Source organism: Collinsella sp. OM07-12, assembly GCF_003438275.1.
GTDB lineage: Bacteria > Actinomycetota > Coriobacteriia > Coriobacteriales > Coriobacteriaceae > Collinsella.
Window position 1 is genome coordinate 1 of record NZ_QSTQ01000003.1, and the last position, 115,343, is coordinate 115,343.

Annotated in this window: 95 protein-coding genes and 1 tRNA gene; 35 read left to right on the top strand and 61 right to left on the bottom strand. The window is 60.9% G+C overall.

Annotated features, from left to right (window positions below; translation table 11 throughout):
- Positions 1-265: 265 nt before the first annotated feature.
- Together recR and DXB98_RS01410 are read right to left on the bottom strand one after the other, a co-directional pair.
- A complete protein-coding gene (recR, locus tag DXB98_RS01405) occupies positions 266-862 on the bottom strand; it encodes a recombination mediator RecR (RefSeq protein ID WP_089573257.1) in 597 nt (198 codons plus the stop codon).
- Between the two features lie 13 nt (positions 863-875).
- Positions 876-1,196, bottom strand: coding sequence for a YbaB/EbfC family nucleoid-associated protein (locus DXB98_RS01410; protein WP_006235174.1), 321 nt, complete (start codon positions 1,194-1,196; stop codon positions 876-878).
- A 341-nt stretch (positions 1,197-1,537) separates the two neighbouring features.
- On the opposite strand from DXB98_RS01410, the gene DXB98_RS01415 reads away from it, so the two are divergent.
- Positions 1,538-2,011 carry a hypothetical protein gene (locus DXB98_RS01415; RefSeq protein ID WP_117742885.1) on the top strand — a complete coding sequence of 158 codons (474 nt, stop codon included), beginning with the start codon at positions 1,538-1,540 and terminating at the stop codon, positions 2,009-2,011.
- A 21-nt stretch (positions 2,012-2,032) separates the two neighbouring features.
- On the opposite strand, the gene dnaX is transcribed toward DXB98_RS01415, so the two are convergent.
- On the bottom strand, positions 2,033-4,501 hold the full coding sequence (gene dnaX, locus DXB98_RS01420; protein ID WP_158553118.1) for a DNA polymerase III subunit gamma/tau: 2,469 nt from the start codon (positions 4,499-4,501) through the stop codon (positions 2,033-2,035).
- A gap of 115 nt (positions 4,502-4,616) precedes the next feature.
- On the opposite strand from dnaX, the gene DXB98_RS10130 reads away from it, so the two are divergent.
- On the top strand, positions 4,617-5,342 hold the full coding sequence (locus DXB98_RS10130; RefSeq protein ID WP_158553119.1) for a hypothetical protein: 726 nt from the start codon (positions 4,617-4,619) through the stop codon (positions 5,340-5,342).
- Between the two features lie 105 nt (positions 5,343-5,447).
- Here DXB98_RS10130 and DXB98_RS01430 read toward each other — a convergent pair whose 3' ends face one another.
- The 6 genes from DXB98_RS01430 to DXB98_RS01455 all read right to left on the bottom strand — a co-directional run bounded on the left by DXB98_RS01430 (position 5,448) and on the right by DXB98_RS01455 (position 11,286).
- Positions 5,448-6,107 carry a DUF5028 domain-containing protein gene (locus DXB98_RS01430; protein ID WP_117742888.1) on the bottom strand — a complete coding sequence of 220 codons (660 nt, stop codon included), beginning with the start codon at positions 6,105-6,107 and terminating at the stop codon, positions 5,448-5,450.
- Positions 6,108-6,112: 5 nt separating this feature from the next.
- Positions 6,113-6,757: an ABC transporter ATP-binding protein gene (locus DXB98_RS01435; RefSeq protein WP_117742889.1), complete on the bottom strand. Its 645-nt coding sequence runs from the start codon at positions 6,755-6,757 to the stop codon at positions 6,113-6,115.
- Entirely contained in the window at positions 6,748-7,590 is an 843-nt protein-coding gene (locus DXB98_RS01440; RefSeq protein WP_117742890.1) for a hypothetical protein, read from the bottom strand. The genes DXB98_RS01435 and DXB98_RS01440 overlap by 10 nt, the downstream gene beginning before the upstream one ends.
- The gene (locus tag DXB98_RS01445) at positions 7,590-8,477 is read right to left on the bottom strand and encodes an ABC transporter permease subunit (protein WP_117742891.1); all 888 of its coding nucleotides are present in this window, start codon (positions 8,475-8,477) and stop codon (positions 7,590-7,592) included. The genes DXB98_RS01440 and DXB98_RS01445 overlap by 1 nt, the downstream gene beginning before the upstream one ends.
- A 51-nt stretch (positions 8,478-8,528) precedes the next feature.
- A complete protein-coding gene (locus DXB98_RS01450) occupies positions 8,529-9,041 on the bottom strand; it encodes a hypothetical protein (RefSeq protein WP_117742892.1) in 513 nt (170 codons plus the stop codon).
- A gap of 109 nt (positions 9,042-9,150) precedes the next feature.
- The gene (locus DXB98_RS01455; protein ID WP_158553120.1) at positions 9,151-11,286 is read right to left on the bottom strand and encodes a LuxR C-terminal-related transcriptional regulator; all 2,136 of its coding nucleotides are present in this window, start codon (positions 11,284-11,286) and stop codon (positions 9,151-9,153) included.
- Positions 11,287-11,722: 436 nt separating this feature from the next.
- On the opposite strand from DXB98_RS01455, the gene DXB98_RS01460 reads away from it, so the two are divergent.
- The 6 genes from DXB98_RS01460 to pknB all read left to right on the top strand — a co-directional run bounded on the left by DXB98_RS01460 (position 11,723) and on the right by pknB (position 21,918).
- The gene (locus DXB98_RS01460) at positions 11,723-13,576 is read left to right on the top strand and encodes a serine/threonine-protein kinase (protein ID WP_117793949.1); all 1,854 of its coding nucleotides are present in this window, start codon (positions 11,723-11,725) and stop codon (positions 13,574-13,576) included.
- Positions 13,573-14,583 (top strand): FhaA domain-containing protein, encoded by a 1,011-nt coding sequence (locus DXB98_RS01465; RefSeq protein ID WP_117735400.1) that lies wholly within the window; start codon positions 13,573-13,575, stop codon positions 14,581-14,583. The genes DXB98_RS01460 and DXB98_RS01465 overlap by 4 nt, the downstream gene beginning before the upstream one ends.
- Positions 14,584-14,589: 6 nt before the next feature.
- Positions 14,590-15,006 (top strand): FHA domain-containing protein, encoded by a 417-nt coding sequence (locus DXB98_RS01470; RefSeq protein WP_006235180.1) that lies wholly within the window; start codon positions 14,590-14,592, stop codon positions 15,004-15,006.
- Positions 15,003-16,937, top strand: coding sequence for a Stp1/IreP family PP2C-type Ser/Thr phosphatase (locus DXB98_RS01475; RefSeq protein WP_117735399.1), 1,935 nt, complete (start codon positions 15,003-15,005; stop codon positions 16,935-16,937). Before DXB98_RS01470 ends, DXB98_RS01475 begins: the two co-directional genes overlap by 4 nt.
- Before the next feature lie 16 nt (positions 16,938-16,953).
- Positions 16,954-19,824 carry an FtsW/RodA/SpoVE family cell cycle protein gene (locus DXB98_RS01480; protein WP_117735398.1) on the top strand — a complete coding sequence of 957 codons (2,871 nt, stop codon included), beginning with the start codon at positions 16,954-16,956 and terminating at the stop codon, positions 19,822-19,824.
- A 132-nt stretch (positions 19,825-19,956) separates the two neighbouring features.
- Complete coding sequence (gene pknB, locus DXB98_RS01485; protein WP_199407090.1) at positions 19,957-21,918, top strand: Stk1 family PASTA domain-containing Ser/Thr kinase; 1,962 nt, start codon at positions 19,957-19,959, stop codon at positions 21,916-21,918.
- 411 nt (positions 21,919-22,329) lie between these two features.
- On the opposite strand, the gene DXB98_RS01495 is transcribed toward pknB, so the two are convergent.
- From DXB98_RS01495 to DXB98_RS01525, 7 genes are all read right to left on the bottom strand, one after another.
- A tRNA-Arg gene (locus DXB98_RS01495) sits at positions 22,330-22,405 on the bottom strand.
- 125 nt (positions 22,406-22,530) lie between these two features.
- Positions 22,531-22,929: a DUF956 family protein gene (locus DXB98_RS01500; protein ID WP_117735463.1), complete on the bottom strand. Its 399-nt coding sequence runs from the start codon at positions 22,927-22,929 to the stop codon at positions 22,531-22,533.
- Between the two features lie 120 nt (positions 22,930-23,049).
- On the bottom strand, positions 23,050-23,970 hold the full coding sequence (locus DXB98_RS01505; protein ID WP_117735396.1) for a PTS system mannose/fructose/sorbose family transporter subunit IID: 921 nt from the start codon (positions 23,968-23,970) through the stop codon (positions 23,050-23,052).
- Positions 23,971-23,986: 16 nt separating this feature from the next.
- Positions 23,987-24,805 (bottom strand): PTS mannose/fructose/sorbose transporter subunit IIC, encoded by an 819-nt coding sequence (locus tag DXB98_RS01510; RefSeq protein WP_117735395.1) that lies wholly within the window; start codon positions 24,803-24,805, stop codon positions 23,987-23,989.
- Between the two features lie 18 nt (positions 24,806-24,823).
- Positions 24,824-25,813 carry a PTS sugar transporter subunit IIB gene (locus DXB98_RS01515; RefSeq protein WP_117735394.1) on the bottom strand — a complete coding sequence of 330 codons (990 nt, stop codon included), beginning with the start codon at positions 25,811-25,813 and terminating at the stop codon, positions 24,824-24,826.
- A gap of 373 nt (positions 25,814-26,186) precedes the next feature.
- Positions 26,187-26,615, bottom strand: a complete 429-nt coding sequence (locus tag DXB98_RS01520) for a hydrogenase maturation nickel metallochaperone HypA (protein ID WP_117735393.1) — start codon at positions 26,613-26,615, stop codon at positions 26,187-26,189.
- Positions 26,616-26,704: 89 nt separating this feature from the next.
- Positions 26,705-29,482, bottom strand: coding sequence for an FAD-dependent oxidoreductase (locus tag DXB98_RS01525; protein ID WP_199407091.1), 2,778 nt, complete (start codon positions 29,480-29,482; stop codon positions 26,705-26,707).
- A 188-nt stretch (positions 29,483-29,670) separates the two neighbouring features.
- Between DXB98_RS01525 and DXB98_RS01530 the strand changes: the two genes are divergently transcribed.
- From DXB98_RS01530 to DXB98_RS01540, 3 genes are all read left to right on the top strand, one after another.
- Positions 29,671-30,333: a TetR/AcrR family transcriptional regulator gene (locus tag DXB98_RS01530; protein WP_117735392.1), complete on the top strand. Its 663-nt coding sequence runs from the start codon at positions 29,671-29,673 to the stop codon at positions 30,331-30,333.
- Between the two features lie 63 nt (positions 30,334-30,396).
- Positions 30,397-31,404: a DUF5692 family protein gene (locus DXB98_RS01535; protein WP_117735391.1), complete on the top strand. Its 1,008-nt coding sequence runs from the start codon at positions 30,397-30,399 to the stop codon at positions 31,402-31,404.
- A 233-nt stretch (positions 31,405-31,637) separates the two neighbouring features.
- Positions 31,638-33,134 (top strand): hypothetical protein, encoded by a 1,497-nt coding sequence (locus DXB98_RS01540; RefSeq protein WP_117742896.1) that lies wholly within the window; start codon positions 31,638-31,640, stop codon positions 33,132-33,134.
- 73 nt (positions 33,135-33,207) lie between these two features.
- On the opposite strand, the gene DXB98_RS01545 is transcribed toward DXB98_RS01540, so the two are convergent.
- From DXB98_RS01545 to dnaK, 11 genes are all read right to left on the bottom strand, one after another.
- Positions 33,208-34,560, bottom strand: coding sequence for an ATP-binding protein (locus DXB98_RS01545; RefSeq protein ID WP_117742897.1), 1,353 nt, complete (start codon positions 34,558-34,560; stop codon positions 33,208-33,210).
- A gap of 158 nt (positions 34,561-34,718) precedes the next feature.
- Positions 34,719-34,913, bottom strand: a complete 195-nt coding sequence (locus tag DXB98_RS01550) for a hypothetical protein (protein WP_233502244.1) — start codon at positions 34,911-34,913, stop codon at positions 34,719-34,721.
- A gap of 133 nt (positions 34,914-35,046) precedes the next feature.
- Positions 35,047-37,674 (bottom strand): ATP-dependent chaperone ClpB, encoded by a 2,628-nt coding sequence (gene clpB / locus DXB98_RS01555; RefSeq protein ID WP_117742898.1) that lies wholly within the window; start codon positions 37,672-37,674, stop codon positions 35,047-35,049.
- Positions 37,675-38,116: 442 nt separating this feature from the next.
- On the bottom strand, positions 38,117-39,988 hold the full coding sequence (locus DXB98_RS01560) for an oleate hydratase (RefSeq protein ID WP_117735387.1): 1,872 nt from the start codon (positions 39,986-39,988) through the stop codon (positions 38,117-38,119).
- Positions 39,989-40,237: 249 nt separating this feature from the next.
- Positions 40,238-40,789, bottom strand: coding sequence for a TetR/AcrR family transcriptional regulator (locus DXB98_RS01565; protein WP_117735386.1), 552 nt, complete (start codon positions 40,787-40,789; stop codon positions 40,238-40,240).
- Positions 40,790-40,892: 103 nt separating this feature from the next.
- Positions 40,893-41,564: a hypothetical protein gene (locus DXB98_RS01570; protein ID WP_147326618.1), complete on the bottom strand. Its 672-nt coding sequence runs from the start codon at positions 41,562-41,564 to the stop codon at positions 40,893-40,895.
- A gap of 497 nt (positions 41,565-42,061) precedes the next feature.
- Complete coding sequence (locus tag DXB98_RS01575; RefSeq protein ID WP_117742899.1) at positions 42,062-44,362, bottom strand: hydratase; 2,301 nt, start codon at positions 44,360-44,362, stop codon at positions 42,062-42,064.
- Positions 44,363-44,721: 359 nt separating this feature from the next.
- Positions 44,722-45,138, bottom strand: a complete 417-nt coding sequence (locus tag DXB98_RS01580) for a heat shock protein transcriptional repressor HspR (protein ID WP_055250809.1) — start codon at positions 45,136-45,138, stop codon at positions 44,722-44,724.
- A 71-nt stretch (positions 45,139-45,209) separates the two neighbouring features.
- Positions 45,210-46,175 (bottom strand): DnaJ C-terminal domain-containing protein, encoded by a 966-nt coding sequence (locus DXB98_RS01585; RefSeq protein ID WP_117735383.1) that lies wholly within the window; start codon positions 46,173-46,175, stop codon positions 45,210-45,212.
- A gap of 107 nt (positions 46,176-46,282) precedes the next feature.
- On the bottom strand, positions 46,283-47,125 hold the full coding sequence (locus DXB98_RS01590; protein WP_117742900.1) for a nucleotide exchange factor GrpE: 843 nt from the start codon (positions 47,123-47,125) through the stop codon (positions 46,283-46,285).
- 2 nt (positions 47,126-47,127) lie between these two features.
- Complete coding sequence (gene dnaK, locus DXB98_RS01595) at positions 47,128-49,017, bottom strand: molecular chaperone DnaK (protein WP_117742901.1); 1,890 nt, start codon at positions 49,015-49,017, stop codon at positions 47,128-47,130.
- A 505-nt stretch (positions 49,018-49,522) separates the two neighbouring features.
- On the opposite strand from dnaK, the gene DXB98_RS01600 reads away from it, so the two are divergent.
- On the top strand, positions 49,523-49,708 hold the full coding sequence (locus DXB98_RS01600) for a DUF362 domain-containing protein (RefSeq protein WP_006235216.1): 186 nt from the start codon (positions 49,523-49,525) through the stop codon (positions 49,706-49,708).
- Between the two features lie 242 nt (positions 49,709-49,950).
- Here the strand turns inward: DXB98_RS01600 and DXB98_RS01605 are convergent, their stop codons facing one another.
- Genes DXB98_RS01605 through nadA form a run of 4 tightly spaced genes read right to left on the bottom strand, consistent with a single transcriptional unit; the run spans position 49,951 to position 53,817 of the window.
- On the bottom strand, positions 49,951-50,496 hold the full coding sequence (locus DXB98_RS01605; protein ID WP_117742902.1) for a transcription repressor NadR: 546 nt from the start codon (positions 50,494-50,496) through the stop codon (positions 49,951-49,953).
- The gene (gene nadC / locus DXB98_RS01610; RefSeq protein WP_117742903.1) at positions 50,496-51,356 is read right to left on the bottom strand and encodes a carboxylating nicotinate-nucleotide diphosphorylase; all 861 of its coding nucleotides are present in this window, start codon (positions 51,354-51,356) and stop codon (positions 50,496-50,498) included. The genes DXB98_RS01605 and nadC overlap by 1 nt, the downstream gene beginning before the upstream one ends.
- Before the next feature lie 3 nt (positions 51,357-51,359).
- Positions 51,360-52,763, bottom strand: coding sequence for an FAD-binding protein (locus DXB98_RS01615; RefSeq protein ID WP_199407092.1), 1,404 nt, complete (start codon positions 52,761-52,763; stop codon positions 51,360-51,362).
- Between the two features lie 28 nt (positions 52,764-52,791).
- Positions 52,792-53,817, bottom strand: coding sequence for a quinolinate synthase NadA (gene nadA, locus DXB98_RS01620; protein ID WP_117742905.1), 1,026 nt, complete (start codon positions 53,815-53,817; stop codon positions 52,792-52,794).
- A 679-nt stretch (positions 53,818-54,496) separates the two neighbouring features.
- Between nadA and DXB98_RS10345 the strand changes: the two genes are divergently transcribed.
- Positions 54,497-54,691, top strand: coding sequence for a hypothetical protein (locus tag DXB98_RS10345; protein WP_233505055.1), 195 nt, complete (start codon positions 54,497-54,499; stop codon positions 54,689-54,691).
- Between the two features lie 108 nt (positions 54,692-54,799).
- Complete coding sequence (locus DXB98_RS10350; protein ID WP_233505056.1) at positions 54,800-55,048, top strand: integrase core domain-containing protein; 249 nt, start codon at positions 54,800-54,802, stop codon at positions 55,046-55,048.
- On the opposite strand, the gene DXB98_RS01630 is transcribed toward DXB98_RS10350, so the two are convergent.
- Genes DXB98_RS01630 through DXB98_RS10540 form a run of 3 tightly spaced genes read right to left on the bottom strand, consistent with a single transcriptional unit; the run spans position 54,955 to position 57,373 of the window.
- Positions 54,955-55,158, bottom strand: a complete 204-nt coding sequence (locus DXB98_RS01630) for a hypothetical protein (RefSeq protein WP_117742906.1) — start codon at positions 55,156-55,158, stop codon at positions 54,955-54,957. The two genes, DXB98_RS10350 and DXB98_RS01630, sit on opposite strands and share 94 nt — an antisense overlap.
- A 4-nt stretch (positions 55,159-55,162) precedes the next feature.
- Positions 55,163-56,905 (bottom strand): ABC transporter ATP-binding protein, encoded by a 1,743-nt coding sequence (locus DXB98_RS01635; RefSeq protein WP_117742907.1) that lies wholly within the window; start codon positions 56,903-56,905, stop codon positions 55,163-55,165.
- Positions 56,906-57,373, bottom strand: a complete 468-nt coding sequence (locus DXB98_RS10540; RefSeq protein WP_158553121.1) for a hypothetical protein — start codon at positions 57,371-57,373, stop codon at positions 56,906-56,908.
- Positions 57,374-57,417: 44 nt separating this feature from the next.
- Here DXB98_RS10540 and DXB98_RS01645 point away from each other — a divergent pair, with 44 nt between their 5' ends.
- Complete coding sequence (locus tag DXB98_RS01645; RefSeq protein ID WP_158553122.1) at positions 57,418-57,921, top strand: TatD family hydrolase; 504 nt, start codon at positions 57,418-57,420, stop codon at positions 57,919-57,921.
- A 64-nt stretch (positions 57,922-57,985) separates the two neighbouring features.
- Here the strand turns inward: DXB98_RS01645 and DXB98_RS01650 are convergent, their stop codons facing one another.
- From DXB98_RS01650 to DXB98_RS01690, 9 genes are all read right to left on the bottom strand, one after another.
- Positions 57,986-59,092, bottom strand: coding sequence for a DUF871 domain-containing protein (locus tag DXB98_RS01650; protein ID WP_117742909.1), 1,107 nt, complete (start codon positions 59,090-59,092; stop codon positions 57,986-57,988).
- A complete protein-coding gene (locus tag DXB98_RS01655) occupies positions 59,085-60,545 on the bottom strand; it encodes a glycoside hydrolase family 1 protein (RefSeq protein ID WP_117742910.1) in 1,461 nt (486 codons plus the stop codon). Before DXB98_RS01655 ends, DXB98_RS01650 begins: the two co-directional genes overlap by 8 nt.
- Positions 60,546-60,650: 105 nt before the next feature.
- Complete coding sequence (locus DXB98_RS01660) at positions 60,651-61,955, bottom strand: PTS sugar transporter subunit IIC (protein WP_117742911.1); 1,305 nt, start codon at positions 61,953-61,955, stop codon at positions 60,651-60,653.
- A 34-nt stretch (positions 61,956-61,989) separates the two neighbouring features.
- On the bottom strand, positions 61,990-62,286 hold the full coding sequence (locus tag DXB98_RS01665; protein ID WP_117742912.1) for a PTS sugar transporter subunit IIB: 297 nt from the start codon (positions 62,284-62,286) through the stop codon (positions 61,990-61,992).
- A 71-nt stretch (positions 62,287-62,357) separates the two neighbouring features.
- Positions 62,358-62,693, bottom strand: coding sequence for a PTS lactose/cellobiose transporter subunit IIA (locus DXB98_RS01670; RefSeq protein ID WP_117742913.1), 336 nt, complete (start codon positions 62,691-62,693; stop codon positions 62,358-62,360).
- Positions 62,694-62,744: 51 nt separating this feature from the next.
- Positions 62,745-64,691 carry a BglG family transcription antiterminator gene (locus DXB98_RS01675; RefSeq protein ID WP_117742914.1) on the bottom strand — a complete coding sequence of 649 codons (1,947 nt, stop codon included), beginning with the start codon at positions 64,689-64,691 and terminating at the stop codon, positions 62,745-62,747.
- Between the two features lie 24 nt (positions 64,692-64,715).
- Complete coding sequence (locus DXB98_RS01680; RefSeq protein WP_369831381.1) at positions 64,716-65,276, bottom strand: HAD family hydrolase; 561 nt, start codon at positions 65,274-65,276, stop codon at positions 64,716-64,718.
- Positions 65,210-65,419 carry a UTRA domain-containing protein gene (locus tag DXB98_RS10565; protein ID WP_117742962.1) on the bottom strand — a complete coding sequence of 70 codons (210 nt, stop codon included), beginning with the start codon at positions 65,417-65,419 and terminating at the stop codon, positions 65,210-65,212. The genes DXB98_RS01680 and DXB98_RS10565 overlap by 67 nt, the downstream gene beginning before the upstream one ends.
- A gap of 78 nt (positions 65,420-65,497) precedes the next feature.
- Positions 65,498-65,845 (bottom strand): hypothetical protein, encoded by a 348-nt coding sequence (locus tag DXB98_RS01690; RefSeq protein WP_117742916.1) that lies wholly within the window; start codon positions 65,843-65,845, stop codon positions 65,498-65,500.
- 242 nt (positions 65,846-66,087) lie between these two features.
- On the opposite strand from DXB98_RS01690, the gene DXB98_RS01695 reads away from it, so the two are divergent.
- Both DXB98_RS01695 and DXB98_RS01700 read left to right on the top strand, forming a co-directional pair.
- The gene (locus DXB98_RS01695) at positions 66,088-66,810 is read left to right on the top strand and encodes a LytTR family DNA-binding domain-containing protein (protein ID WP_117742917.1); all 723 of its coding nucleotides are present in this window, start codon (positions 66,088-66,090) and stop codon (positions 66,808-66,810) included.
- Positions 66,810-68,087 carry a sensor histidine kinase gene (locus DXB98_RS01700; RefSeq protein WP_117742918.1) on the top strand — a complete coding sequence of 426 codons (1,278 nt, stop codon included), beginning with the start codon at positions 66,810-66,812 and terminating at the stop codon, positions 68,085-68,087. Before DXB98_RS01695 ends, DXB98_RS01700 begins: the two co-directional genes overlap by 1 nt.
- A gap of 18 nt (positions 68,088-68,105) precedes the next feature.
- Here DXB98_RS01700 and DXB98_RS01705 read toward each other — a convergent pair whose 3' ends face one another.
- Complete coding sequence (locus DXB98_RS01705; protein WP_117735376.1) at positions 68,106-68,681, bottom strand: hypothetical protein; 576 nt, start codon at positions 68,679-68,681, stop codon at positions 68,106-68,108.
- 136 nt (positions 68,682-68,817) lie between these two features.
- Between DXB98_RS01705 and trxA the strand changes: the two genes are divergently transcribed.
- The 8 genes from trxA (at position 68,818) to DXB98_RS01745 (ending at position 76,271) form a co-directional block, all read left to right on the top strand.
- Complete coding sequence (trxA, locus tag DXB98_RS01710; protein ID WP_117742919.1) at positions 68,818-69,138, top strand: thioredoxin; 321 nt, start codon at positions 68,818-68,820, stop codon at positions 69,136-69,138.
- A gap of 220 nt (positions 69,139-69,358) precedes the next feature.
- Positions 69,359-69,607: a hypothetical protein gene (locus DXB98_RS01715; protein ID WP_006235225.1), complete on the top strand. Its 249-nt coding sequence runs from the start codon at positions 69,359-69,361 to the stop codon at positions 69,605-69,607.
- Between the two features lies 1 nt (position 69,608).
- Positions 69,609-70,121 carry a nickel-responsive transcriptional regulator NikR gene (gene nikR, locus DXB98_RS01720; RefSeq protein WP_199407093.1) on the top strand — a complete coding sequence of 171 codons (513 nt, stop codon included), beginning with the start codon at positions 69,609-69,611 and terminating at the stop codon, positions 70,119-70,121.
- Positions 70,122-70,224: 103 nt separating this feature from the next.
- Entirely contained in the window at positions 70,225-72,909 is a 2,685-nt protein-coding gene (hypF, locus tag DXB98_RS01725; RefSeq protein WP_117742920.1) for a carbamoyltransferase HypF, read from the top strand.
- 131 nt (positions 72,910-73,040) lie between these two features.
- Positions 73,041-73,301: a HypC/HybG/HupF family hydrogenase formation chaperone gene (locus tag DXB98_RS01730; RefSeq protein ID WP_117637955.1), complete on the top strand. Its 261-nt coding sequence runs from the start codon at positions 73,041-73,043 to the stop codon at positions 73,299-73,301.
- The gene (hypD, locus tag DXB98_RS01735) at positions 73,301-74,413 is read left to right on the top strand and encodes a hydrogenase formation protein HypD (protein ID WP_117742921.1); all 1,113 of its coding nucleotides are present in this window, start codon (positions 73,301-73,303) and stop codon (positions 74,411-74,413) included. Before DXB98_RS01730 ends, hypD begins: the two co-directional genes overlap by 1 nt.
- A gap of 49 nt (positions 74,414-74,462) precedes the next feature.
- Positions 74,463-75,497: a hydrogenase expression/formation protein HypE gene (gene hypE, locus DXB98_RS01740; protein ID WP_117742922.1), complete on the top strand. Its 1,035-nt coding sequence runs from the start codon at positions 74,463-74,465 to the stop codon at positions 75,495-75,497.
- A 105-nt stretch (positions 75,498-75,602) separates the two neighbouring features.
- The gene (locus DXB98_RS01745) at positions 75,603-76,271 is read left to right on the top strand and encodes an HAD family hydrolase (RefSeq protein ID WP_117742923.1); all 669 of its coding nucleotides are present in this window, start codon (positions 75,603-75,605) and stop codon (positions 76,269-76,271) included.
- 347 nt (positions 76,272-76,618) lie between these two features.
- On the opposite strand, the gene DXB98_RS01750 is transcribed toward DXB98_RS01745, so the two are convergent.
- From DXB98_RS01750 to DXB98_RS10075, 4 genes are all read right to left on the bottom strand, one after another.
- Positions 76,619-77,176, bottom strand: coding sequence for a hypothetical protein (locus tag DXB98_RS01750; RefSeq protein ID WP_117742924.1), 558 nt, complete (start codon positions 77,174-77,176; stop codon positions 76,619-76,621).
- A 235-nt stretch (positions 77,177-77,411) separates the two neighbouring features.
- Positions 77,412-77,948: a PTS glucose transporter subunit IIA gene (locus DXB98_RS01755; protein ID WP_117735368.1), complete on the bottom strand. Its 537-nt coding sequence runs from the start codon at positions 77,946-77,948 to the stop codon at positions 77,412-77,414.
- A 233-nt stretch (positions 77,949-78,181) separates the two neighbouring features.
- Positions 78,182-79,621 (bottom strand): glycoside hydrolase family 1 protein, encoded by a 1,440-nt coding sequence (locus DXB98_RS01760; RefSeq protein ID WP_117742925.1) that lies wholly within the window; start codon positions 79,619-79,621, stop codon positions 78,182-78,184.
- A gap of 170 nt (positions 79,622-79,791) precedes the next feature.
- Positions 79,792-80,811 (bottom strand): AraC family transcriptional regulator, encoded by a 1,020-nt coding sequence (locus tag DXB98_RS10075; protein ID WP_158553123.1) that lies wholly within the window; start codon positions 80,809-80,811, stop codon positions 79,792-79,794.
- Between the two features lie 97 nt (positions 80,812-80,908).
- Here DXB98_RS10075 and DXB98_RS01775 point away from each other — a divergent pair, with 97 nt between their 5' ends.
- Both DXB98_RS01775 and DXB98_RS01780 read left to right on the top strand, forming a co-directional pair.
- Entirely contained in the window at positions 80,909-83,500 is a 2,592-nt protein-coding gene (locus DXB98_RS01775; protein WP_158553124.1) for a glycosyl hydrolase, read from the top strand.
- An 88-nt stretch (positions 83,501-83,588) separates the two neighbouring features.
- Positions 83,589-84,443, top strand: coding sequence for a MurR/RpiR family transcriptional regulator (locus DXB98_RS01780; RefSeq protein WP_117742928.1), 855 nt, complete (start codon positions 83,589-83,591; stop codon positions 84,441-84,443).
- 177 nt (positions 84,444-84,620) lie between these two features.
- On the opposite strand, the gene DXB98_RS01785 is transcribed toward DXB98_RS01780, so the two are convergent.
- Both DXB98_RS01785 and DXB98_RS01790 read right to left on the bottom strand, forming a co-directional pair.
- Positions 84,621-85,934 carry a DUF4038 domain-containing protein gene (locus tag DXB98_RS01785; protein WP_117742929.1) on the bottom strand — a complete coding sequence of 438 codons (1,314 nt, stop codon included), beginning with the start codon at positions 85,932-85,934 and terminating at the stop codon, positions 84,621-84,623.
- A 207-nt stretch (positions 85,935-86,141) separates the two neighbouring features.
- On the bottom strand, positions 86,142-87,569 hold the full coding sequence (locus tag DXB98_RS01790) for a PTS transporter subunit EIIC (protein WP_117742930.1): 1,428 nt from the start codon (positions 87,567-87,569) through the stop codon (positions 86,142-86,144).
- A 489-nt stretch (positions 87,570-88,058) separates the two neighbouring features.
- Between DXB98_RS01790 and DXB98_RS01795 the strand changes: the two genes are divergently transcribed.
- Positions 88,059-89,396, top strand: coding sequence for a prolyl oligopeptidase family serine peptidase (locus DXB98_RS01795; RefSeq protein ID WP_117742931.1), 1,338 nt, complete (start codon positions 88,059-88,061; stop codon positions 89,394-89,396).
- A 72-nt stretch (positions 89,397-89,468) separates the two neighbouring features.
- Positions 89,469-90,980 (top strand): nucleoside hydrolase-like domain-containing protein, encoded by a 1,512-nt coding sequence (locus DXB98_RS01800; RefSeq protein ID WP_117742932.1) that lies wholly within the window; start codon positions 89,469-89,471, stop codon positions 90,978-90,980.
- 396 nt (positions 90,981-91,376) lie between these two features.
- Here the strand turns inward: DXB98_RS01800 and pyrE are convergent, their stop codons facing one another.
- Entirely contained in the window at positions 91,377-92,057 is a 681-nt protein-coding gene (gene pyrE, locus DXB98_RS01805) for an orotate phosphoribosyltransferase (RefSeq protein WP_117742933.1), read from the bottom strand.
- Positions 92,058-92,494: 437 nt separating this feature from the next.
- On the opposite strand from pyrE, the gene mgtA reads away from it, so the two are divergent.
- Positions 92,495-95,263 carry a magnesium-translocating P-type ATPase gene (mgtA, locus tag DXB98_RS01810; RefSeq protein ID WP_117735657.1) on the top strand — a complete coding sequence of 923 codons (2,769 nt, stop codon included), beginning with the start codon at positions 92,495-92,497 and terminating at the stop codon, positions 95,261-95,263.
- 99 nt (positions 95,264-95,362) lie between these two features.
- Here the strand turns inward: mgtA and DXB98_RS01815 are convergent, their stop codons facing one another.
- Together DXB98_RS01815 and DXB98_RS01820 are read right to left on the bottom strand one after the other, a co-directional pair.
- Positions 95,363-96,907 (bottom strand): helix-turn-helix domain-containing protein, encoded by a 1,545-nt coding sequence (locus tag DXB98_RS01815; RefSeq protein WP_117742934.1) that lies wholly within the window; start codon positions 96,905-96,907, stop codon positions 95,363-95,365.
- A gap of 243 nt (positions 96,908-97,150) precedes the next feature.
- Positions 97,151-98,479 carry an ATP-binding protein gene (locus DXB98_RS01820; protein ID WP_117735655.1) on the bottom strand — a complete coding sequence of 443 codons (1,329 nt, stop codon included), beginning with the start codon at positions 98,477-98,479 and terminating at the stop codon, positions 97,151-97,153.
- A 408-nt stretch (positions 98,480-98,887) separates the two neighbouring features.
- Between DXB98_RS01820 and DXB98_RS01825 the strand changes: the two genes are divergently transcribed.
- The 4 genes from DXB98_RS01825 to DXB98_RS01840 all read left to right on the top strand — a co-directional run bounded on the left by DXB98_RS01825 (position 98,888) and on the right by DXB98_RS01840 (position 103,179).
- Positions 98,888-99,625 (top strand): DUF4428 domain-containing protein, encoded by a 738-nt coding sequence (locus DXB98_RS01825; protein ID WP_117742935.1) that lies wholly within the window; start codon positions 98,888-98,890, stop codon positions 99,623-99,625.
- A gap of 24 nt (positions 99,626-99,649) precedes the next feature.
- The gene (locus tag DXB98_RS01830; RefSeq protein WP_117742936.1) at positions 99,650-100,972 is read left to right on the top strand and encodes a hypothetical protein; all 1,323 of its coding nucleotides are present in this window, start codon (positions 99,650-99,652) and stop codon (positions 100,970-100,972) included.
- A 48-nt stretch (positions 100,973-101,020) separates the two neighbouring features.
- Positions 101,021-102,259: an SPFH domain-containing protein gene (locus DXB98_RS01835; RefSeq protein WP_117742937.1), complete on the top strand. Its 1,239-nt coding sequence runs from the start codon at positions 101,021-101,023 to the stop codon at positions 102,257-102,259.
- A gap of 80 nt (positions 102,260-102,339) precedes the next feature.
- On the top strand, positions 102,340-103,179 hold the full coding sequence (locus tag DXB98_RS01840; protein ID WP_117742938.1) for a hypothetical protein: 840 nt from the start codon (positions 102,340-102,342) through the stop codon (positions 103,177-103,179).
- A 194-nt stretch (positions 103,180-103,373) separates the two neighbouring features.
- Here DXB98_RS01840 and DXB98_RS01845 read toward each other — a convergent pair whose 3' ends face one another.
- The 5 genes from DXB98_RS01845 to DXB98_RS01865 all read right to left on the bottom strand — a co-directional run bounded on the left by DXB98_RS01845 (position 103,374) and on the right by DXB98_RS01865 (position 110,575).
- Positions 103,374-103,997 (bottom strand): response regulator transcription factor, encoded by a 624-nt coding sequence (locus tag DXB98_RS01845; protein ID WP_117742939.1) that lies wholly within the window; start codon positions 103,995-103,997, stop codon positions 103,374-103,376.
- Positions 103,994-105,487: a sensor histidine kinase gene (locus DXB98_RS01850; RefSeq protein WP_117742940.1), complete on the bottom strand. Its 1,494-nt coding sequence runs from the start codon at positions 105,485-105,487 to the stop codon at positions 103,994-103,996. The genes DXB98_RS01845 and DXB98_RS01850 overlap by 4 nt, the downstream gene beginning before the upstream one ends.
- A gap of 2 nt (positions 105,488-105,489) precedes the next feature.
- Positions 105,490-107,373: a histidine kinase N-terminal 7TM domain-containing protein gene (locus tag DXB98_RS01855; RefSeq protein ID WP_117742941.1), complete on the bottom strand. Its 1,884-nt coding sequence runs from the start codon at positions 107,371-107,373 to the stop codon at positions 105,490-105,492.
- A gap of 368 nt (positions 107,374-107,741) precedes the next feature.
- The gene (locus tag DXB98_RS01860; protein WP_233505057.1) at positions 107,742-109,010 is read right to left on the bottom strand and encodes an ATP-binding protein; all 1,269 of its coding nucleotides are present in this window, start codon (positions 109,008-109,010) and stop codon (positions 107,742-107,744) included.
- Between the two features lie 134 nt (positions 109,011-109,144).
- On the bottom strand, positions 109,145-110,575 hold the full coding sequence (locus tag DXB98_RS01865; protein WP_117742942.1) for a 6-phospho-beta-glucosidase: 1,431 nt from the start codon (positions 110,573-110,575) through the stop codon (positions 109,145-109,147).
- 407 nt (positions 110,576-110,982) lie between these two features.
- Here DXB98_RS01865 and DXB98_RS01870 point away from each other — a divergent pair, with 407 nt between their 5' ends.
- A complete protein-coding gene (locus DXB98_RS01870) occupies positions 110,983-112,089 on the top strand; it encodes an ATP-binding protein (protein ID WP_117742943.1) in 1,107 nt (368 codons plus the stop codon).
- Between the two features lie 196 nt (positions 112,090-112,285).
- Here DXB98_RS01870 and DXB98_RS01875 read toward each other — a convergent pair whose 3' ends face one another.
- From DXB98_RS01875 to DXB98_RS01885, 3 genes are all read right to left on the bottom strand, one after another.
- On the bottom strand, positions 112,286-112,930 hold the full coding sequence (locus DXB98_RS01875) for a DUF4867 family protein (protein ID WP_117735646.1): 645 nt from the start codon (positions 112,928-112,930) through the stop codon (positions 112,286-112,288).
- A gap of 135 nt (positions 112,931-113,065) precedes the next feature.
- On the bottom strand, positions 113,066-113,554 hold the full coding sequence (locus DXB98_RS01880; RefSeq protein WP_117735645.1) for an S-ribosylhomocysteine lyase: 489 nt from the start codon (positions 113,552-113,554) through the stop codon (positions 113,066-113,068).
- 152 nt (positions 113,555-113,706) lie between these two features.
- The gene (locus DXB98_RS01885) at positions 113,707-115,197 is read right to left on the bottom strand and encodes a glycerol kinase GlpK (protein WP_117742944.1); all 1,491 of its coding nucleotides are present in this window, start codon (positions 115,195-115,197) and stop codon (positions 113,707-113,709) included.
- Positions 115,198-115,343: the final 146 nt, after the last annotated feature.

Here is a 115,343-nt window from a genome sequence, read left to right on the forward strand (position 1 = left end):
GGCCGCTGCGCGGCCAGCAGACTAAAGTCTTGAACAAAAACACGCCGCTCGGGAGCGGCGCATTCATTCGAATCCATATTTGAGTGTATCAGCGAACCCAAAAGGTTGCGAAACGAATGGGCAAATTAAGGATGCGAATGAAAGCATCCATGCGATAAGCGGATACAAAGCATCTTTGTTGCACAACAAACTTACAGTCGCACGGGGAAATTATGGCTACCCCGTGCGTCGCGAGGATAACATACGGCAGGAGCAGGCTCGCCACCTAAATCGTGCGACGGGCCTCAATGGCGCGCCCAAGCGTAAGCTCGTCGGCATACTCCAGGTCGCCGCCCACGGGAAGGCCGCTTGCCAGACGCGACACCTCGACGCCCAGCGGCTTGATAGTGCGGGCCAGGTAGCTCGCCGTGGTCTCGCCCTCAATATTGGGGTTGGTGGCGATGATGACCTCGTGGATGTCCTCGTGGCCCAAGCGTGCCAGCAGCTCACGAATGTGCAGCTGCTCGGGGCCGATCTTGTCCATGGGACTGATCACGCCGCCCAATACGTGGTAGAGACCATGGTAGCTGCCCGTGCGCTCTATCGCCTGGACATCGCGCGGCTCGCCCACCACGCAAATGCGAGTGGTATCGCGCATCGAATCCTGGCAGATGGAGCACTCGTCGGCCGTGGCGTAGTTAAAGCAGCGGCTGCAAAAGTGAACCTCCTGCTTAACCTCCAGGATGGCCTCGGCCAGGCGACGCGCCTCCTCGGCATCGGCCTCGAGCAGGTAATAGGCGATGCGCTGAGCCGACTTGGGGCCAATGCCCGGCAGGCGACCCAGCTCATCGAGCAATTTTTGCAGGCTATGGTTGGCACTCATATATATGCGCGTCTTAGAACGGCATGCCCGGGATGTTGAGACCGCCGGTGATGGCGCCCATCTGCTTGTTGGCGAGCTCGTTGACGCCGCGAACGGCCTCGTTGACGGCAGCCATGATCATATCCTGCAGCATATCGACGTCCTCGGGATCGAGGGCATCGGGATCGATGGTGAGGTTGACGAGCTCCATCTCGCCGTTAACGGTCACCTTGACCATGCCGCCACCGGCAGAGGCGTCGACGGTCTGGGACTTAAGGTTTTCCTGCGCGGCGGCAAGCTGCTCCTGCATCTTGCGAGCCTGCTTCATCATCTGCTGCATGTTCATACCGGCCATGATGGCTCCTTTACGTGCGGCCGCACGCCGAGCTGCAAGGGCAGCCGGAGCACGGCGGGACTTTCAAACTCAAAAATCGTACCACGGCGCGGGGCCAGCGAGCGGGGCGGACGTGTTCCCTCAGTCGATATACATGTCCTGGAGTGCAAGCCGCACCCAAAGATTATGCGAAGTTGAATAATTCGCATCTGCATATTATTGAAAGCTAAATCTTGTAGAGCCGGAATCCGACATTTTCTGCGTACCACTAAATGGCTAAATGCCGAACCGCTGCTCGAGGCGGCGCTCATGATGGCAGGGTATAATTTGATTGTCACAGACAGCAATTTGGAGGTGCCCCCATGAATGCCCCCGACGCGCTCCAAGACATCCGCTCAAAACACCCCGTTGCATATGTGGTTCTCTATCTCTTTGTCGGCTGGGCATTACTGGTTGTCATCACCCATGCTATAGCCTTTGGAGCAGAACTGCTGATAGCCAGCTCGAACCAGCCCGTCGTCAAATGGGAAGCGACCGATGAGTGCACCGACGGGACCCGGACCGTTTACTACAACAGCCCGTCCCTTTACCAAGAGCTCAAGGTCAAGATAAAAGATTCCAAGATTGTTGATGCCGAGCCAGGCTCTTTTTTGACAATCGGAGCAGTTGCCAACGACATGCAAGTCGAGTACACAGACAGTCGTGCGACGTATCGTGTCGACCTCAGCACCCTAGGACGACCGTCGCGTACCTGCCTGCTCGAATGCGAGATGCGCGGCACCACGCTACACATGTCCGAAATACAGATGCGCCCGGGCAAGGGGTTCTCTTCTTGAGCAGTATACCCGCCTGCGCAGCTACTCCACCGGCTTGAAGATGGTGGACTGGCCGAAGACGCTGCGGATGAGGGCTTTGGCCTCGTCCTCGGTCTGCGGGATGCTCGGGGCTGCGCCCTGATGGCCGAAGGGGCTGCCGGCGCCGGGGTTGGACTCCCAGGGAGCTGCAGGAGCGCCCTCCTCTTTGGGGGCAGTTGCAGCGGACTTGGGCGCGGACGCCGCACCCGGCACGTCGAACGGGGGCAGATCGTCCCCGCCCGTGTCGGCGGCAAAACCGCCAACCATGGCGTCGTCGTAGGGTACCTGCTCGGATTCCCACGGTGCAGACGGCACGGACGGCTGAGCCTTGGGAGCGGACGCGCGCTCGGGAGCGCGGGGCGCAGGCTCGGTCGGGAGCTTGCCCGTGGCAGGAGCGCCGGCGGGATTGTCCGAGCGCAGCCAGGGGGCCTTGCCCAGGTCGGATGACTTGGGCGCGGGCGAGGCGGGCTTGGGCGCGGGTGTCGGAGCAGCCGGTTTGGCCGTGACGGGCTTAGGCGCCGACGGGGTCGGTGCCGCTACCGGTGCTGCTTTTGGCTGCGTTGCGCTGGCGCTCGAGGATGCAGGGGCCGCCGAGGACACGGGTTGCGGGTCCGCAGATGCCGCAGCCCGTGCAGATGGAGAATGCTCCTCATGTTGAGGAGCCGGCGTGCCACCCCCATCCAGGACATAGTCGACGGTACGACGACCGAAGACCGCGCAGACCGTCGGCAGGACCACCGACTGCGTATCGGCGCGACCGAGCATCTTGATGGCAAAAGTCGAACCCGCGGGGAACGAGACCGTGAGCTTGGAGCCGTCGTCGGCCGTGGCGCGAGCGTTGAGCAAAAGCCCTGCGTAGGAAGCCTGACGCGCCTTGACACGCTCGACAACCTCGGCCCATTTGCGCTGCAGCTCTCCGGCATCCTCGACCGCGGGCGTCTCGGCAGTACCGGCGGCGGCAACCTGGGCGGCATTGTTGGACTGGGGCTTAGGTGCCGGAGCGGTGGCAGGCGCGGGGGCCGCAACGGGCTGAGGCATCGGAGCCGGCGCAGACTGAGGTGCAGGCGCTGCAGGCTTGGAAGCTGACACGGGCGCAGGCTGAGCCGCCGGAGCGGCAGCACCACGGTCCCAAGGCATACCGCCCTGGCGCGCGGACGTACCAGCGGGGGCAGCGGATGCCGCCGGAGCGGCAGCACGGACGCCCGAAATGAGCGTCGGCTGCTGGGCAGCAGCGGGTACGGATGCTGCAGGCGCGGCGGCCTGAGCAGCAGCCACGCTCGCCGGTACCGCTGCATTGGCAACCATGGCCTCCAAACGCGCCATGCGCTCGGCCAATGCCTCAATCGTTAAATCAGCCTCGGGACGTGCCAGACGCGTGCAGGCGATCTCGAGCACCAGGCGTACGTCGCTCGCGCCCCTCATCTCCAGCGCAGCATCGTCGAGCACCGTCAGCACGCGGGCCAGGCGGTCGGCCGGATGCCCGCCAAAGGCAGCAGCCTCAGCAGCAAGCGTCTCGGCCTGCTCGGAGCCGCCCTCAAACAGCTCGGCACGAGCACCGGCAACGCACGCCACGTACACGTCGCGCACATGCGCCACCAGGTCGCGCGTCAGCTCCAGCAGGTCATTGCCCTCCTCGACCTGCGCACGAATCAGTCCATAGAGCTCGGCAACGTTGCGATCGGCAATGGCGCGGGAAAACTCGCCCAGAATCTGGTCCGAAACTTCGCCCAAAAGCGAGCGGGCATCGTCCGCATGCACGGTGCCGTTGCCGAAGACGCTCAGCTGCTCCAGCGTGGACAACGCGTCGCGCATGCCGCCCTTGGCATGGCGCGCCACGATAGCCAGCGCCTCATCGTCGTAATCGAAGCCCTCCCGCTCGCACACGTATGCCAGGCGATGCTCAATATCCTCGTTGCCGATGCGATGGAAATCGAAACGCTGGCAGCGCGAGAGGATGGTCTCCAGAATCTTTTGCGGGTCGGTAGTGCACAGCACAAAGATCACGTGTGCCGGCGGCTCCTCGAGCGTCTTGAGCAGCGCGTTAAACGCCGCCGTCGTGAGCATGTGGACCTCGTCGATGATATAGATCTTGTACTTGCCGCGCACCGGGGCAAAGTTGACGGAGTTGATGATCTCCTCGCGCACGTTGTCCACGCCCGTGCGGCTTGCGGCATCGAGCTCGTAGACGTCCGGATGGTTGCCCTCGGCGATGAGCTCGCACTCCTCGCAGGTGCCGTCGGGCATGCAGCCGCTCGCACCCTCGGCGCGCGCCGTCTCGGCATTGCGGCAGAGCAGCGCCTTGGCCAGAATACGCGCCATAGTGGTCTTGCCCGTGCCGCGCGGACCGCAGAACAGGTAGGCGTGGGACAGGCGCCCCTCGGTGATGGCGTGCTCGAGCGTCGAGACGATATGCTGCTGGCCCACCACGGAGTCGAAGGTGAGCGGGCGATACTTTCGGTACAACGATTCCATGGGTGCTCCCCCGGGTATACTGAGTCTTGTTGCCGCGACGGCCATGCGGTCGCACGGCATACTGCATTCATAATAACCCGTACGGCGAGCCCGCCGCGATAGGAGTCCAAAGAGCATGGCAGACGCAGAGAGTAACCTCGTTCCCTCCGAAGCAGCCGACCAGATCGAGGTCGCGCTCGAGGAGCAGGCAGCAGCCGATGACGGCATCCTGTACCTCAACGAGTACCAGTACGAAAACGACCTCGTCACCGACTTCGCCCGTCTGGTCGCCTCGCCCAGGCGTCGCGGCTCGCTGTATGTCGCCGCGGCAATTGCCGCGCTGCTGGGCGTTGGCATGCTGGTGGCCGGCGGCAACTGGATCAAGTTTGGCGTCGTCCTGATCGTGTTCGGCACCTTTTTGGCCTGGTGGAGCAAAAACCTGCACCACACGCTCGCCCGCGACTTTATCGATGCCGTCGAGGCCGACGAGTCCATGGGCGGCCGCTATCGCCGCGTCGCCGCCAACGAAGACGGCCTGATGGTCTGGGGCAAGAGCGGCAAGTCGCAGTTCTTCCCGTTTGAGAAGCTCGACCACGTACTCGACGGCGAGCGCATCTTTGTGGCCATGTTCGCCGACCAGGGCGTGACGATCCCCAAGGACACCTTTGTTCGCGGCGATGCCGAGCAGTTTGGCGCCTTCCTTAAGGCGCGCATCAACAAAAAACTCCGCATCGAGACCAAGAAGAAGAAAATGAAGGCCGAGAAGGCTGCCGCCGAGGCCAAGCAGGGCGACAAGGCCGACAAACCCCAGGGCGACAAGGGCAAGCAGCGCAAGCAGAAGAAGAGCAAGAAGAGGCGCTAGGCTGGCCGACACCGAAGGTGCCTCGTCTCGCGCCCGATTCCGGGTCGGGGCGCCTGAAATCGGGCGCGCGTACTGCCGATGGACCCGTTTTGCCTAACTCTCGAGCTATTTCACTTCAAACCTTAAGAGCCTTCGCTCCGGCAGATCGGTCATCTTCATCGTGTAAGTCCCGGGAAATGCTTTCTCAAAACGGACGGTTTCGTAATCTTCGAAATAGTCGTTGGTGTTTTGCATCATAAATGGGACGAGCAACTCGTTTTCTGCCCCCACCTGCACGGCAAATGCTGGAGACCCGCCTAAAACCGGCATCGCCTGACAAATTAAATCCGTATTGACCACAAAGTCGTAATTTGGAGAAGACTCTGGCACAAGATGCCAAAGGTACGTTTTGATTCCACCGTCTTCGTTATCCCTGTTCCGCACGCGCATTTTAACCGCAATGACGCACTTACAATTAGCGTCCTTCAGGCTCGTCTCAACATTCACGTCTCCGTATTTTGAATAGTCGTCATGAGACCGTCTAAGATATTCCCGTGGCGTCATCAACGCCGCATCATCCACGCAGAATGAATATCCCGAAGTTGGGCTGTCCTTCGAACCAAAGTATGCACCGTCCATCGAAAGCCATTTCCCCGCAGGATAATACTTCTCAGGAATCACCGTTCTATTGGCGTTAACAGCGCTTATCCTTGCACCAACCGCACCAATTACAGCGCAACCGCAGAGCGCGAGCGCGGATCTCCTCGTCAAAAGAGCCGATTCCATCTCACTCACAGCCTTTCCCGCACTTCGGCGATGGCGCCATCGCGCATGCAATAAACCCTATCGGCAAGTTCCGCGAGCACTTCCCCGTCATGGCTAGACAAAAGAACCTCACGGCCCGCTGAAGCTGCCAGCGAGACGACGCGCTTGAGCATTTCAACGCCCGCTTCATCGAGGGCATTCGTTGGCTCATCGAGAACAAGCAGCTTCGGCTTTTCCATAATTGCCGCAGCTATCCCCAGACGTTGTTTCATGCCGAGCGAGTAAGTCCGGAACTTCTTCTTCTCGTCAGCATCAAGCCCCACAAGTCGCAGAGCAGAACGGATATCCTCATCGGCAGCAACACCTTTGATCTTGGCGATGAGCTCCAAGTTGTCATAGCCGGATAGGTAGCCCATAAAAGAAGGCGCTTCGATCAGCATTCCCAGACTTGGCGGAAACGAAATATCCATTCCAAGCCTTTGTCCATCGATAATAATCTCGCCTTTAGTTGGCTTAATTAGTCCACAAACCGCTCGCATGAGCATGGTTTTGCCCGAGCCGTTAATGCCCTGAAGCCCGACAACGGTGCCCGGATTTATCTCGATAGACACATTGCGCAAAACGTCAATTTTACCGATTCGCTTCGATACGTTTTTAACGTTTACAGCCATACCGTGCCCTTCCTTTCTATAAAATCGGCTCGCCAAAACCAAAATCCGCCCATCAATAAACAAGCCGCCATGATCGCAAGTGAGACCAGCGCACTCGAAGCCACCGAGACGCCCCCTTTCACCATTCCGTCCCAGCGCAGAAGCATCAATGCGTTTCCCAACAACGCGCAATGACTTGTATATGCCGAGCAAATCAAATAACTCACGAGCGTCACAAACGCGACCGATGGCCCAAATGCAAATCCAACTGCAAGCTGCATAAAGGCAAGCGATTCAAAAGCAAGAAATAGACCCGCGAAAAACGGCAGTCCATCCGCTTCGCTCGATGTAAGAAAATCCTTGCCTAAGCTTACAAGTTGAAGCGACTCGCTATGTATAACCGTGCTAAAAGAGGCGCCCGTTGCCAAACTCCAAAGCACAACAGAGCAGACCACCACGAGCAGTGAGATTGTCGTTACCACCGTAACCAAAACAAACCGCGACACCCACCACAGCCACCTCGTACGGCACCGGACAAGCGTCTGCAAGCCGAACCCCCGCAATGATTCGACTGAATAATCGAGGGTTGTATAGAGAATGAGCAGGGTGAGAAACAGCCAGCCAAGTGGAGGAACGAACATGGCCCCCGGCCTAAACTCAAACGGAGTCGACCCGGCAAAAACCAGCGCGAAATTATCTGCAAACCCCAATATTTCCGTTTTAGTACCATATATCACGGACAGTCCATACGCATAGACCAAGTTCGCAATCGACATGACCGCCATTGCAATAAAAGCAACAGCATTCCTCTTCAATACGGTTCTCAAATCCGCCGCGAGCAATCGAAACAACATCAAATCACCTCGCGCCTCTCCAACACCTTCGCAAAAAACAGCGAAACAATAAGCAGGGCTACGATCTCTACAATCCCCGCTCGAATGTCGGGCCAGTTATTGAGCGATTCCGATCTAATGCTGTTGAGAATGTTGCAGTTGAATCCAATACACTGCAAGACGCTAAAAATCCAGTCATTAACAAAGTGCCACGCAACCATGAGTAGATACGGAACGATCACAGCCTTGACTCTGCTGCGAAACACAACCGACAGACCGGTCACGGCCATGGATAAAACCCCCAGCGTCACTGCATCGAACAGCGTATAAACCAATACGTAGAGCAAGGGCTGAGTATAAAAAAGAAGAGAAAAATAGCTGTGCAAGTAAAGGCCAACGTATGTCGTTTCATCGACCCGGGGCATATACGCGGGAAACAACATCGATACGATGAGAAAATTAACGGCGAGCGGTACGGCAGTTACAACAAATGCCGAGAGGAATGACGAGATGAGCTTCACGTTGATATAAAGCCTCCTCGACACGCGCGTACATAGTTGGGCGTCGTAACCGTTCAACCGCTCAGCCAGACATGACCAGGATCCCGCCAAGAGAGCGAGCAGCGGCAAGATGTAGAAAAAAATAGTCGCCGATAGTGGCGCATTTGCGCTCACGACTATCCAGTTGCCGAAACTACTCTCGCGCGTTTGTCCAAGATAGTGCTGCGCTTGCAGGCCAAGCCCATAACCGAAAGAGAGTAGATTATTCCGCTCTTGATTCAGGTAACACCACGACTCAACAGCAGCCGCCAACGCGATCAAAACGCCCATGACGAGGGAGGCAGCAAACAGCGGGCAGCGGAACGTCTTGTGCAGCTCGTGCCGCAGGACTCCCTTATTGTTAATCATGAATCCTCCTTCCCGCCCAGGCCCGCTGGCCCGGGCGGGTATCCATTCAAACTACGCCGGCAACTTCGAGAAGCGCCCAACGCAATCAGGACTCCAGACTCCATTAACGGTGCCATAGCCAGACTCAGCCCAAGCCGTCAGACGAGCCGCTGAACGCCCGCTCTCGCGAACCTGGTTGTACATCTCCCACTTTCCATAATGGTTGGAACGATATACGCCCTCGGTGCAATTTGCGCCACCGCTACCGTTTGTGTTGTAAGCTCCATCCACATACAAACGAAGTGGCTTGCCCGAATACCCCAAGATGTTGATATAGAGCGAGGAAGAATTGTCTTTCCGGCGATAGCCCGTCGCGCTTGTCCCGGAACATTGGAAACTAAATCCCGTATCCGCGTTGTTAACACAAGTCGCTATTCCGCTGTCGGCATTCTGCGTAACGCTTGAAACCTGAGAAGTGTCAAACTCCTCCTGAGCAAACGATACGATAGGAGCCCCCAGGGAAAGCCCCGCAATAATCGCAAGGCTCACTCCGATGCGGCCAATGGCGTTCTTTAACTTAATCATGACCTTCTCCAATCAAAAGCGGTTAACAATGCGTCGACGCACGGCAACCTTTGCATGAATGGAGAAAGATGTCTGTAAACACTCGCTATTGAGTTGATAATCCAGGCGTTTACACGTTATCCACCTGCGATAACAATGAAATAAGCTCCGCTTTGTTCTTGATCTTCAACTGGCGATAAGATGCGGATCGCAACGCTTGCACCGTAGATGCAGCATAACCTACGTCCTCCGCAATGGTCTTTGTCGTTGCGCCCTCTGCCGTCATCAGCAAAATTTGCGACTGAACATCAGAAAGGGAGCGCGATGTAAGCAAAGCCAGCTGGCGCACGCGAGCCGTTTCGGTGAACCCATTCGCACGGTACTCCAAGACGGCCCTCTCGTTCTCAACCGAGTGGGCGAGCGCGATGTGCGTGACGAACATGGGCACAGACCAGCAGACGACCACCGTTGCCACGACGACATTGACAGCCGAACTATACCCCAACAGCGACGCAAGGAACAGCGGCTCGAAAACCATCAGATCCTGCGCCATGTTGAGCAAGACGACCCAGACAGGAGCCGTCGCCCCAAAGCAAAGCATCCATACCCCAAGCATTTTGCGCTGCGGACAGCTTCGCAGCACTACATATGTGAGCAGCATCCCCGCCAGCACCACGAACCCATGAATTCGCCCCCTACTGGCCGCATAGATTGAAGCAGCGACACCTATTGACACCAATGGCACGATAGCCCGAGCACGGGCATGCACCTTAAACGGACGCAGCCCAACAGCGAGCGAAGCTGTAGACGCCACGCCGCAAAACAGGACCGGCACAGCCATCAACGGAACGCGTATGCACCTCCATGTCGAGATATAGATAAAAGACCATTCCGCAGCAGACAGTATCGCCCACATGCACGGACCTCCGAGCTCAATCGCCTCACCTGCTCTATCCAGCGCAGCTTCACGATTCGGTTTTCCACCCGCGTAGCGTAGCGACAGAAGCAGTCCGAGACCCAATGCATAGCTTGAGAGAGAAAAAGCGACAGCCCACGAAACACCGGATCCCCAATCGCTATCCGCCATTACCAACGGTCCAGCCGCAAGGAGGATAAAAAATAATGTGAGCAGGTATCGAAACAGCCGGCGCGTTCGAGCTGATGCCAACATATCGTCAGCATGCCGCTGCGGCAGCTCAGGCCCTACAGTATCACCCTCACCCGCAAACAACGCCACGAGCTCGCGTGAGCCCGCAACTGACGCCTTCCCGTATGCTCGGTGAAGCGTTGTTCGCACCGTCGATGGCTTCGTATCCGTCTCCTTGGCAATTTCCGCCGGCGTTTTCCCTTTGAGCAGCAGTCGAACAAACTGCTCTTCTCTAGGCGACAGGGCAGGGGAAAACGCCTCCGCATCGAATGGGTCAGACGCGTGGGCGATATCCGAATTGTTGTCCCGTTTTCTCCTTAGTAACATGCATACGAAGGCAGCGGCGATAGCAGACCCCATCGCAAGCAATGCAATGATCGCGGCATCGCTTGCGAAGTATGCCGCCTCAACAGCCGGAACAAGGCCAATAGGGACTGCCACGAGCACAGAACGGGCAAACACGTCGCTCTGCCCCCGACCAAAGGCGCGGGAGCAGCGAAACAGCGGGGCCACAGCCAATGCGAGATAGACCAACGGAATTAAAAGCGCAAGGCCAATTGATGCGGCCGAAACAGAGGGTATCCCCCATGGCTCGGGGACAATTCTCCATGAAACTCGACAGCAAAACAGCAGGCAAGACAGGACGGCTATTGTTTCTGTAAAAATCGCGTTCTGCAGGCGACGATTCTCTCTTTCGTCGGTCGGCGTCGCCCCCTGCGTCAAAGGAGAGCCCGCCGTGTCCCAAATAACATATGAGAGGAGCAACGCCCCAGCAAAGCACGAGACGCACGAAACGCCATGCAACAGCCAGATCGGTGCAAACACGAATGGAATAGAATCTCCGCGAGCATAGAAGGCCAAGTCAACCCACTCGGGAACCGTTGCAATAACACCAAGGAAAACACCGATAGCACCGAGATGCCTCGGCCGTCTCATTCCCCCCTTGCATAGCGCAGCACCATGAACAAACGCGGCGAGGCATGCGCCCAGGATAACGAGCCAGGTCATTGCACCTGACGCCAGGCCGATTGAAGATGAAAACCGGTGATAAGGGGTGACCGCCATTACGACAAGCGCAATGGCGCAGGCAGATGTAGCAGAACGGCGGGAAAAAAGCATATGGCCTCCATAGCGTGTCATTATATCGCTCGAGCCGCTCGTTTATCTCTGTTCCCACACCAGCCAGCATCAACGATTCAGGCGAACTCCAATCCGAGCCAGATCACGGTCCAGCTTTTGTCCGCAGTCCCCGCTCCAAAATGGGATGCGGTTTCCTTTTGAGCGCCGGTTCGGAAAGTCCGTCCCGTTCCAGGCCATTATTCTGGGATGCAGCTTCCGCAAGCTGCCCCTTTGGAAAGCGCATCCCATTATTTGGTTGAAAACCGGTCCCCCACTTTCCGAACGAGCCGAAACGACCCGAACCGATCGGGCCACCTCATCCCCGTTTCCTCGCCATCTGCCCGAGCGTGCTACACTAGCAGCATCTATGCCACCGCGAACGGCTTGCCCCGCGCCCGCCGCTCGCAAACGAACTTTAAACGCACGAGGGTTGGCCATGCCGCTTTTCTCGCAACATACCGCCCGGTTCTCGCCGGACGTTCCTTTGGAGGGCACCAGCTCTCGCGAGCTGCTCAAGCGGTACCAGCCGCTCGAGACGCTTGCGACCGGCGGTTTTGGCTCCATCGAGATCTGCCGCGACACGCACCTGCGCCGCCGCGTCGCCATTAAGCGCATCCCCCTTATCAACGGTTCCGGCATGCCCGCCAGCGACATCATGGATGTCCTGCGCGAGGCGCACACTGCCGCTATGCTTCAACATCCCAATATCGTGCAGGTTATCGACTTTACGCACGACACCGCCTATGCCTACCTGGTTATGGAATATGTCGATGGCATGTCGCTAGCCGAGTTTTTGCATCGCGTGGACGGCCACTCACTTACCTTTGACGAGGCCGCGGCCATTGCCGATGCCCTGGGCCAGGCGCTCACCTTCGCCCATAGTAATGGCGTACTCCACCTAGACATTAAGCCCGCCAACGTGCTCATCGACCACTCGGGCAATGTAAAGCTCACCGACTTTGGCATGGCGCGGCTGTCGTCCGCCGGTGGCTTTGGCGGCTCGCGCGGCGGCACCATCGGCTACATGCCGCCCGAGCAGCTCGATATCGAGACCGGCACGGTCGACGAACGCGCTGATGTCTTTGCCCTTGCCTGCGTTATCTATGAGGGCTTGTGCGGCAGCGCTCCCTTTATGGCGGCCACGCCCGCCGACTCGCTCGACCGTATCATCGGCGGCGCCACCTATCCCAGCGAGCTGATACCACACTTTCCCCCGGGAGCCGAGAGCGCGCTCATGAGCGCGCTCTCCCCCATGCCGCAGGACCGCCCCAGCAGCATCGAGGCATTTTGCGACCAGCTCCTTGCCGGTCTGGGCAGCGTACGCGAGGGCCGTCGCAGCTTGGAGCAAATGGTTGGCGAGCTTTCGGATGACGAGCAGGAGCTCGACGATATCGAGCCGTCGTACTACGAGGACGACGCCATCGAGGTCGACCCCGCACTCGGCTGGGCGGGCACGCGCTGGAGCCATGCGCGCGACTACACCATGCGCGCTATCTCGGCGCTAGCGTGCGGCACCTTTAGCTTTTTGCTGATGCAAACGGCTGGGGTCGCGGCGCTTCCCGGCCTGGTCATTGCGGCTATCGCGATCGGAGCGGCGGCCGGCCTGGCCCCCCAGATTGGCTCGGCCATCTCGGCCGTGGGCTTTTTGGTGCTCATGGCAAACGCCACCATGCAGGCGCAGGGCATCCTGTCGATGTTGCCCGTCGCGGTGATCTTTGCCGCCGCCATGTCCGGTTGGTGGATCGCCTGGGGTCGCACCGAGGCTGCCGCGAGCGCCGCACTCACCTGTGCACTCGTGCTTGGCTGTCTGACCGGCAATACCTTCCTGGCAGCTGGGGTCACCGCCGGCGTCGCGTCATTTTGGCTCGGCCCGGCAAACGCCGCCGCGGCAACGGGCATGGGCGCACTTTTTGCCCGTCTGGCCACGGTCGCGCTTTCAGCCGGAGGCGTGCTGGGGCTCGGTAACGTTGCCGCGGCGCTGGGAGACCCACTCCTTTGGGCTGCCTTTGTGCTGGTAGCGGCAACTGCCGCGGCGTCATCTGCGCTGCTCAATGCCCATGCCAAGCGTGCCGATCAGGGCTCAAACCTTGCCGCAATCGCCGCCATCGCTGTCACCGGCATCGGCTGCGCAGCGGCGTCCTGTCTTGCACACCATATGGAAATTGCCAGCCTTGCAGCCGCGGTCGTCGCCAAGGCGGCGGTTGCGGGAACCCTATCCTCTATAATCGTTGGGATATGCCTATATTTGCTCGGATACCAAAGAACCTATACGGAGAGTGATCTTTCGTGAACTTCCTGAACATCTTCGAGGACCACGTGGCCGGCATCTTCGGTGCCACCCGTGCCCCGTTCTCCTTTAAGAAGCTTGCCAAGCAGGCCGCTCGCGACATGGAGGATCAGACTCTGGTGATCAACGGCGTCAACACGGCGCCGGCACTCTATACCATCCTTATCGCCGCCGACGACGATCCCATGCTCGCCCCGTTCTACCCCGAGCTTTCGCGCGAGGTCCGCGAGTTCGTGAAGGCGCAGGCCGAAAAGCGCCGCTATGTCTTTGTCGGCGAGCCCCTCGTGCGCTTTATGATCGATCCGCAGCTGCGTGCCGGCAAGTTCTCGGTCTTTGCCGAGAACGTCGATGCCCCCACGCTCGGCCGCCTGTACGAAGAAGAGCGCGCCTATCAAAACGGTCTGGGCCAGAACAACTCCGCCGCAAGCCGTGCCGCCAGCGCCCCGCGCGCCGGCCAGCAGCAGTTTGCTGCCCCGCAGCAGCAGCGCCCCGCCGCCATGCCCCAGCAGCAGCCGACGCCTCGCGCCGCCGCTCCCGACCCGCTTGCCGTAGCAGATCCCTTCGCGCCTAGCGTCCCCGACCCCGCCGCTCCTATCCCGGTGCCGCAGACCGTCTCGCGCGACGCGCTTGCCGGCATGGGCGGAGCCGCCGCGACCGGTGCCGCCGTGGGCCTAGGCACCGCAGCCGGCATCGCCTCCAACATGGCGAGCACTCGCGCCCCGCAGCGCCCGCTCGCCCAGCTCGTCGACGTCGTGAGCGGCGAGAGCCATAGCATCACCTCCGCACAGGTGACTATCGGTCGCGAGCGCTCAGTTTCCGATATTGCCCTGCGCGACCCCAACGTGTCGCGCCGCCACGCCCAGCTCACCTTTACGGGCTCGGATTGGTCGATCGAGGACCTCAATTCCACCAACGGCACGCTCGTCAACAACCGCCGCATTACGCGCTGCCCGCTGCGCAACGGCGATCTGCTGACGTTTGGCCTGAGCACCTTTGAATTTAGGGGATAGTCGCTTATGAACATCGATATCGTCCTTTTTGCAGGCCGCATCGTCCTGGTCGCCCTGCTCTATATCTTCCTGTTCGCCGTCATGAAGACCGGCGTGGGACTTGTGCGCGGACAGCGCCGCGACTCGGCTATCTGGACGATCGATGTGGACAAGGGCCCGCGCGGCATCCGTGGCATCCACGTAGACATGCTCGGCCCCGTCATCGTCGGTCGCTCGCCATCTTCGGACATCTGCATCAACGAACCGTTCGTCTCGGCCTCGCATGCGCGCTTTTCGCTGCAGGGCCCGGCGCTCATCATCGAGGACCTCAACTCGCTTAACGGCACGCTCGTCAACGGCCGCCAGCTTGTGGAGCCTGCCACGCTGCGCGAGGGCGACGAAGTCCAGATTGGCGATGTGGTCATGAAGGTGAACCGTCGATGATCGACGAGGAGAACAAGTCCACAACTATGACCGAGGCACCGGCTGCCGCCACAGCTGCACCGGCCCACGCCGCTCCGGCGGGCTCCGCACCCGTGGAACCCGAGGACACCGTGTTCTCCCTGCCTCTTTCGCATGTAACGCATGATATTTCGGATCTCGCCGATAACGAGGACGAAGAGAATGCCGTAGCGGCGCCCATCGGCGCACATGCTGCGGATCAGCCCACAGCGCCAGAAGCAACCCCGACGCCAGCTCACTTTGCAGAGCCCGTCGCCGCGGCAATCAACGAGAGCGCTGCGGTGTTTGCGGCACCCGAGCCCGCCGCGCCGGCGTTTCCCATAGCCCCGTCATCCGAGGTTGCGCCCGCGTCTACGCCGGCGCCCGAGGCAGGGCCATCCCCCGAGGACGGCCCTGCGCCCAAGACCCCGCAGCCTGCGCCCGCAAGCGAGTCCGATGCCGTGGCCGAGCCCGCCGCCCAGTCGCAAAGCACGCCCGCGCCGTCGCACTTTGCGACACCCGAGCCTATAGACGTCAGCCCGCAAGACGACGAGTCGACCGCCCGCGTGTCCGAGGAGTCGGGCTCCTCGGACACCGGCGATTCCGAATCAAACGCCGAGACCGACACCGTCTCTCCCGGTGACACAGCCGAGATCGACGTAGCCGCCGTTGAAGCCAAGCTCAAAGACCCCGGCTCGACCATGAGCTTTGAGCCCCTGACCGAGGAGCGCATCGAGACCGACTCGACCTATGATGCCGGCACCACCACGCAACTCATGTGGGGTGCCCGCTCCGACGTTGGCTGTGTGCGCCCGCACAATGAGGATTCCTACCTGGTGCAGTCGCCGCTCTTTTGCGTATGCGACGGCATGGGCGGTCACGCCGCCGGCGAGGTAGCCTCTTCCATCGCCGTCGAGACTATTGCCAAGACGGCCCCGCAGTCCGCCGACGCAGCACGCCTGGCCGCAGCCGTCGAGGCAGCCAACGCCGCCGTAATCGAGGCCGCCCTGAACGGCCTAGGCAAGCCCGGCATGGGCTGCACAGCCACTTGCGCCTATATCGAAAACGACACGCTCGCCATCGCCCACGTGGGCGACTCTCGCGCCTACCTGCTCCACGAGGGCACGCTCATCCGCGTGACCCGCGACCACTCCTACGTGGAGGAGCTCGTGGACGCCGGCGAGATAACGGCAGACGAGGCTCGCGTCCACCCCAACCGTTCGGTCATCACCCGTGCGCTGGGCTCAGACCCCGCCATGTATGCCGACCACTTCACTCTGCATATCGAGGAAGGCGACCGCCTGATCCTGTGCTCTGACGGCCTTTCGAGCATGATTCCCGATAGCGATATCGAGAACATCGCCACGCAGTCCTCAACCGCGCAAATCTGCGTCGACAACCTAGTGGACGCGGCGCTTGCCGCCGGCGGCCACGACAACGTGACCGTAGTAGTCGTTGACCTGGTTGACGATGGCGTTATGCGCGAGGCGCAACGCGTGCGTCGCCGCAACGTCACCATCGGCGTCGTCTTAGGTCTCGTCTTGGTGCTGGCGGCTGCCATCTGGGCCTACACGGGTGTCACCGGCTCGTACTACCTGGGTACCTACCAGGGCAATGTCGCCGTCTGGCGCGGCCTGCCCGGCAAGCCACTCGGACTCAAGCTCCACTGGCTCGAAAGCGAAACCAGTATCAAGCTGTCCGACCTGCCCGAAGACACGCAAAACCGCCTCAAGGCGGGCATTCCGCAAACAAGTGTCGACGATGCGCAGGACACGATATCCAAGTACCGCCACCAGATCGACGAGGAGCAGACCCGCCAGGTGATCGACGCGCAAACGATTCGCGACAACACCGACCAGGGATCGACCTCCGAATCAGATTCCGAGAAAACCGCCGAACAGTCCGCCGAGGCCGAAGCCTCCGATAAGAATTAGAAAGGGAGTGCCGCTTATGAGTCGCCGCAACACCGAACTGCTCTTGCTCATCGCCTCGGCGTTCCCCGTCATCCTGCTGTATGCGATGTACGTCCTCACCGCGGGCGCTGCCATCTCCTTTGAGACGCTCGCCGTACCGATCGGCCTCTTCGCCGCCTTCGCCGCAGCACATATCGCCGTGCGCATCTTGGCGCCTGGCGCCGACCCCGCCATCCTGCCCATCGTATTTATACTTTCGGGCATCGGCATCACGTTCGTGACACGCCTCGCCCCCGCTCTCGCCATCTCACAGCTCATCATCCTGTTTGTCTCGGTGGCGCTCATGGTGGGAACGCTTGCACTGGTCAAAAACCTCGACGTGGTCATGCGTTACAAGTACACCTTTGGCATTATCGGCATCATTCTGCTGATGCTGCCCATCTTTATCGGCACCACGATCTCGGGCTCCAAGCTGTGGATTCGCATCGCGGGCTTTACCATCCAGCCCGGCGAGTTCGCCAAGGTCTTTATCGTGCTGTTCCTGGCCGGCTACTTGGCCGAGAACCGCGAGCTGCTCTCCATCTCCAACCGCAAGATCCTGGGCTTTAAGATCCCTCGCCTGCGACTGCTGCTGCCGCTGTTTGCCGTGTGGGGTGTGTGCCTGCTCGTCGTCGTCTTCGAACGCGACCTGGGTTCGGCCGTGCTGTTCTACACCATCTTCTTGCTGATGCTCTACGTTGCCACAGGGCGCTTTTCGTATGTCGTTATCGGCCTTGCGCTCTTAGCCGTTGGAGCCGTGGGCGCCTACAAGTTCCTGTCGCACGTTCAGGTGCGTTTCCAGGTTTGGGTCGATCCGTTTAAGGACGCCCAGGGCCAGGGCTACCAGATCGTCCAGTCGCTCTTCTCGCTTGCCGATGGCGGTCTGGTCGGTGTTGGCATCGGCAACGGCATGGCCAACAACATCCCCGTCGTCGAGTCCGACTTTATCTTCTCGGCTATCGGCGAGGAGATGGGCCTTTTGGGCGGCGGCGCCGTGCTCATCCTGTTTATGCTCTTTGCCGTGCGTGGCCTCACCACGGCTGCCCGCGCTAAATCCGACCTCGCAGCCTTTAGTGCCACGGGCCTTACGGCCGCCATCAGCTTCCAGGCCTTCTTGATCGTTGGCGGCGTAACCCGCCTGATCCCGCTGACCGGCGTCACCCTGCCTTTTATGAGCCAGGGCGGCTCCTCGCTGCTGGCGAGCTTTATCATCGTCGCGCTTCTGCTGCGCGCCGGTGACGAGGCAACCGGACGCGAGGCCGAGCTTACCGGCACCGGCACCATGGCCGCCATCACCGATGATCAGGTCGCATCTGCCGCCGCCCCGACGGGCACGCGCTTTGCCACCTCGTCTTCCTACGGCAGTGGCAGCCATTCCGTCGGCTCGCGCATGCGTCGTCGCCTGCTCGACACGCCTGAATCCGGTGTGCTCGGCCGCGTTGCGCTCGCCAACCGTCTAACCCGTGCGGTGCTAGCCTTTACGGCGCTGTTTGCCATCCTTATCGGCAACCTCACCTATGTCCAGGTCATCAAGGCCAAGGACTATCAGGATATGCCGACCAACAACCACACCATCGCCCGCTCCAAGTACATCCAGCGCGGCTCCATCATCACGTCCGACGGCGTGACGCTGGCCGAGTCGCTGCAGCAGGAGGACGGCACCTACGTACGCTCCTACCCCAACGGCAACCTGGCAGCGCACGTGGTTGGCTACGTGAGCCAGCAGTTTGGCACCACCGCCATCGAGAGTGTCATGAACGACACGCTCACCGGCTCCAAGGATTACTCCAGCTGGAACAACGCCATCGCGTCGCTCGCGGGCCAGACCCAGCCGGGCAACACCGCCAAGCTCACCATCGACTCGCGTATCCAGACAGCTGCCGAGCAGGCACTCAAGGGCTTTAAGGGCGCTGTAGTGGTCATCGACCCGCGTACCGGCGCGGTACTCGCATGTGCCAGCTCGCCCACCTACGACAACACCAACATCGACGCCCTGCTGCAGGCGGGCGGCGGCGAGGACGGCTCCATGTACAATCGCGCCATGGACGCGCTGTACACGCCGGGCTCCACGTTTAAGGTCGTTACGCTTTCCGCAGCACTCGAGACCGGTACCGCCAGCCTTACCAGCACCTACCAGGCGCCCGGCTCCATGGACATCGGCAACGCACCGGTCATCAACTATGCCAACGAGAGCTACGGCACCATCAGCCTGCAGCAGGCCTTTGCCGTGTCCTCCAACGTCGTCTTTGGCCAGGTGGCAAACGAAGTTGGTGCAAACACGCTCGTGCAGTTTACCAACGCCTTTGGCTACGGCCAAGAGCTCGGCCAGGACCTGACCTCCACGGCCTCCATCATGGCCGACCCGTCGCTCATGACCGAGTGGGAGACCGCCTGGGCCGGCGCCGGCCAGCCTGTCGGCATGGACCACACGCCCGGCCCGCAGACCACCGTCATGCAAAACGCCGTGATTGCCGCCGCCATCGCTAACAGTGGCGTGGTCATGGACCCGTACTTTGTAGCCCAGGTACTCGCCCCAGACGGAACCGTGGTTAAGACCACGCAGTCCCGCTCGCTGGGCCAGGCTGTCAGCTCTGCCACGGCCGACCAGGTCAAGCAGGCCATGCTCGCCGTCGTCCAGTCCGGTACCGGCGCCGATGCCCAGGTCCCCGGCGTCAAGGTTGCCGGCAAGACCGGTTCGGCAGAGATCGGCGGCACCAACGTCAACTCGATGTTCGTTGGCTTTGCACCTTACGATTCACCCACGGTCGCCATCTCGGTGGCCTTGGAGGATTACGACAAACACGACGTCAAGGCGGCCAAGATTGCCGGCATCGTCCTGACCGCGGCGCTCGCCGCACAGGGAGCGTGATGCCCATGATCGAATCGGACACCCGAGGCGCACCGCGGCCGAAGAGTTAGCGGCAACGCGCCACACGGCCCCAGCGGCCACATCGTAGGTACTACACACATCGTTGAGCGAATAGTTATGTTAGGAGCAGGAATGGAACAGAGGGTCCTCGGGGGAAGATACCTCCTCAAGGATAAGGTGGGGACAGGCGGTATGGCGACCGTCTACCGTGCACAGGACCAGGTCCTCGACCGCACGGTAGCCGTCAAGATCATGCTGCCGCAGTATGCTGGCGACGCAACCTTCGCCGCACGCTTTAAGCAGGAGGCCCAGGCAGCAGCCGGTCTCTCCTCCCCCTATATCGTGGGCGTCTACGATTGGGGCAAGGACGGCGACACCTATTACATCGTCATGGAGTACCTGCGCGGTACCGACCTTAAGAGCGGAATCAAGAGCCACGGTGCCCTCGACCCCAAGAAGGTCGCCCAGATCGGATCGCAGATCAGCTCTGCACTCTCGGTCGCCCACAAGCACGAGATCATCCACCGCGACATCAAGCCGCAGAACATCATGGTGCTGCCCGACGGCAACATCAAGGTCATGGACTTTGGCATCGCGCGCGCCAAGAACAGCCACCTCACGCAAGACAACAACGTGCTGGGAACCGCCCACTACGTCAGCCCCGAGCAGACCCGCGGTCAGGACCTCGGCCCCACCTCGGATATCTACTCGCTGGGCGTCGTGATGTATGAGTGCGCCACCGGCCGCGTTCCCTTTGACGGTGACGACGCTATCTCGGTCGCACTCAAGCAGGTCAACGAGCTGCCTATTCCGCCGAGCCAGATCAACTCCGGTGTCGATGCCGACCTTGAGCGCATCATCCTTAAGTGCATGGAGAAGGACCCGGCAAACCGCTTCCAGACCGCCGACGAGCTGCGTCAGGTGCTCAACAGCTACCTGTCCGGTCGTGCCGTCAACATCTCGGAGCCCACGCGCATCATCGGTGCCCCCGGTGAGCTTGGCGCCACCAAGACTCGCGAGCTTTCCGATCAGACGCGCGCCATGGTGCGTCCCGTCTCGGGCGTGAGCGGCCAGAATACCGCCCGTAGCTCGGTTTCGGGCTCCACCGGCTCCTACGAGGTCGAAAAGCCCAAGTCCAACAAAAACAAGATCATCGCCGCCGTGGTGGCAGCTGTTGCCGTCATCGGCATCGTGGTGGCCTTTGCCACAGGACTCTTTGGCGACGAACAGGTCACCGTGCCCGACGTGCTGGGCAAGGACCAGCAGACTGCCGTCGAGCTGATCAAGGAGGAAGGCCTTGAGGTCGGCACCATCGACCAGAGCTATAACGACGATGTCGACGAGGGCAAGGTTGCCGAGCAGACCCCCAACGGAAACACCAAGAAGCCCAAAGGCACCAAGGTGAACCTGGTGATCTCCAAGGGCCCCAAGCCCTCCGAGAAGGTTGAGGTTCCCCTGCTTGTCGGTCTAACCAAGGACCAAGCAGAGGCGGCACTGGCAAGCGTTGGCCTAAAGGGCAACGCCACCGAGGAGGCCAACGAGGCCGATGAGGGCCAGGTCTTTGAGCAGGGCACCGAAGCCGGTAAGGAAGTCGAGAAGGGCACGACCATCTCGTACAAGGTCTCGAGCGGCCCGGATACCACGTCCGTCCCCGACCTGACCGACATGACCGAGGCCCAGGCGCGCAACGCCCTCGATATGGCAGGCTTTGGCGTCGACGTGAGCTACCAGGAGAACGACTCGGTTACCGAGGGCACCGTGATCAGCTGGAACCCCAGCGGCAAGCAGAAGCCCGGTGCCACGATTACCGTCGTCATTGCCAAGAAGTCCGGCAAGGCCACCGTCCCGGGCAACCTGTACGGCAAGAGCATTTCCGCCGCCGTCACCGCGCTCAACAACGCCGGTTTCTATAACATTGGCTTCTGTGACCAGAACGGCAATCCCGTGAGCGGTAACGAGGATGCCACCGTTACCGGCGTCTCCCCCACCGGCAAGCAGTCCACCGACAGCACGATTACGCTGACGGTTGCACTTTCTGGCTCGGGTTCGGGTTCGGGCACGAGCACGGGCGACGATTCCGGTACGACCAACTAGTCGCCACCCAACCGCTCATTACGGCTCTCGCCGCAAACATATTCGCTCACAGGCGCCCGCTTGCTCCCCCAGCAAGCGGGCGCTTCATTTTTGACATGGCATTGAATCAGAAGAGCCCGGCACCGCTGCGGTACCGGGCTCGATATTCCTCTGGTGCCCCCGGGCGGATTCGAAAACTTCCCCCCCCCGCCGGGAAATTGGTGACGCGGGTGTCGACGGTCCGAATCCTGCCCTTAGACCAGAAGAGCCCGGCACCGCTGCGGTACCGGGCTCGATATTCCTCTGGTGCCCCCGGGCGGATTCGAAAACTCCCCCCGCCGGGAAATTGGTGACGCGGGTGTCGACGGTCCGAATCCTGCCCTTAGACCAGAAGAGCCCGGCACCGCTGCGGTACCGGGCTCGATATTCCTCTGGTGCCCCCGGGCGGATTCGAACCGTCGACACCCGCTTTAGGAGAGCGGTGCTCTATCCCCTGAGCTACGGAGGCATGTTGTATTAGTGTAGCAGATTTGCGCCACTACCATGCAGCGCATAGCCGCTCTTCGAGATAGTCATCTGCGACGTTCTTTAATGACTAGTCGTTTAAGAACGTCGCAGACGACTACCCAGCGACTAGTTGCCTTTGTGGAAGAGGTTTTTGATGACGGAGGGGATGCTCTTGGCGCCTTTAGCGGTCACGTCGATAAAATCGGGCGAACGAACGAGCTTGTCCTCGTCAATGTACTTACGCACCGCGCGTAGCGTTTCCTTGTCATTGCGCGTCGAAAACGTAAAGTGGCCGTTCTCTTTGGTAAAGATCGCAAAACGCGTGATCTTCTTGGTGCCGCGCAAAACCTCGGCGGCGATATAGTCGATCTCGTCCCACGGGATCTGAATAAAGTCCTCGGGATTGCGCTCGTTATAGTACTCAAACGCCTTATTGCCCACCATTACGTTACCGTGACTGGTAAGACCCATCAGGCAGGTTGCCGGCGTTGCCAGATCGACCGTGCTGTTCTGAGATTGCGCCATGCGCGCCTCGCCCTCCAAATAAAACAATCGGACCGCATCCAGTGTACCCACCGGGTGCGGTCCGTTTCAATGGCTTAAAAGCCCTTGCCTAGCAACTCTCGGTCTTAAGCCGAAGCGTGCTTACATGAAGCCGCAGACGCGACCGATGATGCCGACGGCGAAGAGAGCCAGGATGATGATGATCGGGCTGACCTTCTTCTTGAGGAGCTTGCAGACAAAAAGGGTCAGGCACACGGCAGCAAGGCCGGGGATGAGCTGATCGAGGTTAGCCTGAAGCGTGGTGACCTTCACCTGATCAAGGGCGTTAGCACCGATGGAGTTATACATCGTCAGTGCTTCCTTGACACCCTCAGAACCGGAGGGCAGGTTAGCCCAGTCGATAAAGGCGCCAGCAGACTGCGTGACCTTGGAGACGACCGGGGTGAAGGAGATGGACACCCAGCGCTCGACCAGGGCGCCGATGATGAACATACCCAGGATGGAAGCACCCTCGGTGACCTTGCCCATCAGACCGCCGGAGAGATCCTTGGCGATGGAAGAGCCGACCTTGTAGCCAAACTCCTGCGTGTACCACAGGAAGGCGTAACGAATGATGTTCCACGCGAAGAAGAACAGCAGCGGACCGGCGATGCTGCCGGACAGGGCCAGGGAAGCGCCCAGAGCGCCCAGAATCGGGCGAAGGGTGAACCAGAAGGCGGGGTCGCCGACGCCGGCGAGCGGGCCCATCATACCGACCTTGACGCCCTGGATGGCGACGTCGTCGATCGGAGCACCGTTGGCGCGCTCCTCCTCGAGGGCGAGGGTAACGCCAATGACGGGGGCGGAAACATAGGGGTGAGTGTTATAGAACTCCAGATGGCGCTTAAGCGCGGCAATCTGGTCGTCCTTGCTGGTGTAGAGCTTCTTGATCGCAGGGATCATCGAGTAGCACCAGCCACCGTTCTGCATACGCTCGTAGTTCCACGAACCCTGAAGGAACTGATGACGGAAGCAAACCTTCTGACGATCGGACTTAGAAAGCTGAATCTTGTTCTCTGCCATATGTATCACTCCCTTCCTACTCGTAGTCATTCAAAATGTCGCCGAGCGGGTCGCCGGAGCCACCGCCCATGCCGCCACCCTGCTTGGCCAGGTCCTTAAGGCCAAGGTAGATGAGGGCGAGGGAGATGCCGATGAGGCCCAGGGCGATCAGCGTGAGCTGAGGGATGGCAGCCAGGACGAAGCCGAGGATGAAGAACGGCCAGGTCTCCTTGGTGGCCATCATGTTGATGACCATGGCGTAACCGACGGAAGCGACCATGCCGCCGCCGACAGCCATGCCGCCGGACAGCCAGTCGGGCATAGCGTTAAGCGCGTTGGTAACGGCCTCGGCCGGGATGATGCACAAAAGCACTGCCGGGATGGCGATACGAACACCCTGCATGAGGATGCCAGCGTACTGCCAACGCTCGATACCGGCGAAGTCGCCCTTCTCGGCGCAGGCGTCCATGCCGTGGACCATAGCGGTGGCCAGGGTACGGCAGATCATGGTCAGGAACAGGCCGGCGACGGACAGAGGCACGGCGACGGCGATGGCAGCGGTAACGGCCTTGCCGGAATCAGTAACACCGCCGTTGAGGGCAAGTGTCATGATGATGGCAGATGCGACAGAAGCCAGGGCGGCGTCAGGTGCGACGGCGGCGCCGACGTTAGCCCAACCAAGGGCCATCATCTGAAGCGAACCGCCCAGGAGGATGCCCTCCTGAAGGTGACCGGTTACGAGACCGATAAGCGTGCACGCAACGAGCGGCTGATGGAACTGGAACTGATCCAGAACGCCTTCCATACCGGCAAGCAGCGCGATAATCGCGATTAGAACAATAGTAAGCGCGGACATGTATCGGACCCTCCTTTACTATGCTTGAGCGGCCAGTTCGGCCTTAGCTTTCTTCAACATGGCGTCGAGATCCTCGGAGGAATCCGAAGGAACCTTGCGGACCTCGAACTTGACGCCCTTGGCCTTGAGAGCCTCGATGGTCTTGACATCGTCATCGCCCATAGCGACAGCGTTGGTGACGACGACCTTGCCCTTGGAGTGAGCCATAGAACCGATGTTGACTTCCTTGATATCGACGCCGGCCTCGATGGCCTTGAGCAGATCCTGCGGGTTCTCAAAGAGCAGCATGGCCTTGGTGTCACCAAAGCGCGTGTCCTTGACGACCTCGGCCATCTTCTTAATGGGCACGACGTTGGCATGGACTCCCGGAGGGGCAGCCTGCTCGATCATGGTCTTTCGAAGCTCGTCGTGGGCAACGCCGTCGGAAACCACGATGATGCGGTTGGGGTTGATCTGCTTGGTCCACGTGGTGGCCACCTGACCATGAAGCAGACGGGTGTCGATACGGACGTGGGCGATCTTGATGTGCCCGTCGCCGATGACCGTTCCCGGAGGGATGGCGCCTGCAGGAGCAGCAGCGGCCGCAGCCGGCTTCTTCTCCTCGGGCTCCAGAGACTCGGGCTTGACGCGCACGCCGGCCTTAGCCTCAGTCACGAGATGTTTTGCGATCGCATGTGCAGTGTTCTTTGCGTCAAAGCGCTGCGAATATGCCTCGATGAGCATAGGCAGGTTGACACCGGTGACGATAGCCCAGGAATCGTGGCCCTCGATGAGCCCGCTGATCTGGTTGAACGGCGTGCCGCCCCACAGATCGACGAGGAAGAGCACCTGCTCCTGGTCCTCGAAGGAAGCGATTGCCTCCTCGACCTTGGCGCGGAAGTCGTCGGGGCCCATGCTCGGCTCGAGCGAGACCACGGCTACAGACGGCTGATCGCCAAAGACCATCGAGCCCGTCTGCTTGATTCCAGCCGCCAAGTCACCATGGCTAGCAAGAACAATACTTACCATCACATAACCTCCTTTTTGTCTACGTAATTCCTACACGACAAAAAAGAGTATAGCTGCAAATACAGCAGAATTATATGAAAAACTGCAAAAGCTAGCATTATTTGTTTAAACGTCTTGTTTTGTTACAAGCTGATTACATTCCAGTATTTTGACTGATTTGCTGCTGAGGATTGATAGCTGATCTATTTACATGACCGAATTGAGCACGCTGTTCATTATTGCCGGTTTTAAACAGACACAAATGTGCTCGGGTTGAGGCCATTTCGTTTAAACAGATGGTGCTTGACTAATGGTAAGAAATATGCTCTAGCAAAGTAGTCGTTGGGGACGTTCTTTAATGACTAGTCGTTTAAGAACGTCCCCAACGACTAAGTTAGGCGATGTGAAGGGGGTTGGCGGCGTCGACGGCATCGGGGGCATCGGAGAGGCCGTCGGGGGCAGCGTCTGTTGGGTCCTCGTCAGGGGTCTCGATCTGCTTGATCATGACCTCCTGGCCCTGCAGCAGATAGGTCTCGCCGCTACCGCAATGGGGGCAGGTCTTGCCGTGCTCGACCGTCGCGTAGTCGCAGCCGCACGCGTCGCAATGCGTCACGGCCTCGACGGGCTCCACGATAAGCTCCGCGCCCTGCGCGATGGGCTTTTTATCTGCCGCCCAACGCCAAGCGTCAAGCAGCAGATCGGGAACGACGCCCGAGACCTCGCCCAGGAGCAGCGTCACGCTCGAAACGCGACTCACGCCATTGGCGCGCGCCACATTCTCGACATCGCGAATGATGTGATAAACGATTCCCAATTCGTGCAAGGTAGAAACCTTTCAACAACGGTTGATGCGATGTCAACTAAACGTTAGTGAGCGACGCTCCGCGCCGCTCACTAACTTGTTAGTTTCTTTTACTTCTTCCCAAATTTAATCTTGATCGCGCGTTTCAAAGCGTACTTGCCGAGGCTGGGGAGCTTTTGCTCGTACTTGACCATCGTGGAGCACTCGGGGCGGTCGCGATCCAGATGGATGGCATCGAACGCGCACTTGGTGGTGCATAGACCACAGCCGATGCACTTATTGGGGTCGACGATCGAGGCACCGCAGCCCAGGCAGCGAGCGGTCTCGGCGCGCACCTGCTCCTCGGTAAAGGTCTCGACGTACTCGCTAAAGGGCGCAGCCTTCTCGCGCTCGCGGTCGACACGTGCCACCTCGCGGCTCGCGTTGTCATAGCTCTCAATCACAACATCGTCGCGGTCGAGCGCGGTGTAGCGGCGCTGGTTGCGGCCGATGGTGAGCGTGGAGCCCGGCTGCACGAAGCGATGGATGGACACAGCGGCCTCGTGACCGGCGGCGATGGCGTCGATGGCAAAGCTGGGGCCGGTGTAGACGTCGCCGCCCACAAAGATGTCGGGCTCAGCGGTCTGGTACGTCTGCGGATCGGCAAGAGCACCCTGGCCGCGGCCAAGCTCCACCTTGGAGCCAGCCAGCAGGTCGCCCCACACAATGGACTGGCCAATCGACATGACGACGCGGTCGGCATCGACGCGGCGCAGGTCGTTCTCGTCGTACTCGGGCGCAAAACGGCCCTCGTCGTCAAAGACGCGCATGCAGCGCTTGAAGGTGATGCCGCACACACGACCCGCATCGTCCAGGTGAACCTCCTTGGGACCCCAGCCGCAGCTGATGTGAGCACCATCCTCGATGGCTTCGCGACGCTCCTCCTCGCTGGCGGGCATCTGAGCCTCGCTCTCCAGGCAGAACATCTCAACATGCTCGGATCCCAGACGGCAGGCGTTGCGCGCGACATCGATGGCCACGTTACCGCCGCCCACCACGATGGTGCGACCGAGCAGTGCGTCGATCTTGCCACTGTTGACCTCGCGCAAAAAGTCGACGGCCACCGTCACATCCTCGGCGTCCTCGCCCGGAATACCGGCTAGGCGGCCGCCCTGGCAGCCGATGGCCACATAAAAGGCCTTAAAGCCTTGCTCGCGCAGCTCGTCGAGCGTCACATCGCGACCGACCTCCACGCCATAGCGGAACTCGGCACCCATCAGGCGAATAACCTCGACCTCGGCCTCGATAACGTCCTTCTCCAGCTTAAAGCTGGGAATACCGTAGGTGAGCATGCCACCCGGGCGCTCGTTCTTCTCGAACACGACGGGCTTGTAGCCCTTCTCGGCCAGATAGAAGGCGCAGGACAGACCGGCCGGACCGGCACCGATGATGGCGATCTTCTGATCGAAGCCGCCGGCGCGCGTCGGCGTCACCACGGGCGGGACATAACGGGTCGCGGCATCCAAGTCGCGCTGGGCGATAAACTTCTTGACCTCGTCGATCGCCACGGCGGCATCCACGCGGCCACGGGTGCAGGCGTCCTCGCAGCGGCGGTTGCACACGCGGCCGCAGATTGCGGGCAGCGGGTTCTCGCGCTTGATGAGCGCCAGCGCCTCGTCATAGCGACCCTGCGCCGCAAGCTTCAGATAGCCCTGAACAGCGACATGCGCGGGGCAGGCCGTCTTGCAGGGCGCCGTGCCGGACTCATGCGTCTCGATGCGGTTGTCGTTGCGGTAGTTGGGCGACCACTTGGTGTGGTCCCACTTGGTGGCATCGGGCAACTCTTGGCGCGGATACTCGGGCACCTGTCCGCCCGCCTTTTTGCTGCAGAGCTTCTGGCCGAGCTTGGCGGCCCCGGCCGGGCATACCTCAACGCAGCGACCGCAGGCCACGCACTTGTCTTTTTCGACCTTGGCGACATAGGCAGAGCGCGACAGGTTGGGCGTGTTGAACAGCTGCGAGGTGCGCAGGGCGTAGCACACGTTGACGTTGCAGTTGCAGATAGCGAAGATCTTGTTCTCGCCGTCGATATTGGTAATCTGGTGCACAAAGCCGTTGTCCTCGGCCTGGCGCAGAATGTCGTAGACCTCCTCGCGCGTCACATAGTGACCGCGGTCGGTCTCGACCACGTAGTCGGCCATATCGCCCACGGCAATGCACCAGTCGCGTGGATCGTCGGCGCAGCCCTCGCCCATCACGCGACGGCTCGCGCGGCAGCTGCAGGTGCTCGCGGCATACTTGCCGTCGTATTTATCGAGCCAGTGCTCGATATGCTCAATCGGCACCGAGGTGCTCGAGGCGTCGATGGCCTTCTCGACGGGAATGACATGCATGCCGATGCCGGCGCCTCCGGGCGGCACCATCGGCGTAGCACGGGACAGCGGGCCCTTGGACGCCTGCTCAAAGAACTTGGCATAGACCGGATGCTCCTCGAGCTGGCTCACGCGCATGTTGAGGAACTCGGCAGAACCCGGTACCAGCATGGGCAGCACCCATTGCTTGGCGCGCTCGGGGTTTTCCCAGTTGTACTCGAGCAGACCCGTGTAGCTCATGTCGTCGAGCATCTTCTCGATATCGGCTTCGGGCATGCCGGTGAGCTTGACCATCTCGGGCAGCGTATAGGGACGGCGCATCTTCATCTTGCAGAGCACTTCGGCCTGCTCGTCGGTTGCGGCCTCGGCAAACGACCAGTACTCGTAGCCCAGCAGCTCGTCGCGGTGCAACAGGCGGTTGGTGCAGTGCTCGCACAGTTTGACGATAGCCTCGCGCGGATGCTCCGGCAGCGGCGGCACAAACTCCGCTCCGATATCGGGCTCGGTATAGCTAATCCCCGGTCCGTTGAGAATCATAGTCGTCCCTTCTCTTGCCACAGCCCGGCGAGACCGCAGCGCCCCTCTTTGTACGGACTCGACATGCCCCCATGCCGTTCACCCGCTATTGTTGACATTGTGTCAAAAACAGTATTGACGAACCGTCAACAATAATCAAGACTGTTAGGCGAACGGTCGGGCCCAAACGGATGAAAGGCGGCAAACGTATGAGCGATAACACGGCAAACATCTCTGTCGCTGATGCCGTCCTCGCGTCCGACAGCACGGCAAAGCGCCTGACGGGTGACGAGCGTCGACGCGAGATTCTCGCCGCCGTGAGCGCCGTGAGCGCTGAGCTGGGCGTGTCCCATCTTTCGGTATCGGCCGTGACCAAGCGGGCTGGCTGCACGCGCTCACTGTTCTACCACTACTTTGCCGATATGGACGCCGCCGTCACCGCCGTTATGGACGAGGCAATCGACGGCTTTATCGCCGAGCTCGAACAGTGGAACGCCAGCCGCACGGTTGGCGACATCGAAGGCGCACTCGACACCGTCGCTCCGCTCTTTAAACGCCTGGTCGTGAGCGGCCACGAGTTGCCGAGCACCCTGACCTCCAGCAGCGGCGCGCTCTACGGCGGCTTTCTGCACAACGTGGTCCAGCGCGTGGCGCAATACATCTGCGACACCACCGTGGTGGATTTTGTCGCCCATCATGAGCTCCGCATTGACCATGTCTACGAGACGTTCTACACCCTCATCATGGGGTTGTTGATGTATATCCGCACGCACCCCGATGTGCCCGACGAGACGGTCAAGGAAATCATCGCCTCGACACTCCATATCGAGGGCTATACCGCCAAATATCCGGAGCGCAAGCCCCAGAACTGACGACATTTGGCCAAACTGCCCGCGATCAGAAGAGGGGCCGCGGGCGTGTGAAAGGAGAGCAGCATGCTGTTCGATGTTTGGGGTAGCAATACCCTTATCCACTGGGCCGGCTGGGCCATGGTCTTTATTGGCCTCATCGTGCTCAACGAGGTCGGCCGCCGCACCAAGCTCGGCGCGGCCATCATCTTTGGCGTGGCTCCGCTGGCCATGACCATCTACTGCGTCGCCATCGCCATCGGCGTTTCGCAGGGTGCCGAGTGGGCGCTCACCAACCCCACCCATGTGTACCAGAACAGCTGGTTCCACTACGCCAAGGTGTACGCAGCGCTCGCCGGCTGCTGGGGCTTCATTGCCATTAAGTACCAGTGGGGCAAGATCGGCAAGGCGCACTGGTTCCGCGCATGGCCGTTTGTGATTGTCGCCATCAACATCATGATCGCCGTCGTGTCCGACTTTGAGAGCGCCTATCACTTCTTTGTCCTGGGCGAGTCCACCTGGGTCACCTCCGAAGGTGCCACGCAGCTGGCCGGCTGGAACAACGTGTTCAACGGCATCGCCGGCATCATCAACATCTTCTGCATGACCGGCTGGTGGAGCGTCTACGCCTCCGAGGACCAGACCGACATGCTGTGGCCCGACATGACCTGGGTCTACATCATCGCCTACGATATCTGGAACTTCTGCTACACCTACAACTGCCTGCCCACCCACTCCTGGTTCTGCGGCTTTGCGCTGCTGCTGGCGCCCACCGTCGCCGCCTTTATCTGGAACAAGGGTGGCTGGATTCAGAACCGCGCCTTTACGCTGGCTATTTGGTGCATGTTTGCCCAGGTGTTCCCCTACTTCCAGGAGGAGTCCATCTTTGTGACCCACTCCACGCTCGACGCAGGCGCCGCCACCGCGGTCTCGGTCGTCGCGCTGATCGCCAACATCGCCGCGATTATCTACATCGCCTACCGCGCCAAGAAGCTCGGCCGCAATCCCTACAAGCAGGATGTCTTTGAGGGCACCAGCGACTGGGAGAAGGCTACCGCCCGCCGCGCCAAGGTCGATTACGCGCACGCCGAGTAGCGCGCCTGACGCAAACGCCGCTTGAATGTGAAGTCGCCTGGCCGACTCCGCGCAATGCAACGTATTGCAGAGCCCCCGGAATGTGATTCGTTCACGTTCCGGGGGCCTTTTGCTGCCGCGAGGATGCGGCCGAACGATGCGCTCGAGTTAAATCGGATCTTATATTTCGCACGCGCTTTATATGGCTCCATTTTTGGGTACAGTGTTGTCCCGATATTGAGCTTGGGGGATATATGAAAGATGAGACGATGGGCCAAGAGGATGCGGCCCAAGATGCAGAAGCTTGCGCTGAGGCCTTGGAGAGCTTAGACCGGATTTCACTCGATGAGATTGCGTTTGACGATTCGGGCGTTGATGTGCAGGATGAGTCGGAAGCCGAGGCGCAGTCCGATGATCAGGACGCAGACGACGTTGAGCCTGCCGAAGATGAGGCAGATCATGAAGACACCGAATGCGAGGCCGACGACCAGCCCGAATCCGACACGAGCGAGGAAACCATCTTGCTCGACAGCTTGCCGGCCGAAGATTCGCTGACCCGCGAGCTTCCCGGCCTGGGCTCTGCGCCTGCCGTGGACGAGACCATCGCCATGGGCGATATCCCCCTACCGTCCGTTCCCTCAGCACGCGAGGCCGAGGTTCGCCATCGCAAGATGTCGCCCAAGCGCCGCAATCTGATGGTCGCCGGTGTCGTGGCCGTCGCGCTCGTCGCCGGCGGCGCAGGCTATGCCGCCTGGAACGGATATCAGCAAGAGCAGGCTGCCGCTGTCGCCGCCAATGCCCACACGATGATGTCAGTGCAGATTGGCGTGCATGCCGCGGGCCTCGACTGTTCTACCGGCTCCAAGATTCCCGTACAGGTGAGTGGTCAGGACGCTGATGGCTCCTCCGTGAGCGAAACGCTCTATGTTGACGAGCACGGCCGCGGCATCAAACTGCTGCCTGGCGATTACACGCTCTCCATCGCTGCCTCCCCCATCGCGGCCGACGGCACCATCTATACCGTCCCGACCACCAAGACGCAGGTCACCGTTAAGAGCGATGAACAGGATTTAAGTGCCCAGGCTACCTTTAAGCTCAAGGTGCCTTCGGCCGACACGGTAACCGACGACCAGATCGATGCCGCCGCCAAATATGCCGAGGAGGGCGGTTGTAGCTCTGCCGCGGCCGCCAAGATACTTCAGCAGGCGGCAACCGCTCGCCGTGATGCCGCCGCCAACGCCGTGAGCGCAAGCGAGGCGCAGGCAGCCCGCGACGCCGATGCTCGGCATAAGGCAACGAACCTGTATCAGCTCGATATTCCCGTTGAGTGGTACGGCAAGGTCGAGACTTGGCAGAATGGCAGCACGCTATGCATCTATCTTGCCGGCGACAGCGATACGCCGATCGTGACGCTCGTCGCGGTGCGCGACGGCGAGAGCTTTACGCCCGATGAGGGCAATACGGTTTTGGGCACGGCAAACCTTGGTAACGGCTACACGGTCTACGCCAGCGGCCCCGTCTATCCGTATGTGGTGCCCCAGACCATCAACGGGCGGACGCAGAATCCCGTGTCGACCTACCCCATGGACACGGCCATTGAGCTTGTCGAGCTCACGACCGGCAACCGCTACACCTACAGCCAGATTAAGAACGTGCTGGTCGGCAAAGACGGCAAGGCCGACGCTGCCACCAAGCTCGAGTGCGACTACCTCGCCCAGATTCTGCTGCCGAGCATCAAGGCCCAGGACTAGCCGGGCGCATCATGGTGCTCCCCAACCGTGATGAAGGGGCCAGGAGGTCCTGGCCCCACAGATCCGTAGATGATTAGGCAAGGAGCCACTTCCATGCGGGAACAACGTGTACCACACCGTGCTCGCATGGAATATCGGCCTGCTCATCCATGGTAACGATTGCCGACTCACCAAGATCGAACTGGGCCATCGAGGCATCAAGCGCGGCAATTTCGCGCTCGCGCGTTTTCTCACTTGCCATCTCCACACTAACCTGGATCAGGCTATAAGCCCGCATGAGAAGTGCGTCCCCAGCCACAAAGTCCACCTCATGGCTTTTGCTCTTCTCTTTGATCAGCAGGCGGCAGACCGATCCGATCCTCACCGCGGGAGTCCTTCTTCTTAGCGCGTTGAACACTGCGGTCTCGAGCCTCTGGCCCTGGTCCAATGCCGATGCGGGAGAGAATGCTCCAAACATCGCGGGATCGACAGCGTAGACCTTAGACGCAGACCGCATGTTATTTGCCAGTGAACGCGTGAACTCCGGCACGGAGAACAGCAGGTAGGCATCCTCATAATACTCAAGTAAGTCGCTGAGCGAATTACGACTGACGGGTATCTGCCTGCTCTTGAACTCGTTGTACACTTTGTTCACCGACAGCTCTCGTCCCGAAGATGCCATACACCGCGTTAGGAACAGCGATGCCAGGCGAGGGTTCTTGACGTCGTAACGCTCAACGACGTCCATAGCGACCGTTCGCGAAGCATATTCCTGTAGCAGCTGAATCGCGTCTGTGGGCATCTGCTCAAGCGTCGCGATGAATCCCCCTCGTTCAAGATATCCGATCAGATGATGTCGAAGCAGCGCTGCATCGCTTGGGGAAAAGGTCGCATCTGGCTCGAAAACGCTCCCCGTCTTATATCGAACGTATTCCGAAAAGCTCAACGGAAAAAGCTCTCGTATAAGAGAACGACCCCTGAATTCGCTCTTAAGTTCTGAGGACAGCATCTTAGAAGAAGATCCCGTCGCATAGACGGTCGCTTTCTCCGTATCGACTACACGCCGCAAAAACGCACCCCATTCGGGAATTTCCTGGATCTCGTCAAAGAAAATGTAAGCGCCCTCGGTTCGAGCAGCAGGATGCAGCGCATAGAACGTGTCGAGCACGTCCGCCAGCAGCGATGGCTCATACGGGCGCAAGCGCTCGTCCTCAAAATTAAAGTAAAGCATCCGGTCAAGCTCGACGCCCCGGCCCCGAAGCCGCAGCATCTCCTGATACAGGCGATACGTCTTTCCACAACGGCGGGCCCCCACAACCACATTTACGATGTTGTCGCGCTTTGGCTCCTGTGGGTTTCCCAGATCAAGGTCTCGCTCAAAGACCTGTGGAACCCCCTGCTGTTCAAAGTCCTTTATTTTCTGGGCGATCAAGTCGTTGAATGCCATGATTCTCCAATCTTGCTCTCTAGCTAATCAAAATTATACTGATTCTTGATTAGCTAGAGAGCAAGATTACGTGCAACTTGATTAATAGAAAATCAAGTTTTACTGTTGCCGAGCATCAAGGTCCAAGACTAGCAGCCCACGACGCCCAAATTAGCTACTTAACGCCAGGGGTCGGCCTCGAACATCGGCTCGCGCTCGGGGCGGCGATCGCTGTAGGGATCGTAGCCGTCGTCGTCCTCGTTCTCGGCACGGATGTAGGGGTCGCGCGGCTTGGGTGCCGGCTTAGGCGCAGGCTTGGGTGCGGCGGGTGCGGCATCGGTCGCCGGCGTGTTCGTCTTATTCTTGTCTATCATCTGCATATCTCCTCGCCATGTACTCATGCTCAACATCATCGATTGTCGCACGAAAAAGGGCGGCGGACCCATTGGATCCGCCGCCCTTGGCGTTTAGAGACGGCTGGTAGATTTTAAGGCATGTCCCGAAAATCTACTCGGCGTCGGGGACCTCGTAGGTGGCCGTCGGCGTGTTGTCGCACACGACGGTAAAGCCGCCGTCCTTGTCGACATCGACCGTCACCTGATCGCCCTCGCGCACCGTGCCGTCGATGATGGCGGCGGCGATGGCGTCCACGACCTCGCGCTGGACCAGGCGCTTGAGCGGACGGGCACCGAACACGGGGTCCAGGCCGCCCACGGCGAGCATCTGCTTGGCCGCCGGGGTGATGGCAAGCGTCATGCGCTCGTTGGCCAGGCGTGCGCGGACGTCGGCAAGCTGGATGTCGACAATCTTCTCGATCTGCGCCATACCGAGCGGATGGAACACAACGATATCGTCGATACGGTTGAGGAACTCGGGGCGGAAGGTCTGAGCCATGGCCGCGTCGACCTGGTGGCGCATCTCTTCCTCGTCCTTGCCCGAAAGATCGGCGATGGCCTTAGAGCCCACGTTGCTCGTCATGATGATAATCGTGTTCTTGAAGGACACTTGGCGACCCTGGCCATCGGTTAGACGGCCATCGTCGAGCACCTGCAGCAGCACGTTAAAGACATCCGGGTGAGCTTTCTCCATCTCGTCGAGCAAGATCACGGAGTACGGACGACGGCGCACGGCCTCGGTGAGCTGGCCGCCCTCGTCGTAGCCCACGTATCCCGGAGGCGCACCGATCAGACGCTGGACGCTGAACTTCTCCATGTACTCGGACATGTCGATACGCACGAGCGCGCGCTCGTCGTCAAACAGGCACTCGGCCAGCGCCTTGGCGAGCTCGGTCTTGCCCACGCCGGTGGGGCCCAGGAAGAAGAAGCTGCCGATGGGCTTGTCCGGATCGGAGAGTCCCGCGCGGCTGCGGCGCACGGCCGCGGCGACGGCAGACACGGCCTCGTCCTGGCCGATAACGCGCTTGTGCAGCTCGCCCTCCAGGCCTTTCAGCTTGTCGAGCTCGCCCTGCATCATCTTGGAGACGGGCACGCCGGTCCAGGCGCTCACGACCTCGGCGATCTCGTCGGAGGTCACCTGCTCGTTGAGGCCCTCGCCGTTCTGCTCCTTTTGCGCCTCGAGCGCGGCCTCGGAATCCTGAATCTGCTGCTGCAGACCCGGAATCACGGAGTAGCGCAGCTCGGACGCGCGGCCCAGATCGCCGTTGCGCGTCGCGCGTTCCTCTTCGATCTTGGCCTCATCGAGCTGGCCTTTGAGCTCCTGAACATGATCGATGGCGTTCTTTTGGTTGAGCCATCCGGCCTTTTGCACGTTGAGCTTTTCCTGGACCTCGGCAATCTCCTGGCGCAGGGCGTCCAGACGCTCCTTGGAGGCATCGTCGGTCTCCTTCATGAGCGCCTGCTCCTCGATCTGCAGCTGGGTGAGCTGGCGCGTGGTGGCGTCGATCTCGACCGGCATGCTGTCGAGCTCCATGCGCAGGCGGCTTGCGGCCTCATCGACCAGGTCGATGGCCTTGTCGGGCAGGAAACGATCGGCGATGTAGCGATCGGAGAGGTCGGCGGCGGCCACGAGCGCGCTATCGGTGATGTGCACGCCGTGGAAAATCTCGTACTTCTCCTTCAGACCACGCAGAATCGAAATGGTGTCCTCGACGGTAGGCTCGCTCACCATTACGGTCTGGAAACGACGGGCGAGCGCCGCGTCCTTCTCGATGTACTTACGGTACTCGTCGAGCGTGGTCGCGCCGATCGCGTGCAGGTCGCCGCGGGCGAGCGCCGGCTTGAGGATGTTACCGGCGTCCATGGAGCCCTCGGTAGCGCCCGCGCCCACGATGGTGTGGAGCTCATCGATGAACAGGATGACCTTACCCTCGGACTTCTGCACCTCCTTGAGCACGGCCTTCAAGCGGTCCTCGAACTCGCCGCGGTACTTGGCGCCGGCGACCAGCGCGCTCATGTCGAGCTCGATGAGGTCGCGGTCGCGCAGGGTGCTCGGCACGTCGCCGGCCACGATACGCTGGGCGATTCCCTCGACGATGGCCGTCTTGCCGACGCCCGGCTCGCCGATGAGCACGGGATTGTTCTTGGTGCGGCGGGACAGAACCTGGATGGTACGGCGAATCTCGTCGGTACGACCGATGACCGGGTCGAGCTTGCCGGCACGGGCGAGGTCGCAGATGTTGCGGCCGTACTGCTCCAGCGCTTCAAACTGGGTCTTGTCCTCGGCAGACGTCACGCGGTCATCGCCGCGCAGCTCCTCGTAGACCTGCTCGATACGCTCCTTGGTAACGCCGGCGTCGCGCAGTACGCGGCCCGCCTCGCCCTTGTCCTCGGCAAGCGCCATCAGCAGATGCTCGGTCACCACAAAGCTGTCGCCCATCTTGGTGGCCTTCTTCTCGGCCTTTTCGATCACGCGGACGAGCTCGTTGGAAAGACCCATCTGCTGGCCTTCGCCCGAAACCTTGGGCGCGCGGTCGATGGCGTCCTGGGCGGAGCGCGCAAGCTGGGCCGGGTCGGCACCGATGCGTTCGATGATCACGGAGATATTGCGCTCGCCGGTACCGAGCAAGGCAGACAGCAGGTGAATCGGCTCCACCGCGCCGGCCTGCGCATCGGCAGCCGTGCTCATGGCGGTCTGCAACGCCTCGCGCGACGTCATTGCTAGCTTATCGATTCTCATGGAATCACCTCTCTTGGGGCGGCCGCTCTACGGGGCGGCTTCACGTTGTTCGAGAAGTATTGTTGCCAGGTTTGTACGATCTTATACACAAATCTAAGTCTCTATATATAAGATTTTCTGAGTGATTGAGAGATAGGGAGCAGGCACGCTCACCCGCTACGGCCTCGTCCCCTTACTATCTCAATCTGTAACATCTAGCGGCTGTTTATGGCTCTAGATGTTACAGATCGAGACGAAATGACCAGCGGCACCCGTTTGTCTCAATCTGTAACATCTACTCGGCAAATAGAGCTCTACCTGTTACAGATTGAGACAAACAAAAGACACCCGAATCGAAAATCTAAATCTGTAACACCAGGCCCACTTTTAGCGGCCAAGATGTTACAGATCGAGACAAACAGAAACCACCACAAAGGTTCCCCAATGTGGTGGTTCTTGTGCGCTAGATTGCGCCGTACTCCTTGAGGAGTTTGGCGATGTCGGTTCCCTCGACCTTCTTGAGCACTTCTTTGAGAGCAATCCGCTCAACCATAGGCAGCTTCATGCTGGTGATGGGCTCACCGTCGCGTAGTTTAACGCTGCTCATAAGGAGGTCACGCACGTCAAAGACCGAACCCCAGACCTCGGGTACGCCGCGGTCGACATCGCAGAGCGTGTAGACGGCTTCCATACCGGTGCGCATGGAGTACTCAGTCGTAAAGATCGTGTCACGCGGCGTCTCGGCAAACTGGCCCAGGAACGCGAAGTTCACGGCGCCATCGGGCACCACGTCGGGGCGGTCGCCTGCTTCACGCGGCATAAAGAAGGCGGTGATGTAGGGCATCATGACGGGCACGGTGTTGGCGTGATTTGCCGCCAGCTCAACAATCTTATCCTCGGGAACGCCCAGGTGATACAGCCATTCCTGGCAAATCTCCTCGCCGGTGCAGTCGCGCATGGCCTTCTTGACGTAGTTGCCGGGCTTGTCGGTAAACAGGCCATACACCCACACGCAAAGCTGGTCTTTGGGCTGATCGCGGAACTGCTGTTGGCGGTTGATCGTCCAGCTCATAAGCCAGCCCGAATCCTCGCAGGTCACAATGCCACCGGTCACGACGTGCCCGGTAAAGGGATCGCGATGGCAGATCTTTTGGATATAGGGCACAATCTCGCCGTCGAGCGTGGTGACCGTGGCGCTCATCCAGTTGCTCTTCTCGGGGTCACCGCAGAACTTATCGGGATGACCAAAGCTCGGATCTTGCGCTGCGATACGACGCCACATGTCCCAACCGCCACCGGGGCGAATCGTCGGATCCCATGCGGCGGGCTTATCCTGCGCGCCGATCGTCGAGTTTTCCACACAGCCGCCGTTGGTGATAAAGACCAGGTCATCCTCAGTGAGGTCGATGTTCGAAATCTCGCCTGCATGCGTCACGGTGATGCGACGCGCGACCTTCTTGGTGCTCGTACTGTAGGGGTTGCGCGCAAAGGCGGCCTGCTGGATGCGCTGAATCGTGTCCTGGCCGGTGCCAGTGACGGCGCGGCGCGGACCCTCGCCGCCGCCCACCTCAAACACCACGTTTTCGACCTTGGTGTCAAAGTGGAACTGCACGCCGTGCGCCTCGAGATAGCGCTGCATGGGCAGAATCATCGACTCGTACTGGTTGTAGCGGGTGAAGCGCAGGGCGCTAAAGTCGGGCAGACCCGCGATGTGGTGGATGTAGCGGCGGATATAGAGCTTCATCTCGAGCGCCGAGTGCCAGTTCTCAAAGGCGAACATGGTGCGCCAGTACATCCAGAAATTCGAGTTGAGCACCTCGTCGTCAAAGAAATCGGTGATGGGACGGTTCGCCAGCTCCTCGTCGGGCGTAAAGAACAGATCCATGATCTCGGTCGCTGCCTTGTCCGACAGGCCGAACTTGCCATCGGTGCCGCCGTCTTGGCCACGGTTCTTAGTCGAGCGGCACAGCGAGTAGTTGGGATCCTCCTTATTGAGCCAGTAGTACTCGTCGAGCACGGAGATGTCCGGATCTTCAATCGAGGGAATGGAGCGGAAAAGATCCCACATGACCTCAAAGTGGTTGTCCATCTCGCGGCCGCCGCGCATGACATAGCCCACGCCGGGGATGTCGGCACCATCGCAGGCGCCGCCCGCAACGGGGTCCTTTTCGAGGATATGGATGTGGCTTCCGGGCATTTGCGCATCGCGCACCAGATAGCAGGCTGCGGTAAGCGCGCCCAGGCCGGTGCCGATGATGTAGGCGCTCTTGTGGTCGATGCCCGCAGGCTTCTTGGGACGAGCAAAGGCTTCGTAGTTTCCACTTGAATAGTACATGGTTCCTCCTTGCTAACGAAGTTCGTTAACAAGCTTTTGCCCTGATCAACGCAGCCTAGCCGATACAAGATCGTCACCTTGTACGATTTTTAATCAACGGGGGCGGATTGTACAAATCTGCTTGGCTTTGGTCTCCCAAGGTCATGCCGGGCCGGGTTTCGGTTTGGGAAGTGGGCTTCGCTAACTTCCCAAACCGAAACCCGGCCCGGCATGACGCACTTGGTCGCTTTGCGCTCCAACGTGAAATAGTCAAAATCTCGCCAGCGCTGCGTCAATCTGGCCTTCGCATATTTTGGAAACGCGCTCGGCTACTGTGCTCGGGTCCTCGGCCATGCCTGCGGCAATCCAGTCGAGCATTACACCTATAAATGCATGTGCGAAAAAACGGGACAGAAAGTCCTTGTCGCCTTGTGAGATGTTCTTGCCCGCGGCGTGCTCTTCGACCACGCCTTCGATCAGGTCGAATGTCACGGGCTGCAGAAAACGCTGGATGCGCTCGGCGCTCACACAGTGATAGACGTTCATGATAAAGGGCTTGTTGTCGCGCACCGCGAGCATGATGTTTTCCAGGCCCACCTGCCAGGTATCGGCCGTCTTGTTGTTGGCGAGCGCGCGGCCGGCGTCTTCCTCACATGCCCATTCAACCAGGTCGTAGATGTCCTGAAAGTGATAGTAGAACGTCATGCGGCTGACCCCGCAGTCCTCAGTGAGGTCCGCGATGGTGATCTTAGTCAGTGGCTTTTGAAGCAGTAGTCGCTTAAGAGAATCTTCCAACGCGCGCTTTGTCAGTTGTCCAGCCATTGCTCTCCCGCCATCAAAGTTGAATCATGAAATATTCCCATGGTACCCCGCATGCAATCACCATCCACGAAGGGAACAGACACCTTTGTGGTGGTCGCGCTCTCTACTCTTTCGCCGAACCCGTGCTTCCCGATTCGGCGTTCCAGGGCATCTCATCCTCGAACAGCCATGTACGGGCAGATCCACTATCGCGTGCAGTCTGCGGGTCGGGTAAGCAGGTCTGTTTATAGGCATCTTGGATACACTTGCCCATAAAATCGTTGAGCTCGGTCTGGTCGCCCTCCATGACATAGGCGACATCGCCGTCCATGATGTAGATGCTCGGACCCTCATTGCCCTCGTAGCCCGGATCGTACGAAACATCACATAACTTGGCGCCATTCGTGGTGTCCAACTCGATGGACGAGCGGTATCCGCCAACCATGTCGTTCGCCTTTGCTCGATAGGACGCATATCCATACCAACGCTTGAAGGTTTTACCCTTGAGTAGCTCGGACGCCCTATCGATCAGGCTTGTATCCGTGGTATAGCGCATGGCCCCAAGCTGAATGCGCGGATAATTGCTAATTCCCAGCGCAGCCGGTTGCTCATCAAAATCAACAGTAATGGTCTCGGGCTTGTCGTCGCCGGTCAGAAGTTCGATAGATTGAATCACAGGCTTAACCACCGGTTCCGTCACCGCAGCAGGTAGCAATGCCATGCCGACAACGCCCGCGCCAACCACGGCGATCGCAAGCGCCAAGACAATCAATCCAATACGGGTTGAACGGCTCACGGCAAAACACCTCACAATACAAACCTGCGACGTGCGCTAATGATACCGCCAGCTAACACTATCACCAAAAGAAACCGTCTACTCCCCACCACCACGAAAGGGACAGGCCCTTTTGTGGTGGTTTTCGACTCTGGCGCTCAACTGTCTCGATCCATAACATCTAGCTGCCGTTTTGGACCTCAGATGTTACAGATTGAGATGAAATGTTCAGCAGCTCCCGTTTATCTAAATCTGTAACAACTACTCGGCAAATAGAGGTCCACCTGTTACAGATTGAGATAAACCTCGGACACCACCAAGGCGCCCGTCCCCAATGCGGTGCTTCGACAAAAAGAAGCCGCCCCGATAACAGGGGCGGCATCAAGCAAGTCTATTTATTAGCGTCCCTCAAGACCCAACGAGAGCGTCGCGGTAGCCCCGGACACACCTTTCCCTCGGGCGGCCCTCGCGAAGCGCGTGAGCACGAGGGAAAGGTGTGTCCGGGGCGCACAGCAACGTTACTCGGCAGCGGCCTTGAACTTGTTGTAGTTGATCAGACAGCCGGCCTTGACGATGGCACGCTCCTCCGCCGTCATATCGGCAATGTAGAGCTCAATCTGCTCGACCGCACCGTCGGCGCGCACCACGTAGGCGGCGATGTTCTTCAGGTCGCCATCGAGCGCGGCGCGGATACCCGGCACAAAGACGTAGTCGCCCACCTCAAAGTTGGGTTCCGTCTCCATCTGGAAGGGCACCATGCCCCAGTTCATCACGTTGGAGCGATAGCGCTTGGTGGCGTACTCGTGGACGATGTTGGCCAGACCGCCGATCACGCGCTGGCAGCTCGCGGCCTGCTCGCGGGCGCTGCCGTCGCCGGGCTTCTTGGCGTAAATCATGGAACCGAACTCGGTCGCCTTGGCATCGGCCGCGACACCCGCGCCGGCCAGCGCCTCAAACACACCGGCAAGCTCGACATCGAGCACCGACAGGTCACCCGCGGACTCGCCGGCAACGCGACGCTTCTCCACAGCGTCAACCTCCTTGGAGCGGCCCACGTAGGCAGGGTCGCGGCGGCTGAGCGTAAACTCGGCCAGGCCCAGCGGGTTGGAGCGGAAGGAGCTCGTCTCGCCCGAGGGAATGAGCTCGTCGGTCGTGGTGACCGGGTCCATGATCTTGGAGCACACCTTGAGCAGAATGTCGTCGCCGAGCGGCTCCATCGCAGGCCACGGCTTGATATTGGGACCCTCGACCAGCTCATCTGCAGGCTCGGCCTTGCCAAAGCCCCAGTATACGCGCTTCTTGTAGGGAGCGTCGTCGAAGGTGTACTCGCAGGCCTCGTCCCAAGTCTCCTCGGGCAGATCGGTCGCCGGGGTGAGCACGCCGCCGTTGGCCGCGGTCGCCGCAATGGAGCGGGCGTCCATCAGGGCCACGGCACTCAGCTGGCCATTGCCCGGCTTGGAACCCTCGCGGTTGGGGAAGTTGCGCGTGGTGTGGCGGATGGACAGCCCGTTGTTGGCAGGCGTGTCGCCGGCGCCGAAGCACGGGCCGCAGAACGCCGTGCGCACAATCGCGCCGGCCTCCATGAGGTCGTAGATATAGCCACGGCGCGTAAGTTCGAGCGCCACGGGCTGGCTTGTGGGATAGACCGACAGCGAGAACTCGCCGCAGCCGGTATTGGCGCCCTTGAGCACGCGGGCAGCCTGCACCACGGAGTCGTAGTTGCCACCCGAGCAGCCGGCGATAACGCCCTGCTGCACGTGCAGTTTGCCGTCGATGATCTTGTCGAGCAGGCTAAAGTGCGTCTTGCCCTCGCCGATCTTGGCGGCCTCGAGCTCCACCTCGTGGAGGATGTCCTCGAGGTTCTCGTTGAGCTCGTCGATCTCAAAGCCGTTGGAAGGATGGAACGGCAGGGCGATCATGGGCTTGATACTCGACAGGTCGACCTCGACGCAGCCGTCATAGTAGGCGACATCGGCGGGCTTGAGCTCGCGATAGTCGTCGCCACGGCCGTGCATGGTCAAAAACGCGTGCGTGTCCTCGTCGGTGGCCCAGATGCTCGACAGGCAGGTGGTCTCGGTGGTCATGACGTCGACGCCGTTGCGGTAGTCGGTCGTCATGCTCGCGATACCCGGGCCCACGAACTCCATGACCTTGTTCTTGACGTAGCCCTTAGCAAAGACGGCGCGGATGATGGCGAGCGCCACGTCGTGCGGGCCGACGCCGGGACGCGGGGCGCCCGTGAGGTAGATGGCGACGACGCCGGGATAGGCAACGTCGTAGGTGTCACGCAGCAGCTGCTTAGCCAGCTCGCCGCCGCCCTCGCCCACGGCCATGGTGCCCAGGGCGCCGTAGCGGGTGTGCGAGTCGGAGCCCAGGATCATCTTGCCGCAGCCGGCGAAGTTCTCACGCATAAAGGAGTGGATGACGGCGATATGTGGCGGGACGAAAATGCCGCCGTACTTCTTGGCAGCCGAGAGGCCAAAGACGTGGTCGTCCTCGTTGATGGTGCCGCCCACGGCGCACAGCGAATTGTGGCAGTTGGTGAGCACGTAGGGCAGCGGGAACTGCTCCATGCCCGAGGCGCGCGCCGTCTGGATAATGCCGACAAAGGTGATGTCGTGGCTCGCCATGGCATCGAAGCGAATCTTGAGCGCCTCGGGGTCGCCCGACGTGTTATGTGCCTGAAGGATCGAATACGCGATGGTGCCGCGCTTGGCATCCTCGGGCGTCTGCGTAATACCGCGCTCGGCAGCCTCGGCCGCAGGCACAACCTCGCTGCCGCCGCGCAGGTAGATGCCGTCCTCGTACAGCTTGACCATACTGTCTCCCACTCTGCCCAAAAATTTGAGCGCATAGCATACATTCGTTCAATATCGTGCCATAGAACGGTTGCAAGTGGGTTACGAATCTACACGTTCACTTTATCTCAGTAAAGCATAAGGCGAGCCGGGGGGCGGGAAGACGGGTTTGGCGCACGGAATGTCCCCAAGTGCCGGCAGAAAAGGAACGTCCCCAAGTGCCGGCAGAAAAGGAACGTCCCCAAGTGCCGAAATGGCGAGAGTGGATAATCTCCCACTTTGAGCCTGCACAAAGGCCAAAAACGGGAGATTATCCACTCTCATTCTGTGGGTACTCATTTAAGTACGTCCCCAATGAGTGCCCGGCGGCGCCGGCGGAACTACAGGTCGCCGCCCGTGCCCAGTAACTTGCGCATGACTTGCTCGGGGTTGACCGAGCCATCGCGCGGGGCCAGTGCGGTGATCTTCTTCTGCATCTTGTACTCGTGCAGCTCGTCCTCGAGCTGGCGCACGCGGGCGCGGAGCTTCTCGTTTTCGCGCTCGCGCTCCTCGGCACGCTCCTTCATATCGAGAATGCGCACCACGCCGGCAAGGTTGATGCCCTCATCGGTCAGCTGGTTGATGAGCTCCAGGCGCTCGATATCGGCACGCGAATACAGGCGCGTGTTGCCGCCCGAGCGCTGGGGGTTCACCAGGCCCTTGGACTCGTAGACGCGCAGAGTCTGCGGGTGCATGCCGGTCAGCTCAGCCGCCACGCTGATCATGTACAGCGGTTTGTTCCTATTGTCCTCGGCCATGCTACCTGACCCCTTTCCGTTTCGCACGTCTACATCATAAGCCCGCGGACGCGGGCGGGCACACAGGCGCCCTAGTACGTCGCCTTGTAACGGTTGACCTTCTCGCGATAGTCGCGCGTGTCGGCCTCGCGCAGTTTGGTCATCGCGTCGCGCTCGTCATCGGATAGGTTCGTGGGAACCTGCACCCTGATCTCGACGAGCAGCGCACCCGTGCGGCCGCGGTGCTTAACGTCGGGCGCGCCCATTTCCTTAAAGCGAAACTTCTTGCCCGTCTGGGTACCCGCGGGCACCTTCAGACGAACCGTCGCGCCACCGGGCGTGGGCACGTCCACCGTGCAGCCGAGTGCCGCCTCGTAGACCGAAATCGGCACCTCCATGGTCACATCGGCGCCCTTGCGCTTAAACAGCGGGTGCTCCTCCACGTGCGTGGTCACGACCAGGTCGCCGCGCTCGCCGCCGGCGACGCCGTACTCGCCGCGACGCTTGTAGCGCAGCTTGCCGCCATCCACGGCGCCCGCAGGCACCGAGACCGTGATGGTCTGCTGCTCGCCCGTCGAGGGAATGCGGTAGGTGACCTTGTGCGTCACGCCGCGGAATGCGTCCTCGGCCGTTACGTCGACAGTCAGCGACAGGTCGCCGCCCTTGCGCGCGCGACTGCGGCCCGCGCCGGCACCGGCATTACCCGCGGCCCCGGCAAAGCCCGAGCCCCAATCGCTGCCCCAGGCGCCGTTGCCGCTAAAGATGCTGTCGAAGATATCACCCCAGCCGCTCGCGCCGGCACCGGCGCCGTAGCCACCGCTATACGCGCCGCCCGCGCCCGGCATGCCGCCGAACATGAGCATCTGGTCGTACTCTTTGCGCTTCTTCTCGTCCGAAAGCGTCTCGTAGGCCTCGCTGATCTCCTTGAACTTGGCCTCGTCGCCGCCGGCATCGGGGTGATATTTTTGCGCGAGCTTGCGAAACGCGCTCTTGATCTCTTTGTCGGAGGCGCTCTTGGATACGCCCAGGATGTCATAGAAGGTTTTGCCTGCAGCCATCGTAGCTCCTCTCCTGTTTCATCCACCGTCCAACGGGCGGCGGCTCATACTGTCATATGGCACTAGGCCAGAAAGGGCCCCGGGTGTTGCCCCGGGGCCCTTCTCAATTACTCCTCGGTGCTCTCGGCCGTGTCGGCCGCAGCATCCTCGGGCGCCGCTTCGGGCTCCGGTGCGGGGCGCTTCTCGCCACCGTAGGTCACCGTCACCATCGCGGAACGCAGGATGCGGTCCGCCATGCGGTAGCCCTTCTGGTACACGTCGTTGACGGTCTCGTCGTACTGCGACGCGTCCTCGACGCGACCCACGGCCTGGTGCTCGAGCGGATCGAACGCCTCGCCCTTGGGGTCGATGGGCTCAACGCCCTCGTGCGCAAACACATCGAGCAGCTTGGCATGCACCGCATCGACGCCGTCGACGAACTGCTTAAAGTCGTCGGCAAGCTCCTGGCTGCGGGCATGGTCGATCGCACGCTCGATATCGTCGACCACCGGCAGCAGCGCGGTGACGAGCTTCTCGGTCGCGCGCTCGCGCTCGGCGATGCGCTCGTTGGCGGTGCGACGACGGAAGTTCTCCCAGTCGGCCTGCAGACGGGCGGTGCGCTCGGTGGCGTCCTTTGCCTTGTCCTCGGCGGCCTTCTGAGCCTCTGCCGCAGCATCGAGCTCATGACGAACGTCGGCAAGCTCCTTCTGGGCCTGCTCGAACTTGAACTTAAAGTCGTTGTCGGCGGCTTCCTCACCGGCGCGGATAGCGGCTTCCACCATCTCGTCCTCGGTCATCGTCGCCTCCTTGTTGGAATCCTCTACCTGGTTCTCGGCAGCCTCGGCGGCCGGGGCCTCGTTGGCCTCGGTATCGTCTACGGCCTCTACGGGAATCTTCACGTCCTTCTCCTCAGAGTCAACGGGGGCGGCGCTGGGGGCAGCCGCCTCCGTGCGAGCTTTACAGTCGGACATGATTACTTGTCCTCGTCGTCTACAACCTCGTAGTCGGCGTCGACCACATCGTCGTCGGTCTGGGCGCCGGCGGCACCGTCGGTCTGCTGCTGAGCGTCGGCGTAGACAACCTGAGCCAGCTCGTAGGCCACGGACTGCAGGGACTCGCCAGCGGCCTTGATGGCCTCGACGTCAGAGCCCTCGAGCGCCTTCTTGGCGTCGGCGATAGCGGCCTCGGCCTTGGACTTCACATCGGCGGAAACCTTGTCGCCCAGCTCGTTGAGGGTCTGCTCGGTGGAGTAGCACAGGCTGTCGGTCTGGTTGCGGACCTCGACCTCTTCCTTCTGCTTCTTGTCCTCCTCGGCATGAGCCTCGGCGTCCTTGACCATACGATCGACTTCGTCGTCGGAAAGCGCGGTAGAGCCGGAGATGGTGATCTGCTGCTCCTTGCCGGTGCCCTTGTCCTTAGCGGAGACCTTGACGATGCCGTTGGCGTCGATGTCGAAGGTGACCTCGATCTGCGGCACGCCGCGGCGGGCGGCCGGGATACCGGTCAGCTGGAACTTACCAAGCGACTTGTTGTCGCGGGCAAGCTCGCGCTCGCCCTGGAGCACGTTGATCTCGACGCTGGTCTGGTTGTCGGCAGCGGTGGAGTAGACCTCGGTCTTGGAGGTCGGGATCGTGGTGTTGCGGTCGATCATCTTGGTCATGATGCCGCCCATGGTCTCGACACCCAGCGACAGCGGGGTAACGTCGAGCAGCAGGATGCCCTCGACGTCGCCGGTGAGCACGCCACCCTGGACGGCAGCGCCGTCGGCAACGACCTCGTCGGGGTTCACGGACATGTTGGGCTGCTTGCCGGTCATGGTCTTGACGAGCTCCTGGACGGCGGGCATACGGGTGGAGCCGCCGACGAGGATGACCTCGGTCAGATCAGAGAGCTTGAGCTTAGCGTCGCGCAGGGCGTTGGTGACAGGCTGCTTGCAGCGCTCGAGCAGGTCGCGGGTGATCTTCTCGAACTCGGCGCGGGTCAGCGTGTAGTTGAGGTGCAGCGGGCCGGACTGGTTCATGGTGATGAACGGCAGGTTGATGGTAGACTGCTGGGCGGCGGAGAGCTCCTTCTTGGCGTTCTCGGCGGCCTCCTTCAGACGCTGCAGGGCCATGGGGTCCTGACGCAGGTCGATACCGTTCTCCTGCTGGAACTTGTCGGCCATCCAGTCGATGACGCGCTGATCCCAGTCGTCGCCGCCCAGGTGGTTGTCACCCGAGGTGGACAGAACCTCAAACACGCCGTCGGCGAGGTCGAGGATGGAGACGTCGAAGGTGCCGCCGCCCAGGTCGAAGACCAGGATGCGCTGGTCGGAGCCCTGCTTGTCCAGGCCATAGGCCAGAGCGGCAGCAGTCGGCTCGTTAACGATACGCTTGACGTTGAGGCCGGCGATCTTACCGGCGTCCTTGGTGGCCTGACGCTGGGCGTCGTTGAAGTAGGCCGGGACGGTGATGACGGCGTCGGTGACGGTCTCGCCCAGATACTTCTCGGCGTCGGCCTTCATCTTTGCGAGCACCATGGCGCTCACCTGCTCGGCGGTGTAATCCTTGCCCTCGATGTCGACGACGGCACGGCCGCCCTGGCCCTCCTTAACCTCATACGGCACGGTCTTGAGCTCGGAGGTGCACTCGGAGTACTTACGGCCCATGAAGCGCTTGATGGAGAACACGGTGTTCTTGGGGTTGGTGACAGCCTGGTTCTTAGCGGCCTTACCCACGACGCGGTCGCCGTCGGCACGGAAGCCCACGACGGACGGGGTGGTGCGGTCGCCCTCGGCGTTCACGATGATGGTCGGAGAACCGCCCTCGAGGACGGCCATAGCGGAGTTAGTAGTACCAAGGTCGATACCAAGAATCTTGCCCATTAGAAATTCCCTCTCTCTTGTGCGTTTGCGCCGCCTCGGCGGTCTGTCGCGCGGTGCTTCGGCTTGTCTTTCAGGATGTAGTGTATCCCCTTATGGGCCGGAATATACAAAATCTAAGTCAATTCATATAAGATTTCTTATTGCTCAGAGTTTAGGTTCGCAAAATCGCAGGTAGAAGCGCTATTTGAGTTCTCGGCAAATCTATTGAGATCTATGTAGAGATGGCTGAGGTTTGGGTCCCGGAGCTCTGCATGTCATTTCTAGCCCGTCCACAAATGGCAGGATACTTGCTCAATCGCTCAATATTTTGAGTCACCTTTAGCTAACATTTGCGCAGCTCGGCGACCCCACCTGCGTGTTTTTTAGTAAGCCGCGGCATACTCGGCGAACGGTATGAAGATGCCGGCCAGAGGGTATTGCAAACGGTCGCTCCCGTGGTATGTTTTTGCCCGAATCAAACCGACGCGCATCGCCTGTAGCGTCGGTCAACAGAGAGGAAACTACCATGGCTCATCCCGTAATTGATGCCGACGAGTGCATCGCTTGTGGCGTTTGCGTCGACTCCTGCCCCGCTGGCGTTCTGGAGCTCCAGGACGTCGCTACCGTCGCTGACGAGGACTCCTGCGTCGCCTGTGGCGCTTGCCAGGACGCTTGCCCCGCTGGCGCGATCACCGAGATCGTCGAGGAGTAACAACTCCCCCACTTGCACACTCAAAAGTACACCGTGCACAAAAAGGAGGCCTCCGCATCGCCGCGGAGGCCTCCTTATTTTGTTTGTGCGGATAACTAATTTGGCACCGCCGCAGGTTGAGCATAAGTCAGCGAAAACGCCCCTAAGCGAGCAAGGTGACGTGAAAGAGGAGGGAAGCGTACTTTGGTACGCGACCGACGATTGAACGTCAGATTGCCGCTTAGGGGCGTTTGCAGCGTCGGCTACGATAGGTCGCCCTCGTAGGGCATAAGGTCTGCGAGGTAGCCTTTCTCCTTGAGCATAGTCTCGATCTCGTCGAGGGTCCGCTCGTCTTCCGCCGCGATGCGATGGAAGTGGTAGCCGCTCGTCACCGTCAGCAGCGGGAAACTCTTGCCGCTGGCAATACCCTCCAGATAGCGCTCGATATCGCGACGGTTGCGAATGTCCAGGTCGGCCGTGATCTTGCCATACACGCGGTGGTTGACAATCACGTTGAGCACGGCGCCGCCCGCGTCGACGATGCTCGTGAGCTCGTCACCCGCCTGCTCCACGCCATGGTGCACCTTGACCAGGCGCGTGGGCACCGCTGGGCTGCTCGGAGCCTCCTGCAGTACGTAGCCGCGATTGGTGGCAACGATGTCGTGCCCATCGGCACGCAGCAGGGCGATGTCCTGCACGACAACCTGGCGGCTCACACCCACCTCGCGAGCAAGCGCACCGCCCGAAACGGGACCTTTGGCTCCCTCGAGCACGCCCATAATGGCACGGCGACGCTCGCGGGCATCCATTATTTACCGTCCAGCAGACGCAGGTGCTTAAGCGAGAGGTCGAGGATCGGCGCAGAGTGCGTCAGCGCTCCCGAGCTAATAAAGTCGACGCCCAGGTCGGCAAGCGCGCGAATATTGCTCGCGTCCACGTTGCCCGAGCACTCGGTCTTGGCGCGGCCGGCGATAAGCTCGATGGCGGCAGCCATGTCATCGTGGGTCATGTTGTCGAGCATGATGATATCGGCACCGGCCTCCACGGCCTCACGTACCATGTCCAGGTTCTCGCACTCAATCTCGACCGTCGTGGTAAACGACGCATGGGCGCGCGCCATCTCGATCGCGCGTGCCACGCCGCCGGCGGCATCGATATGGTTGTCCTTGAGCATGACGGCCGTCGACAGGTTGTAGCGGTGGTTGCTGCCGCCGCCGATCTCAACCGCCGCCTTCTCAAACACGCGCATGCCCGGCGTGGTCTTGCGCGTGTCGACGAGCACGGTCTTGGTTCCCTCGAGCGCTGCGGCCATGCTGTGCGTGTAGGTAGCGATGCCGCTCATGCGCTGCAGGTAGTTGAGTGCCACGCGCTCGCCCGAAAGCAGCACGCGCGCGTCACCGCGCACTTGGCCCACGTGGTCGCCGGCATGCACCTCGTCACCGTCGGCAACATCAAACAGCACCGAGCTCTGCGAATCCAGCAGTTCAAAGGTACGAGCAAACACATCCAAGCCGGCGATGATGCCGTCGGCCTTGGCGATAAGCTCAACGGTAGCGGGACGCGCTGTGGGGCACACGCTCGCCGTGCTCACGTCCTCAAACGTAATGTCCTCGCGCAGAGCCTGCAGAATCAGATCATCGACGACGAGCTTCATGGTAATGGGATTCATGGTCTACTCCTCCACGGCCTGCGTGCCGGCGGCACGGGCCAAATCATCGATTGCCAGGGTGTCGGCGCTCAGAGCGCGATGGCGGCCATCGAGCGCGGGGTCACCCGCCTGCTCCACGGCCAGCGACTCGCCGGTACGCATGTACCAGGCGGCACGGCGGCCCCAGACCAGCGCCTCGAGCAGGCTGTTTGAAGCCAGGCGATTCTTGCCATGAACGCCGTTGCAGGCTGTCTCGCCCGCGGCATAGAGCTCGGGCATCGAGGTGCGGCCGTCCTTATCGACCCACACGCCGCCCATAAAGTAGTGCTGCGTGGGCGTAACGGGAATGGGCTCGTCCAAGATGTCGCGGCCGTCCTCCAGACAACGCGCGCGGATGTTGGCAAAGTGCCCGGTCACCACGTCGCGCTCGACGGGGGCAAAGCTCAGCCACTCGTGCTCGGTACCGTCGAGCTTCATCTGCTCGCGAATAGCGGCGGCGACCACATCGCGCGGCTGCAACTCGTCGGTAAAGCGCTCGCCGGCGGCGTTGAGCAAAATCGCGCCCTCGCCACGGCAGCTCTCGCTGATCAGGAAGGTGCGACCCGGCTGCGGCGAGAACAGCCCCGTGGGGTGGATCTGCACGTAGTCCAGGTGCTCCATCTTAATACCATGCTCCTGAGCGATATAGCAAGCATCGCCCGTGAGCTGTGGATAGTTGGTCGAGTGATCGTATACGCCGCCGATGCCGCCCGTTGCCCACAGCGTATGGCTGGCATGGATCTTAAACGGCTCGCCGGCATGCGCGCCCTCGGCGGCATTTGTCAACTCGTCGGCGGGACGAACCGAATTGTCCTCGTCCACGGAAACGGCGACGACGCCGGTGCACACCGTGACGCCGTCATGCTCGGCCGTCAGGATGTCGGTCATGGCCACGTGCTCCAAAATCTGCACGTTATCCAGCTTGCGAACGGCCTGAAGCAGCTTGGTCGTAATCTCCTTACCGGTGATATCGGCATGGAAGGCGATGCGCGGACGGCTGTGCGCGCCCTCGCGGGTAAAGTCGAGGCTGCCGTCGGCCTTGCGCTCAAAGTCCACGCCCACGGCCAACAAGTCGTTGATGACCGAACGGCTCGAGCGAATCATGATGTCGACGCTCTCGCGGCGGTTCTCGTAATGACCGGCGTGCATGGTGTCCTCAAAGAAGGCATCGTAGTCCGAGCCCTCGGGCAGCACGCAGATGCCGCCCTGCGCGAGCATCGAATCGCACTCGTCGACAGCGCCCTTGGAGAGCATGATCACGCGCATGCTCGTCGGCAGGTTGAGAGCCGCATACAGGCCCGCTACGCCACAGCCGGCAATAACGACGTCACACTCCATATCGGGGTATTGCTTGGTTTCCACAGGAATCCTCTCCCTTGAATGTGACATAAGGGACCGCCCCTCATGCCGCATTGTTCTAGCGCGCCGCGTACTCGAGCATGCGGTCGAGCGTGAGCTTGGCCTGATCGGCGGCCTCGTCCGACACGCCGATCTGCACCTCGCCCTCGCCCGTCTCCAGGCAGCGCACGAGCTTTTCGAGCGTGATGAGATCCATGTTGACGCAGGTGGGCTGCACCGCGGGGAAGTAGAACTTCTTGCCGGTGCCCTGGCAGCGGCGCTCGAGCTCGTAGAGCACGCCACGGACCGTCACGATAATGAATTCGCTCGCGTCCGACTCCTCGGCATACTTGATGATGCCGGCGGTGGAGCCAATGTAGTCGGCCTCGGCAAGGACATCGGCCTTACACTCAGGGTGCGCCAGCACGAGCGCGTCGGGATGCGCCTCTTGCGCATCGACGATCTGCTCGACGGTGATGATATGGTGGCGCGGGCAGTAGCCATTGTTGAGGATGACGTGCTTTTGCGGCACCTGCTCGGCTACAAAGCGGCCCAGGTTTTGATCGGGGATAAACAGGACGTGCTGCTGCGGCAGCTCGGACACGATCTTGACGGCGTTGGAGCTGGTGACGCACACGTCGCTCCAGCTCTTGATCTCGACCGTCGAGTTGACGTAGCAGACCACGGCCAGGTCGTCGCCATACTCGGCGCGGGCGGCGTCGACCGTCTCGCGCTTGACCATGTGAGCCATGGGGCAGTCTGCGCCTGGCTCGGGCAGCAGCACGGTCTTAGTGGGATTGAGCAGCTTGGCACTCTCGCCCATAAACTCCACGCCGCACAGCACGATGGCCTGCTGCGGCAGGCTCTTGGCGAGCTTTGCCAGGTAGAAGCTGTCGCCGACGTAATCGGCCACAGCCTGGACCTCGGGCGCCACGTAATAGTGTGCCAGGATCACCGCGTCGCGTTGGGTTTTTAGTTGCCGAATGGCCTCGACGAGCTCTGCGGGCACCAGTGCCGCACGCTCCGTTGCCGTCGTTGCCGATGCTAGGCCGGCCGCGATATCGCGTGCAAGCTCCGATGCATCCATGTTCGCGCTCTGTGCCATCAAGGCCCCTCTCTTTTGGCGAATCTTGGGGCTTTAGTATGACACCTAGGTTTACAGCTGACAAGACAGCTGTAAACCTAGGTGTAAAGTTGAAATAAAGATTCAATCATGCGGCAGGTCCATTTTCGAACTGGCAAGCTGAGGATAGTTGAAAATGGACCCGCCCCAAGATTCGAGCAGCCCTTTTGTCCTGGCCCGAGAGGCAGTGGTCAAAAAAGGCCAAATATGAGTACTGTCACCAAATTAGTAGCAGCGATTTTCCGGTCCAGATCAGCAAAATCGCCTTGTTTGGAGCCCGATCGTGACTCTGACGGACGAAAATCGATGCGCTTTTGGCCGCTGGCACCGATTTTGGAGGCCATGTGGCTGCCACTAAACTGGTAACAGTACTCATATTTGGCCTTTTTTGACCACCGGGCTTCCGGCAGGCCCCAAAAGCGGGCCCGAATCGCTCGATCCGGGCCCGCTGGGGGTAACGCGCACAGTCGTGGTGCAAGAAGCAAGGGAGGGCCAGCGCCTAGATATTCGACGAAAGGAAAGACGATGGCCCGCAGCGACATGCTATCCCAGCCGGACCGGGGGCTCGGCCTCGACCGGCCCCAGACCGAGGCATTTCACCGACGAGTTCAAGAGGCAGATAGTCGACCTCCACAACGCCGGAAAGCCCAGGCGCGAGGCCATGGACGAATACGACCTCGGCAAGAGCACCGTGGAGAGGCGGGTCAAGCCGATAAACGCGACCGGCTCGCCGCGCGCCGCCGATAACCGCACGCCCGAGCAGAACCGGATCCTGGAGCTCGAGCGCGAGAACCGCAGGCTCCGGATGGAGGTCGACATCTTAAGACGAGCGGCGCCGGTATACGCTCGGAAATGAGGGCCATGGCGGCCAACGGGGACCGCTACCCCATATCGGCGCAGCGCGGGCATCGAGGTATTCCACACGGACCGCGGCAGCGAGTTCGACAACGCCGAGATCGACCTGATGCTCGAGGTCTTCGGCATAGAGAGGTCGCTGTCGGCCAAGGGCTGCCCCCACGACAGCGCCGTCGACGAGTCGGCCGACGGGATACCGAGGGCCGAGCTCGCCCGCCGCGAGGCGTTCGGCACGATGCGCGAGCTCCGGGCCAAGCTCTCGGACTACGTGCACCGGTACGACAACTTCAGGATCCACTCGGCGAGCCCGGCGGTGGACAGGCCCGCCAGCGCCTTGGTGACGCTCGTCTTGGAGTAGCCCAGCAGGCACGCTATGTCCACGTTGTGGCAGGAGCCGCGCTCGGAGCGGATGCGCAGGATGGCCTCCAGATAGTCCTCCGAGGATTCCGTGGAACGCTGCTTGTTCATCGGTTTACGCCCCCAGCCTCCAGTCGGCCGCCTCTTCGCGCATGCGGATGAAGCGGTGGTAGATCCCGTCTTCACGCATGAACTCGTCGTGCGTGCCGCGCTGCACGATGTGGCCGGCGTCCACGACGAGAATCTGGCCGGCGTTGCGCACCGTGTTCAGGCGGTGGGCGATGGTGACGAGCGTCTTGCCGCGCGTGAGCTCGCCGATCGCCTCCATGAGCAGATGCTCATTCTCGGGGTCGACGGAGCTGGTCGCCTCATCCAGGATGACGATGGGCGCGTCCTTCATGATGGCGCGCGCGATGGATATGCGCTGCCGCTCGCCGCCCGACAGGTCGGCTCCGCCCTCTTCCAGCACCGTGTCGTAACCTTGCGGAAGGCGCTCGATGAAGTCGTGGCATCGCGCGCGCTTCGCCGTGGCGACCACCTCATCGCGCGATGCATCCGGCCGCCCGAACCGTATGTTGTTCTCCACCGTGTCGTTGAACAGGTATACGTTCTGGAACACCAGGGATATATGCGAAAGTAGGCTCTCCGCCGTGCCGTCACGCACGTCCGCGCCGCCCACGCTCACGAATCCTTCATCGACGTCCCAGAACCGCGCGAGCAGGTTCACCAGCGTGGTCTTGCCCGACCCGCTTGGCCCCACGATGGCGCACGAGGTGCCCTCGGGGATGCGAAGCGTCACGTGGTCGATGACGCGCCGGTCGTCGTAGCCGAACGACACGTCGTCCATCGCCAGGTCGAAACCTCGCGGCGCAAGAGGCTCGTCGGTCGTGTCCTGACGCGGAACCGCGCACACCTCGTCCACGCGGTCGAGCTCGCCCTCTATCTTCTTAGTGAGAAAGGCGCTATTGTTCGCGCTGATCAGCTCGCCATAGATCATGAACGCGGCGACGAGCAGCGTGAGCGCCCACGAGAGTGGCAGCCCACCCGTGAGGTACAGGGCGCACGCCGCGAACAGCACCGCGCAGCTCGCCAGATTGAACACCAGCGCATAGAGCTTGAGAATTCCCTGGGCCGCCTGCTCCTGACGGTAGTCGACCAGGCGCTTCTGCTCGAAAGACGCCTTCGCCTCGGCAAGCGCCTCGTCGGGCGTGGCGAACGTGCGCAGCACCGCCATCCCGCGGGCGTACTCGATCACCTTGTCGGTCATGGCCTCCTGGGCGGCGGTTACCTCGCGCGTCACCGCGGTGGAGCGGCGGCGCAGCCATTCGAGCACCACAAGCCCCATGGCGATGCCCGCGAACGTGATGAACGCCACCGGCGGCGCGAACAGCATGAAATACAAGCTCATGATGACCGCCATCGCCACGCCACCCGAAAGACCGGTGAGGCAGATGGTCATGAACTCCTCCAGCTGGTGCAGCGTCGTGGTGAGCGTGGTGGTGATGGCGGAAAGGCGCTGCTCGGAGAAATAGCCCATGGGAGCACCCTTCAGCCGATCGCCCACGCGCAGGCGCATGTCGCGGAAGATGTGGAACCCCTCGGCGTCCATCTTGATGTCCACGAGGTATTGGAAGATATACTGGCCCGCCACGCTCGCCAGCAGGATGCCCAGGCACTGCAGCGCCACATCCGCACCCATATGGTCACGATTCTCGAGCGCCCACCACACCGCGGCAAGCATCCCGGACATGAAGAACGCTTTTAGGACGTTGCACACCATGCCAACAATGAGACTGCGTCGCGACGCAGGCGAGAAACTTCCCGCCACGTCGAGTATGCGTTTTACGATGGCGAACATCTACCTCGCCTCCTCGGGGCGGATGGCCGCCCAGTCTTCCACGTTTTTGTCCGTGAGCACCTCTGCCGCGCCCTGATGCTCACGCCACATGCGGGCGTACAGCGGGCAGCTTTGCAGCAGCTCATCGTGCCGCCCGCGCCCCACGATGCGCCCCGCGTCCATAACGAGAATCTGGTCGGCGCCCGTGATAGTCGAGAGCTGCTGCGCGCGAGGCGGGCGGGCGGACGCTCCGTCCGAGGTGCGCGGGAACGCAAATCCTTCCGGCGAGGATGCGCCCCCGGCGGGGGCTATCGCCTCGTCGACATGCACTGCCACCTGAGCCACATGGCGAACGGCCCAGAAGTCGCAGCCGCCGTACGGCAACGCGGTATCGCCCTGCTCGACGCCACGCTCGCACCGTCCGAGTACCCGGCAGCGTGCGAGCGCTTCGCCGCGGCACCCAACGTGCGTGTCGCTTCCGGGCTCCATCCCTGGCGCATCGAGGCGGGCCCTGCCGGCGAGAAGACGGCTGCGTGGGCGAAGTCGGGCTCGACTTCTCGCGCGCCCATGCATCGACGCGCGCGGCGCAGCTCTGCGCCTTCGACCGCATCGTGGCCGCCTGCGCCGCGCAGCCGCGCGCGGGCCGCGTCGTGTCCATCCATGCCGTGCACGCCGCCACAGAAGCGCTCGACATCCTCGAGCGCCACGGCCTCCCCGCGCACGCGACCTGCATCTTCCACTGGTTTTCGGGCAGCGGCGAGGACTTGAACCGCCTGCGCGCGCTCGGGTGCCTCGTCTCGGTCAACGAGTGCATGCTCGCGACCAGGCGCGGGCGCGCCTACGCGCGCCAACTGCCGGAAGACGCACTGCTCTTGGAGACGGATGCGCCCGCATGGCTCGATGCCCCCTGCTCCGCCGCAGAGCTGGAAGCCTCGCTCGCCCACACGCTCTCCCTGCTCGCCGAGATCCGCGGCACCTCTACGCAAACGCTCGCCCCCGCTCTTGCGGAGACGAGCGTGCGTCTCTTGCGATTGTAATCAGCAGATGCGCGGGGCGGCGCATCGCGCAACTCGATTAACCGCCCCGCCGCAGTCCGGACGGTTAGACCACATTGAACGTGAAGCGCGTGCCCGCACGCAGGCCGTCGAGCAGCATGAGCTCCGCGCCATCGATATACCCCACCACATTCGTCCGCCCGCTGTTTTCCATGGCCGCGAGCGCAATCTGAACCTCGCCGGCATACTGGCCGTAACCGTCGTTGTCCACGAGCACATCGCCCCGCCGGATATCGACCGTGTTGAAGGGAGCGACCTCCCCTTTCACCATCCGGCTCTCGACGGTGCGCACGAGATAGCCGTTTTGCTCGGGACGACACGACAGGCCGAGGCGCAGGCGCCGCTCAAGCTCCTTCGGCAAACCGGGAGCGCGATGCAAGGTGAACGCCATCGGGGCTGCGACGCCCGCAGCGATTGCCGCAAGCTCGCGCTCGCTCGCAAAGCAGTTGCCCACGATGATGTCATCCACGCAGCCGAGTTGCACGAGGTGACGGGCCTGCACGGCGGCGGGCAGATCGCGATGCATCTCAAGCGTAGGCAAACCGTCGCATGCCGGCCACGGGCCGAAGGCCTCCGGCTCCTGCGATGACACGAATGCCTGGAGTGGAAGCCCGCGCTCCTTCCACCGACGCGAGCAGGTCAGAAAATACTCGAGCGTCAGACCCGTGTAGCGATGCGGATAGTAGTTATGGCAGCCTACGATGCGCGCCGGCTCCCCACCGCTCGCGAGCAGCGCCCCGATGTGGTCGCACGCGTTTGCCGAGGCGTTGAGGCACACCCCGATGCCCGCCTCGTTGCGCGTGAGAAACGCCTCCTCCATCTCGGAGAGACCGAGATCGAGACGCATGACATCGCAGCCTATCTCCTGGAGAAATCCCAGATCGAGCTTGCCGCGCAAAACGCTCGCATTCACACCGAATCGCGCAAGCACCGAAGGGTTCACGTCGCAGAACACCTCGAAGCCGAGCGCATGCGCCTCGTCGGTCAAAGCCCGGTAACGTGCCGTGACTTCATCGCGTTCATCGCGGACGCCGAGCAGCGCCACGAACAGCACGCGATAGCCGTGACGGGCGGCGAGGCGCAGGTATTCTCGGCACGCCTCGGCAGAGGCGAATTCCGGGTAGAGGGAAATGCCCAACCGCACCTCACGCATGGGAGACCTCCCCGCCGAGATCCTCGCCGTTCGTCTCGATCACGCGCTGGTACCAATAGAACGAGTCCTTGCGGCTGCGCTCGAAGGTGCCCGTTCCGTCATCGTGGCGATCGACGTAGATGAAACCGTAGCGCTTCGCGAACTCGCCGGTCGAGGCGCTCACCAAGTCGATGGGGCCCCACGAGGTGTAACCCATGAGGTCGACGCCGTCGGCCACCGCCTCGGCCATCTGCTCGATGTGCTGGCGCAAATACTCGATGCGGTACGGGTCGTGGATGGAACCGTCCTCCTCGACCGTATCGTAGGCACCCAAGCCGTTCTCCACGAGCATGACGGGCTTCTGATAGCGATCCCAGATGGCATTCAGCGACCAGCGCAGGCCCACCGGATCGACCTGCCAACCCCAGTCGCTCGTCTTGAGGTAGGGATTCTTTGCGCCGAAGGCGAAGTTGCCGCCCGTCGTCTCGAGCTTCTCGGGATGCGCGGAGAGGCAGACCGACATGTAGTAGCTGAACGTGACGAAGTCGACCGTGCCGCGCGCGAGCGTCTCGGCGTCGTCCGGCTCCATCGCGACCTCGATGCCCTTCTCGGCAAAGTGGCGCCTCATGTAGCTGGGATAGTATCCTCGCACCTGAACATCGGAGCAGAACCAATTGGCCACGCGCATGCGCTGCTGCACGAGCACCGCGTCATCGGGATCGCAGGTATAGGGGTACATGAGCGCAAACGAGGACATGCAGCCGATGCGGTACTCGGGATAGCGCTCGTGGGCCAGAGCCGTCACGCGCGCGGCAGCGACGAGCATATGGTGCAGCGCTTGGAAGCGCTCGGCGGGGTTATCGGGCAGGCCGTTGACGGGCCCCTCGTACCCGCGGACGGTGCTCAAGTTGAGCACGGCCCCGCCGCGACCGATGCCCGTATTCATCTCGTTCAGCGTGAGCCAGTAGCGCACCTTGCCCCGATAGCGCTCGAACACGCAGGCGCAAAAGCGCTCGAAGCACGCGATGAGCTCATGGCCGGCCCAGCCGTTGTACTTGCTCGCCAGCGCATAGGGCATCTCATAATGGCTGAGCGTCACGATGGGCTCGATGCCGTGCTCGCGGCAGCAGTCGAACACGCGATCATAGAACGCCAGACCGAGCTCGTTGGGCTCCGCCTCCTCCCCCGTAGGGAAGACGCGCGTCCACGCAATCGAGAGCCGCAACGCCTTGAAGCTCATCTCCGCGAGCATCGCGATGTCCTCGCGATAGCGATGGTAGAAATCGCACGCCTCGTGGCTCGGATAGAACGTGTCCGGCTCAAGGGTCGGCGTGATGCGCTTGTCGACCTTATGCGAACCGGCCGTGCACACGTCAGGCACCGAGACGCCCTTGCCGTCCACATCCCATGCACCCTCGATCTGATTGGCCGAGATGGCGCCGCCCCACAAGAATCCATCGGGAAATCTACCCATGGAACACCTCCAAATACAACGAGGGGCGAGACTCGAAGAGCCGCGCCCCAATCACAAGTCACCCGCAGAGAGCGGGGCACATGCGCACATGCGCCAAGATGGTCCCTACGCTTCGGAAGCGGCCTTCTCGGCAGCCTCCTTCTCGCACAGCTGATGGTCATACACCTTCACGAACGGCAGGTAGACCAAGAAGGCGATGACGAAGGCCATAGGGGCAATGAAGAGGTTCTGCCACGCAAGGGAGGGCATGAAGCTCTGCATGATGATCGGCAGCTGCGTCATGATGAGCAGGTGGCCGGGCTGGAAGAAATCGAGCGAGTAGCCGATATAGGCAAAGAACATGATGATCATGGGGTTCAGGATAAACGGGATGGCCATGATGGGGTTATAGATGATGGGAGTACCGAACGCCATGGGCTCGGAGATGTTGAACACCGCAGGAACGATACCGGCCTTGCCCACAGCGCGAAGCTGCTCGGACTTGGAACGCATGCAAAGCACGGCGAGCGGCAGCACGTTGCCGCTACCACCGCAGCAAGACATGACGCCATACAGGGCGATCGGAGCGAACATGGCAGCCTGGCCGGAGGCGACGAGCTCGGCGTTCTGGGTGTAGAACTGGATCATGGGGGCCATGATGACCGGAGAGAGCACCATCGCGCCGTGGATGCCGAGACTCCAGAGCAGCTGGCACACAAACGCGAGTACGAACATGCCGGGCACCGACATGAGGGGCGTCAGCGGGATGGACAGGATACCGGCGATGGCGCCCGGGAGCACGACGCCGATGGTCATCTGGGCAAGCGTGTTGAGACCATGCCAGAGCAGGATGCAGATGACGAGCGGCACGAGGGTCGCGAAAGCGTCCGAAAGGAACTGCGGAACCGCGTCGGGCATCTTGAGGCTCACGTGATGCTTCTGGCAGAAATCGATGATCTTGACCGAAACCAGCGGGATGATGAGCGCGGTGAAGAGACCGGTGCCGCCAAGGTAGGTGGTGGCGAGCACTCTCATGGTCGAGCCATCCTGCAGGGTGACACTCTGAACGGGAGCACACACGAGCAGGAAGAGAATCATGGTGACGATGCCGTTCGCCAGCGCGCCCTCCATCTCCAAGTTCTTGGAGTAGATGTAGCCCACGGCGAAGGCCACGACGACGCCCAGGATGCCCATGGTCATGTTATAGGGCGTGGTGAGCCACATATAGGCGGCGTCGGTCGTCTCGAGCACGCCTACGATATCCAGCAGCGTGGCGACGACGGTGAAGATGGCGCCGGCGAGGATGACCGCCATGGCCGCCATCATGCCACCGCTGATGGCGGACAGGGCCTTGTTGGCCTGGAGCTTGCCGCCCCATTCCTGCAGCTTCATCATCACTGGGGATTGATACAGGTTGTCAAGTTTGGACATTGGTGTTCCGTTTCTCTTCGATCGAGACGGGTATCTAGCCCTGGACGAGAGACTCGATGAGCTTCATGATATTGGCGCAGTTGCCCGTGCCGTAATCGGTCGGCGGAATGACGGCGACCGGCATGCCGGACTCGGCGGCGATGTTGTCCTTCTGATAGGAAATCTGCGGACCCATGAGGATGCAGTCATACTCATGGCAGACCGTCTTGTACGTGTTGACGCTCTGGGCGGCGATGCTGAAATTGATCCCCTGCTCAGCGGCATACTTCTCAAGCTTCTTCATGAGAATGCTCGTGGACATCCCCATGGCGCAAACCAGCAATACCTTCATTGTTTTGATTCTCCTTGCATAACGGTCGTATCAACAAAGACGGCGGCCTTGAGCGCGCCATCCCGCCCGCATTACTCGGCGCGCGTCGCGTCGAGCTCGCGATACACATTCACGATCTCCTCGACCAGCTCCTGCGCGAGCATCGAGGTCATGAGATGGTCCTGGGCGTGCACGAGCATCACGTCGACGACGGTATGGTCGCCCGAAGCCTCCTTGGAAAGAAGCTGGGTCTGCACGTGATGGGCCTCGAGCGCGGCCTCCTTGCTCTGCTCGAGCAGGGCCTTCGCCGCCTCGAAATCATGCTCCTTGGCCTTCTTCAGCGCCTCGAAGGCGAGGCTGCGCGCCTGACCCGCCGAAGCGATGATGCCGAAGGAGATCATCTCGGTGCTCTGTTCCTCCTCTGCCATGGTTTTCACCTCCCTCTCGGTTTGCAAATATCTCAATGGAAAACGTATGGGCTATCGTGCGGAGCACGACTCGATGGGATCGACCAACTCGATGAGCGTCTGCCAAGAGCGCTCGGAAAGCAGGCGGTCGATGAACGCCTCGCTCAAAACCAGCTCAGACATCGCCGAGAAGAAGCCCTCGGAGACGTCGGTCGCATCGCGGGCGATTGAGACGAGGAACACCGCCTGCACCTCGCGACCTCCCCAGATGATGGGTTCGTCGGTGAGGGCGAGGGCCACGAAGCTCTGCGTGCTCGCCGCTTCGAGCGGGTGCGGCATGGCGACCCGGTTGCCGAATGCCGTCGGAGCCGTCTGCTCGCGGCGATACACCAAATCGAGGAAATCGGGCGAAAGGTCGTAGACGCGCGAGGCCTTGCCGACCAGCAGCTCGATTGCCTCCTCGGGCGTCGAGCACGACGCATGCGGCAGAAAAAGCTCCTCGCAGAACAGCGGGCGGGCATCCGACCGCCGCGAATCGGAAAGCAGGATTTCACGCACGTCGCTCACCTCTGCCGCGTCCAGAAAATAGCCCACTTGGCGTACCGGGACCGGCACCTCCTCGGCAAGCGGAACCGTCGTGAACACATAGTCGATGCGCGAGAAGTCGACGAAGCGCACGTGGGCGGCATCGCATGTCTCGATATGCTCGACGTACGAACCGAACTCCTGACGATAGCGGTGCTCCAGCAGCCGGGCGCTGCCCGAGCCCGAGGCACAGACCACCAGAATGCGTTTCTTGGGGGCATCGGTCTTTTGGCGCTCGAGCGCCAAGGCGAAGGAGAGAGCGATGTAGCCAATCTCTTCCTCGGAAAGCTCAGCTTCATAATGCGCCGCCAACGAGGAGCCCGCCTCGACGGCCATGGAATAGGCAAGCGGAAAACGCGACTTGATGTCCCCCAAGATGGGATTATCGAGATGCAGATGGTGATGCAAGCGCACCTCGAGCGGCACGAGATGGCGCGCGAGATTCATGCGCAGCTCCAAATCGTGCCTCAAGTCGAATCGGAACGTGCGCCACACCGCGTCGAGCATGCCCGTCACGACATCCCACACCTCATCCGAGATGACAAGCCCCGCCTCCTGATCATCCCCGGCATCGAAATCCCCGAGCAGGCGCTTGCCCGCCAGATGGATGGCGATATAGGCGACCTCCTCGTCGGGCAAAACGACGCCGGTGCGTGCGCCGATGGCATCGGAGATGCGCCGGGCAATCGGGAAACTCGGGGACTTCCGAATCTCGGTGAGCTGCTCGCCCTCCATGGGCACATAGCAACCTTCGCGTATCCGCAACAAAGCGATGACGATATGCGTGATGAGGTTGCGGTAGGCGACCGAGTTGATGGCGAAGCGTTCCTCGGTCGTCACGTCGTCGACGCAATCGGAAACCACGTCGAACAGCGCACGATACGCCTCGGCGTCGACCGAGAGGCGCGCCGCGCCCTTCAGCTCATCCGAGCCCTCCATGGCGAGGCTCGCGAGGCACAGACGCTTGGCCATCTCGGATCCGATGACCTTGATGCCATGATGGCTGCGCCTGTCGATGGCGAGGCCAAACTGCGCCAAGCGCTCCTCGACCTGTTTCAAATCGTTCGATATGCTCGTCCGGGATACATAAAGGACGCTCGCCAGTGTGTCGATGGCGATGTAATCACTGCGCGAGAGCAAATCGTTGAGGAGATAGGAGACGCGGGCCTCGGCCGTCTGGGGCAACGACGCACGCCGCTGCTTGCGCGCCTGCTCGAATATCGCATCAAGCGCCTGCTCGTCGGCGACGGAAACGGTATAGCCCCGCCCGCGCGCAAGGTCGATAGACGCGACGCCCTCAAGGCTGCGATTGACCGCCTGCACATGGTTGCGCACGGTACGAACGCTCACGCCGAACGCCTCGGCAAGCTCAGCGGGCTTGATGCCCTCGTGCTCCATGATGTGGAGCGCAAATCGCGCCAGCTGCACGTCCATCGGCTTTGACCTCCTTTCGCCTAGCTATGATACCAGCGGCGATGGGACGGGTTCTATACCCGGCTTTTCCCTTCCGAGAAGGAAAGCGTTTGCCGAAAACGAGCGCGCGGCGTGCGTGTGGCGCTCGCCGCGCTCTTTGAGACCCGCCAAGACCTCGTGCACGCCGGGATTCATCAGTGCGGCGTAATCGACCTCGCGCCCGTTCTTCCAATCCCGATAGATGCGCAGGGCCTCGTCCGGCGTCACCACGCGCCCGATGCGGCCCAACCAGTCGACGAGGGAGCGCTGGAACGACTGGAACGAGGCGCCCACGGTCGCCAACAGCTCCTCGTCGCTCACCTCGATGCCGAATTCCTCGAAGAACTCGCGCTGCTCGATCTGGTAATACGCCTCGGTATCGACGATGACGCCGTCCATATCGAAGATGACGGCTTTGAAGGGAAGGCTCCTTGGACCATGATGATGGTTCTCCTGAATCCACTCGTGCGCCGCAACGGCGAAGGGCGCCCTTCGCGACGCTACATCGAAAAGGTGTATCGCGACCCGATGATATATTGCTGCCCCACGTACAGCGGCTTGTTGAATTGATCGCGATACCTGCCCCTCAGATTGAAGAGGGGCTCGGCGAGAGGGACCTCGAGCAGTTTCGCGAGCTCGTCATTTGCCAGTTGGATACCAAGCGACTGCTCGCTGCCGCGAAACGCGCGACGATCCGTCCGCTCGCGAATCGCCGCCGTTTATGTTGCAGCTGGCGCTTCGTGCAACATTGAGGGCATATTGCTACCCTGTTTGATGTTGAACAGCCATCAAGTTTGCTCAACCCGCCAGTTAATCTTATCGTTCACGTAGACCGTGCCATCGATGTAGATCCTCACAGGATTAATCCGAGACGCATCCGGCGCGTCGATGGTGCAACCCGAAGATGGCGTGACCTTACCCTCAGCCGTCTTAAGTACGTAACTGCCCGGCTCGGAGATTTGGATGGATTCGTTGTTGGCCTGCGTAAGCGGCAGCACCTCCGCCTTCACCCCGTCTGGCATGATCTGAGTCTCGGCGCTGGCCACCGCTGGCGTCGCCACGAGTGCGCATGCCACGGTGGCGATGCTCAGCAGACGAGTCAACACAGCGCGCATCCCCATCTTCTTCTCCCTCATCACAGCTCCCCTTACCCCTATGCTTTCGCGATGTCCGATATCGCTTGGCACTGGCGGCCGGCATGCTCCCTCGTCAGCCGTCAGCTCAAATTGACATATATATCCACCTGGTATTGTGCAACCGCATGTTTTGACACCCTGCTGCTCGGCGCGAGTTGCGTACCGTGAGGCGCAAATGGAACGCACCCCCGCGGGCGGCGCGTGCACGATGTGGCAAAATCGAGGTACTAAGGGGGCCCAATATGCTCAAAATCATCGCCTGCGACGACGACGTCGCCTTTCTAGATAATCTGCACCGCATGATCAACCGCTGGTCTGCCGAGACGGGTACGGCGGTCGATGTTGCACTCGTTACGCGCGGCGAGGACCTGCTGGCACGCCATGCCGCATCGCGCGCCGACATTATCATGCTCGACATGATCATGCCGCTCGTCAACGGCATGGACACCGCCCGCGAGCTGCGCCAATCCGATACCGCCGTACGCTTGGTGTTTCTGACCTCATCGCCCGAGTTCGCGCTTGAGTCCTACGAGGTCCGCGCCTTCGACTACCTGCTCAAACCCGTGACCTACGAGCGCTTGGCGCAACTGCTCGACGAGCTTTCGAGCCTGCGTCCGGCCGCGACCGAAGAGCTCGTCATCAAAACGTCCTTTGGCTACCATGCCCTGCGCCTATCCGATATCGAATATGCCGAGGCTCGCAACAAGCACGTGGTCTTCCACCTGCGCGATGGCCGCGATATCGAGGCGCTCGAGCCGTTCCGCAGCATCGAGGACCAGCTGGCCCAAAACGCGACCTTCTTTAAATGTCACCGCAGCTACCAGGTCAACCTGCGCAATATCGACCACTTTAACCGCACGGATATCGTCATGCGCTCGGGCGCGTGCATCCCGCTGGCGCGCAGCTGCAAGCAGGGATTCCAGGATGCCTACTTTGCGGCACGGTTCGAGGGCGGGAGGCGCTGATGCTTTCCTCGGCAGAACTGGTACTTTGGGCAATCCACCATGCGACGACATTGCTCTTTGGCGTCTTTGCCTCGGCGGCTCTATGCGGCGTCGAGATCAACGGCCGCCATTCGCTCGAGCTGGTGGGGGTCGGCGCCGCAACCGGATGCGCATTCGGCCTTGCCAACGCCGTTGGCGGCGAGCTTTTCGCCCGACAGGCCTATCCGCTCGTCGTGCATCTGCCGCTTGTCGTCTACCTGTGCGTACGCTATCGCCTGAGTCCCCTGCTCGCCATCCTGGGCGTTACCAGTGCCTACCTGAGCTGCCAGTTCAGCAACTGGATGGGCATCGCCGCATTCGCCGTCACCGATTCGCAGGTCGCGTACTACGTGGCGCGCATCATCACCACGCTCGGCGTCTTTGCCGTCTTGTTGCATTGGGCAAGCGACATCGGCCCCCGCCTGGCGATCAAAAGCCCCACCGAGCTGGAGATTCTGCTCATCCTGCCGCTCGTCTACTACATCTTCGACTACGCCACCAACGTCTATACCACGCTCTTCCACTCGGGCTCGGTAGTAACCGTTGAGTTTTTGGCGTTCGCCCTCTGCGCGTTCTACCTTATGTTTCTTGCCGTCTACCTTCGCGAATACGAGGCAAAGGAAATCGCCGAGCGCGAGCGCTGGATGCTCGCGACCCGCGACAGCGCGGCCATCAAAGAGCTCGAAGCCTGGCGCCAGTCCGGACGCGAGCTCTCGGTTCTCCGTCACGACATGCGCCACTACCTGCGCGGTCTTGCGGCCCTGATCGAAGAGGGTCACACCGATGAGGCGCTCGAGCGCATCGACGCGCTCTGCGAGACCAACGACCGCACCGCTGTGCGCCGCTACTGCGCCAACGAAACGGTCAACATTGCGCTCTCGTCGCTTTCCGCGGACATCAACGCGCACGGCATCACCGCCGACCTGCGAGCCGCCGTGCCCGAAACCGTCCACGTGGGCGATGCCGATCTGTTCAGTGTGGTATCGAACGCCCTGGACAATGCCATCGCCGCGGCGAGCGCCGCCCCCGAAGGCAAGCGGTTTGTCGACCTGGACCTTCGCTACGAAGACGGTCAGCTTCTATTGCTGGTTTCCAACACGTTTGGCCGTGCGCCGCACATGGTCGACGGCATGCCCGTGGCTCAGCACACTGGGCACGGCTTTGGCACCAAGAGCATTAAACTTGCCGTCGAGCGCATGAACGGCAACTGCCAGTTCCGCATTAACGGCGACCGGTTTGAGCTGCGCGCCGTGATGTAGGGGCTGCCGCCAGCCTCGCTACAGCGGTGCAGCCGCCGGGGTCAGCTGCTTGATGTAGGCCCACATGCGCTGCTTAGCGGCCTTGTCGGTGAGTGCCGCCTCAAAGCCGTCGAGCGCGAGCACGCGGCGGCCCTGCACATGGGCGACCAGGCCGGGCTTGAGCATGGCGGTATCGAAGTCATCGATCGCCACGAGCATATCGGCGTAGGTCTCGCGCATGGCATCAGCCGCGTTGTTGTCGAGCAGTAGCACCGCCTCGGGGTCCAAGGCCTCAAGCGCCTCGCGGAACAGCTCGCACGGCAGAGTCTCGCCCACCGCGACCGCTCCGTCACCCGCGCCGGCGACGCTTGCCAGCACGCAAAAATCCTCGGGCGCGTAGCCGATGGCCCCAAGCGCCTTGCGCAACGCCGCGCCATCCGGGCCGGCGGCAAGCTCGCCACCCAAACGTTCGGCCTCGTCCAAATCGCCTTTGACCAGTACGATCGGCGAGCACGCGTTGCCCGCGATACGCACGCCACGGATCGCAAGCGATGTGAGCTCCTGCTCAGCCGCCTGGGCGATGGCTTCTTTTTTCTGGCTTTGTGACGTGGACATGCGCTCTCCAATCGTTTGCGTGCCAACCATTATATAAAAGAGCCGCCTGCGAGTGGTTGCTTTGCGGGCGGCTGGGTATAAGCACGGTCGTACTGAGTTTTACGCGGCTGAGCCGCGTCACATTATGGAGGTCACCATGGCTGACATTAAGCAGATTACCCCTGAGAATTTCGATTCCGTCGTTAACGACAGCATGCCCGTGCTTGTCGATTTTTGGGCACCGTGGTGCGGTCCCTGCCGCTCACTCTCGCCCATCGTTGACGAGGTTGCCGACGAGCTGGCGGGCAAGCTTGCCGTTGCCAAATGCAACGTCGACGACAACCAGGACCTGGCCATGAAGTATGGCGTCATGAGCATCCCCACGCTGATTGTGTTTAAGAACGGCGAGGAGATTGACCGCTCGGTTGGCGCTCTACCCAAGGCGAGGCTGCAAGCGCTGCTGGAGAAGCACCTGTAATACGCCGGTCATGTGCTGCCGTCCATGAGCGGTTTTGCGCCGCTCACCGGACTTTTGGGTGCACCGCGTGCGACCACGGATAGTATGGTAGCCACAAACAGCCCCCAGTGAACGGGTGCGGGTCGCACAGGCTCGTACCCGTTTTCTTATGCAGCTGCACGCAGAGCGGGCGTAGTAAAATCTGAACCACTGAACTGCCCCATACAAAAGGAGATTTCCCATGCATGATGTTGGAATGAACATGAGCCAGCTTGCCATGAGCGTCAAGCAGGTCGACGACACCATCGAGCTCGCTCACGAGTGGAGCCATCAGCTGCTGCATGCGACCGAGAATTTTGACATGGAGCGCATCGGCGCCAAGCTCGAGGCCGCCATGGCCGCGCTGCACGAGGCGCACGACGCACTCGAGGGCTACGAAGAGGCCATCGAGGCCGACCACAACTCCGTCGGCTCCGTGAAGCTGGTGTAAGGTGGCCGAACACGAGCACGGCTGCGGGTACGAGCACGAGCATCCGCACGGGGCGGACGGTGACGCGGGCTGCCACTGTAGTGGCTCCGGCTCCGAGCTGGTCCGCTTTTCGGTTACCGCACCCGACGACCTGCTGCGCCGTTTTGACGAGCAAATCGCACGCCGCGGCGACGTGGCCAACCGCTCCGAGGCGGTGCGCGACCTGATTCGCGCATCGATCGCCAAGGAGCAGATGCGCACGCCCAATGAGCATGTTATCGGGTCGCTCACCATGATCTACGACCATCACACCGGCGATCTGACGCGCCGTCTGGACGAGGTGCAGCACGACTACACCGACGAGATCGTATCGACCATGCACGTGCATCTGAATCACCACAACTGCTTGGAGATTCTGGCGCTTAAGGGTCGCGGCGAGCGCGTCTACGAGCTGGCCGACCGTCTGCTGGGCCTGCGCGGCGTTAAGCACGGCGAGCTCACGTGTGCCGCAACCAGGCAGAGCCTGGGGCTGTAGCGCACCTACCAAAAAGTGACAGGTTTGTTTTGGCAGATTTAGAAGTTTTACCTACCAAAATAAACCTGTCCCTTTTTGGTAGGTTTTGATGAGGGAAGGTCGCATGCGGCATGTGCATATTCATGTGACGGGCATTGTGCAGGGCGTTGGCATGCGGCCGTTTGTGTATCGCGAGGCCATGGCGCATGGCATTTGCGGATGGGTGCTCAATGCGGGCGACGGCGTGCATATCGAGGCGCACGCTCCGGTCGATGCGCTCGACGGTTTTGTCGGCGCGCTTTCTGAGCATGCGCCCGCGGCGGCCCGCGTGGAACATGTCGAGGTTGCAGATCTAGCGCCCGGCGGCTGGGATGCCGCCAACGAGCAGGGCTTTCGCATTGTGGCATCGCAAGATCAAACCGCTCACACCACGCTCATTTCGCCCGATATCGCCACCTGTGACGATTGCCTGCGTGAGCTGTTCGACCCCGCCGATCGGCGCTATCACTATCCTTTTATCAACTGCACCAACTGCGGGCCGCGCTTTACCATCATCCGCTCGCTGCCCTATGACCGAGCGGCCACGTCGATGGATCACTTTCCTATGTGCCCCACCTGCGCCGCAGAGTATGCTGACCCGCTCGACCGGCGCTTTCATGCGCAGCCCGATGCCTGCTTTGAGTGCGGACCGCACATTACGTGGCGTGAGGCGGATCGCGGCGTGGTGCCAGCGGCCGTCGACGCAACGCCGGCTATCGGCTCCACGCGCGAGGCCAGCGATGCGATCATCGACCGCTGCACCGAGCTGCTGGCCGGCGGCGGCATCGTCGCCATCAAGGGCCTGGGCGGATTCCACTTGGCATGCGACGCCGCCAACGAACAAGCGGTGCGCGAACTGCGCCGTCGCAAACGCCGCAGCAACAAACCACTTGCCGTTATGGTGCGCGGTCTTGCCGACGCCGAGTGTCTGTGTCATATCGATAGTGTTGAGCGCGACCTGCTGGCTGGCAGTGTTCGTCCCATTGTGCTGTTGCACCGCCGTGCAGCCGGCAACGACTCCCATGGCTCGCCCGACGCCATCGAGCTCGCGTCATCTGTCGCGCACGACTTGCCCGAGCTTGGCGTTATGCTCCCCTACACCCCGCTTCAGCATTTGCTGCTCGCCGCAACCGCGTCGCGCGGCATGCGCGCACTTGTCATGACCAGCGGAAACCTGAGCGAAGAGCCCATCGAGACCGACGACGATCTTGCCTGGGAACACCTCGTTGCCGCCGGCATCGCCGACGCGTTGCTCGGCAACGACCGCGCGATCCTCTCGCGCTACGACGACTCCGTGGTGCGCGTGGTCGACGGCGCCATTATGCCCATTCGCCGCGCTCGCGGATATGCACCCCAGCCGCTGCCGTTGCCGGCGCTCGACGGCGCTCCGTCCTGCGTGCTCGCCTGCGGGCCACAACAAAAGGCTACGATTGCGCTTACACGTGAAGGAACGAACGGCGAGGCTACCTGTTTTGTATCGCAGCATATCGGCGATGTTGAAAACGGCAAGACCTTCGATGCCTGGAACGCCGCGCGCACGCGCTTGGAAGATCTCTTTGACTTGGCGCCCGCCGCCTTGGTCTGCGATTTACACCCCAGCTATCTATCGAGCCAGTGGGCGCGCGAGCAGGCACGAAAATGCAATCAGTCGCTCGTCGAGGTGCAGCACCATCATGCGCATATCGCAAGCGTAATGGTCGAGGCTATCGCCGCGGCCCAGCTTACAACCGACGCGCGTGTCCTTGGCATCGCCTTTGACGGCACCGGCGCCGGCACCGATGGGACCATTTGGGGCGGCGAGTTTCTTGTCGCCGACCTTGCTGACTTTGAGCGCGCAGCGCATCTGCGCACTTGGGCCCTACCCGGTGGCGTAGCGTCCGTACGCGACGCTCGACGCAACGCCTTTGCCCTGCTCAGCGAACTTTGCCTACTCGAGCACCCAGGCACCGCTCGGCTTTTGGACAGCCTCGACGAGCAAACGCGCAGCGTGACAGCCACCATGATCGAGCGCGGTATCAACAGCCCGCGTACCAGCAGCATGGGGCGTCTCTTTGATGCCGCGGCAGCGATTCTGGGCATCTGCGACAAGGCAACCTACGAGGGCGAACCCGCCATAGAACTCGAATCCGCCGCCTGGCGCGCGCTTGACGGCGAAATCAGCCGTTTCGCTGGCAATCAGGCGGGCGTATCGGCATCCGTCTCAACGTCGCTGGACAGTTTGTTCAGATACGTATTAACTACTAACCCCCTATCTGGCATTTTTGCCTCAGATTTTGCCAAAAAAGGCTCTCCGGACACCCTATTTGCGACAAGCGCACCCGGCACAGGCCCCAAATCAACCCATTTTGAGTCCTCACAGACGACTTTTGCCACCCAGAGCTGCTCTAAAAAATACGTATCTGAACTAACTGTCCAGGCTGCCTCGGACAGCCCTTTCGTTCTGGACCCCAAGCCACTTTTTGAGGCACTTTTGAGCAGAATCGAGACCGGAGAATCCGCCGACCGGCTCGCGCTCGGGTTCCATATCGCCATCGCGCGCTCTTCGGCACGAATCGCACGCGAAATCTGCGCGCGCGAGGGCATCGATACCGTCGCGCTCTCGGGCGGCGTGTTCATGAACCGACTTTTGCTTCAGCTCCTTACCCACGAACTCAAAGACGTCGGTCTTGCCGTTTTGGTCCCCCACGCTGTACCCGTCAACGACGGCTGCATCGCCTACGGTCAGGCCGCCATCGCTCGCGCTCGCCTCGCGCAGACGGCGTTGCGATAGGCTGTTTTGCCAGCCTGCGCGCCGCCGTCTCACAGGTGTAACGCGTTTGCTCGTGACTCCCGCGAGCGCTACCATCATCTGATGGGTAATTAAGCGCCTATCCAGCGCAAAACGTATAAAAGGGGAACATTATGTGCCTTGCCGTTCCCGGTAAAGTAGTCAAACGCGACGACGACCTCAAGGCCACCGTCGACATGATGGGCATCGAGCGCCCCGTTTCGCTGCGCCTCGTGCCGACGGCACGGGTGGGCGACTATATTCTCGTACACGCCGGCTTTGGCATTCAGATTGTCGATGAGCAGGAAGCCCAAGAGACACTCGAGCTCGTCAATACCATGACCGAGCTGGCCGAAGAGGACCAGCTCGCCACCAACCCGGCCGAGGCATACTAGTGACGGCGGCGCAGCCGGTTCGCTCCGGTATCGACTTTTCGGCATTTCGCGACCCCAAGCTGGCTCGCGAGCTCATCGAGCGCATTCATGAGCTTGTCGGCGACCGCGCCATCAACCTTATGGAAGTCTGCGGCACGCATACCGTGAGCATCGGGCGCTATGGCTTTCGCTCCATTATGCCTGCCGGGCTCAAACTTCTGAGCGGTCCGGGTTGCCCCGTCTGCGTTACCGCCAACCGCAATATCGACCATGCAATCGCGCTCGCCAAGATGGACGGCGCCATCATCACCTCCTTTGGCGACATGATGCGCGTGCCCGGGTCGTCTACCTCGCTCGCCGCGCAAAAGGCGTCGGGGCGCGATATTCGCATTGTGTACTCCCCGCTCGACGCACTCGACATTGCCGAGCAAAATCCCGAACGCCCGGTCATCTTTATGGGTGTCGGCTTTGAGACCACGACGCCCACCATCGCCGCCGCCATTTTGGAGGCAGACGCGCGCGGGCTGCAGAACTTCTCGGTCTACTGCGCCCATAAGACCACGCCGCCGGCGCTGCGCGCCATCGCCAACGATCCCGAGACCACTATCGACGGCTTTATCCTGCCGGGACACGTCGCCACCATCACGGGCCTGGCTCCCTTTGACTTTTTGGTCGACGAGTTTAAGACCCCAGGCGTGGTAACGGGATTTGAGCCGGTCGACATCTTGCAGGGTATTTGCATGCTGGTCCAGATGGTTGTCGAGAGCAGGCCGGCGATCGACAACGCCTACCGCCGCGGTGTCAATGCGAACGGCAACCCCGTGGCGCGCCAACTGGTCGAGCAGGTGTTTGAGCCGTGCGACACCACATGGCGCGGTCTGGGGCCGATTGCCGGCTCGGGTCTTTCCATCCGCCCTGAGTTCTCGCGCTTTGATGCCGGCGCCCGCTTTGACGTGCCCGTTGAGGCGACGGTCGAGCCGCGTGGGTGCCGCTGCGGCGACGTGCTGCGCGGGGCCATTACGCCGAGCAGCTGCCCGCTCTTTGGCCGCACCTGCACGCCCGAGCACCCCGTCGGCCCGTGCATGGTGAGCTCCGAGGGCAGCTGCGCGGCGTACTACCGTTACCGAGTCTAGCCCGAACGCCCTCCGCGCACTGACACCTCCCACGATTGGAGTTTTCGATATGTCCCATAGTGTCACCGATAGCACTGTCCTGCTGGGCCACGGCTCGGGCGGGCAGATGATGAAGCGCATCATCGACGAGGTCTTTCTGGATGCCTTTGGGTCGCCCGAGCTGCTTGAGGGCAACGATGCCGGCGTCGCCGCACTGCCTGTGAGCGGGCGCATCGCCATGTCGACCGACAGCTTTGTGGTCTCGCCACAGTTCTTCCCCGGTGGCAACATCGGCCGACTCGCCGTGTGCGGAACCGTCAACGATGTCGCGACCTCGGGCGCCAACGTGCGCTACCTATCGTGCGGCTTTATCCTCGAAGAGGGCTATCCCATGGAGAAGCTCCGCCAGATCGTGCAGACCATGGCCGAGACCGCGCGCGAGGCGGGCGTGGCGATCATCACCGGCGACACCAAGGTGGTCGAGTGTGGCGGAGCCGACGGCGTCTACATCAATACCGCCGGCGTGGGCGAGGTGCCCGCGGGCGTGGCGCTCTCTGGCGCAAACTGTCAGCCCGGCGACGTTGTCCTGGTATCGGGTACACTGGGCGACCACGGCATCGCCATCATGAGCCAGCGCGAGGGTCTGGCGTTTTCGAGCACCATCGAAAGCGACGCCGCGCCGCTCAACCACCTGATTGCCGACGTACTGGCCGCAGCACCCGACACGCGCTGCTTCCGCGACCCCACGCGCGGCGGCCTGGCATCCACGCTCAACGAGTTTGCCCAGGCCAGCGGCGTTGCCATGGAGGTCGACGAGGATGCCGTGCCCGTGCGCCCCGACGTGCAGGCAGCCTGCGAGATGCTCGGCTACGATGTGCTGCAAGTGGCAAACGAGGGCAAGATGGTTGCCGTTGTGCCGGCCGAGCAAGCCGATGCCGCGCTGGCCGCCATGCGTGCTGCCCGCTACGGCGAGAACGCCGCCATCATCGGTCGCGTGCTGCCGCTTGCCGAGGCCGCCCGTCCCGCCGTGCGCGTACGCACCGGCTGGGGCTCGACCCGTATCCTCGACATGCTCGTAGGAGAGCAGCTGCCGAGGATTTGCTAACGACAAAGGCTCAGGGCTATTAAAGATATTCAGATTCCAAACATGCCCGGCACGCATGCCCAGTATCATGGGGTGCGTTTTACAACTCAAGCGGCAGGAGCACCCATGGCAGCAGCTTTTACCCATGTGATCTTTGATCTGGACGGCACCATCCTCAACACGCTCGAGGACCTGGCAGCCGCCGGTAACCATACCTGTGAGATGCACGGCTGGCCCACGTTTGCCGTTGACGAATACCGCTATAAGGTGGGAAACGGCATGCTCAAGCTGGTTGAGCGCTTTATGCCCGCCGAGTATGCGGGCGACGGGCGTATGTTTGAGCAGACGCTTGCCGAGTTTAGGGCTTATTACGGCGAGCACAAGGAGGACCACACCGCGCCCTATGCCGGTACGATCGAAATGCTCGACCGCCTGAGCACCGCGGGCGTCACGCTCGCCGTGCTCACCAACAAGGACCACATCTCGGCGGCTCCGCTTATCGAGAAGTACTTTGGTTCTGAGCGCTTTGCGCTGGTGCAGGGCCGTGTTGATTCGTTTCCGCCCAAGCCCGAAGCACCCGTCACACTGCATGTGATGGAAGAGCTGGGCGCCAATCCGGCGACCACGCTCTATGTGGGCGATTCCAATGTCGATGTTTTAACCGGCCACAACGCCGGTCTTAAGAGTGCGGGCGTCAGCTGGGGCTTCCGCGGCCGCGCAGAGCTGGAAGCCGCCGGCGCCGACTACGTGGTGGACACCCAAGACGAGCTCACGGCGCTGATCCTGGGCGAGTAACGAAGTCGCCACCTAACGCGGCCGTAGCGACTCTGCCACGCGGAAAGCGCGCCCCACTATTCGGCCAAAACCGGGTCGCATTTTCCCGAGCCCTCGATGCAACGCTGACGCAAGGAGTGTCCCCGGCTGCCGACAGAAAAGGAACGTCCCCAACTGCCACCTTCGACAGCGATGGCAACGCCGTTGTTTTGGCGTGGACAGCGAAAGCCCGCCAGAGCGAGCAAGGTGCCTTGAAACAAGGCGGCATTGACCTTCTGGTCATGCCGCCGAAGTTGAAAGGCAGATTGCCGCTCTGGCGGGCTTGCAGCGTCGAGCAGTTGCGGCGTTTGGTAAAACGCCGCAACGAACTAGTTCATCATTGCATTCATCATCTCGGTGGTTGCGGAATCGTCGGCAGACCACTCGTTATCCTCGTTGGCGGAATACTTAAAGGTGACCTTGGTGTCCTTGGGCTTGGCGGCCTTGGTCACATCGACCATAACCTGACCGGCCATCTTGTACAGCTCGTCATCGGAAGGAACCGTGTCAAGCGCAGCGACCTTCTCCTGATACTGGCTGGAGAAGTCCTCGACGATCTTGTTCATGGACTTGCAGGTGATGGAGACCTCGGCGGTCGCGACACCCTTGTCCTCATCGACCGTTACGTCGCCGATCTCGTAGTCAAAGCCCTCGAGATAGGTCTTGGCATACTCCTTGGGATCGATACCCAGCTGCTCGAACTCGTCGCCCGAAGCCTCTTCCAGGCCGGCGAGGAAGTCGTCGCCACCGTTCTTGACCTCGTCAAACTGCGTCGTAAGATCCTCGGTAATGAGCTCCTCAACCGAAGGACCTCCGCAGCCGGAAAGCACAACCACGCACGCGACCAGAGCAGCCATCAGGGGCGCAAGCAGCAGCTTCTTCTTCATGACATTCCTCCCAACAAGCGGCACCGCGCTTCCCAACACGGTGCACGTCGTAACAATAAGGCCATACTAGCCGCTAACGAACACCCCCGGCAAAGCAAAAGCGCAGTCGGCTCGATTTAACGTCCGAACGGTTTACCGGTCCGCCCAACGTGCAATAAAACGTTCCGCCGCATTGTAATAAAAAAGGGCGGCCGGATAACCCGGCCACCCTTGCACATCCTTATGTTGCCGCAGTTTACTTGCGGACGACCTTGACGATGGCATCGCCGGCGGCGACAGCAGAGTCAGCCTCGACGGCGAGCTCGACGTCGGCGAACTCGGCGGTGTTGGACACAGCCACGACGACGCAGTCCTTGTAGCCGGCAGCGGCGATCTTGGCGCGGTCGATCTTGAGCATGGGCTGGCCAGCCTTAACGACGTCGTCGGCCTTGACGAAGCCCTCGAAGCCGTCGCCGTTCATGTTGACGGTATCGACGCCAACGTGCACCAGAACCTCGATGCCGTTATCAGACTGCAGACCCACGGCGTGACCCATGGTGACGGTCACCTTGCCGTCGCAGGGAGCGTAGACCAGGTCGTCCTCAGGCCACACAGCGCAGCCCTTGCCCAGAACCTCGCCACCAAAGACGGGATCGGGCACGTCGGCCATCTTGATGACCTTGCCCTTGACGGGCGAGCACAGCACGTCGGCGCCAGCAGAAGCAGAGATGGAGGCAGGAGCAGCGGCAGCCGCGGGCTCAGCCTTCTTCTTGAACATGTCAAACAGACCCATACGTTTTCTCCTCTTGATTAAGCGCAACGTTTTGCGCATGCCTACGGTGATTATAGTGCCAAATGGCCAAAATGCTAAGGCGAGGGCTCGAATCGCAAGCCCTTCCCAAGACCTTTGCCCCGACGGCGCTCAGATTGCCGATTAGCCCTCGATAAGCCCCAGATGCACAAAAGCGTATCAGATGGCCGCGCAGCGTCGACCGGTCCGGCGTTCGTTAGAACGCCGGACCATAGCTACTCCAGGCCCTCGGTGCCGTTGGACTTGATGATCTTCTGGTAGGCGAAGAAGCTGTCCTTGCGGCGACGCTCGTAGGTACCGGTGCCGTCGTCGTACTTATCGACGTGAATGAAGCCGTAACGCTTGCGCATCTCGCCGGTGCCGGCAGAAACCAGGTCGATGGGGCCCCACCAGGTGTAGCCGATCAGGTCGACGCCGTCCTCGATGGCCTCGCCCATGGCCTTGACATGGCTCTGAAGGTAGGCGATGCGGTACGGGTCGTGGATCGAGCCGTCCTGATCGACCTCGTCGTAGGCGCCCATGCCGTTCTCGACCACCATCAGCGGAATCTCGTAGCGGGCGTAAATCTCGTTAAGGGCGATGCGCAGGCCCAGCGGATCGATCTGCCAGCCCCAGTCGGTGGACTCCAGATAGGGGTTCTTGCCGCCAAAGGTCATGTTGCCCTCGGTCATTTCGTGATCCTTGTGGGTGCTCACGGTGCCGGACATGTAGTAGCTAAAGGTGTAGAAATCGACCTTGCCGTCGGCGATATCCTGCAGGTCGCCGTCCTCCATCACGAGCTCGACGTCGTTCTCGGCCCAGAAGCGCTTGGCATAGAACGGGTACTTGCCGCGCACCTGCACGTCGGAGCAGTACCAGTTCATGGAATTCATCTGCTGCTGCGTGGCGAACACGTCGGCCGGATCGCACGTGGCGGCGTAGGACAGGGTAAAGCCGTCCATATTGCCCATCTTGAACTGCGGATAGTGCTCGTGGGCGTAGCGCACAACACGGCCGCTGGCGACAAACTGATGATGCAGGGCCTGGTAGCGCTGCTGAGCGGTGGTCTTGATGGCACTTGCCGGACCCTCGAAGCCCTGGATCAGACCGGTCTCCATCATGGCGCCTATGTCCATGGTGCCGCAGTTGATCTCGTTGAAGGTGAGCCAGAACTTGACCTTGTCCTGATAGCGGTCGAAGACGGTCTGGCAGTACTTCTCAAAGAAGCCGATGAGCTCGCGGCTCGCCCAGCCGTTGTATTTCTCGACCAGGTGATAGGGCATCTCGTAGTGGCTAAGCGTAACGAGCGGCTCGATGTTGTGCGCACGCAGGCAATCGAAGACGCGATCGTAGAAGGCGAGACCGGCCTCGTTGGGCTCGGCATCGTCACCGTTGGGGAAGATGCGGCTCCAAGAGATGGACATGCGGAACATGGTAAAGCCCATCTCGGCGAACAGCGCGATGTCCTGCTCATAGTGATGGTAGAAGTCGATACCGTCATGGTTGGGGTAGAAGCGGTCGGGATCGATGTCGATCGTAATCTGACGCGGCTCCTTGTAGCTGCCGCCCAAGAAATGGTCGTCGACGGAAGCGCCGCGGCCGTCAACGTTCCAAGCGCCCTCAAACTGATTGGCGGCCGTGGCGCCGCCCCAGAAAAATCCCTTGGGGAATCCCATAGGTGCCTCCTCGCTCATGCGTGTTGCTGATGAGATGAGTATGCCGCCGAGCCGCTCCGGGCCAAGGCGAAGGCGCCGATTTGGACACTTCTTTTCGCGGGGGCGCACCGCAGCGCCGCTCCAGCTGAAACTTTTTGACACCGAGAGAGCAAAGGCGATTCGCCCCGCGCCTACCGGCGGTATGCCGCGGGGGTGCAGCCGTACTTGTCGCGAAATTTACGGTAGAAGAAGCTCATGTTTTCATAGCCCACCGCATGCGCGGCCGCCTCGGCCGTGGCGCCACCGCGCAAGAGCTCCGCCGCGCACACCAGACGTCGCTCCTGCACAAGCTGCCGAAAGGTCTTGCCCACATGGCGCTTGAGCAGGGCCGTCGCATAATTTGGACTCAAGCTAAACGCTGCCGCCATCCCCTCGAGGGAGCACGCGGCAAACTCGCGATCGATATAGCCGAGCATTCCTGTCACCAGGGCAGTGGGCCCTGCCGCACCGTCCGCCACGCCGCGCACCAGCTCGCGCTCGTAACAATCCATGAGCTCGGCCAAAAACAGCTGAAACAGACGCAGGACGATTTCGGGGCTGTTGGGGCTCGGGTCGTACAGCTCGCAGAGCATCTCCTGCATGTAGCGCCACACGCGCCGGCTCTCGCCGCAACGAAAGCGCACGTGCCCGCGATGGTCGGTCTCGCTGTTGAGCGCGTTGAACAAAAACCTCGAGACCGCGCTCTCGCGCGAGAGGCTCGACTCCAGGCTCCGGCGCAAAAATGCACGTGAAACGGTCATGCTCAGCATGATGTCGTCCTCGCCGAGCGCCGCCACCGCGTGCGGGCAGGCGGCGTCGAGCAGCAGCACCTCGTTGCGCTCGAGCACGAGCTCCTCCCCCGCCACCGTCTGTGGGCAGTGCCCGCGATACACATAGCTGATCTCGACGTAGTCGTGCACATGCTCGGGCACCGCGCTAAAGCGCGAGTTTCTCCTGATCATCAGGCCAGCCGGCATTCCGGCCTGAGCATATTCCGCCCCAATCTGCCCAATCTTTCGCACCGACCGTCCATCGACTTCAACGCGCTCGGTCATGGTCGACCAGTCGAAGGGAGCCTCGTCCCTATAGCGCCTCTCGCTGGCGCTCAGCTCGCTCAGCAGACGCTCGAGCTCCAAGATTTCCATGGCCACGCCAATCGTTGATTCGGTCATATTCTGTCGTGATTTGGATATTAGCACGCCGCCGCCCGCACGCCACAATGGTGCCATGCAACATACGGTGTTCCACATCGACCCGCAAGGAGGATCCATGTCCGCGTACTACCAGCAGGTGCTCAAGGGTGCCTACGACAACCACGTGCTTCCGTTTTTGTGGATGAAGGGCGAGGACCATAAGACCATTGCCGAGTATCTGGAGAAGATCGCCGGCGCCGATATCCACGAAGTCTGCCTCGAGAGCCGCCCGCACCCCGATTTTTGCGGCGAAGGCTGGTGGCGCGACCTGCGCTTTGTGATTGACACGTGCAAGCAGCTGGACCTCAAGATCTGGATCCTGGACGATGCGCACTTCCCCACCGGATACGCCAACGGCGCCGTCAAGGAAGCCGCACCCGAGCTCCACAAAATCGTGCTCACACACCGCACGCTCGACATCGTGGGTCCCACGCCGCAGGCGAGCATCGCGCTCACCAACATGTTTGACAAAACGGAGCGCTTCTATGGCGTGACGTTTATGCAGGAAGGGCACGCCGTCGAGGTCGAGCACCGCATAATCGAAGATGCAGACGGCAAGCCCTGCCGCCTGGTCTTTGATGCACCGGCCGGCATCACGCAGGCGTGCGTGATGTTCACGAGCGGCAAGACCTCCTACAACGAGGACTACATCAACATGGTCGACCGCGCCTCGGTGGCGCAGCTCATCGATGCCGTCTACGAGCCGCATTTTGAGCATCTGGGCGATGAGTTTGGCAAGACCATCCTGGGCTTTTTCTCGGACGAGCCGGGGTTTGCCAACGAGAAGGGCACCACGGGCCCGGATGGCATCTCGGACACGCTCATCGGCAAGGCCACCGCGCCCCTACCTTGGTCGGCCGAGCTCGAGCGTCGCCTGCGCGCGGCGCTGGGCGAGCGCTATCTGGACGAGCTCCCGCACCTGTGGGATCGCGAGCCGGCCGGCGCGCACGCGCGTCACGTGTACATGGACATCGCGAGCACCCTCTATAAGGAGTGCTTCTGCGACCAGCTCGGAGACTGGTGCCGCGCGCGCGGCGTGCAGTACATCGGCCACGTTATCGAGGACAAGGACTGCCACGCGCGCCTGGGCGTGGGCGCCGGGCACTACTTCCGCGCCGTGGGCGGTCAGGACATGGCGGGCGTCGACATCGTGATCAACCAGCTGGTACCCGGCATGGACCGTGGCCTTCACAGCTACGGCCGCGGCGTGTGGGACCTGGAGTTCTACAACTACGTGCTGCCCAAGCTGGGCTCCTCGGCGGCGCACCTCGACCCCAAAAAGCAGGGGCGCTGCATGGCCGAGGTCTTTGGCGCCTTTGGCTGGCACGAGGGCCTGCGCGAGATGAAGTGGATCGCCGATCATTTTTTGGTGCGCGGCGTCAACTGGTTTGTGCCGCACGCCTTTAGCATGGCCGCCTTCCCCGACTGGGACTGCCCGCCGCACTTCTACGCGCATGGCCAGAACCCCCAGTTTGCGCACTTCGGCAAGCTCATGAGCTATATGAACCGCACCTCGAGCCTGCTTTCGGGCGGGCGCGCAACGACTCCGGTGGCGCTTCTCTACCATGCCGATGCCGAGTGGGCAGGCGAGGCGGACTTTATGCAGCATGCCGCCGCCGAGCTTATGCGCGCGCAGATCGACTTTGACATTGTGCCGGCAGAGGCATTTGAGGATACCGAGCGCTATACCGTGGAGGTTGCCACAGACGGTAGCGGCTTTAGCGTGAACGGTCAGGCGTACCGCTGTCTGGTCATGCCCAGAGCCGAATATGCCGGCGGGGCAGTGCTCGACTTTGCCGTGCGTGCCGCGGCCGCAGGCGTTGCCGTGTATGCGCTGAATGAGTTGCCGAGCAAGCGCTACGACGGCGATATTGCAGGCCGTGAGGGCTTTGCCCCCGTGGAGGCCCGCGAGCTTGCAGGCGTTTGCGTTGTTGCTACCTCCGAGCTTGCGAGCGCGCTCGCCACAGCCGGCATGAAGACCGTGGCGAGCGCCGAGCCGCAGCCGTGGCTGCGCGCCCTGCGCTACGATCGCGCGGGCGAGACCTATCTGATGCTCGTCAACGAGCACCCCAAGCAGGGCATCTCCACTCAGGTTGCGTTTGCCGACGGCACGTCCGTTGCAGGCGTGCGCCTCGATCTGCTCAACGGCAGCGCACCCGTCGCCTTTGATGGCGCGCTCGAGCTTGCGCCCTACGAGAGCTGCATCGTGGTGCTCGGGGCCGCAGGTTCTGCTAGCGCGGCGACTGCTAAAGACGAAGCCGCGTGCATCGACGGCCCTTGGACGGTCGCCTTCTCCGCCCCCGGCGCCGATGCCTTTGACGAGCCTATTGAGCTTGCGGGCCTGCACGACCTTTCCTTTGTCGAGTTCCCCGACAAGGCGGGCACCTTCCGCTACCGGGCGAACTTCGACGTTACCGAGGACCTCGACCGCGCCGTGCTCGACCTGGGCGAGGTCTTTGAGACCGCAACCGTCACCCTCGACGGCAAATCCCTCGGCACCCGCATCTGCCCGCCCTACCGCTTTGAGCTCGACAGCCTTGCCGCCGGAGAGCACGCGCTCACGGTCGACGTCATCAACACCCTCGACCACGCCATCCCCGACATGTTCGCCCTCACCGAACCCTCCGAGCCCAGCGGCACGCTCGGCCCCGTCCGCGTGCTCGGCTAACAATCTCGCGCAACAACGCCCGGCTTGCTCTAGGCGTTTTATTTACCGCTATGATTGATACATCGCGATACGAACGCATAGGAGCCGCATGGACATCAAGCGAAAGATCATGCAAGACAAGGGGCTCACCCCCACCGAGCAGCAGCTCGGGCAGACGGTTCTCGCCATGGGCGAGAACGTTCGCGGGCTCTCCATCAAGGAATTTGCGCGCCAGGCCAATGTCTCCGTCGCGAGCATCCACCGCTTTTGCAAAAAGCTCGGCCTTGAGGGCTTTAAAGAGCTCAAGGTCGAGCTGGTGCGCGCAGCCTTGCGCGCAGACTCCACCCCCGAGGTGGATATCGACTTTCCCTTCGATGCCACCTCCACCCCCGCACAGGTAATGGAACGCATGGAGAGCCTCTATCAGACCACATTGGCCGAAACGCAAGAGCTACTCGACCCCGCACAGCTCGACTACGCCGCCAAGCTCGTCTTGCGCGCCGGCACCGTGGATATCTACACGGGCTCGCATAACCTGTATCCAGCGGGAATGTTTCGCGATCGCCTGCTCTCTGCCGGCAAAAGCGCGACGTGCTACGACAATGTCGAGGCCCAAGTGCGCACGGCGCTCGCCTCGGGCCCCGACCATGCTGCAATCGTCATCTCCTACAGCGGCCTTGCCCCCAACCTCAAGGATATTTTGCCAATTCTCAGCAGTCGGAATGTCCCGGTCATAGTCATCGGCACGCCATACTGTGCCCGCATTCACCCCGGCTTTGCCGCCTATCTCACGGTGAGCGACCACGAGAGCATGACGCACCGCATCACGCAGTTCGCCAGCCACATCGCTGTGCAATACGTGCTCGATTCGCTCTATAGCAGCTACTTTGCCAAAGATTACGCCCGTTGCGCCGAGTTCCTCGAGCGCTCGTTTCCCTACACCCGCCTCCCGGGACTCAAATAGACCGAGCGAGGATTTTTGGACACCCGAATCACGAGAGTGGATAATCTCCCACTTTGAGCCCCCAAACAGGCCAAAAACGGGAGATTGTCCACTCTCATTCTATGAGTAGTCATTGGGGACGTTCTTAAACGACTAGTCAAACAAGAACGTCCCCAACGACTATGTTGGAGCTGCGCGCTACCGAGCAGTCGACACCACCAGGAGCGCGTCGTGCTCGAAGGGATGCTGGGCCACGCGGATGCCGTCTTCGATACCCGCGACCGGCAGGTTTGCCACGCGCTTGGTCTCCAGGTCAAACGCCACCGCGCTCCAGGCTGCAGCGCCGCCCTCGAGCTTGAGCTTCACAGACGTGGTCCTGGGCAGATAGACCACCACGCGCTCGCCCACACGCGCCACGCGGATGGCCTCGCGTGCGTCGTCGAGCAGCTCCTGGGCGGGCTCCACGGCCGCCGCACTGTCCGCACTCGTGGCGCCCAGGCCGCGCAGCACGTGCTCGATCAGGCCAAAGTCCCACACGCCCGCAAACTGCAGGCACTCCTGCCAGCGGAACGGCATGTCAAAGCCCTCGCCCAGGACCGAACCCTGGCTGCGCGACGTCTGCCAGTTCCAAACACCGTGCGCGCCGTAGGTAATGCCCGCCGAAGCACCGGCCAGAATGCTCGACCACACGCTCGCGCGGCAATCCTGCGCGGTGAAACGCCAGTACACGTTGCGGCTCGCGCCCATCTGCTCGTAGCAGGGCTCGGAGTTGACCATCGGCTTTTTAGGGTAGCTGGCGATAAAGTCCTGCGGCAAGCGCCAAGCCTCGGGCTGACCTTCGTAGTTGTGGCCGGGCTGGAACATGTAAAAGTCCAGGCGGTCCAGATACTGCGCCGGTATGGTGCGGTTGGCGCGGTTGATGTGCATGGTGCGCAGGGCCTCGGGCGCACGCTTGACGACCTCGTCGAGCGCGTCCTCGTAATAGGCGATGGCCTCGTCGTCCGCAAAATCGGTGTCGCCCGTCACCACGTAGACGGGATCGTACTCACCCAGGTTGTCGACCACGCGGGCAACGTGGGCACGCACCTCCTCGCGCGGCATGACCTCGACGCCGCAACGCTCGGCGATCTTGGCACCCCAGGTACCGGGCACGTAGTTGCACCACATGAGCACGAGCGCCGGGCGAATGCCGTGCTCCACGGCCGCCCGGCACATGCGGCGGGCGCGGTCCCAGTACTCCTGGTTGGGCGCGCTCCAGTCAAAGTGCACGCCATCCTCGCTCGCGTAGGGCCAGATGCCCAGGTCGGGCAGACAGCGATCCCACTGCGGCAGGGTGTTAATCTGAAGCACATTCATGCCCTGCTCGGCACGGCGGGTCAGGTAGTAGTCCCAGTCGTCCTCGGTAATACTCGTAAATGCGCTCCAGCACGTATCGGCAAACCAAAAGAACGGTTTGCCATCGCACAGAAAGCCATCCTGGCGACCGTTGACGGTCAGCTTTCCTAGACTCATCTGCATGTCCTTTCGCTTGATAACGGAATTGCGAACCGCTAGGGCTTTCGCGGTAACCTTACGCAAAGACCCCGCCGCCCGGCACATCCTTGCGGGCAAAGCATGCCCATCCCCATCAGTCTACCTTGCAAGAAGGGCCCCGCCGGGCTTGCGCCTGACGGGGCCCTGTCGTGTAGGTAAGGTCATATGCGACCGAATGGCTTGGCCTTAGGCCTCCATCTCGGCGAGCTCCTTCTTGGAGAAGCCGGTCACGTAGACCACGGCGGCGGCGATGACAAAGGAGATTGCCATACCGACGATAGCCCAGACGGTGTTCATCTGGCCACCCTGCAGGTAGTTGGTGAAGACCAGGAAGTTTGCGGCACCGCCCGCGAGGTAATAAGTGACACCCATGAGGCCGGAGAACACAGCGCCGATGGCACCGCCGATGAACATACCGAGCATGGTGCGACGGAAGCGCATGAGGATACCGAAGAGCGCGGGCTCGGTGACGCCGCCGGCGATGGCGGAGATGACGTAACCCAGGGCAAGACCCTTCTCGTCGGGGTTCTTCATCTTGAGGAAGGCACCGAAGGCGCAGCCCCAGACGGCGGCCATGGCGCAGTTGGTGGAAACGAAAACGAACGGATCGTAGCCGGCAGCGATGATCTGAACCTGAGCGAGCAGGCCGATGGGCATGTGCATGCCGCAGACCACGAAGAGTTGCCAGAAGGCGCCGAGGATGGCCATGACGATCAGGATACCGATGCCGCCGAGGTCAGCCAGACCAAACAGGGCGTTGGCGATGAGGTTGCCGATCTCGTTGCCGATCGGGGCGAGAACGATGAAGGCGATGGGGATCGTGACGATCATGGTGCAGAACGGCGTGAAGACCGTGGAGAGTACGTCGGGCATGACCTTCTTAAAGAACTTCTCGACAAAGTAGAGCACCGGCACCGAAAGGATGATCGGCAGGACGGACTGCTGATAGTTGGCCGCGGCGATCTGGATGCCGTAGACCGAAATGATGCCGCCACCGTCCTGGGTTGCGACGCTCACCACGGACGGGGCCATAAGGGCACCGCCGAGGAGCATGCCGAGGACGGGGCTGGCGCCGAGCTTCTTAGCTGCGGCATAGCCCAAGTAGATGGGGATAAACGTGAACGTTGCCTCATACAGCGTGGTGTAGAGGAACGTATAGGTCGGGTCGGTATCGGAGAGGACGCCGAGCATGGTGGGGCCGAGGACGGCCGCGATGGTGCGGAACAGACCGCCGGCCATGAGCAGCGGGATGAGCTGGGTCATGGAGCCGGACAGGTAGTCGAGGATGATGTTGGGCAGGTTCTTGAGCTCGAACTTCTCCTTGGGAGCATCGAGGTTCTCGTCAACGGCGGCACCCTGCTTGACGCCGGAGATGGCGACGAACTCGGCGAGCACCTTGGGCACGTTCTGGCCGATGATGACCTGGAGCTGGCTGCCGACGAACTGGCAACCCAGAACACCCTTGACCTTCTTGATCTTCTCCACGTCGGCCTTGCTGTTGTCCTTGAGCGTCAGACGCAGGCGCGTCATGCAGTTGGTGGCGACGGTAACGTTCTCCGCGCCGCCCACGAGCTCGAGGACATCGGTGGCAATCTGCTTGTTATCTACTGCCATGGGACCCCTCCCCATATCGTCGTGTGCCTACCCGCTTGGGCATAGGCACGCCTTTGGCCCGGCGACTATAACCCCTTACGGTTACCGGACCCTTGGATACGCTGTCGTAAACAATGTGTTTACTGAACGTTTACTGGCTTTAGTTTACACGGAGTGTCTGATTTGTGGCAATTTTGCCGTCTGGAGTCCGGTGAACGGTAGAAAATCGGGGGTGAACGTATTTGAACAGCAGAAGAGCGTCTATTTGGTTCCGTATTGGTATTTGGCTAATTACGTGGGCTTTTACTTTGATGAACACCTCTATAGCCTGTTAACTCATTAACAAAAGCCATGCTAGACGTTAGTAAATATGTGTTTAGCTGTTGATTGCGCGTTCACTTTTGCCGTTTACCGAGTTCAGCTGCTTGTTCTACAATTCTGGATTAAACTAAACATGTTTAGATTGTATTGCCGATTATGTTTAGTATTTGCGGCACAAGGGAGCAGCTTATGGAACTCAAATCGTGTACCTACGCAACCGTCACCACCTTGGGCGACTTTGGCCCCTGGATCAGCAAGGTCGTACTCGACCTGCCCTGCACCGTACGCGCCAACGATATCGACGCGAACACCTTCCATATATATGCAGAGCGTCACGAGCGCACGGGCGAGGTCCTGATGCGCAAGGAGCGCGGTGCCGACCATGCCGCGCCCTCCGTGGGCTACATCGACGTTCTCGCCGCATATCCGTGTGACGAGAACGGGCGCAAACTCGCCGTAAGCACCCATGCGGCGCTTGAGGTCGCCGAGCAGCGCCTGACCAAAAAGATCGAAGGCGGCGTCATGGGCTCGCGCATGCTCGACGACCAGATGCGCATCACGCAGCTCGCGGCTCTTCCCGGCAACGACGGCGACGACCCCACCGTGGGGCTCGTCTTCGACACCTGCCGTGGCGATATCTGCCCCGCGCTCAAAGGCTGGAGCAACGCCGTGCAAAAGACCGCCGTCGACGGCATCGCACTCGAGTATGGCTATTTTGAGCCGAGCTTTGATTCCGCTGACTCCGCGCTCTTCAACCCGTTTGCGCCTCAGGACACGCCCGCCGTTGAAAAGGCGCCGCTGATCGTGTACCTGCACGGCGCTGGCGAGGGCAAGGGCGACACGCAGGGCGAGGGCGCCACGCGCGCCTATATCGGCAACCGCGTGACGGCGCTCTCGCAAAAGCAGATCCAGCGCTACTTTGGCGGCTTTGCCTGGGTGCTCGTGCCGCAATCGCCCACGTTTTGGATGGACAACGGCGTCGAGCAACTTGGTCGCTCCAACCAGAGCATCTACTCCCCCGTGCTCAAGGCGCTCATCGACGAGTTTGTCGCCGAGCACGCCGACCGTATCGACACCGACCGCATCGTGGTCGCCGGTCTTTCCAACGGCGGCTTTATGACCCTGCGTCTGTGCGCCGACTATCCCGATTTCTTCGCTGTGGGCCTTCCCTGCTGCGCCCCGTGGTACAACGCCACGGACGAGGATGTGGCCGCGCTCACCAAGACGCCGCTGTGGTTTACGCACTCCAAGGGCGACGAGCTCGTGTGCCCGCAGGAGACGGTACTGCCGCTGTTCGCCCGCTTGCGCGAGGCGGGTGCCGACGTGCACCTCACCTACTTTAGCCATGTCGAGGACCTGACCGGCGTGTATCGCGAGGCCGACGGCTCGGCCAAAAAGACGTTCAACCACGGCGTGTGGATCCACCAGTTCAACGACCTGTGTTATCAAGACTTCGACGGGGGCAACGTACTCATCGACGGCGAGCCGGTGGGCTGCTGGGAGTGGTCGGCCAGGGTTTCGAGGTAACCATTCCATCGGGTGCCCCGTCTTGCCTTGCGCGTAACTGGCTGAAAAAAAATCTTGGCTGGAGTTGTTCCTATGTCTCAGAATTTGACTCGAGTGATTGTTACCACCGATATGGAAGTCGATGATATGAACTCTCTGGTTCATTTGGCTCTGTATCTCAATGTGCTCGATGTGCAGGCTGTGGTGTACACGGCTTCGCAATATCACTTTCTTGGCGATGGTGTCCATACGCTGGGCGAGGTGAATCCGCATTGGCGGACCAAAGGCGTGCGCTCCTATACCTGGGACGTCGTTCCGCACGAGCCCGACCCCGAAGCTGGCTCGCTCATGGAGTACCGCCCATTCCCCAAGGGTTGGATCGAAAGCCTGTGGAGCAACGAGTATGCCCAGGCCTGGCCGCAGCTGCAGGCCAATGCCGCTGCCGCCGGCGAGCCGTCCTTCCCCACGCCCGCTCAGATGATCGAGCGCACCTATATGGGCAACGCCGCCTTTGAGGGCGACGTACGCGAGGAAACGCCCGGTTCGCGCGTCATCGCCAACGCCATCATGGATGATGACCCCCGCGCGCTGTGGCTCCTTTCCTGGGGCGGTATGAACACTATCGTTCGCGCCCTCATGTCCATCGCCGAACAATGGCAGAACACACCCGAGTGGCCCGCCGTGCAGCAGAGGGTCCATCAGAAGGTGCGCGTGATGGGTGTTGCCGATGGCGTAGGGCAGGACAACTCATGGCTCGACCATGGGCGCGAGCTCTTTCCCGAGCTCGTCTTTTGGCGCGTGCCCTATAGGTACGGCGGCTATATCGACGCCAAGACGGCTCAGCCCGATACGCTGCCGCTATTTAAGGCCCCTTGGCCCGAGCAGAATCTCACGCAGGGAAACGGCCCCCTCATGGCGCGCTATATGCTCTATGGCGATGGCAAGGTCTACGAAAACGAGCCCGAGCGCTTTCAGTTTGGCAAGCATGCCCGTCTGGATTGGGGCCTGGAGGGCATGCCCGCGATGCAGTTTGAGCGCGGCGACTTTATGGCCGAAGGCGACAGCATGACCTATATTCCGCTGCTGCCGTTTGGCCTGCGCGGTATCGACGACCCCGACTTCGATACGCTACTCGGCCGCATGTTTCATGATGGGCGCCCCGATGCAGACGCACCCACCGTTTTTGCCGCCATCAGCACGCCTGCAGACGACAACCCCAATCCCTACCTGCGCGCCTATCAGGAAGACTTTGCCGCCCGCGCGCAATGGTGTGCCCATGATCCGGCAGCCTGCTCGCATCCGGCGCATGTTGTCGAAGCTGTGGCCGATCGCAGTGCCGTAGCCGGCGAACGCGTCGCCCTTGCAGCGACCATCGTCGACCCCGACGACAAGGGCTTCGATGCGCATTGGGATGTCGCCGTGGACCCGTCGAGCTATGCGGGCGCCCAAGACCTGTCGCTGTGGCAAAAATGCACGCCGGACACCACTTTCGTCGTGCCCGCCGACGCACGGCCCGGCGATCGCTTCGCGCTCACCCTCACCGTGCAGACACGCGCCGAGCGCCCCTGCAGCCGCTACGCCCAGGTCGCCATCACCGTCGCGTAGCAACCGACGGCGCCCACATTCGGCAAGGAGTGTCCCCAGGCGCCGGCACAAAAGGAACGTCCCCAAGTGCCGCCTGTTCGCCGAGCGAGGATTTTTGGACACTCAAATGACGAGAGTGGATAATCTCCCACTTTGAGCCCGCAAACAGACCAAAAACGGGAGATTATCCACTCTCACTCTGCGGGCACTCATTTAAGTACGTCCCCAATGAGTACCCCCACGGCAACGGCACCGCCGATGTTTTGGCAACGACAGCGAAAACCCGCCAGAGCGAGCAAGGTGCCTTGAAACAAGGCGGCATTGACCTTCTGGTCATGCCGCCGAAGTTGAAAGGCAGATTGCCGCTCTGGCGGGTTTGCAGCGTCGAGCCGTTACGCGGTTCGTAGAACCGCGTAACTAACGAACTCCGTACTGCTCGTAGTAGGCGTCGATGGCGTCCTTGAGCTCATCGTCGATGACGACCTTGCCGTCGATCTCGTGGTTGTAGAGAGTCTCGACGACCTCGGCCATGGAGACGATGCTCGCGACGGGGAAACCGTACTTGGCCTCGATCTCCTTCTGCGCGGTGGTCACGCCACCCTTGCCGACCTCCATGCGGTTGAGGGACACGATCAGGCCCTTGATCTCGACATCGGCAGCAGCCTTGACCTTGGGATAGGTCTCGTCGATGGACTTACCGCTGGTGGTGACGTCCTCGACCATGACCACGCGGTCGCCGTCCTGGGGCTCATAGCCCAGCAGGTTGCCCTTATCGGCGCCGTGGTCCTTGGCCTCCTTGCGGTCGCAGCAGTACTTGACCTCCTTGCCGTACAGCTCGTGGTAGGCAATGGCGGTCACGACGGCCAGCGGAATACCCTTGTAGGCCGGTCCAAACAGCACATCAAAGTCGTCGCCAAAATTATCGTGGATGGCCTGGGCGTAATACTCGCCCAGCTTCTTGAGCTGATAGCCCGTCACGTAAGCGCCGGCGTTCATAAAGAACGGGGACTGACGGCCACTCTTGAGCGTAAAGCTGCCAAACTTAAGAACGTCGGACTCGACCATGAACTTGATGAACTCTTGCTTGTAAGCCTCCATGCGGGCTCCTCTCGTAATCGCGTACGTGCCTTCCAGTTTAGCGCAGGCGAAGCGTCGATGCGGGCGCGCTTTGAGGCCACGGCATTCTGTAAAGGCTTTGTCAGGGGCAACGGTTTTCCGAACAATGGGGGTTGACATGTCAAACCCCCTCATCAAGAATACGGGCGGATTAAAACGGGTACGAGATACCCAAAGCGCGCTGCGCCCGTCCATAAGGAGGTGTGCCATGGAAGGCAGTCATAGTCGAAAAACCTGCATGTCGCCCTCGGCACGCCGCGAGGATTCCGTATTCGCATAAGCGCCACGAACCGATCGTCAAAACCGCCACAAAGGTGCCTGTCCCCTTTGTGGCGGTTCGCGAGCTTGACGTGAGCGACATCTAGGTTTTTAAAGCACATACGACACGTACGCTAACTCCCTTCAACAAGGAGGACCCTATGCTGATGCTCAAAACCGCTACGGTACTCGAAGCTATCTCCAAGCGCCGCCGCACGGCGCGCCCTGCCGCCCACGCCGGCCTGTCCAAGAACACCATATTCGCCGCCACCCATTGTGCTGAGGACACTCTCGTACTGCTTGACGCCACGGCAAACGGCCTCACCGCCGAGCACGCCGCCGAGCGCCTGAGCGCCGTCGGCCCCAACACCATCGAAGCGCCGACCAAGACGCTCGCCCGCCGCATCGCCGACGCGTTCGTCGATCCCTTCGCTGGCATCCTCGCCGCCCTCGCACTGGTCTCGCTCTACATCGACGTGCTCGCCGTGCCCGAGCTGCAGCGTGACCCCTCCACGGTCATCGTCATCGGCATCATGTTGCTGGTATCGGGCGGTATGAAGTTTATCCAAGAAGCCCGCAGCGGCAATGCGGCCGAGGCCCTCAAGGACCTGGTCTCCAACACCTGCTGTGCCCTGCGCGACGGTGAGCGCGTCGAGATCCCCTTCGACGAGCTCGTCCCCGGTGATGTGATCCGCCTCTCTGCCGGAGATATGGTGCCGGCCGATGCCCGCGTCATCACCGCGCGCGACCTATTTGTGATCGAGTCCGCGCTCACCGGCGAGAGCGAGGCCGTCGAGAAGACCGCTGCCATCACCGTCGTCGAGGGCGCCGACGGCTCTGCGCTGCCACTCTCTGCCTGCAAGAACATCGTCTTTACCGGCACCTCCGTGCAAAACGGCACCGCCATGGCGCTTGTCGTTGCCACCGGCTCGGACACTTACCTGGGCGGCATCGCCAAGATGCTCAACGGGCGCGTCGAGAAGAGCGCGTTTGACCGCGGCGTCTCGAGCGTCTCCATGCTGCTCGTACGCCTCATGCTCGTTATGGCGCCGGCCGTCTTTGCAATCAACGCCGCCACCAAGGGCAACGTCATCGACGCGCTGCTGTTCGCCACGAGCGTGGCCGTGGGCATCACGCCACAGATGCTTCCCGTCATCGTGACCACGAGCCTGTCGCAGGGCGCCAAGGACCTCGCCCGTCGTCAGGTTATCGTCAAGGAACTGCCGGCGATCCAAAACCTCGGCGCGATGGACGTCCTGTGCTGCGACAAGACCGGCACCCTCACCGAAGACCGCATCGTGCTCGAGCGCTACCTCAACACCGACGGCAACGAGGACGCACGCGTGCTGCGCCATGCGTTTTTGAACAGCTTCTTCCAGACTGGCCTCAAGAACCTTATCGACCTGGCCGTCATCGACCGCGCCGACGTGACGCCCTCGACCGTCGCGCCCGATTCCATGCTGGGCCAGAGCCTGCGTGACCGCTATGCCAAGGTCGACGAGGTGCCCTTCGATTTCTCGCGCCGTCGCCTGAGCGTAGTTGTAGCCGACGCCCAAGGCAAAACCCAGATGGTTACCAAGGGAGCTGCCGAGGAGATGCTCGAGATCTGCTCCTTTGTCGAGGTCGATGGCATCGCTCAGCCGCTCACCGACGAGAAGCTCGCCCAGATTCGCAAGCAGGTCGCTGGGCTTAACGCCGAGGGCCTGCGCGTGATTGCTGTGGCGCAGAAGACCGATCCGCGCTGCGTGGGCGAGTTTGGCATCGCCGACGAGTGCGACATGGTGCTGATGGGCTTTTTGGCCTTCCTCGATCCGCCCAAAGCAAGTGCCGCGGGCGCCGTCGCCACCCTCGAGGCCAAGGGCGTCGCCGTTAAGGTCCTGACCGGCGACAATGACCGTGTCGCCGCCACCGTCTGCGAGCAGATCGGCATCGACGCGAGCAACGTCTTGCTGGGCTCCGAGATCGATGCGCTCGACGACGCCGAGCTTGCCGAGCGCGCCGAGAACACCCACCTCTTCGCCAAGCTCTCGCCGCTGCAGAAGGCGCGCCTGGTGCGCGTCATGCGCGAGTTGCTCGGCCACACCGTGGGCTTTATGGGCGACGGCATCAACGACGCCGCCGCGATGCGTGCGAGCGACTGCGGCATCTCGGTCGACTCCGCCGTCGATATCGCCAAGGAATCCGCCGATATCATCTTGCTCCAAAAGGACCTGGGCGTGCTCGAGCGCGGCATCATCGAAGGCCGCCGCACCTACGGCAACCTGCTCAAGTACCTCAAGACCACGGTGAGCTCCAACTTTGGCAACGTGCTGTCCGTAACCGCTGCGAGCCTGTTCTTGCCGTTTTTGCCCATGAGCGCTCTGCAGCTGGTGCTGCTGTCGCTGGTCTACGAGATCGTGTGCATCGCACTGCCGTGGGACACCGTCGACAACGCCTGGACTGCCCGCCCGCGCGCTTGGGACGCTGCGTCCATCAAGGGCTTCATGCTCGAGCTGGGCCCCGTGAGCTCGCTGTTTGACATCGTGACCTTCGCCGCGCTCTTCTTTGTGGTGTGCCCCGCCGCCGTGGGCGCAAGCTGGTCCGAGCTTGCCGCCGCGGGCGACGTCGCGGGTATGGCGACCTTTGCGGCGCTCTTCCAGAGTGGCTGGTTTGTCGAGTCCATGTGGTCGCAGACGCTCGTGATCCACATGCTGCGCTCCCCGCGCCTGCCGAGCCCGCGCGACCACGCCGCGCCCGCGCTGTGCGTTCTCACCGTGCTGGGCCTGGCGCTCGTCACTTGGCTGCCGGCAAGCCCCATCGCCGATGCACTGGGGCTCATGCCGCTGCCAACGAGCTTCTTCGCGCTGCTCATCGGCATCGTCGGCTCCTACATCGCGCTCACCCAGCTGGCCAAGCGCCGCTACATCGCCCGCCACGGCGAGCTGCTGTAGCGTTGCCGGCACCATCGTCAAGAATGTCTGGGCCGTCGCGACCCACCCCTGCTGGCCGCAGCGGCCCAAAACAGCTAAAAAAGCCCCGTCCCAAATTAGCTAGTCTTGAGGCGTCCAGGACCAGAAGAAGTTAATGAGGGCCACGCACGAGGCGGCACCGGTCTTTTTGTTGATTGAGGCGATATGACGGTAGAGCGTAGAGCGCGAAAGGAAGAGCGTTGCAGCGATATCCTGAACGCTCTCGTGCGATGCGACCAAGGCCTCCAAAATATCGCGCTCGCGCTCTGTAAGCTCAAAGGCGGCGACAAAGGCATGGAGACGTTCGTCGAGCGTGAGCTCCGGCACCTCCGCGGAAGCGGGCTCGCTCTGAGCAGACGCGCGATCCGCGCCAAGATCATCGGCAGCAAACGCCAGCTCGCCGGGCACCGCAGCGTCATCTGCCCGATGCCCAAACTGTCCCAGCAGCGAAATCGCAATGCCCACAAACAGTACGAGCACCGCACCCACCGCCAGCAGCACGTTCTGGCTCGAGATAATCGCCACCGCCGGCGCCGTCACGAGCATCGCGCAAATGTTGCTGATGACACGACCCATGCACGGCCACAGATACGACCAGTGCGCATAAACCGAAATGGCAGCAAATTTCGTCGTAAAAAACACCACGAAGAAGCCCGAACCCAGATAGAAAATCGCCATGGCCGCAAGCACATTGCCGCCATTGCCGTCGACGAGCAAGACAAAGAACGAAAGCGTGGACAACATGGCAGTGCAAGTCATGGTGATGTTCATATACGAACGACCGTGCAGGTCAAACAAGGCGCCGGCAGCTAGAGCGCTCGCCGCCATCAACAGGCGCGGCCAATCGCCCAAATCGATGGCCCCGGCGGCATGCGAGGTCGTGAGCCCTGCATTGAGGGCGGCAAACACACCGGTAAGGCAGGCGGTTGCGACCGTCAGACGCACCACGGCGCGCCGAAAAGCCGCCGTTGATTCAGAATCGTCTTGCCACTTGGCGCCAAATTCCGACGCATCCACCGAAAGCTCGGCGATATCGGACTCGCGCCCAACCTCAGGCTCACCGTGTAGCTTGGCGCGACGGACGTTGTGGAGCAGTACCACCTGCGCAACCGCACAGGCAACAAGAACAAACTGCTGCGGAATCCCCGCAGGCATCACCATATGGTTGAGCACCTGCAGCAAAACGCCCAAAGCATACGAAAGTGCCAACACGCGCGCCAAATACGGCGTCCGTGCAAAGCGTCGCGCAAAGTTGGCATGGGCGGTCGATCCGCAGTAGCCCAGTGTGCAGAACGTCAGCAACCCGCCGGCAATGAGCATCTCAAATTGAGCCGCCATCATCAACAGCAGCAACGCCGATGCCAGCAACACGCCCGCGATGTCGCTTGTCGTATCGATCGCACGGGGACGGCGGTAGTACAGAAGGGGACGCACAAGAAAGCCGATTGCGCTCGCGCCGACGATGAAGCTCTCGTAGACAACGACCTCGCTCGGCGGCACAAACTCGGCAACGCGCACGTCAAAAAGATACTCGCCAGCCAAATACGTAAAATAGAACAGCGCTAGGCATATAATCTCCCGAATGCCCCGACGTAAGTATGCGGCTGTGTCTCCCATGCCTCTCATGAATCCCCCCCCCCCGCCGCTCAACTGTTTGGATTTCAATTTTAATAAAGAATCAGTCCCGATAACGAAGCCAAGCTCGAAATGCCGCGAATTTGACCCCAGTAGTCCACGGCGTGCAGCGTTTTTGAGCCGTCTGTCCCAGAAGGAGCACGACGTGGACTGCTTGCTCGGCAAAGAGTGTCCCCGGCGACCAGTCGTTTAAGAACGTCCCCAATGACTACCTTAGAGCTCTCAACCCTTCATCTATGGCATTTCTTTTAGCAGGCCCGCCATATATAGGGGCAAATACAATATCGCCTTTCCATCCACCACGTTGTCCCGGTGAAGCACGACCGCCCGAGCCAATCCATAGTTTTCAACGCTCATCAGGCGATCGAGGGCAACGTGCTTTGTGCTGTACCTACCCGATTTGACCTCGATAGGCAAAACGACGGGGCTCCGCTTATCCTCGATAATAAAATCGACTTCTCCAACCTTGGCCGCGTTAAAGTAGAACAACGAAGAGTAGCCGCATGCGCGCAGCTCCTGGGCGACCGCATTCTCAAAAGCCTGCCCAAAGTTGATCGATTCCCGCTGCGCAACAATGGCCTCGACATCAGCGGGAGAAAAAGTAGAGAACAGCAGCCCCACATCGCTCAGGTAGAACTTGAAAAAACTGTCTTCCCGCGAGAGACCCAAGGGGAACATGGGCTCGCTCACCCTCTTAACCGGGATCGCAACGCCCGCATTAACAAGCCAGTCAAAATCAGGCTGCAAATCCAAAAATCGTTTCCGCTTGTCTATCCCGGTAACGAGAAAGCGCTTGTTCTCTTTATTGAGCTGCGCGGGCATGGCATCGTAGATCGTCCTGATCCGTTGAGCATGCGCGGGGGCTTCGGCGTACCGTGCGATATCTGCGCGATATGCTTCGAGAATGCCCTGCTGACGAGCGCGCATCGCCTGTGTATCATGAGTTGAGACGAACAGCTGAACGGCCTCAGGCATGCCACCCACAAGGACATACCGATAATACGTCTCGATCAACCGTTCATGAATAAACGGAGGCACTTGTTCCCGTTTGCGATAACAGGCACGAACGACATCCCATAATGATTCGTCGACTCCCAGAGCCCAGGAGAATTCCTCGAAATCCATGGGAAACATCTCGAGGATATCGATAGTACCTACCGGCAACGACCGAAAATGGAACGCCTCAATCCCGAGCATGGAGCCGGAGTAAATGACATCGAAACGATCGTCTTGCGCAAGATAACGCATCCAGGTGATAGCGTCTCCGCAACGCTGCACCTCATCAAAAAACAGAAGCGTCTTTGTATCCGAAGCGATGGGCGATGAAGCCAGTGCGGTGATTCTCACAATGAGGTCATCGAGGCTCCTTGCCTCCCCTATGAGCTCGACCGCGTCGGGTCTCTCCACGAAGTCGATTTTCAGGAAGCTTCTATAGTTGTCACGGGCGAACTGCTCGACAGCGCTTGTTTTGCCAACTTGTCGAGCGCCGGTAATAAGCAGTCCCTGCCCGGTTTTAGTCTGTTTCCAGCTTTCAATTTTCTCGATTATTTTACGCTTGAGCATAACTTGCCTCCCTTTTCCTATTTTAACTGGGATAACTGCAAAATTCCAATTGAGTATTTATATATTTCAACATAATCTCAATTGGAATTGACCTCTATTGAACATTTTTAGAAAGCGTTGATCGAATTTCCGACAGCGGGTGGGGCCATAACCAACCTGTCTCTCGAGAAGAGCCCCCCCCCACAAGGAGTGTCCCCAGGTGCCGGCAGAAAGGAACGTCCCCAAGTGCCACCCTTTGGCAAAGAGTGTCCCCGGCGACTAGTCGTTTAAGAACGTCCCCGATGACTGCCCAAAATGGGCCATGTGTCCCAGTTGTGGAGACTTCTTGAGCCGCTTGGGTATCGTGAAAGGCCGCGCACTCACCCATCATCAAAAGTGACACACGCTACCAGTTGATGGGAGGCAGCCATGGGCTTCTTTGACAAGATGTTCGAGAAGAAAGAATGCGCGATTTGCGGTACCGAGCTGGGTCTTTTGGGAAAGACCAAGATCAACGAAGGCTACCTGTGCAAAGAGTGCGCCGGCAAGCTCTCCCCCTTCTTTAGCGGCTGGCGCTCCAGCACCGCAGACGACATCCGCGAGCAGCTCGCCTACCGCGAGGCCAATGCCGAACGCCTGGCGTCGTTCAACCCCACGCGCACGCTTTCTGCCGGACGCACCAACATCATGCTCGACGAGGACGCGGGCCAGCTGATCATTACCTCGCAGAGCCGCTGGCGCGACGCCAACCCCGACATCATCGAGTTCTCGCAGGTACTCGGCTGCGACATGGACATCGACGAGCATCGCACCGAGGTCTATCGCGAGACCAAGGACGGCGAGCGCAAGAGCTACGACCCGCCGCGCTACGACCTGGATTACGACTTTAACCTGACCATCCACGTCAACACGCCGTACTTTACCGAGATCGGCCTGCGCGTGAACGACTCCACCATCGAGCAGCGCGAATCCGTTGAGTACCGCGAGGCCAAGCGCCAGGCAACCGAAGTCCGCGACGCGCTGGTGCAGCTGCGCCAGGAGACGCGCGATAGCGTCGCGGCCGCCAAGGCTCCCAAGACTGCAGTCACCTGTCCCTTCTGTGGTGCAACCACGATTCCCGATGCCAGTGGGCGCTGCGAATACTGCGGCGGCGCCATCGGCGCATAGTCCCCGGCGCAGAAAGGACCGATCATGGCCTTCGAGAGCGTCAACTATCAGTGCCCTGCGTGTGGCGGCCCCCTTCACTTTGCCAGCGCCGAGCAAAAGCTCGTCTGCGACTACTGCGATTCGCGCTTTGAAGTCGAAGAGGTCGAGGCTCTCTATCGCGAGCGCCAGGGCAAGGCGGATGCCAAAGCCGACGCCGCGGCCACGGCGTCCAAGCCCGCTGTCGACGACGCGGTACAGGAGCTTGCCCAAAACGCCGGCTATATCTGCTCGTCGTGCGGCGCCGAGCTGATCTCGGACGGCACGGTCGCCGTTACCACCTGCCCCTACTGCGGCAACTCCGCCGTGGCACCCGGCCAGCTCTCGGGAGACTTCTCCCCCGACCTGGTGATTCCGTTTAAGCTCGAGCGCGACGACGCGCTGGCGGCGCTCAAGGAGCATTACAAGGGCAAGATCTTGCTACCCAAGAGCTTTGTCACCGGCAACCACATCGACGAGGTTCAAGGCGTCTACGTGCCGTTTTGGCTCTACGGCGCCCGCGTGGACGGCGAAGTGCGCTTTGATGCGACCAATGAGACCGTGCGCGAGGAATCCGACCGCACAGTAACGACCATCGACCACTACGACGCATACCGCAAGGGCAATATCTCGTTTGAGCGCGTGCCCGTTGACGGATCGACCAAGATGCCCGACGGCCATATGGATGCCATCGAGCCGTTTGATTACGAGGCTCTGCGTCCGTTCTCGGTCGCATATATGCCCGGTTACATCGCCAACCGCTACGACGAGGATTGCGAGGCCTGTAAGGCGCGCGCCGAGCGCCGTATGGAAGAAAGCACGGTCTCGGCCCTGCGTGAGACTGTCGTCGACGAATATGACGACGCCACGGTCGAAAGCAAGCAGCTCGATTACACCTGGGAAGACAGTGACTACGCTCTGTTCCCCGTCTGGATGCTTTCCACCTCATGGAACGGCAAGCGCTACCTGTTTGCCATGAACGGCCAGACCGGCCGCATGGTCGGCGAGCTTCCCTGCTCCAAGCCCAAGCTCGCTGTTGCCTCGGTGCTGTTCTTTGTGATCGGATTTATCCTCTCCCAGATTCTCTTTATGGGTGAGAACGCCTTCGATCCGAATTACCTCACCTTTGACATCGAAGGCATCCTCATCAACATCATCGCGCCGCTGATCATCGTGATTATCGGAGACGTGCTACTGGTAGGCCAGCTCAAGACGGCCAACGAGGCCACCCACGCCGACGAGTACTGCGGCGAGCTCGACCTGACCGAGAAGCACGACACCTTCAGCCACACCGAGACCACCGTTGTCATGAAAGACGACAAGGACGACTAAGCAATCCAACCAATACCACCCGGCCTTTGACGAGAAAGGAAGATCACCATGGGACTCTTGAAAGCTGGATTGGGAGCTGCCGGCGGCGTCATGGCCGACCAGTGGAAGGAATTTATCTACTGCGAATCGATGCCTGCTGACGTCTTGGCCTGCAAGGGCAGCAAACGTACCGGTGGCCGCAGCTCCAACACGCGCGGCGAGGACAACGTCATCTCCAACGGCTCGGTCATCGCCGTCAACGACGGCCAGGGCATGCTCGTGGTGCAAAACGGCAAGATCATCGAAGTCGCGCTGGAGCCCGGTGAGTTCGTCTTCGATACCGGCAGCGAGCCGAGCGTCTTTAGCGGCAACCTGGGCGATTCCATCAAGGAGACCTTCGCCAATATCGGCAGCCGCTTTACCTTTGGCGGCGACGCGGGCAAGGACCAGCGCGTCTACTTCATCAACACCAAGGAGATCATCGGCAACAAGTACGGCACCGCCTCGCCCGTACCCTTCCGCGTGGTCGATAACAACATTGGCCTGGACGTCGACATCTCCGTGCGCTGCAACGGCGAGTATTCGTACCGCATCACCAACCCGTTGCTGTTCTACACCAACGTATGCGGCAACGTGACCGATAGTTACACGCGCGACAAGATCGACAGCCAGCTTAAGTCCGAGCTGCTCACCGCCTTGCAGCCCGCCTTTGCCAAGATCTCGGAGATGGGCATCCGCTACAGCGCCATCCCCGGCCACACCACCGAGCTCGCCCGCGCGCTCAACGAGGTTCTCTCTGCCGACTGGCGTGACCTGCGCGGCGTCGAGATCGTGAGCTTTGGCGTTAACTCCATCGCCGCCTCGCAAGAAGACGAGCAGATGATCAAGGATCTGCAGAAGGCAGCGGTCATGCGCGACCCCACCATGGCGGCCGCCAACATCGCCAGCGCCCAGAGCGACGCGATGCGTGCCGCGGCGGCCAACCCCAACGGCGCGATGGCAGGCTTTATGGGCATGGGCATGGCAGGTGGCATGGGCGGCATGAACGCCAGCCAGCTGTTCGCCGCCGGCCAGGCGCAGCAGCAGGCCGCCCCGCAGCCGGCTCCGGCACCCGCTCCCGCACCGGCTCCCGCCGCACCTGTGGCCGGCACGTGGACCTGCAGCTGCGGCGCCACCAACACCGGCAAGTTCTGCTCCGAGTGCGGCAGTCCCGCACCCGCCCCGGCGCCGGCCAAGTGGTTCTGCCCCAACTGCGGTAGCGAAAACGGCGGCAAGTTCTGCAGCAACTGCGGAACGCCTAGGCCCTAACCCCTTTATCTGGTAATTGGCGGGGGATCCGCCACCCCCGCATTTGCTTCTATGGGTTTTCACACAAGAAGGAGGACACCATGAAGACAACGTTCAAAAAGTCCGCACTCGCATTTCTGACATGCGTCTTGGCGCTCGCCTTTGCCCTCACGGGCTGCAGCGGCGGCAAAGACCCCAAGGCCAACTTTGTCGGCAGCTGGAAGCTCTCGGGTGGAACCACGGAGGGCGAAGAGCTGACCGATGAGTATATGGATATGTTCGAGGAATGGGGCATCAGCTGCATCTTGGTCCTGGACGAAGACGGCACGGGCAGCCTCGATTTGTTCTCCGAAGTTTCCGACCTAAAGTGGGAGGCCAAGGACGCTACCACCGCGAGTATCACCGTCGACAAGGAGACGACCGACGTGAAGCTCGAGGACGGCAAGCTTGTCCTTGAGGACGGCGAGGACAAGCTCATCTTTAGCAAGTCCGATAAGGACCTGTCCGGTATCGTGAAGAAGGATCGCGAGGCCGCCGAGAAGGAAGAGGAAGTCGAGGAGGCCGTCGAAGACGGCGATGTCCAGAGCGTCGAAATCTCCCCCGCCGTCACTGTCGCCGATGACGACCTGTGCACCATCACCATCACCGAGAAGTTCCAGGACGACTGGGGCGACATCGGCTTTGTCGTCAACATCGTCAACAAGAGCGACAAGGACCTGACCTTCTACGCCCCCACCGGCAAGACAAACGTCAACGGCACCATGAAGGAAGCCTGGTTCTCGGCCCACCTGATGCCCGGCACCAACGCCACCGAAGAGTTCACCTTCTCGAACGGCACGCTTGACAGCTTCGACAGCCTAGTCAACACGACCATCGGCATCGACGCCTACCTGACCGATTCCTACGAGGACGTCGCTTCCTACAGCGCAACCATCGCGTAGCGACAGACATCGACAGCCGCGGATTGGCGGACAAACCCGCGCGCGTTCCAGACGGGTCCGCAGGAACTGATCCTGCGGACCCGTCGCTTTGCGCCAGCAACGCTCTGCCCACGCAAACAGGCCGCCCGCTGCTTTCAGGTGTGAAGCGGCGGGCGGCCTGTTTTTTAGCATCGAAGCACGGTCGAGAGCGTCGATTACGGGCGCTCCATGTTGGGAACGATGCTGCCCTCGGTCACCGCATGCACCGCCAGGCGCATGATATTGTCGTAGCCGGTCTTGCTCAGAATCTCCGAGATGCGGCGCTTGACGGTGCCCTCGCTCATAAACAGCTCGCCCGCAATCTCGCGACGGCTCTTGCCCTCGCAGGCAAGGCGCAAAATCGACAGCTCAACATCATCGAGGGCCGCCGTGCCCGAGAAAATGCTCTCGGGCGGTTTGGGAAACGTGCAGTAGCCCGCCAGCGTGGAGCGCATCACGCCAAACAGCTCGTCGATACCGACATTCTTGTACACAAAGCTATCGACGCCCGCCTCGCGCGCCTGATCGACAAAGGTGATCTCGGGCATACCCGTCATAATGATGACACGGCACTCGGGCAGTTCCTCTTTAATACGCGCTGCCGCCACGATGCCATTGGAATCGTGCTCGGTGCACACGTCCATCAGTATCATGTCCGGGCGCTCCTTGAGCACGATATCGAGGGCTTCGGAAGCATCGGCTATCGCGGCGACAACGGTCATATCGGACTGGTCGCCAACGGAGCGTGCGAGACTCTCGCGCAAGATGGCCTGGTCTTCGACGATGAGCACGCGGATCATGAGCTTCTCCTTTGGACCGTGGCGTTGGAGTGCAGCGGAATGGATACCGCAAGCGTAAAGGGCGGGGCGGGGCGGACTTCCAAGCTGCCGCCCAGATCTTGCGCGACACGCCTCATACCTGGGATACCCGTTCCTTCGCGATACGATACGGGGGCTGGGGACCCGTCGTTAGAAATAGTCATGTGCGCGACGGCACCAGCATCCGTCCCCTCCTGCCACAGGCGCACGTGGACCTGATGTGCCTGCGCATGCTTGGTAGCATTGGTCGAAGCTTCGCGGATAATCTGCAAGAATGCTGCGGCGACACGTGCATCCTGGGGCAGTGCACCCTCGACATCGATCTGCACGCTCACCAGGCCGAAGGCGTGGACGATATCGCCCAGCTGCTCCGAAGGCTCGCCGGCACCGCCACGGCGCAGATCAGCGGCGATTGAGCGCAGCAACGGGTCAATCTGCTCGAGCGACTCGTCGTCCAAACGCCCCTCCTCCAGATAGCGATGGAGGATAGACAGGCGCTGGCCGATCACATCGTGAACGCGGGCACGCATGCGCAGATAAGCCGCGTTGTCGGCAACTTTTTTGACTTCTTCGATCTGAGCCTGGAGCTCTTTGCCCGCAAGCGCAAGCAGGTGGTTGGCCTGCGCCAGGCGGTCATGCGCATGCGCATACTCTGTCACATCCAGACCGATTATGCGCTCGAACGAACGGCCCGAGACCATAACGTCATCGCACACAAACAGGCGAATCTCGGCGGGAGAAACCTCGACCACAACGCGCGCCTCACCAAAGCGGTCTAAATTGATGCGCACGCGGCTCTGGCTGCTTTCGGGCATTTGCATACTGAGTTTGCGCAGGTCGTTCCATGTACCGCTCATATCGCCTAGGTCGGTGGGCATATGAAGCTCCACCAGGTTTTTGCGCATGCAGCGGTTCATGAGCAGCGGATGGCCCCTCGGGTCTAGATACAGAATGCCCACGGGAATCACGTTGATAGTTTCAATCGTCGAGAACGCGGTGATGTCCTCCTGGCGGTTACGGACGTCCATCAAAAGCGCCGCGATGGAGCGGAACAGGAAGAACGCTCCCTCTGCGATAAGGACAACGGCCCACGCCGAGCCCATGGCAAAAACCACCGGCGGTGTAACGGCGACAACAAGCAGCAGCTCGGCCAGCATGACAGGGCGACGATAGTGCACCATAAGGACCACGCCATAGGCAAAGATCGCGGCATTGAGCCACAGCACTCCGCCCATTGCCCTGGCGCAAACGTCAAGCGGCGCCACCAGATACGAGCCAGACGACGCGAATAAGATGAGCGCCGAAATCATCAGGTGAAGCACAAGGCTCGCCTCGTAGGCGCAAATCACCTTGCGGTTATAGGACGAGCGCCGCGACGCGATGAGCGGAACGTGAATGGTCTGCAGGCATGCCGCTAGGGCAAAGACGACGTCGAGCGCGACAATCTGAGGAAGGATAAGCGGAATCTGCATGGTCACTCACCCGTCCGCGGCATCAAGACGATCATGCGCAGCTGACCGGGCTCGCCCTCAAGACGATACGCCACGTTTCGCCCCTGCAGCGCGACCTCGAGCTCGTGGGCGGCGGGTGTTCGCGAAAGATCGTCCTCATCGTTGGAAAAGAGCGTGGCGCGCAGCTCGACACTGCACGAGTCGTGGTCGCCCAAGTGATACATAAGCGCCGGATGATCGGTGGTGTAGGCAAAAAACGCAAAGTCGTACACGCAGTCGTACAGCGCGCTTACCGTACTGGCGTGCAGTGGGCGGCGTATGGCGACAATCGAGGCGCAGTCGACATCGATGGCGCGCAGATCGCTTGCGAGCTCGTTGGCAATCAGCTGAATACGGTCGCGGTCAAAGCCGCTCTCCTCGTGTTGCGCCAACGTGAGCGACCCTTTGCGCTTGCAATAGGCAACGAGCATTTTGGCGCACTGCAGCATGCGGTAACGCTCATGCGAGGATGCCTCGTCGGTAAGCGGAGGCAGCGAGCTCAGCAGGCTGTACATCTCATCGAGCGCGCGGGCAAGCGCCCGGTCCACATCTTGAACCAGCAGCGCCTCGGCCTCCTGGTCTGCCAAATGCGCCTTAAGGTCATAGTCGGCCGCGAGCAGTTCGTTTTGACGTTGCAGTTCCATACGCCGATACGCCAGCTCGCGATTGAGCTCGTTGAGTTCCGAGACCTCCTGGGCAAGGAGAGCCGACCCGCCCAGCAGCGGAAAAGCTCGATACATCACATCGGGGGCAGACGCCACGGTAAAGGCGTGGGCACGCCCGTACTCCTGCGCACGAAGCTCTTCGCGCACATCTGGCGTGATTGGTCCCGACATCGGCGTGGCATATGCCACCTGCAAGTCGCGCGTCAGAACCTTGAGATCGAGCGGCAGGGTATCGAAGATGCCGGCGATATCGTGATACGACGGGATAACGCCACAATCGAGGCAAATCTCGAGTGTTACCACGCACAGCACGCAATAGACCAGCGAAAAGTTGAGTTTCCACGCCCAGGGCACACGCAGGGCATACGAAGCGGCAAAGAACGCGCCGCCCAGCAACACGAGTGCTGCCGTGCCTGAAAAGCGCTGGATTCTATAAGACGAGGACCGTCCCACCAGGACAAAAAAGGCAACGACGTTAAAAGCCGTCCACGCCAGAAAGACAAAGTAACCCCAGCCATACGTGTAGTCGTTGCTCCAGGTTTCGCTTGCGCGGTCAAAGTGGAATATCTGCCGGTGCCAATCGTTGGTGAGCACAAACGCGATAAGCAGGGCGGCCGTAATCCACAAGGCCGTGCGGTAGCGGCGGCCCGCGCGATGTTGCTCCACGCCCACGAGGCGCATGCCGCATAGCTGAAAGAGCAGCGGGATGAGCGTCATGGGCACGTAGTACAGGTACCAAAGCAGCGTGGCGTAGCTTGGCGTGAATGATTTGTACTTAAAGATGACCTCAATCATCCACAGGGCGCAGATGGCAGCGATGGCAACAAGGCGGCGGCGCAACACATAGTCCAGGCAGCGCAGGTAAGCGAGAACGCCCCAGATTGAAAACGTGACTGCGGCGACAAGTAGCGGAAAGGAGCTCGTATGAGCGAGCTCGTCCGCGACCTCTTTGGACACCTCACCATAGACGGGCACGGTGTTGGAAAGCTTGGGGTCCGAGGCGAACAGCGCCGGCAAGACCGCTAAAAGCATAAGGAACAGCGCGGTGATGGCGCCGGCGATAGCAAAGACGCGGCGGCGGTATACACGATGCGATATGCCAACAAGGAATCGCGGCATGGCAAAGAGCTTGCCGCCCCTGGGATCCGCCGCGGGTGCGGATCGGGCGGCCGCGTGACCGATATGTCGCTCGCGGGTACCCATAGTGCCTTTAGTGTACCGACAGATGGGCCCAAAAATCGGGCCGCATGTCCCAAAATCCGCAGACGGCAAGGCGCGCAAGGAGTGTCCCTGACGACTAGTCGTTTAAGAACGTCCCCAATGACTACCTCTCAGGAGTGTCCCCAGGTGCCGACAGAAAAGGAACGTCCCCAAGTGCCAACTCAAACAGTACATGTTTAATCTGTTTCGTTAATTGAAATGCGTAAATATGGTTAATCAAAAAATTGATATTTGGTTAATTGGTAACTGTAAATTCGGTTAAACGCGCTGGTAAACAATGGTGATAATTAGGCAAGTAGTCATTGGGGACGTTCTTAAACGACCAGTCAAACAAGAACGTCCCCCAATGACTAATCGACAGCGAGGGTCTCCTCTAGGTATTCCTTAAAATACGGAAGGTCAAAGCCAACCCTTCCTCGGCCGCGCTCACCAATAATCCCTTGCTCAATCAGGCGAGCGCGGTATTGCGACGCATAATTGCTCTTTACGCCCATTCGCTCTGCAACGTCCGCAATCTTGCTCTCGCCCCCGTCTGCAAGCATTGCCTCCAAGAACGATTTATCGCCTTCGGACAGTTCGTAATACGTCGGCGCCAACACGCGCTGCTCCATGTCAGAACGCGCAAGCGCAATGCCCCTTGCAGCATCTTGGGCGGTTATCTCTTCTGCCTGAGGCCGTATATCCCAAGAGCGGAAACCGACGAGCTGCATAAGAAACGGAAAACCGCCGATGGCATCTACCATCTTCTGAAGGCCGTCAGCACTCACGCGCCTGCCACCGCCCTCGATGGTCTCCTTCAATGCAACGGCAATTTCCTTGTCGCTAATATTCCCCAAGTGGTGCTGAACTGATCGACGCAAAAATGAAACGGACTGGTTGCGCAGCAGCATTGACACCTGATGCGGCAGCCCCGCCATCAGCACTCCCACACGTCGGCCTTCGCGCACAAACATCTGGTACGTAGAGGCAAAACTAATCATTTCATCGAACGAAGCCGACACCTCATCGATCGTGAACAGCAAACCGATATCATATTTGTCCAAAGCTTTTATAAGGCGAGTCATCCGCGTGCGCCAGTTTGCCGAAGGTGCCTGCTCCGGCTCCCATTCCACGCTAAATAGCTGGCCCACACTCAAACCTCTGAGCCTAGGATTTAAGCCGCTATCGATATATTCAGCCGCAACTTCACGCGTTTGCTCGTAAATGTCTTCCAGCATTCCAGGAGCAGCAGCCACGCCAACCGAAATCCAACCATGCCTTTGCGCCTCGGAGCTAAGGTATGAGAGCAGGGCCGTTTTACCTGTTCCTCGTGCGCCAACATAGATTGTTGCCAAGTTGGGATCGCCGGGGCCGCGGTCGAGCGCTCGCACAACATCATTAATAAGATACGTGCGGCCGGCCATAATTGGCGGGACGATGCCAAATGTCGGCGTAAACGGATTAATGGGCACATCCATGGAACACTCCCCCGTCAACTCTATCCTGCTTTCACTAATTTTGCAAGTTTTAACTTCTTTTGCAAGCTTTAACTTCTTTTGCTTTCTTTCACTTCTTTTAACAAAGCGCCCGGCGGGCATAAGCTGCTCGCCGGGCGCCTTGGTTAGGAAGCTATAAAGCATGCCTTTCGAAATGCGGCGGTCAGGTCCACCTCCTAAGGGCCTGAGGTGCTCAAGATTGGGGGCGACAAGCCCGACGAAGCGTACTTAGGTACGCGAGGAGGGTTGGAGCCCCAAGGTTGAGTGCCTCAGTGCCCTTAGGCCAGGTCTTCGCCGTTGGTGGCGATAACCTTCTTATACCAATCAAAGCTCTTCTTCTTGGAGCGCTTGAGGGTGCCGTTGCCCGCGTCGTCGCGGTCGACGTAGATAAAGCCGTAGCGCTTGGACATCTCGCCGGTGCCGGCAGAGACGAGGTCGATCGGGCCCCAGGTGGTGTAGCCCAAAAGGTCCACGCCGTCCTCGGTCACGGCATCGCGCATGGCGGCGATATGCTGGCGCAGGTAGTCGATACGGTAGTCGTCGTTGATGGAGCCATCCTCCTCGACAACATCCTTGGCGCCCAGACCGTTCTCAACCACAAACAGCGGCTTCTGATAGCGGTCGTACAGGTCGTTGAGGGTGATGCGGAAGCCCAGCGGATCGATAGCCCAGCCCCACTGGCTCTCCTGCAGATAGGGGTTCTTGGCGCCGGCGAAGGCGTTGCCCTGGGTCTTCTCGACATCGGGGTTGTCGGCACCGGCAGAGCAGCGGGTGGAGTAGTAGCTAAAGCTGATGAAGTCGACGGTGTTTTCGGCCAGGATCTCGCGGTCCTCGTCAGTCATGCCGACGTCGATGCCCAGACGCTCGAGCTTCTTGACGGCATAGGCCGGGTAGTAGCCGCGGCTCTGGACGTCGACAAAGAAGTAGTTGTCCTGGTTGTCGAGCTGCGCCTGGCGCACATCGCCCGGACGGCAGCTGTAGGGGTAGTAGGTGCCGGCAGCGAGCATGCAGCCGATCTTGACCTCGGGGTCGATCTCGTGGGCAATCTTGGTTGCCCAGGCGCTGGCGACGAGCTCGTTGTGGGCGGCCAGGTACTCGACGGCCTCCTTGTTCTCGCCCTCCTCAAAAACCAGGCCGGCACCCATAAACGGCAGGTGCAGGATCATGTTGATCTCGTTGAAGGTGAGCCAGTACTTCACCAGGCCCTTGTAGCGGGTGAAGATCGTGGTCGCGAGGTTCTTGTAGAAGTCGATGAGCTTGCGGTTGCGCCAGCCGCCGTACTCCTTGATGAGGTGGATCGGGCAGTCGAAGTGCGTGATGGTCACGAGCGGCTCGATGCCGTGCGCTTGGCACTCGCGGAACACGTCCTCGTAGAAGGCCAGGCCGGCCTCGTTGGGCTCGGCCTCGTCACCGTTGGGGAAGATACGGGTCCAGGCCAGGCTCATGCGGAAGGTCTTAAAGCCCATCTCGGCAAAGAGGGCGATGTCCTCCTTGTAGTGATGGTAAAAATCGATGCCGGTCTGCGCGGGATAGTAGTAGCCATCCTCGAAGTCGAGCATCTTGCGCTGGCCGGAGACCACCGCGAAGCGCTCGGAGCCGTGCGGGGCCACGTCCACGTTGGCCAGGCCGCGGCCGTCCACGTTGTAGGCGCCCTCGCACTGGTTGGCAGCCGTCGCGCCGCCCCACAGGAAGTCATTACGGAAAGCCATGCATCGATCCTTTCATACGCTGTTTGTCATAGGCTCAGTATCTCTATAAACGGCACGTCGCTCAACGGCAACGGCGCAGGTCGACACTTCTTTTCGCTCCCGCACATCGGCAGACGGTGCGCTCCTGACACTTTTTGATACCTCGCGTGCACGAAAAAGCACCCGCCCACACGCCGCGAACGTCAAGTGAGTAGACTTTTTGGCAAAACTCAACCAGACCCGCCTTTGACGCCATCAAAACCGCAGGTAGCTTACCTGGCATGTTCCGGCGTGGTCAGACTAAGCCAAAAAGTCTACTCACTTGCAAAAAAGGGCGCCTCCACAACAGCGAAGGCGCCCTCGGGTGGCAGACCATTTGACTGAATAGGAAAGAAAGGAAAAAATAGGAAAGAAAGGAAAGGAGACTTATGACTGAAACCATCTTCTCCCCCTCATTTGGAAATCGCCCATCCTATCTCGTCGGGCGCGAAACTGTAATTTCGACATTCATATCCGGCCTTGAGCAGGAACCGGGCAATCGCGACCGAGCCATGCTCATGCTTGGACAGCGAGGCAGCGGCAAGACAGTTCTTCTGTGGGAACTTGCCGACCGCGCACGCAAGCTCGGCTTTGTTGTCGCCACGCCTACCGTAGCCTCCGAGGATATGCTCGAGCGCATTGTCGAGAAAATCCAAGAAGCAGGCAAACCTTACGTCAACAAACGCCGCCTTCCCAAACTCGCGAGCGGCAGCCTAAGTGTTTTCGGGCTCTCGGCAGGCCTCGAGTTCACACGAGACGTGCAGGAGACCAAGAGCTTTCAGTTCAAGCTCACGCAGCTCGCGCGCAAACTGACCGAGCAGGGGCACGGCATCCTCATCCTCATCGACGAGCTCCAAGCAAATTCACCCGAGATCAGACAGCTCGTCACCGCCTATCAAGAGCTGGTCGGCGAACGACTCAACGTCGCGCTCGTCATGGCGGGCCTTCCGGGAGCCGTCTGCGCAACACTCAATGACCGTGTGCTGACATTTCTCAACCGCGCTCGAAAGGTCACGCTCGAGCCACTTTCGGTCGGAGATGTCGATACCTATTACCAGCGGGCTTTCGATGAGCTCGGCCTTGATATTCCAAGCGATCTTCGCCTCCGTGCCGCTCGCGCAACCCAAGGCTCGCCCTATATGCTGCAACTCATCGGCTATAACATCGCCAATCGCTGCAGGACAGGCGAACGTGCGACGCAAGGGTTAATCGACGGAGCCATCGAGGCGTCGAAAGTCGATTTCGAAAACGATGTGTGCGAAACGACGCTCGCCGCGCTGTCAGACCAAGACGTCGCGTTTCTCTCCGCAATGACTGATGACGAAGACGCTGTGTCTCGCATTTCTGATGTTGCGAAGCGCATGTCAGTCACACCCGACTATGCGCAAAAGTATCGCCGGCGCCTTATTGACGCCGGCGTGATCGAACAGGCTCGCCGCGGCTACGTGCGCTTCGCCGTTCCATATATGGCTGACTACCTTCGCAGCCAGTTCTAGGCAGCCACCACAATGGGGACAGGCACCTTTGTGGTGGTTTGGGCCCGTTTTATCTCGATCTGTAACAGCTAGGCCGTCAAAATCGGGTTTGGTGTTACAAATCGAGATTTTCGGGCGGCCTTCTACGGTATGTCTCAATCTGTAACAGGTAGTAACGATTTAGCCCGCTAGATGTTACAGATCGAGACGGAAGATTCTAGTCCACGTTGATGTCGAGGTTTTTGCCGATGAGGCCTACGTAGCCGCCTTCGGCTGCCTTGGGGCTGTCGGCGTGGCAGAGGACCCACTTGTCGGCCTTCCAGTAGCAGTAGCTGTCGCCGACCGCGGGCATGTCGGCTGCGGCCTCGGGGCGCGGACCATTGGTGCCGGCGGGCAACGCAACCATTACCTGGAAGCCGCCGTCGTCGACCATGCACGGCGTGTAGTGGAGCGTGGTGTTGAAGACTTCGACGACCGTACCCGCCGGCACGCGGAACGCCTTGACGCACGCGGTGTCGAGCTTGCCGCCCTCAATCTCCCAGCGATGCGCCACGAGCAGGATAAAGTCGCGGGCGCCCAGGTTAAACTCGCTGGCGCGGTGATACTCCAGGCAGTTGAGCTGCGTGTTGTGGCCGTTGCACCAGCCCAGCTGGAAGGGACGGCCGCCGTACATGAGAAAGCCCAGCTTATCGGCATCCTTGACGCCCTCGAGCTCCGGCGCGCTTGCTACGTACTTGCTGCCCTCGGGGATGGGCGTGGCAGAGAGCGCCTCGAGCACGGGCGACGTGAGCACGGACGGAACGTCATCCCAAACGTTGCCATAGGATTTGAACTCGGGATCGTTGACAGAGTAGATATGCATGTTCACTCCTGTTCGTTTATGTGACAGTACGAACATTCTAGAACAATTTCTTCGCGTTTTGAGCGCTCAGTATGAAAAAGCGCCACCGCTGACAGCGGAGGCGCTTCTGGTGCAAACGATATTTTGCGAGCAGCTTTATGCCTGTTGATAGTGCAGATGCTTCTCGTCGATATCGGCCAGGTCACGGTCGAGATAACGGCGCGCAAGCCAGTTTGCCATGGGGAGGTTCTGGTCCAGGTAGTTACCGCACTCCTCGGGAGCGGCACCGGGGACATCGCCCTCAAAGTCGGCGACAAACTCGAACAGCTCACGCACGATCGGCAGGATCTCCTCGCTCGTCACTTCGCCAAATACGACGAGGTAAAAGCCCGTGCGGCAGCCCATGGGGCCAAAGTAGACAATGCGGCTCGACCACTCGGCATGATTGCGAAGGAACGTCGCGCCCAGGTGCTCGATGGTATGGCACTCGGCCGTGTTCATGACCGGCTCTTTGTTGGGCGTGGTCAGGCGCAGGTCAAACGTGGTGACGGCAGCACCGGTCGCCGGATCGCGGTCGATGCGGCTCACATACACGCCGGGCTCAAGCAGCAGATGGTCAACGGAAAAGCTGGCGATGCGCTCCATGGCAGATCCTCTCGGTAGTCAATTTGGGACGGGGCTCTTTTAGCTGGTTCGAATGGTCGCACCAATCATACCAGTCAAAAAAGCCCCGTCCCAAATTAGCTACCTGGGACGAGGACCAATGAGTTTTTAATCCCCGTCCCAGAAAAATCATTCTAGGCAGTGTAGGAAATTGTGGCCTTCACCGCGTGGCGCCAGCCGGCGATCTTTTTGGCTCGCTCGTCGGCCGGCATCGAAGGCTCCACGATACTGCGAGCGCCGTAGACGTCAACGACATCGCGCGCGTACATGCCCAGCGCAATGCCGCAGGCCCAAGCTGCGCCCAGACCGCTCATCTCGTCATTGCTCGCAATGCGGATGGGCGAGCCGACCAAGTCGCTCTCAAACTGCATCAGGTACGCATCGCGCGTGGGGCCGCCGTCAACACGAAGCTCGGCCAGTGCGGCGCCCGAATCCTCGACCATCGCATCAATGACGTCGAAGATCTGATAGGCGATCGACTCATCGGCGGCCTTTACGAACTCCGCGCGACCCGTGGTGCGCGTCATGCCAAAGACGCAGCCCTCGGCATCACTTGCCCAGTGCGGCGCGCCCAGGCCGGTAAACGCCGGCACAAAGTAGACGCGGCTCGCCGGATTGGCGGCGTAGCACAGGTCGGTGACCTCCTCGGGGTTGTTGATGAGCTCCAGGTCGTCGCGCAGCCAGGTCTTGACGGCGCCGGCGTAGCTCACGTTGCCCTCGAGCACATACTCGGTCACGCCATCCATACGCCATGCAAGCGAGCTCGAAAGCCCGTGCGAGCTGGCGACAAACTCGTCGCCGACGTTCATCATGACCGAGCTGCCGGTGCCATAGGTCGCCTTGGCCATGCCGCGGCTGTGGCAGCCTTGCGCAAACAGGGCCGCATGGCTGTCGCCCAGCACGCCGTGCACCGGCACGGGGGCCGGCAAAAAGCCGCCCAGGTCCGTTGTGCCGAACAGGCCGTCGGAATCGGTCACCTGCGGCAAGCACGCCGGATCAATGCCAAAGGCCTCGCACACCGGCTCGCTCCAGCAGCCACGGCGCAGGTCGAAGAGCTGCGTGCGGCTGGCATTGGACCAGTCGCAGCGAAACTCCGCGCCGCCCGTGAGCGTCCAGACCACCCAAGCATCGATGGTGCCCAGACACAGCTCGCCCGCCGCCGCGGCCTCGGCAGCCGCCGGAACGTTCGCGAGGATCCAAGCCATCTTGCCCGCCGGATAGTAGGGCGAGAGCACCAGACCTGTCGTGTCGCACACCAGCTCGGCCACGCCTTCGCGCGCAGCAAACCCGTCGCACAGCTCACGGGCGCGGGCGCACTGCCACACCACGGCATCGCACAGCGGCTCGCCTGTCGTGCGACTCCAGGCAACGGTGGTCTCGCGCTGGTTGGAGATGCCAATGCCAGCGATATCGGCCGGATCGACCCCGGTCTCCTCCACCACGGCACGCGCCACGGCCAGCACGTTGGCGGCAATCTCGGTCGGATCATGGCTCACCCAGCCGGCATCGTTGACAATCTGGCGATGCGAGCGATCGGCACGATGAATCAGGTGGCCGCCCTCGTCCACCAGCAGCGCCTTCGTGCCCTGCGTGGACTGATCGATTCCGATGATGTATTTGCTCATGTACTCTCCTGTCTCCCCCGTCGATTAAAAAACTAAAGCCCAACGGACAAGGAGCGAGCGGCCGACCGGCTCATGAGAGCGCAGCCGGCATGCTCAGAATTCAACCTAAAAGGATTGGTGCAAACCTGCCCCCTTTGCACAAAGTT

What these genes read in the sequence shown, in the direction of transcription:
- recR (WP_089573257.1), bottom strand. Translation starts at nt 862, where the DNA reads ATGAGTGCCAACCATAGCCTGCAAAAATTGCTCGATGAGCTGGGTCGC.
- DXB98_RS01410 (WP_006235174.1), bottom strand. Translation starts at nt 1,196, where the DNA reads ATGGCCGGTATGAACATGCAGCAGATGATGAAGCAGGCTCGCAAGATG.
- DXB98_RS01415 (WP_117742885.1), top strand. Translation starts at nt 1,538, where the DNA reads ATGAATGCCCCCGACGCGCTCCAAGACATCCGCTCAAAACACCCCGTT.
- dnaX (WP_158553118.1), bottom strand. Translation starts at nt 4,501, where the DNA reads ATGGAATCGTTGTACCGAAAGTATCGCCCGCTCACCTTCGACTCCGTG.
- DXB98_RS10130 (WP_158553119.1), top strand. Translation starts at nt 4,617, where the DNA reads ATGGCAGACGCAGAGAGTAACCTCGTTCCCTCCGAAGCAGCCGACCAG.
- DXB98_RS01430 (WP_117742888.1), bottom strand. Translation starts at nt 6,107, where the DNA reads ATGGAATCGGCTCTTTTGACGAGGAGATCCGCGCTCGCGCTCTGCGGT.
- DXB98_RS01435 (WP_117742889.1), bottom strand. Translation starts at nt 6,757, where the DNA reads ATGGCTGTAAACGTTAAAAACGTATCGAAGCGAATCGGTAAAATTGAC.
- DXB98_RS01440 (WP_117742890.1), bottom strand. Translation starts at nt 7,590, where the DNA reads ATGTTGTTTCGATTGCTCGCGGCGGATTTGAGAACCGTATTGAAGAGG.
- DXB98_RS01445 (WP_117742891.1), bottom strand. Translation starts at nt 8,477, where the DNA reads ATGATTAACAATAAGGGAGTCCTGCGGCACGAGCTGCACAAGACGTTC.
- DXB98_RS01450 (WP_117742892.1), bottom strand. Translation starts at nt 9,041, where the DNA reads ATGATTAAGTTAAAGAACGCCATTGGCCGCATCGGAGTGAGCCTTGCG.
- DXB98_RS01455 (WP_158553120.1), bottom strand. Translation starts at nt 11,286, where the DNA reads ATGCTTTTTTCCCGCCGTTCTGCTACATCTGCCTGCGCCATTGCGCTT.
- DXB98_RS01460 (WP_117793949.1), top strand. Translation starts at nt 11,723, where the DNA reads ATGCCGCTTTTCTCGCAACATACCGCCCGGTTCTCGCCGGACGTTCCT.
- DXB98_RS01470 (WP_006235180.1), top strand. Translation starts at nt 14,590, where the DNA reads ATGAACATCGATATCGTCCTTTTTGCAGGCCGCATCGTCCTGGTCGCC.
- DXB98_RS01475 (WP_117735399.1), top strand. Translation starts at nt 15,003, where the DNA reads ATGATCGACGAGGAGAACAAGTCCACAACTATGACCGAGGCACCGGCT.
- DXB98_RS01480 (WP_117735398.1), top strand. Translation starts at nt 16,954, where the DNA reads ATGAGTCGCCGCAACACCGAACTGCTCTTGCTCATCGCCTCGGCGTTC.
- pknB (WP_199407090.1), top strand. Translation starts at nt 19,957, where the DNA reads ATGGAACAGAGGGTCCTCGGGGGAAGATACCTCCTCAAGGATAAGGTG.
- DXB98_RS01500 (WP_117735463.1), bottom strand. Translation starts at nt 22,929, where the DNA reads ATGGCGCAATCTCAGAACAGCACGGTCGATCTGGCAACGCCGGCAACC.
- DXB98_RS01505 (WP_117735396.1), bottom strand. Translation starts at nt 23,970, where the DNA reads ATGGCAGAGAACAAGATTCAGCTTTCTAAGTCCGATCGTCAGAAGGTT.
- DXB98_RS01510 (WP_117735395.1), bottom strand. Translation starts at nt 24,805, where the DNA reads ATGTCCGCGCTTACTATTGTTCTAATCGCGATTATCGCGCTGCTTGCC.
- DXB98_RS01515 (WP_117735394.1), bottom strand. Translation starts at nt 25,813, where the DNA reads ATGGTAAGTATTGTTCTTGCTAGCCATGGTGACTTGGCGGCTGGAATC.
- DXB98_RS01525 (WP_199407091.1), bottom strand. Translation starts at nt 29,482, where the DNA reads ATGATTCTCAACGGACCGGGGATTAGCTATACCGAGCCCGATATCGGA.
- DXB98_RS01530 (WP_117735392.1), top strand. Translation starts at nt 29,671, where the DNA reads ATGAGCGATAACACGGCAAACATCTCTGTCGCTGATGCCGTCCTCGCG.
- DXB98_RS01535 (WP_117735391.1), top strand. Translation starts at nt 30,397, where the DNA reads ATGCTGTTCGATGTTTGGGGTAGCAATACCCTTATCCACTGGGCCGGC.
- DXB98_RS01540 (WP_117742896.1), top strand. Translation starts at nt 31,638, where the DNA reads ATGAAAGATGAGACGATGGGCCAAGAGGATGCGGCCCAAGATGCAGAA.
- DXB98_RS01545 (WP_117742897.1), bottom strand. Translation starts at nt 34,560, where the DNA reads ATGGCATTCAACGACTTGATCGCCCAGAAAATAAAGGACTTTGAACAG.
- DXB98_RS01550 (WP_233502244.1), bottom strand. Translation starts at nt 34,913, where the DNA reads ATGATAGACAAGAATAAGACGAACACGCCGGCGACCGATGCCGCACCC.
- clpB (WP_117742898.1), bottom strand. Translation starts at nt 37,674, where the DNA reads ATGAGAATCGATAAGCTAGCAATGACGTCGCGCGAGGCGTTGCAGACC.
- DXB98_RS01560 (WP_117735387.1), bottom strand. Translation starts at nt 39,988, where the DNA reads ATGTACTATTCAAGTGGAAACTACGAAGCCTTTGCTCGTCCCAAGAAG.
- DXB98_RS01565 (WP_117735386.1), bottom strand. Translation starts at nt 40,789, where the DNA reads ATGGCTGGACAACTGACAAAGCGCGCGTTGGAAGATTCTCTTAAGCGA.
- DXB98_RS01575 (WP_117742899.1), bottom strand. Translation starts at nt 44,362, where the DNA reads ATGGTCAAGCTGTACGAGGACGGCATCTACCTGCGCGGCGGCAGCGAG.
- DXB98_RS01580 (WP_055250809.1), bottom strand. Translation starts at nt 45,138, where the DNA reads ATGGCCGAGGACAATAGGAACAAACCGCTGTACATGATCAGCGTGGCG.
- DXB98_RS01585 (WP_117735383.1), bottom strand. Translation starts at nt 46,175, where the DNA reads ATGGCTGCAGGCAAAACCTTCTATGACATCCTGGGCGTATCCAAGAGC.
- DXB98_RS01590 (WP_117742900.1), bottom strand. Translation starts at nt 47,125, where the DNA reads ATGTCCGACTGTAAAGCTCGCACGGAGGCGGCTGCCCCCAGCGCCGCC.
- dnaK (WP_117742901.1), bottom strand. Translation starts at nt 49,017, where the DNA reads ATGGGCAAGATTCTTGGTATCGACCTTGGTACTACTAACTCCGCTATG.
- DXB98_RS01600 (WP_006235216.1), top strand. Translation starts at nt 49,523, where the DNA reads ATGGCTCATCCCGTAATTGATGCCGACGAGTGCATCGCTTGTGGCGTT.
- DXB98_RS01605 (WP_117742902.1), bottom strand. Translation starts at nt 50,496, where the DNA reads ATGGATGCCCGCGAGCGTCGCCGTGCCATTATGGGCGTGCTCGAGGGA.
- nadC (WP_117742903.1), bottom strand. Translation starts at nt 51,356, where the DNA reads ATGAATCCCATTACCATGAAGCTCGTCGTCGATGATCTGATTCTGCAG.
- DXB98_RS01615 (WP_199407092.1), bottom strand. Translation starts at nt 52,763, where the DNA reads ATGTCACATTCAAGGGAGAGGATTCCTGTGGAAACCAAGCAATACCCC.
- nadA (WP_117742905.1), bottom strand. Translation starts at nt 53,817, where the DNA reads ATGGCACAGAGCGCGAACATGGATGCATCGGAGCTTGCACGCGATATC.
- DXB98_RS10345 (WP_233505055.1), top strand. Translation starts at nt 54,497, where the DNA reads ATGGACGAATACGACCTCGGCAAGAGCACCGTGGAGAGGCGGGTCAAG.
- DXB98_RS10350 (WP_233505056.1), top strand. Translation starts at nt 54,800, where the DNA reads ATGCTCGAGGTCTTCGGCATAGAGAGGTCGCTGTCGGCCAAGGGCTGC.
- DXB98_RS01630 (WP_117742906.1), bottom strand. Translation starts at nt 55,158, where the DNA reads ATGAACAAGCAGCGTTCCACGGAATCCTCGGAGGACTATCTGGAGGCC.
- DXB98_RS01635 (WP_117742907.1), bottom strand. Translation starts at nt 56,905, where the DNA reads ATGTTCGCCATCGTAAAACGCATACTCGACGTGGCGGGAAGTTTCTCG.
- DXB98_RS10540 (WP_158553121.1), bottom strand. Translation starts at nt 57,373, where the DNA reads ATGGAGCCCGGAAGCGACACGCACGTTGGGTGCCGCGGCGAAGCGCTC.
- DXB98_RS01650 (WP_117742909.1), bottom strand. Translation starts at nt 59,092, where the DNA reads ATGCGTGAGGTGCGGTTGGGCATTTCCCTCTACCCGGAATTCGCCTCT.
- DXB98_RS01655 (WP_117742910.1), bottom strand. Translation starts at nt 60,545, where the DNA reads ATGGGTAGATTTCCCGATGGATTCTTGTGGGGCGGCGCCATCTCGGCC.
- DXB98_RS01660 (WP_117742911.1), bottom strand. Translation starts at nt 61,955, where the DNA reads ATGTCCAAACTTGACAACCTGTATCAATCCCCAGTGATGATGAAGCTG.
- DXB98_RS01665 (WP_117742912.1), bottom strand. Translation starts at nt 62,286, where the DNA reads ATGAAGGTATTGCTGGTTTGCGCCATGGGGATGTCCACGAGCATTCTC.
- DXB98_RS01670 (WP_117742913.1), bottom strand. Translation starts at nt 62,693, where the DNA reads ATGGCAGAGGAGGAACAGAGCACCGAGATGATCTCCTTCGGCATCATC.
- DXB98_RS01675 (WP_117742914.1), bottom strand. Translation starts at nt 64,691, where the DNA reads ATGGACGTGCAGCTGGCGCGATTTGCGCTCCACATCATGGAGCACGAG.
- DXB98_RS01690 (WP_117742916.1), bottom strand. Translation starts at nt 65,845, where the DNA reads ATGAGGGAGAAGAAGATGGGGATGCGCGCTGTGTTGACTCGTCTGCTG.
- DXB98_RS01695 (WP_117742917.1), top strand. Translation starts at nt 66,088, where the DNA reads ATGCTCAAAATCATCGCCTGCGACGACGACGTCGCCTTTCTAGATAAT.
- DXB98_RS01700 (WP_117742918.1), top strand. Translation starts at nt 66,810, where the DNA reads ATGCTTTCCTCGGCAGAACTGGTACTTTGGGCAATCCACCATGCGACG.
- DXB98_RS01705 (WP_117735376.1), bottom strand. Translation starts at nt 68,681, where the DNA reads ATGTCCACGTCACAAAGCCAGAAAAAAGAAGCCATCGCCCAGGCGGCT.
- trxA (WP_117742919.1), top strand. Translation starts at nt 68,818, where the DNA reads ATGGCTGACATTAAGCAGATTACCCCTGAGAATTTCGATTCCGTCGTT.
- DXB98_RS01715 (WP_006235225.1), top strand. Translation starts at nt 69,359, where the DNA reads ATGCATGATGTTGGAATGAACATGAGCCAGCTTGCCATGAGCGTCAAG.
- hypF (WP_117742920.1), top strand. Translation starts at nt 70,225, where the DNA reads ATGCGGCATGTGCATATTCATGTGACGGGCATTGTGCAGGGCGTTGGC.
- DXB98_RS01730 (WP_117637955.1), top strand. Translation starts at nt 73,041, where the DNA reads ATGTGCCTTGCCGTTCCCGGTAAAGTAGTCAAACGCGACGACGACCTC.
- hypE (WP_117742922.1), top strand. Translation starts at nt 74,463, where the DNA reads ATGTCCCATAGTGTCACCGATAGCACTGTCCTGCTGGGCCACGGCTCG.
- DXB98_RS01745 (WP_117742923.1), top strand. Translation starts at nt 75,603, where the DNA reads ATGGCAGCAGCTTTTACCCATGTGATCTTTGATCTGGACGGCACCATC.
- DXB98_RS01750 (WP_117742924.1), bottom strand. Translation starts at nt 77,176, where the DNA reads ATGAAGAAGAAGCTGCTGCTTGCGCCCCTGATGGCTGCTCTGGTCGCG.
- DXB98_RS01755 (WP_117735368.1), bottom strand. Translation starts at nt 77,948, where the DNA reads ATGGGTCTGTTTGACATGTTCAAGAAGAAGGCTGAGCCCGCGGCTGCC.
- DXB98_RS01760 (WP_117742925.1), bottom strand. Translation starts at nt 79,621, where the DNA reads ATGGGATTCCCCAAGGGATTTTTCTGGGGCGGCGCCACGGCCGCCAAT.
- DXB98_RS10075 (WP_158553123.1), bottom strand. Translation starts at nt 80,811, where the DNA reads ATGACCGAATCAACGATTGGCGTGGCCATGGAAATCTTGGAGCTCGAG.
- DXB98_RS01775 (WP_158553124.1), top strand. Translation starts at nt 80,909, where the DNA reads ATGTCCGCGTACTACCAGCAGGTGCTCAAGGGTGCCTACGACAACCAC.
- DXB98_RS01780 (WP_117742928.1), top strand. Translation starts at nt 83,589, where the DNA reads ATGGACATCAAGCGAAAGATCATGCAAGACAAGGGGCTCACCCCCACC.
- DXB98_RS01785 (WP_117742929.1), bottom strand. Translation starts at nt 85,934, where the DNA reads ATGAGTCTAGGAAAGCTGACCGTCAACGGTCGCCAGGATGGCTTTCTG.
- DXB98_RS01790 (WP_117742930.1), bottom strand. Translation starts at nt 87,569, where the DNA reads ATGGCAGTAGATAACAAGCAGATTGCCACCGATGTCCTCGAGCTCGTG.
- DXB98_RS01795 (WP_117742931.1), top strand. Translation starts at nt 88,059, where the DNA reads ATGGAACTCAAATCGTGTACCTACGCAACCGTCACCACCTTGGGCGAC.
- DXB98_RS01800 (WP_117742932.1), top strand. Translation starts at nt 89,469, where the DNA reads ATGTCTCAGAATTTGACTCGAGTGATTGTTACCACCGATATGGAAGTC.
- pyrE (WP_117742933.1), bottom strand. Translation starts at nt 92,057, where the DNA reads ATGGAGGCTTACAAGCAAGAGTTCATCAAGTTCATGGTCGAGTCCGAC.
- mgtA (WP_117735657.1), top strand. Translation starts at nt 92,495, where the DNA reads ATGCTGATGCTCAAAACCGCTACGGTACTCGAAGCTATCTCCAAGCGC.
- DXB98_RS01815 (WP_117742934.1), bottom strand. Translation starts at nt 96,907, where the DNA reads ATGAGAGGCATGGGAGACACAGCCGCATACTTACGTCGGGGCATTCGG.
- DXB98_RS01820 (WP_117735655.1), bottom strand. Translation starts at nt 98,479, where the DNA reads ATGCTCAAGCGTAAAATAATCGAGAAAATTGAAAGCTGGAAACAGACT.
- DXB98_RS01825 (WP_117742935.1), top strand. Translation starts at nt 98,888, where the DNA reads ATGGGCTTCTTTGACAAGATGTTCGAGAAGAAAGAATGCGCGATTTGC.
- DXB98_RS01830 (WP_117742936.1), top strand. Translation starts at nt 99,650, where the DNA reads ATGGCCTTCGAGAGCGTCAACTATCAGTGCCCTGCGTGTGGCGGCCCC.
- DXB98_RS01835 (WP_117742937.1), top strand. Translation starts at nt 101,021, where the DNA reads ATGGGACTCTTGAAAGCTGGATTGGGAGCTGCCGGCGGCGTCATGGCC.
- DXB98_RS01840 (WP_117742938.1), top strand. Translation starts at nt 102,340, where the DNA reads ATGAAGACAACGTTCAAAAAGTCCGCACTCGCATTTCTGACATGCGTC.
- DXB98_RS01845 (WP_117742939.1), bottom strand. Translation starts at nt 103,997, where the DNA reads ATGATCCGCGTGCTCATCGTCGAAGACCAGGCCATCTTGCGCGAGAGT.
- DXB98_RS01850 (WP_117742940.1), bottom strand. Translation starts at nt 105,487, where the DNA reads ATGCAGATTCCGCTTATCCTTCCTCAGATTGTCGCGCTCGACGTCGTC.
- DXB98_RS01855 (WP_117742941.1), bottom strand. Translation starts at nt 107,373, where the DNA reads ATGGGTACCCGCGAGCGACATATCGGTCACGCGGCCGCCCGATCCGCA.
- DXB98_RS01860 (WP_233505057.1), bottom strand. Translation starts at nt 109,010, where the DNA reads ATGCTTTATAGCTTCCTAACCAAGGCGCCCGGCGAGCAGCTTATGCCC.
- DXB98_RS01865 (WP_117742942.1), bottom strand. Translation starts at nt 110,575, where the DNA reads ATGGCTTTCCGTAATGACTTCCTGTGGGGCGGCGCGACGGCTGCCAAC.
- DXB98_RS01870 (WP_117742943.1), top strand. Translation starts at nt 110,983, where the DNA reads ATGACTGAAACCATCTTCTCCCCCTCATTTGGAAATCGCCCATCCTAT.
- DXB98_RS01875 (WP_117735646.1), bottom strand. Translation starts at nt 112,930, where the DNA reads ATGCATATCTACTCTGTCAACGATCCCGAGTTCAAATCCTATGGCAAC.
- DXB98_RS01880 (WP_117735645.1), bottom strand. Translation starts at nt 113,554, where the DNA reads ATGGAGCGCATCGCCAGCTTTTCCGTTGACCATCTGCTGCTTGAGCCC.
- DXB98_RS01885 (WP_117742944.1), bottom strand. Translation starts at nt 115,197, where the DNA reads ATGAGCAAATACATCATCGGAATCGATCAGTCCACGCAGGGCACGAAG.